Source organism: Agarivorans sp. QJM3NY_29 (assembly GCF_050870835.2).
GTDB lineage: Bacteria > Pseudomonadota > Gammaproteobacteria > Enterobacterales > Celerinatantimonadaceae > Agarivorans.
Window position 1 is genome coordinate 4,392,067 of record NZ_CP194036.2, and the last position, 114,351, is coordinate 4,506,417.

Here is a 114,351-nt window from a genome sequence, read left to right on the forward strand (position 1 = left end):
GCTCCATCAATGCCCGAGCCAACTCATGCTCGCGATGACCCGGACTACATTGCTCGGGGCTGACCACCCCAGCAATCCCTTCAATATCTGCTGAAATAAAAATTTTCATTGCTGCTCCTGATACTGCGCCGCTAGCTCATCTAAGAGCTGAGCCAGTGCGGGGCGAAAATGCCCCTCAAATCCAACGACTGAAGTGGCCTGCATGAGGGCGTCTAAAACGGCAAACTCAGTGGCATCTGCCGCAGCACACAACATTTGTTCCAGATCTTGATCGGCGATCGATTCACCAAACGAATGGGCGGTAGAAAACGCCAATGCAATATCCCCGGAACCATGCCCCCAATAACTGCCTAAACGACCTAAACCTGCTCCAGCTCGTTTTGCCACGCGCTTCAATTGACGAGCACTGAGCGGCGCATCGGTCGCCATAATAATAATGATTGAACCTGCGTCGCGTTGTGCCGCTAAATCGGGTAAATGCGGGGCAATCGCCTCCCCCATCACAACCCCATCCAGGGTCAGCGAGGATAAGCTACCAAAATTGGCCAATACCAACACCCCCAAAGTGGCCGCCAGCGATTCAAGTCGACGCGAACTGGTGCCGATCCCACCTTTCAGGCCGAAACAGCTCATGCCTCGCCCTGCACCCACACTACCTCTCGCAAATTCGGCACTGGCCTGATAAATCGCTTGCTCGGCAAATGCCTCACTCACCGCGATGTTTTGAATATCGTTTAAGAAACCATCGTTACATTCGAGCACCACTGGATTCACCGTGGCTTGCTGGCGACCTAATTGCGGATTGGCGCGTTTACAATGCGCCACCAAAGCGCTAAACATCCGCCCCACCGCCAAAGTATTCCCCAGCAAAATTGGGGTTTGTAACTGACCTAACTCTTCTATTTGGGTCAAACCTGCTGGTTTAGCAAAACCATTCAATACCGCCGCGCCACAGGGCAAAGGATGGGTAAATAGATTATCAGAACTGGGGACGATCGCCGTCACCCCGGTTTGCAGCTCTGCTTGAGCCAAAGTCTGATGCCCAACACTCACCCCCGGCACATCGCTGATGCGGTTATACTGGCCACAGGGTAAACGCGGATGACCGATGGTCCGCTCCGTTTGCCAACGCTGTAACAATAGTGCGACTCGTTGGGCTTGATATTGATCCATAATTCATTCACTCACTTATTACTTGGCCGCACTCTGCTCTGGCGACGCCACGAGTCGGCCCACTCATCACCCGACGCTCAGATTTAAAGCGATCTCTGGCTAAACCTTCAATTTGGGGTCGAGAGTATCACGCAAGGCATCCCCCAACAGGTTAAATGCTAAAACGCTGAGGAAAATAGCCAGACCAGGGAACATACTCACATGCCATACGCCAGCCATCATCATACTGCGCCCCATCGCCAGAATATTACCCCATTCAGGCACATCTGGTTCGGGCCCTAAACCAATAAAACTCAAGCTAGCTGCAGTTAAAATACTGGAGCCTATGCGCATCGTAAAAAACACAATCACGTTGGCCAGAGTACCCGGTAAGATATGACGTAGCAGGATTAGCCGATCATTGGCTCCTGCACAACGCACCGCTTCAACATAAGGGGCTTCTTTCAAGGCCAGGGTGGAAGCTCGTACAATTCGAGCGAACACTGGCACACTAAACACCGCAACTGCCACAATCACATTATTCAATCCGGGACCTAAAATAGCCACCACAGCTATCGCGAGCAACATCCCAGGAAAAGCAAATAATACATCGGCGCCCCGCATAATAAACATGTCCAGCCAGCCACCATAATACCCCGCAAACAGGCCAAGCAAAATGCCAAAAATCATCCCGAGAGTGACCGACAGCAGGCCAATATAAAGGGAGATCCGAGCCCCATAAATAATCCGGCTGAGCACATCTCTGCCAAGGTCATCGGTGCCCATCCAGTGCTGAAAATTAGGCCCCGTGGATAGAGCCGACCAGTCCGACTGCATCGGATCCCAAGGTGCTAACAGAGGGGCAAACAGAGCAATCAGCACTAAAATTGCAACAAAACCACCCGAAAACAAGGCCATCGGATTGCTAAAAAAGCGTTGCCAAAAATCTCGCCAGGGGGAGCGAATAGGTCCCTGCTGCTCTAGCTCCGTTAATACTTCCATCACTGATTCCTAACGCAAACGAATGACTGGGTTAATCACCGCATAGAGCAGATCAACCAACAAATTAATCACAATAAATTCCAATACAAACAGCATCACCAATGCTTGAATCACCGGTTGGTCTTGGGTCTGGATCGATTGAATCAATAGCCACCCTAAACCAGGCCAGCTAAAAACACTTTCCACCACTATCGAGCCGCCCAGCAAGAATCCAAACTGCAGCCCCAGCATCGTTACCACCGGGATCAAGGCATTACGCATAATATGCTTCCAGGTTACCAAGCGGGCCCGTAGCCCCTTCGATTTCGCAGTACGCACATAGTCTTCTTGGGCCACTTCTAAAAAGGCTGAACGAGTAAAACGCGCCATCACCGAGGCAACCGAGGCACCTAAGGTAAAGGCAGGCAAAATGATATCGGAGGGTTGATTAAAACCACTCACCGAAAAGATCCCAAAGGGCATCGCCACAAATTGGATCAGCAATAAACCCAGCCAAAATGGCGGCAACGAGATCCCGCCAATCGCCAGGCTCATTAAGGTCCAATCTTGCCATTTACCGCGCTTCAGCGCCGACAATACGCCAACCAGCAAGCCCAAGATCACCGACCAAACAAAGCCAGCTAAGGCCAACCATAAGGTAGGCATAAAGCTTCTGCCAATCACTTCGGTCACCGGTTGCTGAGTTCGGAAAGTCACCCCCAGTTCGCCATGGAATAAATCACCCAACCAGTTCACATATTGGGTGGCTAAGGGTTTATCTAAACCAAGATGCACCCGAGCCTCTTCAATCGCTTCGATGGGGGCGTCTATCCCGGCATAGATCCGTGCCGGGTCGCCAGGCAAGAGCTTAATAAAAGCAAACACCAGAAGGGAGACCACCAGCAGCACAGGGATCATTTCCAGAATTCGGCGGACCACATAAGCTAACATCGTGTTCTCCCTCTATCTCTTACTTATACTGCGCTTGTGCAAACAACAACGAGCCATCGGCTAACATCGACACCCCTTGTAGGTTTTTCTGTTTACCCACTAAATTATCTGGGGTGCCCAAAAAGGCAATTGGCGCATCCTGCCAAATTAGCTGCTGGGCAGACGCATAAGCCTTGGCGCGTAACTCAGGATCAGCGGTCTCTAATCCACCCATGATGGCTTTGTCCACAGCGGCATTGCTGTAGTAAGACACGTTATAGGCTGTTGGGACCCAAGATTCTGTGGCAAATAGTGGACGTAACGCCCAATCGGCATCACCCGTTGAAGGCGACCAGCCACCATAGTAGAGGTCGTACTCGGCTTTCTTCGGATCACTCACACTCCATAACTTGTCGTTACGAGTGCCTGAGTCCATCGGAACTACGGTCACTTTAATACCGACTTGGCCTAGCTGCTGTTTTAAGAACTGAGCGCTACGAACCGAGGCAGTGGCATTCGATACCCATAGTTTTAAGTTCAAACCATCCGCGTAACCCGCTTCTTTGAGTAGTTGTTTGGCAGTACTTAATTTATAGCTGTAATCCGGTGAGCTTTGCTTCGCGAAGAACTGCACATTAGGTGCAATCACCGATTGTGCCGCCACACCCATTCCAGCAAAACCAACTTTTAACCACAGTTGACGATCGATTGCATAGTTTATCGCTTGACGTACTTTTAACTTCGCCAAGGGTTTATGCTGGGTATTTAGCGCCATGTAGTACATGTAAATACTTGGGTCACGCTGTACCGCTAATTGACTATCGTCAGCAACGGTTTTTACCAAATCGGCAGGCAAAGGATAAATCGCATTGACTTGTCCCGATTTAAGCGCTGCGACCCGGGTGGCGTCTTCCGGCGCTGGATAGAAAGTCACACTGTCGACCTTTGGCCAACCCGCCTTCCAGTAATGTTGGTTTTTCACTAACAAAACTTCTTTACCCGGTTGCCAGTCTTTAAACTCAAACGGCCCAGTCCCTACAGGGTGTTTACGCAAATCGGCTTCTTTGTCATATTTAGCCAATACTGCGGGGCTCCACATCACTGCAGACGGGTGAGCCAAGGTATTGATAAAGGCACCAAAGGATTGATTGAGCACCACACTTACGGTATCTGGTGACAGTACATTCACCTGCTTGACCATTTTGAATAGGCTATTTCTTCTCAGCCCAAGCGACTGATCGGCTAAACGCTCCAAGTTAGCCTTAACCGCAGCCGCGTCAAAAACCGTCCCATCCTGAAAGGTCACCCCTTGACGCAAATGCAACACAAACTCAGTTGCATCCTCGTTACTGGTGTAACTGGTCGCCAACTGGGAGACTAACTTCATGCTAGCGTCAAATTGGAAGAGCCGTTCAAAAATACCACTTTGTACCGAGTAACTGACGTTATCAGAGGTATCATGTGGGTCGAGGCCGGTAATATCGGCGTACATTGAAATTTTTAAGTCCTCAGCATGGGCAACAGAGCCTAAACTTAGCGCTAAGCCCAAAGCCACAGCAGTATGGCGAACTAGTGGTGTCATCATATTTCTCCTGATCGTTCATTATTCAAACAAGTAGCAACCTACAATCTCAGTTTTTCCCTCACTAAGATCCTTCAGCCACCCAGTGTTGTGGCACTACCTCTCGGTAGCATAATTTGGCCACTTCCGCGCCCACCGGACGCATCGGGGAAGGGGCCAATTCGGTATCGTCCAACAGACGCAAACCTCGGCGTGCCGGGTCTGCAACTGGAACAGAAGCTAATAAACGTTGGGTATAAGGGTGTTGAGGATTGTTAAATACCGCTTGGCGACTCCCTTGCTCAACAATTTGCCCCAAATACATCACTGCAACTCGGTTGGCGATACGTTCAACCACTGCCATATCGTGAGAAATAAAAATCCACGACACGCCAGTTTGCTGTTGCAAGTCCATCATCAAATTGATCACCTGAGCTTGAATCGAGACATCTAAAGCCGATACCGCCTCGTCTGCTATAATCACCTTCGGCTTCAGCGCCATGGCTCGGGCAATCGCTATCCGTTGCCGCTGTCCACCGGAAAACTCATGTGGGTAACGACGAGCATGTTCAGCCTTAAGGCCAACACTCACCAATAGGGCTTCTACCTGAGGCGTCGCTTCGGCCAATGACTTGACCAAGCCATGAATTAACAGCGGTTCAGCAATCGTAAAACCAACCGTTAAACGAGGATTTAACGAGGCATAGGGATCTTGAAACACCATCTGCATCTCACGACGCAAGGGCTTAAAGGCGGCATCGCTTAGTAAGGAGATCTCTTTCCCCTGAAAATGAATCGTTTCACTATTACCATCCACCAGCCGCAACAAAGCCCGACCTGTGGTCGACTTCCCACAACCGCTCTCCCCCACAATAGCTAAGGTTTCCCCGGGATATATTTTGAGGTCAATTTGCTCAACAGCATGAATATGGTGAGTCACCGCAGACAACCAGCCATGACGGAGTGGGTAATAGACTTTTAGGCCTCGCACATCCAGTAAGGGTTTTTGCGAATAGTCTGCAGTACGGTGATCTTCCGGGGCTTGCTGCGCGGCATCACCAACTATCGGGAAACGAGCAGGCCAAGCGCGCTTACTCATATCCCCCAATTTGGGCACTGCGGCCAGCAAAGACTGGGTATAAGGATGCTGCGGTGCCTTAAAAATTTGTTCAACCGTACCCGTTTCAACCACTTTACCGCGTAGCATCACCACCACCCGATCAGCGATTTCTGCCACCACCCCCATATCATGGGTAATAAACATCACCGCCATATCTCGCTGCTGCTGTAACTCGCGTAATATCTGTAATATTCTCGCTTGCACCGTGACATCTAAGGCGGTGGTTGGCTCGTCGGCAATTAAGATACTGGGGTCACAAGCCAGTGCTTGCGCAATCATCACCCGTTGCCGCATGCCGCCAGAGAGCGATTGCGGATAGCTTTTCATCACCCGTTCCACATCGGCAATCCGTACTCGCTGTAATAACTCACAGGCTTTTTGATAAGCACTGCTTTGATCGCATAGCTGATGATCACGCAGCGCTTCGGTGAGCTGATCCCCCACCTTTAACACGGGATTTAAGGAGGTCATTGGCTCTTGAAAAATCATTGCCAAAGATTGACCTCGTAACTTGCGACGCGGTTCTTCACCGAGGGTCAGTAGATCGTAGCCAGGCTTATCCAGGTGTGGTTGGTAAATCACTTTACCTTGCTCTATCTCTGCGTTATCGGCCAATAAACCCATCAACGATAAGGAGGTCACCGACTTACCGGAGCCACTCTCTCCTACCACAGCCACCACTTCCCCTCGATATAACTCAAAGGAAACGCGGCTCAAAGCTTGCTGATTTCCACTGCGACTGCGAAAGCTAACGCTGAGATCTTGAATACTTAATAGTGGTGGTGTTTGCTTCGCTTGCGGCATCTTCATCACTCCTTGATTGTGTTACGGGTATATACAGCCATTTTGATAAACTAAGTGGGGCGCGCTATCGGCGGCTAACCAAAGCGGGCCATCGAGGTCGACAAATTCAGCATCGGTAGCCACTGGCAATGCAGCTTCCATGGCCAGCGATGATCCCAACATGCACCCCACCATCACCCCCATTTCTCGCCGCTGGGCAACTTTAACCATTGCCAAGGCTTCACTGAGGCCGCCACATTTATCCAGCTTGATATTAATCAGCTCATAACGACCACTAAGCCCCGCAATGTCGTGACGATCATGGCAACTTTCGTCGGCACATAGGGGGATTGGATGCTGAAACTTACTTAAGGCTTGGTCTTGCCCTGCGGGCAATGGTTGTTCAACCATTGCAATCTGATGATATTGAAGCGCCACCAGCAATGGCTCTAAATCCAGACTGCCCCAAGCTTCGTTAGCATCAATAATTAATACCGTGAGAGGAGCGACCGCTCGAATTGCCGCCACTTTTTCCAAGACCTGTTGAGCATCCAGCTTAATTTTTAGTAGTTTGGCGCCACGAGCCACGGCTTCACGAGCGGCCTCCACCATCGCCTCCAGCGAAGCGAGGCTTAAGGTCTCGGCCGCCACAATCAATCGAGGCTGAGCCCGTTGAGTCAAAGACCATAGGGAAGTGCCAGATTGAGCCGCAGTTAGCCGCCATAATGCACAATCAAGAGCATTTCTCGCCGAACCTCGGGGTAATAAATCGGCTAACTGTTGCCGAGTCGCCCCCGCTTCAATTGCGGCTTGCACTCCTTTTAACTGTGCCACCACGGTTTCTGCCGACTGCTGATAGTGGGCTGTGGGCGTACATTCCCCCAAGCCAATCAGGCCTCCTTCTTCGATGGCGACTCTCACCACCGTGACGGCATTACGAGTTCCGCGTGAAATCGCGAAGGGCTTCGCCAGCGGCAATTCCACGACCTCGATTTGTAGGCTGCGAGTCAATTTATTCATGAGCGTTGCGTAAGTAACAAGCGATATCGTCAATCCCATAACGCACCGGATCGGTCGCAGGCACACCAAAACGTTCACTCAGTTGCTGACAGAACTCTCGAGCTTCCAGGTCCGAAAACTGCGAAGTATTAATCGCAAAACCAGCGAGTTGAATCTCAGGACTGGTGACTTTGGCAACTCGTAGGTTTTCAGCAACACATTCTGCGATGTCGACCAAGGGGTGATGCGGCAGATGACGCGTGTGAGGACGCCCCATTTCATGGCACATCACCAACCACTGTGGTTGAGCGCCATGCAATAAACCGAGGCTCACGCCTGCATAAGAAGGGTGAAACAGCGAGCCCTGCCCTTCGATAATGTCCCAGTGATCCGGCTCGTTCGCGGGTGCGATTTGTTCCACCGCACCGGAAATGAAATCGGCTACCACCGCATCAATCGACAAACCTTCACCAGAAACCAATACCCCGGTTTGACCGGTCGCACGAAATTGCGCCTTCATTCCTAGTTGAAGCATGGCTTTTTCTAAAGCCAACGAGGTATACATCTTGCCAACAGCACAGTCGGTCCCCACGGTGAGTACACGATGACCAGTCCGTGGCAATCCAGTCCCCACCCGGAGCGCCTGTTCACTATGGCGCACATCAAATAACTGCACCTGATGGGTCTTGGCTAGGTCCCGTAATTCAGCAATATCGTTTAAGCGCTGATGTAAACCACTGGCCACATTCATACCGGTACAAATCGCTTGGCGAATCGTCTGTTGCCAGTGCTCAGGCAAAAATCCGCCCGCATTGGCAGTTCCCAGAACTAGGGTTTTGGCGCCTGCGCTCTTCGCTTGTTCGATGCTCACATCGGGAAGGTCTAAGGCGACGGTCGCACTTGCTAAACGCAATTGACCAATACATTGCTCGGGGCGCCAGGCAAAAATACCTCGTGCCGTTTTCGCCGCCAAAGGGTCGGTAACATCACCAATAAATAAAAGATAGGGTTGCGGTATTTGCATTCTCGTTCACTCACAATCACGCTGCTCATTGAATGAATTTGATTGTTCCATAGCCCTCAAGGCCATGACGAATGCTAATATGTGGCAAGGGTATAACCCTTAGGTTATAGCCAACCGACAGCCCCCATAATGACTAACTCCAACTGAAAACCAGAGCTCAATAAAAGAGCTACAAATTATAAAATTGGTTCAGGATCGACGCTTGTTATCGGCATACATAGGAAGATTGATGAGCTAAACCGAGCCATCCAATGAGTGGCCAGAAAACGATTAGGCGAGCATATGCAGACCATTGTTCAAGTCAGCGTGTTGCAAAAATGAGGCTTGTAAACATGTCACGATGGTGAAGAACATACCACTAGCGGTGTTTCTACGGTGGAACTTAGAAGCAAACCAATATGCAGGAACACTCGGCTTAGTGAACATTTAAGCAACAGATGTTGCTCCAGATGAGAGTTTTTTATTGTGGTAACAAATTGCGACTCAGTGAGTGAAGCAAATACAACTTAGCCTTCCACTCAAAGATGAAAGGCCCAAATGATCTGAGCCCACCTTTAAGCCGCATTTGTGGCTCATCGTTTTAACCCCCAATGGATCTCAATCGCATCGGTTCGGCCTTGCTGAATAAGCCGCAAATGACTGTCTTCAAACGGCTGAAGTATTAAACCGTAGCGAGTAACTTACGCGCGGCCTCTACTACAATACTAACCGCTTTATGTTCGGTGTTTTTCATTAAGCTTTCATCGGGAATTTCTTGTTGAGTCCGATTCACAATCACCCCAGCAACACAGCCAGCCTTAAGACCCTGCGAGGCACACATGGTAAATAAGGTCGCACTCTCCATTTCAAAGTTAAGTACCCCCATGGCTTGCCATTCTTCCATCGAACCCTGCAAGGCTTTGGTTACTCGACCAGAAAAAGTGTCGTAGCGCTCTTGGCCCGGGTAAAAGGTATCGCTGGATGCAGTAACCCCCACATGACAGTTTGCCTTGGCTTCTAAGGCTGCACTATGCAAAGCTTGCATACACGAAAAATCGGCCACGGCGGGAAACGTCATCGGCGCAAAATGTTGGCTGGCGCCATCTAAACGAACCGAAGCCGTGGTGACAATGACGTCCCCCACATTGATGTGGTTCTGGATCGCGCCAGTGGTGCCCACACGTAAAAAAGTTCGCACCCCTAATTGTGCTAACTCTTCCACAGCTATAGAGGTAGAAGGCCCACCAATCCCGGTGGAGCATACCACCACGGGGGTTCCATCCAATTCACCCAGATAAGAGGTAAATTCTCGCTGAGAGGCTAATAACTGCGGATTATCTAATAACGAAGCGATCCGCTCGACCCGCTGAGGATCACCGGGAATAATCGCCAAGCTGGCTCCTTTTAACATCTCAGGGTTTAACCCTAAATGAAATACACTTGCGGCTTGATTCATGCTGACTTCCCTAATTGAGTCGAATAATTAATGCCCTGAGCATAGGGGCTGAACTGCTGAATAAGTGTGAAACATCTCGCATTTAGCTGTAAGTGAAGCTAAAAACAGCTCATTATCACCGCTTATGTTGAAATAACTTTCACCTTTGTAACCTGATCTAAAACGCAACAATCCACCGATTTAAACCATAAACAAATGAATCATTAGCATGTCTATAAGCCGCTGTTCTACAATCAGTAGAATTATTTTAGCCAGAGAAGTAACAATGAAAAATCTGCGTATTATTTATGTAGCGATATTACTGGGTTTAAGTGGCTGTGTCAGTCATCAATCGGAAGGAAATATGAACTTGGCCAATAGCCGCTGGTATATGAGCGCCGACGACTACCAAATAGCCGATATCAAACTGCCCGCCTTTCACTTAGAAGAAACCCAACAAGGCTACAAAATTTCTGGAACCACGGGTTGCAATAACTTTTTTGCCAGCGCAAGTTGGGATGGCAAGCAACTCAGCCTCACCCAACCGATTGCGATGACACGGATGATCTGTGCTGCTCCTCTGAACAAGATTGAAATGGAATTTATGCAAGCCGTAGAGCAGCCAATCATCAGAGATGGCGAAACACTGCGCTTAACTAATGGCGCGGTATTTAAGCGCATTCCAAACAAATCCTAACCACCATCAGTAAGCGAAGCACTTCGCTTACTCGTTAAGCCCTTTTTCTAAACCAGCTTTGCCGTAAGTCTTGCCAACTCGCATAAGCCACCAGTGCCGCAATCATACTACTGCTAGCGAGTACCCAAGTGGTGGCAATGAACTGTTGTTGTTGCCAAGCCACCGGATCCACCGGCCAATGCCAATAGCCAATAGCCCAATCCAGGCTCCAACCAAAGGCCATCGCTGTCACAATCACCCCACTTAAATAGGCGACCAAGGCTCGCATGCCCATCTCCTGGCGCACTAACATCAGCGTTGCAATATTGGTCGCTGGCCCGGCTAACATAAACACCAAAGCTGCCCCCGGTGAAATGCCAGCGATAATCAAGCCCGCGGCTATCGGTGTCGAGGCCGTTGCGCAGATATACATAGGGATCCCGACTAAGACCATCACCACCATGGTGCCCCACCCCTGCCCCCACCGGGTCATAAAGCTTTCTGGCAAATAAGTTTGAATCAATGCAGCAAATGCCAAACCCACAAACAACCATAGGTAGCTATCCCGTACCATCTCAAGCAAGGCATCTGCCCAGCGCCGTAAACTGCTACGCCAGTCTGCTGTGGGAGTCTCGGCGGGCGATGATTGACTAGCGCACTGACCACCGCTGCAGCAACTCTTAACCACAGTTTTTGGCGCTTGACCAGCTTCACTATTACCAACTAAAAGGCCCGCTACGATGGCACTCACAATCGCCGCAATAGGACGAATAATTGCCATCACCGGCCCCAACAGCGCATAGGAAATGGCCACCGAATCAACTCCAGTTTCCGGTGTTGCGATTAGAAAAGAGGTGGTGGCACTATTCGAAGCCCCAGCACGGCGTAGACCCAGCGCAGCGGGGATCACCCCACAAGAGCACAATGGCAAAGGCGCGCCAATAAACGCTGCTTTTATTGTTGTACTCGGTCGGTTATTACCTAAATGCTTAGCCAACCAACGACTCGGTAAGCCCAGTTTCAAGCTGGCGGCAATCACAAAGCCTAGTAATAACCAAGGCGCAGCACTTAGAAATAATCCAATAAAATTAGTCAATAACATCTTCTAAAGCCTTTAATATTGAACACTGGGCAGCACTTTCACTGCCACCACAACAAGTCTCATGTAATTGGCGCAAAGTCGCTTCAAAAGCCTGTAGCTGAGCGAGTTGCTGCTGTACCTTGACCAACTTTTGTTCGATAAGGACGCTCACATCGTGACAACTCACCTGCTCGGCTCGCTCTCGCAGGTTCAGTAATTCAGCGATATCTTTAATTGATAAACCAGATTGCTTTGCCCGCTGCACAAAGCGCAATCGAGCTACATCTGTCTCACTATAAATACGATATTGGTTGGCCTCGCGCGCGGGCGTTTTCAGTAGCCCCTTGCGCTCATAAAAACGCAAGGCCTCGACACTTAAGCCACTTAGCTTGGCTAATTCCCCGATCCGATACATAAATACCTCCCATTCACTACAGGATAAACCCTATAGCTAGGTTTAGGGTCAACCTTTTTTTTCTGGAATGATAAAAATCTCTTGGTTCAATGCAGAGTCTAAGCCTGCTGACGGGATAATTTTATTAGAGTATATGATGCAAGTTGATGACTTTTAGTGCACCAGCTAAAGTGGCACATACAAATATCTGCCAGAGTGACCCAGAGTGACCATGCTCAAGCTTTTACTTTGCAGCCTTCTCTTAATTAAGGGCCACTGCAATTAGTATCAATGCTAAGGCAATCCAAGTATTCAGAGCCACATTTTCGTTAGCAAAGATAACACCGACCAAGACACCGAATGTGGGGCCTAGATCGTTGGTGAGTGAGGTAAATACAGGGCCTGTTTCCGATATGAGAAGCATATAAAGAAAGTAAACAACTCCGGCCCACATGGCCCCCAGATAGATAATAAAAAGAATCGTATCTAAAGTTACATGGCTTAGGAGTTGGCTATCAGAAAACAAGAATATAAGTAATATCTGTAGGCTGGCTGCACCCAATACATTCCTTGCCACAATCAGAGGGGGCTCGTCCCCACATTTGAGTGTTCTTGGAAAATCCGGCGAGCATTGCCGAGCTTATTTAAAAAACCATTGATACTAAATAAAGCAATGCCAATACCAAACTCTAGTGTTTCAACAGAGTTCATATTTACGCCACATAGGACGATAGCATTTTGTTTCAGTTAGTCTGGGATGTAGGCAATCAACCAAGAATTGCCGCCAGCTAAGCCTACATCTACGGCTAGACAAATCATCCAAATAAACCAAGTGATGAGAGTCTCCGCCCACAGCTGATAGGTTTATAAATATTGATTTCGCTCTGCGGGAATATCAGACAGATATTGTACAAATTCAAGCTCAAAACCATCGGGATCTAGGAAGTATACATTTTTACGATATTGTGTCGCCGCGCCCTGGTTGTGAATCGGAAAACCAGCTTGCAGCAAACGCTGGCTCAACGCCTCGATATTATCGGTAACAAAAGCGAAATGTGCCAAGCCCAGTTGGTTACTTGTCAAAGACCGATTTTCCCCTCGACCACTATCGTTAAAAGTTAAGTAATGCGTTTCATCACCAAAGTGAACCCAATTTCTTGGGGTTCCATGCCATAACTGATGACCTTGTCCTCTAATATACCAGTGGGGAAAAGCGGCCCCGTAAAACTTAAGCGTAGCATCAAGATCGCTCACCACTAAATTCAAATGTTCTAAATACATTGTGATTTCCTTCGTTATTGATCATTGCTGTGAACACCAGCGAATCGACGACTCGGTGATATTTGTGTTTAGCATAAAAGCTCAAGTTAACTTGAGGTAAAGGAGTTTTTTTCTTATCCTCAAACAATATTCATTTGAGGAAAAGCGATGACCAGCACTCCACCAAAAGCCCTATCGGTAGGTTTTGTCGCCAAACGCTGTGGCGTGAAAATATCGACACTGCATTTTTACGAAAGTAAAGGGCTGATCCAAAGTTGGCGTAACCAGGGCAACCAACGCCGTTATCGGGCCGATGTACTACGACGGGTCTCGGTGATCAAAGCCGCACAAAAATTGGGGATCAGTTTACAAGACATTAAGCTGGCCCTCGCCAGCCTGCCCGATCAACGCACTCCAACCAAACAAGACTGGCAGCAGCTGTCAAAGGTCTGGCGCCAACAATTAAATCAACGGATCCATCAACTAGAAAAGCTTAGGGATTCTCTCAACGGCTGTATTGGTTGTGGTTGCCTCTCCATGCAGAATTGTCCGCTCTACAATCCCGATGACATCCTAGCTGAACAAGCGCAAGGACCTGTTCTATTAGACCGAGCATAAACTTGCACCATAGCGACCAAAATCGCAGCTTGAATCAAAAGCGCCCTTTATCGATAAAAATAAGCATGCCCAAAGAACTTTTTTAATACTTGCAACGTTATTCCTTTTAACCGAGGAGTAACTATGTTTAATTTTTTAAAAGTAAATCCATTGAAACGTAAACGAAAAAAATATGATGTTTTACTGGAATCGGCAATGCTCGCGCAAAGACGAGGCGACATTATGAGCTATTCGATGCTAAGTGCCGATGCGGAGCAACTATGGAAAGAAATCAAAGAGTTAGAGTTGAAAAATCAGTTGCCCAATACACCAAGTGAAAAGTGACAAGTAAATCATTAAAGCATCAGGCTATTGACAGGAAAATTATTAAATATCAGTAATTTGAGCTAAACAGAGTCGGCGTCCATACTTAATGAACGCCGGCCAAATTAGCGACGAACATGCCAAATAAAGTCAGTCAAGTTATCAACAAGCGAACGAAGCCCAACGTGGTTAAGCTCGGCTTGGGTGCTGCCTTATTAGCCTTTTTCAGCCTCGCGATCCTCGCCATTGTATTTACTGCGCTAAACAATGTTGATCGTGAAATTAAAAACAAGGTAAAAAAATCTCTATTAACCACTCTGCATACCACCCAACAAGCTCAGCATATTTGGCTACAACACCGACTGACAGAATTAGATAACATCACCCGCTCTCAATCACTGCGCAGCATTGCGCAGACCTTCACTCGCAGTAAACCTAGTCCATCGCAGTTTGCCAAAGCAGAACAACAGCTGGCACAAAGTCTGCGTTTTATTATGGAAAGTTATCAAGATCAGAACTATTGGCTGACGCGCCGCAATGGCCAAATCCTCAGTTCGAACCTCACGCAGCAAACCACACGCCACCCTTTATTTGAATTAAGCTCACAAGCGATACAACGGGTATTAGCTGGTGAAACTCGTTTTATCACAGGCTCAGTCAAAACCGAGCGCGCCCCCCAAAGTCACATTTACTTTTGTTCACCAGTGTTCGATGAACAACGACAGGTGATTGCCGTTCTGATCATCGGTGCCGATCAACATAAACACTTTAATACGATCACCCAACTTGGCAACATCTGGGACAGCGGTGCAACTTATGCCTTTGATCAAAATGGTGTAATGCTTTCAAATTCTCGTTCCGACGAGCAACTTCATCGAGTCGGTTTGTTAGCGCCCGCACAAAGTGCCATCAACACCATTCGAATCACCGATCCCGGTAGCAATATCTTGGAGAGGCGAGACCAAAAACTATCTAAACTACCACTCACACTGATGGCACAAAGCGCCACTCGAGGGCAAACGGACTTCAATATAGAAGGTTACCGAGACTACCGAGGTATATTGGTATTAGGCGCTTGGAGTTGGCAAGCCAACTATGGCTTTGGCCTTGCCACCGAAATCGACAAATCCGAGGCATATAACGTTTATGGTAGAACCAAAAACATCGTATTAATTGGCATCATTAGTTCTTTAGTGGTGACTTTTAGCCTATTTATGTTGCTGTATATCAGCCTCCGTAACGGCAAGCGCAGCTTATATCAAGCCCAACTGGTATTAGAAGATAGGGTTAAACAACGAACCGCCAACCTAGAGGCGGCTCAGCAGCAACTGCGCGCCGCCTACCAAGAACTCGAGCAAGTATCTATCACTGATAGCCTCACCGGCATCCCCAATCGACGCTGCGCCGATACTTTTTTAAATAGTGAGTGGCGCCGCGCACAACGCGATGGATATCCGATCACTATTATGCTGATCGACATCGACCATTTTAAGCAATATAACGATCACTATGGTCATCCCGCGGGCGATATTTGCCTGGAGCTTGTCGCTAGAACCCTAATCGACAGCCAAATTTGTAAACGTCCGGGGGATCTAATTGCACGCTATGGTGGCGAAGAATTTATCGCCATATTAAGTAATAGCGATCAACAATATGCCACACTTGCCGCGAACAACTTACTTGAAGCCATCCGTAAAGCTGCCATCCCCCATAATTTCACTTTAGTTGAAGATCAAACCATGCTGACCATCAGTATTGGGGTATCCATTGCAGAAAACATCGACACCAGCCTTGAAAAAGTTGTGAGTTTAGCTGACCAAGCGCTGTACATCAGTAAACAAACTGGACGTAATCGCTATCACCTGAAACTCCCCCAATAGTGCAACTGAGCGGCTCCCCCAAGCTAAAATAAACCAATCCGTCCATTAATCACCACCTTGAACAGCAATCGAAGTTGCTGTTTTCACATAAATTTCAATAAAAAATAAGGACTAAACAATGCTACCTACGGATGATTAATCTACTAAAAATTGCACATTCTTAAGACTTTTCCTGTAAAATGCGCGCCTCAAACCTAAGTTGTTTATTTTTCGGGCAACTTGTACCGCTAGCGCACATAACTGCTAATGAGGATAAAACCCCAATGGAAAACGCTCGACCGATTCGACGTGCACTGATCAGTGTTTCAGATAAAACAGGCATCATCGAATTCTCTCGATCTTTAGCCCACCAAGGCGTAGAGATCTTATCTACTGGTGGCACCGCTAAATTACTGGCTGATAACGGCATCGCCGTGATTGAAGTCTCAAACTACACAGGCTTCCCAGAAATGATGGATGGACGGGTAAAAACACTCCATCCTAAAGTACACGGTGGCATTTTAGGTCGACGCGGCACCGATGACCAAGTCATGGCTGAACACGACATCAATGCCATTGATATGGTGGTGGTCAACCTTTACCCATTTGCAGCAACCGTGGCAAACCCAGATTGCAGCCTGGCCGATGCGGTAGAAAACATCGACATTGGCGGACCAACCATGGTGCGCAGTGCAGCGAAAAACCATAAAGACGTGACCATCGTGGTGAACGCTTCGGATTACGACCGTGTATTGGCAGAAATGGCTAATAACGATAAATCGTTAACTCAAGCCACTCGATTCGACCTCGCCATTGCCGCTTTCGAACACACCGCCGCCTACGACGGGATGATTGCAAACTACTTCGGTACCATGGTCCCAAGCTACGGCGACAACACCGAAGGTGATGAAGAAAGTAAGTTTCCACGAACATTTAATAGCCAATTCATTAAAAAGCAAGATATGCGCTATGGCGAAAACAGCCACCAAGCAGCCGCTTTTTATGTAGAAAAAAACATTGAAGAAGCCTCGGTATCGACTGCCACTCAGCTACAGGGTAAAGCCTTGTCATTCAACAACATCGCCGATACAGACGCCGCCCTTGAGTGTGTAAAAGAATTTGCTGAGCCATGTTGTGTCATCGTGAAACACGCCAATCCTTGCGGCGTTGCTTTAGGAGATGACATTCTGCAAGCTTACCAGCGCGCTTATCAAACCGATCCAACTTCAGCCTTTGGTGGCATTATCGCTTTTAACCGAGAACTCGATGCCGATACCGCCGAAGCCATTGTCTCTCGCCAATTTGTGGAAGTGATCATTGCGCCTAAAGTTTCTGAAGCAGCAGCACAAATTGTTGCCGCGAAGAAGAATGTGCGTCTGCTGCAATGTGGCGAGTGGTCAACTAAAACCACCGGTTTACAACTGAAACGGGTAAATGGTGGTTTATTGGTGCAAGACCGCGATCAAGGCATGGTCGGTCAAGAAGAGCTAAGCGTCGTCAGCAAACGTCAACCCTCAGCAGAAGAACTACGTGACGCGCTATTCTGCTGGAAAGTGGCTAAATTCGTGAAATCGAATGCCATCGTTTACGCCAAAGGGAACATGACGATTGGGGTCGGTGCTGGCCAAATGAGCCGTGTATACAGTGCTAAAATCGCTGGTATTAAAGCCGCCGATGAAAATCTGGAAGTCGCCGGAAGCGTGATGGCATCCGATGCCTTCTTCCCGTTCCGCGATGGCATCGATGCCGCTGCCGAAGCGGGCATCACCTGCGTCATTCAACCCGGTGGCTCAATGCGTGATGACGAAGTCATCGCGGCTGCGGATGAACACGGCATGGCCATGCTATTCACCGGCATGCGCCACTTCTACCACTAAACGAATAACAGCCAGCCTTACGCTGGCTGTTTTATATTGTGGCTTGGCCTGACCAAGCCGGGTTTGCTCAGTATTGGATAAACAAAAATGAACGTACTTGTGATTGGCGGCGGTGGCCGTGAACATGCGCTGGCTTGGAAGGCCGCCCAGTCTCCTTTAGTTGATAAAGTCTTTGTGGCCCCCGGCAACGCTGGTTCGGCGCTTGAGCCAAAGCTGGAAAATGTTGCAATTAATGTTGAAGATATTGCCGGCCTACTGAGCTTTGCGCAACAGAACCAAGTTGAACTGACCATTGTCGGCCCTGAAGGCCCCTTAGTGATTGGCGTGGTGGATGCTTTTCGCGCTGCGGGTCTAAAGATCTTCGGCCCCACCGAAAAAGCAGCACAGCTTGAAGGCTCTAAATCTTTTACCAAAGATTTTTTAGCCCGTCACAACATCCCAACGGGTTACTACCAAACCTTTACCGAAGTTGAACCTGCCATTGCTTATGTTAAGCAGCAGGGCGCCCCCATCGTGGTAAAAGCCGATGGCTTAGCAGCAGGTAAAGGCGTGATTGTGGCGATGACCGAAGCCGAAGCAATCGCGGCAATCGAAGATATGCTCGCCGATAACGTCTTTGGTGAAGCAGGTTCACGCGTGGTAATTGAAGAGTTCTTAGATGGCGAAGAAGCTAGCTTCATCGTGATGGTGGATGGCAGCAACGTATTAGCCATGGCCACCAGCCAAGATCATAAACGAGTTGGCGACGGTGACAGCGGCTTAAATACCGGCGGCATGGGGGCTTACTCACCCGCACCAGTAGTAACGCCTGAAATTCACCAACGCATTATGGATCAAGTGATCATGCCGACAGTAAAAGGCATGGCTACTGAAGGCAACGAATACACTGGTTTCTTATATGCTGGTTTGATGATCATGGCTGATGGCATGCCAAAAATCATCGAATATAACTGTCGCTTCGGAGATCCAGAAACCCAACCGATAATGATGCGAATGCAATCTGATATCGTTGAGCTATGTTTAGCCGCCGTTGATCGTAAACTCGATAGTAAAACTGCCGAATTTGACTCTCGTGCAGCCATGGGTGTGGTCCTCGCCGCTGCAGGCTACCCAGGTGATTACCCGAAAGGAGATGTGATTAACCTACCCAGCTTGAGCGAAGAAAGCCTAGACGCCAAAGTATTCCACGCAGGGACTAGCGAAAAAGACGGTCAGCTCCTGACTAGTGGTGGTCGAGTGCTGTGTGCTACCGCCTTAGGCAACAGCGTGACAGAGGCTCAAGCCAATGCCTACGCCTTAGTCAAAAAAGTGTCTTGGAACGGTATGTTCTATCGTCACGACATCGGCTACCGCGCTATCGCCCGAGAAAAAAGCCAAGGCTAAGCCTTAAGCTGAATGCTAATAACATATAAAACCACTAAATGATCGATATTTAGTGGTTTTTTTTGTATTTTTCACATGATGCAAAGCTTAATCTCAATATTACTCAAGCAGTGCTATTATTCACTGTCATCATTGCGAAGAGCGTAACATGGAAAAGCATAATTTATTAGAAGATGGTTTAGCCCTATTAATTGGCAGCCTGATGGTTTCCTTAGGACTATTTTTCTTTAAACAGACTCAATTACTCACTGGTGGTACCGCGGGTTTGGCTCTGTTATCCAGTCAATTTTTTAAGTTAAGCTTTGGTCAAATATTTTTACTCATTAACTTACCCTTTTTTATTTTGGGTTTTGCCAAGATGGGCAAAAGCTTCACTTTTCGCACCGTCGCTTGTGTATTGCTGGTCTCTTTGTTTACCGATTATATGCATCTGGTCCTCAGTGTTTCACATATTGAGAGAAGTTATGCATCACTCTGTGGCGGTTTCTTAATTGGCACTGGTATGTTGATCCTGATCCGCCATAAAGGCAGCTTAGGCGGGGTGAATATTCTAGCCTTATATTTACAACAACGTTTTAATATTCGTGCAGGTCAGGTGCAAATGGGGCTCGATATTATGATTGTTGCTGCCTCTTACTTCCTCGTCCCATTAAGCGTTTTACTATGGTCCATTGTTGGCGCGGTCGCGCTCAATATCGTGATATCATTGAATCACAAAAGTGGACGCTACCAAGGTCTATCTTAATTAAACCAATGACATTTACTTCTGCGTTCATCTCGGTAAAACAAACTCAGCGTTTGTTTGCTTGCTATGATCAATGGCTTACAGATTACCAAGACTATTGGCAATTCAGTCCTTTTGCCCATCACACATTCCCTTGGCCAAAGCCCTCACTCAAACACCGCTTAGAACAACTAAGCCTTGAGCAGCTGACCCAATTTGAACAACAGCCCACGCTGGCTAGAAGCTATTTTGCTGAGTATTTCCCAGAACTAACGCAAAACCAAGAATCATGGCCCTTAACGGTTCCTCAAACGCGCAGTTTAACCAGCCCATTTTGGTTGAGTAACGGTATTAAAGGCCGTAAATTGGAACAAATTGCAGCCTTTTGCCAACAATTACACGGCGAGACAAGACCAGTATTGGAGTGGTGTGCAGGCAAAGGTCACTTGGGGCGCTTCATTAGTTACCATCACCAGCTGCCCGTCACCAGCCTAGAGTGGCAGGCACCGCTCTGTGAAGAGGGGCAACAGTTGGCCCAAAAATTAAACTTAAGCCAACATTTTGAACACTGTGATGTATTAGCTGAGCCTCCCCAAGCCACGCTCAACAAGCAACAACATGTAGTGGCCTTACACGCTTGCGGTGAGTTGCACCTACAGCTACTTCGCTTAGCCAGTCAGCAGCGACCACAACGACTCAGCCTATGCCCCTGCTGCTATCACCTCATTAGCACCCCTTACTATCAGCCGCTCTCCGAGCAGGCTCAACAAAGCTCCCTTCAATTGAGTAAAGCGGACTTACGCTTGGCCGTGGCTCAGTCGGTTACCTCGGGTCAGCGGGTGCAAAACCTACGTCAAACCGAGATCCATTGGCGCTTAAGTTACCAATGTTTACGCGAGCAAGTGACTGGGCAAAGCGACTACCAAGCGTTGCCGTCGGTGGCGAAACACTGGTTTGCTCAAGGGAGTAGCTTTGCCGATTTTGCCCAATGGGCGAGTCAACAACACCAACTGGCGCTGCCAGAGTCCATCGACTGGGCAGATTATTTAAACTTAGGACGAGAGCGCCATCTTCAAGTACGTAAAAGTGAACTGATACAACAACTATTTAGACCCATCTTAGAGCGCTGGCTGATTCTGGACCGTTGCTTATTTTTACAAAAGCATGGCTATCAGCTAAAACTCGTGGAACTTTTCCCCTTTCAAACTAGTCCACGTAATGTACTCATTCAAGCCGAGTTGCCTTAGGGCGCTTCAACCGTAAGGCTCTAATCAATACCTTAAGTACTGTTTATTGGTTTTTAACCCTTACGATATAGCCTCTGCTCTAATAAGCAATAAGGCCTTTTACTGTGATAATTGTTACACTTACCAATATTGGATAGGTATCTATCCTTGACTCATTGATAACTGGAAACTTTATGTTGCTTCGTATCCCGCTATGCTTCACCTTGCTTTGCGTTAGTTCTATGCTGTTTGCCACCGAACAAGAAGAACAATATGAAGAAGCGCTCAATCCCGCACTTATTGAAAACGACACGGCATCGAGTGAACCACAACCAATCCCCGAGCCTAAACCAAACATCCTCCCAGAAACCGAGTCGAAGGGAAAGTCAGTCGAAGCAAACCCTACCGAGCTGGACCTGCAACAAAAGTCAGGCGATGACAAACAAGCTTTGCCGGCCCAACCCGAAAACATTATTCCGATAGTTGTTGGCAACGATCCGCTCTCGAGCAAAACTCAGAAAAATTTAGCCGAGCCGCCCCCAGAGCAAGCGACATGGGGACCGCTTCATTTACTCAATACCGAGCTCTCACCGAACAGCAAAGCCACCCTAGATTGGTTTTCCGGTCACCTGCCTGGTGGCTTCGAAATGGCCACCCCGGTCGTGGTATTGCATGGTAAAGAAGCAGGGCCAACCGTATGTTTAACTGCCGCGATCCATGGTGATGAGGTCAACGGGGTTGAAATTGCCCGCCGAGTCGTACAAAACCTAAAACCAGAAAATCTCAAAGGCAGCATTATCTCGGTTCCAGTGGTCAATATTGACGGACTATGGCGCAAAGATCGCTATATGTCAGACCGACGTGATCTTAACCGCGCCTTTCCTGGTAATGCTAACGGCTCAACCGCCTCTCGCGTCGCTTATAGCTTATTTACCAGCATTATCCGTCACTGTGACAGTGTCATTGATCTGCATTCTGGCTCAATGTTTCGGGAAAATGTGACTCAATTACGGGCCGATATCACTCTAACTTCGGTTGCGGAATTAACCAAACAATTTGGTGCGGTTTCGGTACTACAAAGCATTGCTCCCCCAGGCAGCTTACGTGGCGCAGCAACCGCCGCTGGGATCCCCGCGGTGGTGATGGAAGTGGGAGGTCCTTTCACCGTTGATGTAAAAATGGTTGAAACTGGCGTCAAAGCGCTACGCAGTTATTTAAGTTCCATCGGTATGTTGCCGCGCTCTTTCTTTTGGTCTTCACCACAACCGGTATTTTATGCCTCCGAGTGGCTGCGCTCTCGCCAAGGCGGGATCCTGATAAACAAAGTCAACCTAGGGCAAAAAGTAAACAAGGGGCAACTGTTAGGTGAAATTAGCAACCCGATTAATAATGAAATCGAGAATCTATACGCACCTTTCAATGCCGTCGTTCTTGGCCGTGCTCAGGACCAATTTGTCAGCGCTGGTTACGCTGTGTTTAACCTTGGTGAACGCCGAAGCATAGAAGCTCTTGAACAACAGGGTGAACAAGTGAAGAAAAAAGTTGTCGAGAATAATGCGGAACAGATGGGGCTAACACCCAGCCTAAACCAGAATGATGCCACCCCCCAAGTTACAGATGATGAGGCGACCACGCTGCCACCTAAACCCGAGAGCCCCTCGCGGCCAACACCAACGGGGCATCAAATCCCCGATATGGATGATGTTCCAGAAGATTAGCCAAGCCTTATCAAGGCGAGCAATAGCCAAGAATTCTTTTAAGGAGTAATCACGATGACCCAAGAGGCTTTAATCAAACGCTGCACATGGTGTGGTGACGCCCCAGATTATCAACATTATCACGACCATAGCTGGGGGCGGCCAGTTTATGACTCAAAAGAACTATTTGCTAAGCTCTGTTTAGATGGACAACAAGCCGGTTTGTCATGGATAACCATTCTGCGTAAACAGCAAAACTACTATCAAGCCTTTGCTCAATTCCAACCAGACAAAATCGCTCAATACCAAGACCAAGACTGCGCCCGCTTAATGGAAAACAAAGGGATCGTACGCAATAAGCTTAAGATTAATTCCATTATTAAGAATGCCAGAGCCTATTTAGCGATAGAGGCACAAGGCCAAACTTTTAGCGACTATATTTGGAGCTTTGTAAACGGCAAAACCATTGTAAATCGCTATACCCATATGCAAGACATTCCAGCTGAAAGCCCAGAATCACAAGCAATGTCGAAAGCCTTAAAAAAAGCAGGATTTAATTTTGTTGGACCCACGATTTGTTATGCCTTTATGCAAGCGGTGGGTATGGTGAACGATCACCTGGTGGATTGCCATGTCTATCGAGAGTGTGTCGAGTTAGCCAAACGTTAAGCTACTTCATACTGGCCAGAAGATGTTATAGCAATCTAATTAATTAGATGAGCAATTTATTACGCAGAATTAATTTACCGATAATCAGCCAGGAAGTGCAGTAGCTAGTGGCTCTAATGACAAGATACATCACGCAGTTAGCGGTGATCTAGGCTAGCAAAAATAAACCAGTAATGGTTAGATTAGTATTCGATGGGCTGCTCATCAGTCATCAATACGGTGAGTCGTAAGTGATTCGACCAAGGGCCTTATTCGCTCGCTGTTGAGCGCATGTGACTGGTTGCAGTCAATCTAAATATAAGGTGATTTAGGCCACCCTGAACGGGGAAGCTTTCGCCTGATCGGCGATGATCTCTGTGTGACAATTATTGAGTGTTAGTATAACTGAACGAAGTCTTACAAATTAACGAGTTAACTCCGCGAAACGTTGTTCTTCAGTCTTTTTGTTTTGTAAGTAGCTTAATGCCACCAAACCCATTAATTCCATCATAATTTTTCTCTCTTTAGTAAAAGTTTAACTCAGTTGATCAATCAGATTAACGATTCAGTTGCTTAACACTGGCGTCATCGTGTTTTTTGTAACCTAGGTAGCTAAGGGCGACCAATCCAAATAAATCGTACATAATATTTTCCTTTTGCTTGTAAATGACTAGCGATTACGTTGCGCTTGGCTTTGTTGATTATTGTTTGCTTGTGATTGTAATGCGTAAAATAAACCAAATAATTCCATAATATGTTCACCTATTGTTTTGTTTGCTTCAATCTTAAAAGTCGCTAACTATGTAAAGTGTTTTTGTTAGTAACTTTCTCTCTTGGGATTAATATTATGCGACATAGCACACAATTAACATTACGTTTTTTCATTTTAGTCTTACTAAATTTCACTTTAAGTAATTAAATTACCAAAAAATCATTTGAAAGGCTTTCCAAACCACAGCGCAGAGCGAATTTGTGAAAATTGTTAACTATTGTTTGATAAAAAAATTTCGCAAGTATTTTCTTAAACCGTTACAAATGAGAAAACTGCGGTATGCTAATCCACTAACCGTCACTGCTATATAAGGGAGAAACGATGCAGGCAATACAAGCGCAATTCCATGGCGACCAACTGAAGCTCAATCAACTGCCAGACCTCGTTGCAAATCAACAACAAGTGCTAATCTCAGTCAAGGCTGCTGGGGTCAACCCAGTAGATACTTATATCGTAGCCGGTAGTAATAACTACACCGCCAACTTCCCACACACGCCTGGAAAAGATGCCGCAGGCGTGATCATTGCCGTGGGTGCTGACGTCACAGGCCTAAGTCCCGGACAACGAGTTTATTGCGCAGGAACACTCAGCGGTGCCAGCGCTGAACAATGCTTGGCCAGCCCGCAACAGGTTTATCCTCTATCGAATCACTTAAGCTTCGAACAAGGTGCCTGTTTAGGTACACCATATGCTACAGCTTGGCGAGCTCTGTTTATTCGAGCCCATGCTCAAGCCGCAGAAACGGTGTTTATTCACGGCGCGAGCGGAGGCGTCGGACTCGCCGCAATTCAACTCGCCAAAGCTGCGGGTTGTCGGGTTTTTGCCAGCGCTGGCAGCGAAGCCGGTTTAGCACTACTCAAACAACAAGGTGCCGATGTGGTGGTAAACCACCATCAAACGCAACACTACCAACAACTGCAACAAGCCGGTGGGGTGGATGTAATATTAGAGATGCTAGCGAATCAAAACTTAGGCGATGATCTACCGCTACTCAATGCAGGAGGACGCGTGGTTGTGATCGGTAGCCGAGGCAGTGTAGAGATTAATCCTCGAGATCTCATGGCTCGAGATGCTTGTATTATGGGAATGGCCTTAGCGCACGCCGATAGCGCACAGCTAAAACAGATCCATACGGCCCTTTATGCAGGTGCCGAAGCGGGATTTGTTCGCCCTGTGATAGGACAAAGTTTTGCTTTGGCCGAAACCAGCGCCGCTCATCAAGCCGTGATGCAAGCAGGCGCTCACGGCAATATTGTGATCGACACCCAGCAGACTAAGGATACCGTTAGTCACCAGTAACTCGACAACATAAATAGTCCGTCTCTCAATGGGTCCCGCTGCGACCACTCTCGATGCGCAGCGGCTTTAGAAATAAGATAAACCTTGAGAGCTATTTTATAGACTCGAGGCGTGAGGCGAAAAAGTAAGCCTAAGAAATATTGCTTCCCCTACTCCCTCGACAACCAAAATCTGTTGATCCTTGGAATAACATGAGTGATGAAGGATCAACAGCCCAAATCAAGTTCATTCTTTCTTCGCGGCAATTTGTTTATACATCAAACCAGCACAAACCGCCCCAACGAGTGGTGCAAGCCAAAACAACCATAATTGACTTAAGGCAATCCCCCCTTCGATTAAGGCAGGCGCAGTGCTACGAGCCGGATTCACCGAGGTATTACTCACCGGAATAGATATTAAATGGATTAAAGTTAATCCCAAACCAATCGCCAAGGGTGCGCCCCCCACTGGTGCACGCTGATCAGTAGCCCCTAAAATTATGAATAAAAACATAAAGGTCATCACTATTTCACAAATAAAGGTTGCGACTAAACTATAGCCTCCTGGTGAATGCAGGCCGTAACCATTACTCGCCAAACCATGGCTAGCCAAATCATAATCAGCGCTACCACTGGCAATCAAGTACAAAATAATTGCGCCCACAAATCCGCCAAGTAACTGGGCACAAATATAAGGAAATACATCAAACTTAGAAAAACGCCCTGCCACCATTAAACCGATGGTGACCGCAGGATTAAGGTGACAACCAGAGATATGCCCAATGGCATAAGCCATGGTGAGAACGCTCAGACCAAAGGCTAGTGATACCCCAACCAAGCCAATCCCTACCTCAGGAAAAGTCGCCGCTAATACAGCACTACCACAGCCCCCTAAAACCAACCAAAAAGTACCAATCCCTTCTGCAACTAAACGATTGAATAACGGCATGTTTGCTCTCCTTTTCAAACATAGGCTTCACAGTAGCAACTTGCCACTGTCGCCTAAATATAGGCCACTCCTGCCAAGCCTACCGAGTTTTTACTCCCCTGCCCGTTCAGTTCGATACAGTTTCTCGCTTAACAGATACAAGACGAGAGAAATCGAAATAAATACAAAGAACTAAAAAAATACAACAGTAAAGACAAATATAAAAAATATAGCTACCATTGCCACACTTTAATCCGAAAAACAATTCATTAATAGGACGTTTATGTTTAGAACTTATATTTTAGCGGTTTACATCACCATACTCACTATTCCTACTGTCTATGCGAGTGAATTTAACTTTGAACTGAATGATGATGCCTTCAGAGCTGGTTTTACCAGCGCGATAGGGCCTGCAGCTGAGGTGTCGGCAAACTATATGTACTCTCGACCTGAAGGCGATTTAGCAGAGCTAGGGATCAAGGCAACCCACCAGCAGGACAATCATAAATTTGCAATTGGCACTAAGTTCAACAAATTGTGGGCAAATCATCACGCGAACGCGCATGCCGTAACCATTGGAGGAAACTACGCCATTCTCATTGCCCCAGATTTAACAATTTCAGGAAGTGCTTACTACGCACCTTCGGTGTTAGCCAGTCATGAATTAAGTCGTTACTACAACTTAGATGCAAGAGTGGCTTATTCGCTGATGCCCCATGCTAACGTGTACTTAGGTTACCGTAGCATTCAGTTTCACTATCGTTCTGCAAACGATTTAAGCTTTAATAAAGGTTTCTATATCGGCGCAGTAATTAAGTTCTAGTCCTCAGAGGCCTGTTATGTTCAGCTCTGAGATGAAAAACAGGCCAAGTGCGACGCCATTCCTGATGTTTCTTAATTCACCATCTAGTCCGTATCTATCTAGCCACAGCGCCTTCACTCGCGCCTAGCTCTTTTCAGCGTCGACAGTGAAGCAGAGCCCCCAAAACAAATGCCATAGCTTTAAAATTCAAGCAAAAGCTTCTAAAAGGGGTAATAAAATCAAAAAATCGTTATAGATTGAAATAAATAACCCTAAATTAACTTTATTAAACCATAACTCGCAAACACTCACTCAGCAGATTTCCTTATACTTTATTCATCACTCTCCACTTGAGAATTTTAAATGAAATTACCATTTGCCATATTTCGATTAATTAGCCGTCAGCGCACTCTCTAGCCTCGCGCTGGCGGTCCGTTGGGCTAAATTCATTCAATTCAACTGTAGAGATAAATCATGTCCACTTTTAATTATAAAAAATACCAAGCCTTTCAGAAGGTTCACTTACCTAATCGACAATGGCCCAATAACAGTATCAGTCAAGCACCACAGTGGTGTAGTGTGGATCTTCGCGATGGCAATCAGGCCTTGATTGAACCGATGTCGGTGGAACAGAAAAAAACCTTGTTTGCGCTTCTGGTGAAGCTCGGCTTTAAACAGATCGAGGTTGGTTTTCCTGCCGCATCAACCACCGACTACGATTTTGTGCGATGGTTAATCGAGACCAATCAGATCCCGGAAGATGTCTCCATTCAAGTATTAACTCAGGCCCGTTCGGGCTTAATCGAGCGCACATTTGAAGCACTAGCCGGAGCGAAAAACGCGATTGTGCACCTCTATAATTCAACCTCGAGAACACAGCGCGAGAAGGTATTCAAACTGGATAAAGCGGGTATCATTAACATAGCCGTCACTGGTGCAAAAGAACTACAGCGGCAGGCCGAATGTTACCCAGAGACTAATTGGCAATTTCAATATTCACCAGAAAGCTTTACTGGAACCGAACTCGATTTCTCGGTGGAAATTTGTAATGCGGTGGTTGCCCAGTGGCGTCCTTACACCAACAATAAAATAATCATTAATATTCCAGCCACAGTTGAAATGTCGATGCCTAATGTTTACGCCGATCAAATAGAATGGTTTATCCAGCACATCGACCATCGCCAAGATCTCGTGATTAGCCAGCATACCCACAATGACCGCGGCTGTGGGATCGCCGCAGCTGAATTGGGGCAACTTGCCGGAGCCGACCGAGTGGAGGGCACCTTACTCGGCAATGGCGAGCGCACCGGAAATATGGATATCGTGACGATGGCAATGAACCTATACAGTCAAGGGATAAATCCGGAGTTGGACTTGGCCAATATCGATGAAATAGTACAAGTGGTCAAACACTGTACCCAGTTGCCAGTACATCCACGTCATCCCTATGTTGGTGAATTGGTATTTACCGCTTTCTCTGGCAGCCATCAAGATGCCATTAAGAAATGTTTAGAACAGCAGCAAACTGGCGCGCCTTGGGATGTGGCCTATTTACCGATCGATCCTAGTGACTTAGGTAGAGATTATCAGGAAGTGATCCGTATCAATAGCCAATCAGGCAAAGGCGGGATCGCCTATGTCCTTGAGCGAGACTACGGCATTCAACTGCCTCGTTGGGCGCTCATTGAGTTTAGTGCAGTGGTACAACAAGACGCCGAGAAAACGGGTGAAGAAATCACCCCAGAAAAAATATGGCAGCTATTCCAGCAGACTTATTTAAAGCAAAGCCATGCCTATCAACTTGGCCACTACCAAATCAGCTACCAACAGCAAGAACATTTACAGGTTGTATTACAACGGGATGAGCAAACCTGCAGGATTGAAGCCAATGGCAATGGCGCACTGGCCGCCTTTGTCAACGGACTACAGCAGGAATTTGGCTTCACTATCGAGGTTCTCGACTACACTGAACATGCCTTAAGTAGAGGAGCTGAAGCGGAAGCGGTATGTTACATTCAAACTAAGATCGCGAATAAACGCTATCTTGGGGTCGCCATCGATAAAGACATTCTCACCGCGAGCTTAAAAGCGATGTTATGTGCCTTAAATCAAGAGCTGAGCATATCCGCTCAGCTGGAAATGGTCTAGTTAGCTGCGCCATCTGATGTACGCTCAGCCATAAGACTTAGTGGTGATGCCCACCCGCACCGTGGGCATGACCATGCGCCAATTCTTCAGCGCTTGCTGGACGAGCCTCAATTAATTTGATAGCAAAGTCGAGATGTTTACCCGCGTAGGGATGATTGGTATCAACGGTCGCCATAAACTTCCCAACCTTAACCACGGTTACCTGACGAGGGCCTTGCTCAGTTTCCAAGAGCGCAGCCATCCCAGCTTTCCAATGCTTAGCGCCTTGCAAGTGTTTTACCGACACGCGCTGCTCTGCATTTTCATCACGCACACCGTAGCCATCTTCAGGCGCCAAACTTAGCTTGATTTCTGCGCCAGCTTCTAGGCCTTCTAAGGCCTGTTCAATCGCAGGAATCATCGAATTATGGCCGTGCAGGTAAGCGACCGCATCTTGGTCGGTCGCTTCCAATAACGCGCCGTCGGTTTCATGCAGAGTATATTCAAAACGCACCACACTATCTTTTACAACTTTCATGGTCTTCTCTCAAGATGGAAATGTTGCGCTACTACAGCAGAATCGGCGGAGTTTGCCAAGTATTATAGTTATCTTAGGGAAAATGGAAGTAAACAATAGCGAAACGTATTTGTGTACAGCTCAACAAATTAATGTATAACTATTGACCAGCATTCACCGATCAGCCAGTATATTCATAGGAAGCCTATACAATGTCGTAAATCAACAAGGAGGTTACTACCGAGAGAAGTTGATTGTGAGTATAGATAGCAGCATAAACACCCCAGACGATTACAAATTTCAGTGCTCTACATCTAACGAGTTAGCTGAAGCCCTATTTTCTCTACATTCCCTCCCTAGCCAAGCGAATATCGATGAATTGGCTCAACTGAGTTTACAAGTCAAACAATTAAGCCCAGTAAAGCAGCTCAAGCGACTGCATCATGCAGCAGAGCAACAACAACTATTTAAGTGCTTCACTGCTAGTCCTTGGTTTTTTCAAGAAGGTGCCGACTATTTATATCGCCCTGAGCTATTGCTGAATGCGCCACTGACTCAAGTAATTTTGTTGCTTAAAGAAACCTTAGGTCATCGCCATTGGCACAACTTATTACAAATGGCACATCCTCATTATGTTCCGCAGTTACTGGCACGCTTACGTCAATTTGCCACGGATTGTTCTAGGGATTGACACACAAATGCAGCTAAGCCATCAAACCCTCCCAAGTGTGGTAACAAGGTGATGTTTAAGCCCGCATGACTTGCTTCAGCTTGCTGAATAATTCTTGGTAAATCATTCACCACATGAGTACCCGCAGCCAAAAAATGAGGATATAAGGTAATGTTAACAATACCGGCAGCGACACACATATTGATCTGCTGACTAATTGATGGTTCGACTAATTCTAAAAATGCCGCATGAGTTTGCTGATAGCTAGGCAGCTGCCCTGCCATTTGAGCCGCTAAGTCAATCACTTCTTGATTCGATTGCTGACGGCGGCTGCCATGAGCGACAACTAATAACGCTTTCATATACTTCCTTAATTTAGAATTCAACGATGGCAAAGATTCATCACAGCCAGAAAGAGATACCCAATAATACCAATCTGATTCACTATATGAACAACTTATTGCGTAGAATAAATCTGCCGATAACGAGGCATCGAATGCAGTAACTAGTGGCTCTAATTACAAAATACATGACGCAGTTAGCGGTGATTTAGGCCAGCAAAAATCAACAGATAATGACTTAGATTGATATAAGCCTTCACTGAAATAAACAGAAATGCCAATGCAGCTAAGACAGCTAAGACAGCTAAGACAGCTAAGACAGCTAAGACAGCATGACTATATTGGAAAAGGTCGTGGAGAGGAAAGTCTAAAGGAGAGCGGTGAGAAAAGAAACACTAGCCCTTAAAGGGCTAGAGCTAGGGGTTAAACTTTCGAGATCCATCATCAGCACTTAAAACTTTATGGAGCGCTATTGGCTTAGCGGCCTAAGCTAGATACCGCTCGTCGTGACGAAAATGTTTTTATCTCGAACAAAGATCAAGCACGAAAGCCCAACATGCCCTAGTGTCAAAGCGCTATTATTTAACAGCTTCTTTTAAAGCTTTACCAGCGACGAACGCAGGTACATTAGCAGCAGCAATTTGGATCTCAGCACCAGTCTGAGGATTACGACCAGTACGTGCTGCACGGTGGTTAACTTTGAATGTACCAAAGCCGATTAGCTGAACTTGATCGCCTTCTTTAAGTGCGTCGGTCACAGCACCTAAAGTTGATTCCAAAGCCAATTTAGCTTGAGCTTTTGATAGGTCAGCTTTTTCTGCAATCGCATCAATGAGTTCAGTTTTATTCATAATATCTAAATCCTTTACGTTCGTTTAAATAATCCAGCTTCACTTTAAGAGAAAAAAAAACCCTGCGCAAAGAATTTTTCCACTTTCACGCCTTATTTGACGGGGCTTTAACCAATTTATGCGTAAATAGTCACAAAATCATCCATAATCTTGGCGACGACACCATTTAATTGTCTTCTAAACAGATCCCCAGATTACTCACACCTTGGTTCAACGCGAAGGTTTTCAAAATTTCCACCCCCGATTTCCCTTTCTCTAAATGGTCGATCATATCCAGTAAATCAGTTTGAAATTCTAGCTCTTGTTGGACTAAGTCTTGCAGCAGCATCGCATCTTCATCGAGTTCCCCCAACTGCAATTCTAACAGGCTCAAAACACTCGCTAAGGAAGTCTGACTAGCTTGTTCTGCTTCCTGGCCTGTCGGCTCAAGTAAACAACTCAATAAGCATTCAACCACCACACAACAATCTAACGCTGGATATACTCCATACATGTCAAACAATTGAGGATCTGGGATCAGCGTTTCGAAGCGCTCTCGCTGAACCGAAAAGTTAATTTTAGTTTGCGGGTGCAAAGCACTTTCCCAAAATAACGCCAGTAAACGACGAAAATCAGCCTCATGAACTTGTTCTGTCGCCTGACAAAACAATAAATAATTAGGCGACATTCGCTGAAGTAGGGCCAAACAATATAAGGATTGCTGCTTAGTCGATAACTTCGCTAAGCGGTCGAGATCACAAGGGGTTAGCATTATTTGCTCCACACTAAGTAAAACGATTAAGGTCATCAAATGCTGATTAGCTTACCATCAACCGCTCTGGTTCACTAAATTTTGAGCCCCCGGTGAGGCTCGATAATACAGATGACAATAAGAAAATATGAGCTGAAAATCATCCGCAGAGGAATTGACCTAGCCACTTCTGAAAGCGTAATTTTTTGCGATGTGCCACTCACAAGCCTTGGGACATAAAATATGCAGCAAGCCCGCAAGCGATGAGCTCGTAACTGAACGGAATAAATGGCTAGGAGATTAACTTAACAACTCAGACCAAATATTGAGAGCGACTATTTGGTAAATTGCTAGTTTTTGCAAGAGTATAAAAAACAATGAACCGCGATAGTCACTCGCGGTTCATCTACGGTGGAATAGATTTACTCCCCTCCATCATCAAAGGCAATTTGCTTCTCTAAGTCAAAAGCCGCGAAAGCCCGGTCTCCTAAAGAGTTCAGAACCTTCACCTCACCTTCCAAAATAGCGATAATAATCTTCCCAGCTTTCTTTTCGTTAGGGATAACCACTCGACCTTTTTCACTCTGACCTAAATCAGACAAAACCTGCTGCTGTAACAACAAGGGATTATCTTCGTCGTAATACAGCATCGTTACTTTCATAGCTTATCCCTAACAATTGAGGGTTAATGAATTCAATTTGAAACCCCATATGGCAATCGCAGTATTATATAACAAATATGTAACGTCAACCAAAGTAGTCTCATTCTCTCGCCCTGCTTCACGGCACAAAGGCCCCCTTTCGAGCAAACTTAACCCACACTTGTGATTGAACTATAACTATGGTTTTGACTATAAGCTTAGCTTATAGTCAGCCAATTACTATTTTAGATTAGGAATCATCATGGCTTATCAAGAATACAAAGTTATCGCTATTACCGAAGGTGCCTTAGGGACCTTATTTCTTGGCGCTTCCGGTATGCCCTTGCAAAAAGTAGAGGCAACGCTTAACAAAGAAGCCAGCAATGGCTGGCAATTAGTATTTCAAGTAATTGAAAATAGACGATTTTGGCTATTTTGGTCTAGAGAAACAGTGATCGTCACCTTAGGTCGCTAAACGAATGACCCGACGTGATGATTTAGAAGTACAACAAGAACAACTACGCGCAGAAATACGTCAGCTGCCCGCCCCCTTACGCCAACAATTTTACCAATTGTGGGAAAAACAGGTAAAAGATCCCGACAGCTATGCTGTTCTCAACTATCTATTTATCGCGGGTTTACATCATTTCTATTTGGGTAAATGGCAACGAGGCCTAATCAATTTAACGATATCATTAATGGGACTAAGTATATTGTTTAGTCCCTACTGGATATGGGGGTGAGTCTATTGTTGCTGGTCAGTCTAATTGAACTTCCAGCATTATTTAGAGCCGAGCTGATCTTATTAGAACATAACAATAAGAGCATGCAGACTCTATTGAAACAAATCGTTAAGCGCTAATCCTTGGGGCCTTTAAACAGCCACAGTAGCAAGCCAAGTATCGGTAATAAGCAAATTAAAAATACCCACAAGTATTTGCGTCCGACTTCGGCGCCACTTTTTAATGTACGAATGATAGCGAACACGTCGCCGATTAAAATCAGCATCGCGATTAGCAATGACAATGACATTGTGATTCCTCTATTTTCAATTTGAAACGTTTATCATAATACTCGCGCTGATTGTGATTGACCCAGCACATTCTAAATCAATTTGTTGACGTCACTCTATCACGATTTGCGAACATGGGCTGGCCATCATATCTTAGGGATGCAACTGCAATTGCTAGACGAGTAATGACGGCTCACAATAAATCCAACGACAGACAAATACACCATAACGTATCTCTAAACCATTCGTGACTAGGCGGGAATAACGTCATCTGATTGCTCAGCCAAAGCTAAGTACTCAATAGTTTGATTGCCATCAGTAATAATAACACAGCAAAAGCTTGTTTTAATCGCTTCGCTGGCAATCGATACGCCAGGCGACTCCCCACTCGAGCAAACACCGAACTCGTCAATACAATGCCCAACCACGCCGGTAAATAAACATAGCCAATGCTTCCAGGCGGTAGTTCAGCCAGTCCCCAACCGTTGTAGATATAGGCTGAAGCCCCGACCAAAGCAATAGGAATACCACATATCGCAGAAATCGCTACCGCTTTTGGCGCAGCTAAGCCGTACCAGCTTAAGCAAGGAAACAAAATAGTCCCCCCGCCGATGCCAAACATCGCAGAAATGCCGCCAACAAGCGCACCCAGCACACTGGTCCCCCACTGCTGAGGAAGACTTCGTTGTGCCTTAGGTAAACGCCCAAAGCCCATATACCATGCCATGAGTAACAGAAATCCGGCAAAATAATAGCTTAAATGCCGAGCTTGAAGCTGCCCGGCAAGCCAAGCCCCCGCGCCAGCACCAAGCAGCAGCCCCAGCATTAAACGGCGAGCGATCAACCAATCAATCGAACCTCGACGATAGTGAGCATAACTAGCGCTACTCGCGGTAAACAAAATCGTCGCCAAGGAGGTGCCTATCGCTAAATGAATTGCCGATTCGCTAGCAAAGCCCATCGCAGCAAAACTACTGATAAGCACTGGCACAATCACCAAGCCACCACCGATCCCAAACAACCCCGACATCAGCCCAGCAACCGCACCAATCAATAAAAAACTAATGAACGTCACGACCTAACCAACACTCCACCTGATAATGCCGCATAGTCTGCTTGAAACAATGCAGTGGCGCAAAGTTTTCTAAAGATTTCGGAGCGAAGTGAGCGTTCGGAATGAATTTTGAGCATCGTTGCCGCGATGTACTCGCTGTTTTGCAACCTTAACCAACTTCATCTTACCCATATTCGTTTGGATAAGTCGCGCATCGCGATCTGCTTTTAATATCAAATCAACCCAGAGCCTATCTCGACAGATCGATAGGTTCCTGATCTAAATATTTTGGTAGGTAAGATAATACTTGAGGCTCACCAATGCTTTTCAGTTTTACCATGGCAATCACGAGTAACACCAGCATCAGTACGACGATTAATTGAAAGGGTGATTTCATAACAACAAATTCTCTATTACGGCCTATAAACCACTTCATCCGTAAAGAGTTCCACGACAGCGGCTACTATAGCAAAATCCGTTACTATGGCATAGCGAAACAAAATAGCAGCTGCGCGAAGCGCATCTGCTATTGGCTGATTCATTCCCGCTAATCAAACATAAACCGTTATTGGTGATAACCACGACTCAGTTCGTGTACCGCATCGATAAACGCACCCGCATGCTCGGGATCAACATCTGGGTGAATACCATGTCCCAAGTTAAATACATGCCCAGAACCTTCACCAAAACCGTCTAAAATATGCTGAACCTCTTGTCTAATACGAGAAACCGGAGCATATAACATCGATGGATCCATATTGCCTTGTAAAGCGACCTTATCTCCCACACGTCGCTTAGCATCGGCGATATTAATCGTCCAGTCTAAACCAACTGCATCACAACCAGTCGCCGCGATCTGCTCTAACCACTGCCCACCATTTTTGGTAAAGAGAGTCACAGGAACCGTCCGGCCGTCGGCTTGACGGGTCAAACCATCGACAATTTTATGCATATAACGCAATGAAAATTCATGGTAGTCGCGCTCCGATAATACGCCGCCCCAAGTATCAAAGATCATTAACGACTGAGCTCCGGCCGCCACTTGGGCATTCAAATACAAGATCACCGAATCGGCTAGTTTGTCGAGTAGCAAATGTAGCGTTTGTGGCTCACTGAAGGCCATCTTTTTAATACCACTGAAAGACTTAGTCGTACCACCTTCCACCATATAAGTGGCGAGCGTCCAAGGGCTACCAGAAAAGCCAATCAACGGCACCTCACCCTTTAGCTCACGCTTAATGGTACGAACTGCATTCATCACATAAACCAGCTCTTGCTCAGGATCGGGGATCGGTAAGGCTTGAACAGCGGCAAGGCTGGTCACTGGCCGTTCAAACTTCGGCCCCTCACCACTGGAAAAATACAAACCTAAACCCATCGCATCAGGAATGGTTAGAATATCGGAGAATAGGATCGCAGCATCCAGCGCAAAACGACGTAAAGGTTGCAACGTCACTTCACAGGCCAAATCTGCATCACGGCAAACCGTCATGAAATCACCAGCATCCGCTCGTACTGCGCGATACTCTGGCAGATAACGACCCGCTTGACGCATCATCCACACAGGGGTGGTATCGACAGGTTGCTTCAACAGAGCTCTTAAATAGCGATCGTTTTTCAATGGCGACATTGGCTTTTCTGATTCCTTATAATTTTTAGCTAGAGCATTGTAACGAGCTACTTTAACAACTCAAGACATTAGTTTAACAATTCAAACACTCCCATGAATCACATTTAAAGTGAAGTTTGGGCTAACCAATGTTCAATCATATCGCGAGCAACCGTTCCAAGAGGCGGCAAATGAGGTAAATCGTTCGCCTCAAACCACTGGGCATCAGCTAATTCTCGGCGATCAATCTTTAACTCACCATCGGCATATTCTGCAAAATAAGCCGCCATCAATGAATGAGGAAATGCCCAAGGCTGACTCTTCCAATAACGCAAATTTTTAAGTTTAAGCCCGGTTTCCTCATGAGTTTCACGATGTACAGTTTGTTCTAAGGTTTCTCCCGCTTCGACAAAACCTGCAATCGCGGTATAAATCGGTTGTGCTTGTTTTTGGTGACGACGATGATTAGCCAGTAATAACTGAGAACCATGACTAATTAATACGATAATGCAGGGCGAAACCCGCGGATAGGCGCGAAATCCACACGCCGAGCATAACATGGCTAACTCCCAATCTACTCGTGTCATCGCATGACCACAACAACCGCAAAATTGATGAGTTTTTAAAAACAAAGCAAACTGCTGCGCCTTACCGACGAGGTTAAATAGTTGCGAGTTAAGCAGCGACATGCTGCTACGCAGATCAACCCACTCGCCCATCCCGAGGTCCTGAGGATGCTCGAGTTCTAAACGCAAGCAGGGCTCACCTTTATAGCTAGCAAATTGCTCTACTCGACTAAACTCTAATGCAGGTAACGGCAAATCATCAATATCTCCATAGGGCAAGCGTTCACCCTGCGCAATCACCAAAATTTGCTCACCACAGGTGAAAAACCACCAGCCAAATTGCTTACTCACACCACGTTCCTTGCTCTTAAATTTGCTTTATTAGCAAATAATGAACAAGCTTAAACAACTTAACAAGCTTTCCCTGCAGCAAATGTTTAGCCACTCCGCAGTTAAACTAAATATCAGTTGACGAAAGCTTCGATTTTCTTTAGTTATAGAGCTAACGTTAATAGTTTCAGGAGCCATGCCAATGCTAAGAAAACTAGAACAAGCCCAAGCCAAATGGGGCGGTGCGAGTCAAGTCATTGATGCTTGGTTACTCGCCAGAAAGCAATTACTTATCACTTATTGTAATCTCGCGGGGCTACCTCCCTATGAAAGTAAGGAGCGTTCACTGCCGAGTCCCGAAACAATTAGTCATTTTTGCGAACAACTCGTTGATTATGTTTCCACGGGCCACTTCGAAGTTTATGAGCAAATTGTGAGTGGATGTGCTGGTGAAGGCGATAGCCAACCCGCTGAAAAATTACTGCCACAGATCAGCGCAACCACCGAAACCGCGCTCCGTTTTAATGATCAGTATGCCGAGGTCAATGAAGACTTAGAGTTTGCCAGCTTTGATAGAGATTTATCAGAACTTGGGCAGGAAATGGAAGAGCGTTTTGCCATTGAAGACCAGTTACTGGACCATTTATATCAGCATAGTCAGCAAAGTGCTGCGGCCAAATAATCAAGTTGCTCACGATTTAAATACGACAAGCTTTAACGCTAAAAACAAAAATGCAGTGCTAGGCACTGCATTTTTAGTATTGCTCAATGCTTAATTAAACTTAACTTGCTGGTTGCTCTTTCGCAGCAGGAGCATCAGCTTTTTCAATATCAAGCAACTCAACTTCAAATATTAAAGTAGAATTTGGCGGGATACTGCCTGCACCATTTTCACCATAACCTAAGTCGGAAGGGATAAAGAACTTGTATTTCGCACCCTTAGACATCAATTGAACACCCTCGGTCCAACCAGGAATCACTCGGTTTAATGGGAAGGTTGCTGGCTCGCCACGATCATAAGAGCTATCGAAAGTCGTGCCATCGGTTAGCGTCCCTTTGTAATGCACAGTCACCGTATCTTCTGCGCTCGGTTTATCACCTTCAGCGGCGGTCAAAACTTCATATTGCAAACCAGACTCGGTCACAGTCACGCCTTCACGCGCGGCATTGTCAGCTAAAAACTTATCACTCTCAGCTTTTGCCACAGCAGCGTCTGCTGCCGTCTTCTTCTCGACTAAACCGGCTAGTTTTTCGTCTAATTCTTTTAAAGTAGTTTGAATGTCTTCTTCAGACATCAAAACTTCACCGCCTAAACCATCTTGCATTCCTTTGAGCACTAAAGCGTTATCTAACTCAAGGCCTAGCTCTTTCTGCTGCTCTAAAGTACTCGCAATATAGCGTGATACTGATGCACCGATCGCGTAGGCTTGTCGCTGCTCGGCACTTTCAAAGGCAGCTTTAGCTACCGTGCCCGCGTCAGTTTTCTCGAGGGAAACTTGCTCTACCGCGGGCGCTTCAGCTTTTTCGTCTTGACAACCAGTAACAGCAAAAATAGAGGCGGCCAAAACCGACACGGCAAAATACTTTTTCATTCAATTTCTCCAATAGAATCGCATTAATCTGCGGCTTAGCGAACAAGATCACTATGAATTATTAAACACTTAGCCTACAAAACTCTTATACTAACCCTATTAGTCAACACAACCTAGCGACAGTTCCGTAAAAAACAAAAAATGACATTACTTAAGTGGTTTGTGATTTTCAGCTTTTCTATCCTGACAGCGGCTTGTAGCGAAGAGGCTCCGCCTTCGGCGAGTTGGCAACAAGCGCTGGATGGAGCCTATGCCGCCGATATTTCAGCGGATGGGCAACTGAGCCTAGTGTCTTCAATACACCATGGTTTGACTCTTTGGAATATTAAACAACAACGCCAATTGTTTCAGTGGAACCATCAAAACCAAGAGAATAATCAAGTATTCTTAGTCAAAATCGCCGATGGTAATCGCTATGCGATTAGTGCCAGTCGCGATGATTTTGTGATTTGGGACATCGCCACTGGCCAGGCTCAGGGCTATTGGAAGATCAGTGAATCTAGTATCAGAGATATTGCCCTATCCAGCAACGGCAAGCAGGTCCTGATCGGCCTTGGTGATGGTAAAGTGATTCACCTTGATCTAGTCACTGGCCGACGGTTAGAGTTTCTAGGGCATAGCGAAAAAATCAACTCAGTTGCCTTATCGGCTAACGGCCGCTACGCCTTGACTGGTGGTAACGATTATCAAGCCTTGTTTTGGGATACCCAAACGGCGCAGGTATTACTGCGCTTTCCTCAACAGGGGCGCGTATCGATGGTCGCTCTAGAACCCGATGGAAAATATGCCTTCACCGCAGACAATGGCAAACTTGCCCGAATATGGGCACTTCCCAGCGGTGAGCGAGTCAGTCAACTGAAACTCACCGCCCGACAAAGCCTATTTTCCTATGTTCGTTTTGCCAAACAAGGCGAATGGCTTATCACAGGTTCTGCGGCCCGAAAACTGAGCCTCTGGCATGTAGCCAGCGGCCAAGCCCTGCAGCAATGGTTGGTCACTGCGAAACAAAAAACCCGACCGAAAAGCGCTGTTGTGTATAGCGCGGCGATGCTTGATAATAGCCAGCTGGTGAGCGCAAGCTCTAGTGGTTTCGTTGAAATTTGGGATATAAAGAATTAGCACTATGGATCAGCAAGAGCTATTTAACATGATTGAGCGTCTCGAAACAAAATTGGCCTTTCAGGAAGACACCATTGAACAGCTCAATCTTGCGTTGCAAAGTCAACAGCAACAGTTGGATACCCTACAGCACCAATTTAAGCTGATCCGCGGCAAACTCTTCGAGACCGACAATGGCTCGGCGGTGGCACCGCTAGAACAAGAAACTCCGCCGCCTCATTACTAAGCCCTAGGTTTGGATTTGAGCATGTCTTTTCAATTTCGTTTAGCGCTAGAAAGTGACCTTCCCTGTATTGTTGATATCTACAATTCGATCATTGAATCGCGCCAAGTCACCGCCGATACCAAACCACAAACGGTAGCTTCGCGCTTAGACTGGTTTAAGCAACACCAAAAACCTCAACGTCCTTTGTATGTAATAGAACAGCATGGTGAAACCATTGCCTGGTTAAGTTTTAGTGATTTCTATGGCCGCCCCGCCTATCAACACAGCGCCGAAATTAGCCTTTATTTAGCCGAGCAGCATCGCGGTAAAGGCTTAGGAAAAGCCATATTACAAGCCGCCGAACCGATCGCCAAAACATTGGAGATTGAAATTTTACTGGCTTTCATTTTTAGCCATAACACACCAAGCCTGGCTTTATTCGATAAACTCGCTTACCAACTTTGGGGCCAGCTACCCAGCGTCGCGAGGATGGACCAGCAAACCTATAGCCTCACAATTTTGGGTAAACAATTATAAATCGGTTTGCCACTAGGATGCTTAGGGCTTAAACAAACCAATTAGCTCAGCATCTGTCGACTCACTCGCTTGCCCTTCTGGACGCTCGGCATGATAGCCACAACTAACACATTCCACCGACTCTAACGTGAGCCCTTGCTGCTCCACGATGATCAGTTTTAAGGAATCGAGTTCTCCGCACTCGGGACATACCGCACCCGCGATAAAACGATGTTTTGCCATAATTCACTCTACTTTGTTCTGCGCTGTCGCTATGCGCCATAAGCTGCATCAGGTATCATAGCGGCATTATTGCACATTTTTAGTAGCGCATAGCAACAACCATGATCGTAGCCAACAGTATTAGCCTTCAACGCGGTAGCAAATTTCTTTTAGAGGAAACCAATCTCACCATCCATCCCGGACAAAAAGTAGGTTTAGTCGGCCAAAATGGTTGCGGTAAATCGTCTTTATTTGCTTTGCTAAAGCAGCAACTGCATGTCGATGCTGGAGAATTGAGTGTCCCCAGCAAATGGCAAATTGCCAGCGTTGCCCAAGAAACCCCTGCGCTAAACCGCAAAGCCATCGATTACGTAATTGATGGTGATTTTGAGTTCCGCAAAGTGGAGCAACAAATTGCCGATGCCGAATCTGCCGGGAATGGTGAACTCATCGCGACCCTACACAATAAATTAGATACTATTGGTGGTTATCAAATCCGCGCCAGAGCGGCCGAATTATTGGCCGGCTTAGGATTTAGCGAAGCAGGACAACAGCAGAGTGTCAGCGATTTCTCCGGTGGATGGCGAATGCGACTCAATTTGGCTCAAGCTTTATTGGTACGCTCCGACTTATTACTACTCGATGAACCAACTAACCACCTTGATCTAGATACCGTTGTCTGGTTAGAACAGTGGTTAAAGCGCTACCCCGGCACCCTCATCTTAATCTCGCATGACCGTGACTTTCTAGACAACATCATTAACCGAATTGTGCACATTGAAAATCGCCAGCTAAATGAATATACCGGCAGTTATTCTGATTTCGAACAAATGCGAGCAACACACTTGGCTCAACAGCAGGCAATGTTTGAAAAGCAACAACGTGAGCGCGCCCACATGCAAAGTTTTGTGGACCGATTCCGTTACAAAGCCAGTAAAGCCAAACAAGCACAGAGCCGACTAAAAGCCTTAGAAAAAATGGAACTGATTAGCCAAGCGCATGTGGATTCACAGTTTAGTTTTCGCTTTAGAGAGCCCGACAGCCTACCTTTACCCTTGTTAACGATGGAAAAAGTAAGTGCCGGTTATGCCGACAAAACCATTCTTGAACAAGTCGAATTCAATTTAGTACCGGGCAGCCGGATCGGCCTACTGGGGCGCAACGGTGCTGGTAAATCCACCTTTATCAAGTTGTTATCCGGTGAGCTTAAAGCTTTAGCTGGCGATGTTGAAATTAACAAAGCAGCTAAAGTGGGTTATTTCGCCCAACACCAATTAGAAACATTGCGCCCCAACGATACTCCAATGCAGCATCTACAACGACTCGCGCCCACCACCACCGAAGCCGATCTGCGTAAATATTTAGGTAGTTTTGGGTTTCAAGGCGACCAAGCCCTAGAGCCTGTAGCTCCCTTTAGCGGCGGCGAAAAAGCCCGCTTGGTTCTCGCTTTAGTCGTATGGCAAAAGCCAAATTTGTTACTACTCGATGAGCCCACCAACCACCTCGATTTAGAGATGCGTTATGCGCTCACCCTCGCCTTACAAGAATTCAATGGGGCAATGATCATCGTCTCTCACGATCGGGCACTACTACGAGCCACAACCGATGAATTTTACTTAGTCGATAGCCAACGAGTTTCTCCTTTTGCTGGCGATTTAAACGATTATCAGCAATGGCTAAGCCAAGCCAACCGCGCAGAGAACACCAGTAGTACCGGCACCGCTGGGACGAATTCGATTGGTCAACGCAAAGAACAAAAACGTAAAGAGGCTGAGTTTCGCCAGCAAACCCGCGGTATTCGCAAACAGTTGGAAGTGCTTGAAAAGCGCAGTCATAAAGCCCAGCAAGCCCTCACTGAAATAGAGCAACGGATGGCCGATCCTGAACTGTACACCGCCGACAACAAACAACAACTGCAACAGTGCTTACAACAACAGGCAACACTAAAAATTGAATTAGAAGAAACGGAGCTGCAATGGTTTGATCTACAAGAACAGTTGGAACAGCAACAACAAGCCTTTGGGATCAGTGCCGAGGAATAACTTTACTTGACCGATTACACCACTCAGGTAAGGTTAACAACAATACTATTAATAATAAATCAAGGATGTCTATGAATGCCACGCAAGATCGCCCCAGTTTATTGATTGGTTTATTGCTGATCATTGTCGGTATTGGGGTAATTGCTTACGTACTACCGCAGGCCGTCAACCTCATCACCCTACCGCAAGATGCCCCCTTTATGCAGCATTTCTTTAGCTGGTTAATGGCCGATACAAATGCGATTAACAGTCAAGTGAGTGAAGAGTTTTTCGAAATATTTCAAACGCTTATTAAGGTGATTGTGCTCATCGTATTTTTATATGTTTGCTTAAAACTAGTCAGTATTGGCTTATTAATTATAAAAGAAGGGGTGAGCCTGATTCGATCTCAACCGCAAACCAGTAAAGATAAAAACTAAACGGCTTCTCTTTGGCAGGTCATCGTGACCCGCCAGATTTTCTTTTGCTACCAATGCAACAGAACACTGGCTAAGCTAAAGTACACTAATACCCCAGAGACATCGGCAATAGTGGCAACCAATGGCCCCGAAGCGGTGGCAGGGTCTAGCTTCATTTTGTTTAATAAAAACGGCAAACTAAGACCGACCAAAGATCCGACCAATACGATAACCACCATCGACATCGATACTATCAACGCCACCTCTGGGCCGCCACGATATATACCCACCCCATAGACAGCAATCGCCATCGTCATACCAAGCGCCAAGCCAACCAGCAATTCGCGACTAAATAACTTCGCCCAGTCACTTTTATCAACTTCACCAGTAGCTAAGGCTCGCACCATTAAGGCTGCGGCTTGAGAACCGGCGTTACCGCCGCTACCGATTAATAAAGGTAAAAAGAATACTAAGGCCACATGGCTGGCAATGATATCTTCGAAATGCGCAATTCCTGCGCCGGAAAACATCGCACCAAATACTAATAATACTAACCACAGCACTCGCTTACGGTACAGTTCCCAGATGCTCACTCGGTCGACGGTTTGATCCAGCTTCCCCACTGAAGCACTCTTTTGCGCATCCTCGGTGGCTTCTTCCACAGCCGCATCCATGGCGTCGTCATAGGTGACAATACCCACCAGTTTGTGCTGCTCATCTACCACTGGTAATGCCAGCAAATCATAATGACGGATCTGCTGACTGGCGTGCTCTTGACTATCCTCGACCGCCATTGCAACCACTTCGGTACGCATCAACTCACTGACCTGCTTATCTGGCGAGGCTAGAATCAATTCACGTAAGGAGATCGTCCCCAACAAGCGACGCTGCGCATTAATCACGTAGGTTTGATAAATCGTTTCCTTATCGGGCGCTTCTAAACGCAACTGCTTGAGCGCTCGGCTCACTAACCAATGCTCCTTCAGCGTAGCGTAATCAGAAGTCATAATCGCACCAACCGTTCCCTCCGCATAACTGGCGAGTTGACGTAGATCTTCACGTTCAGCCTGCGCTAAACCAGGAAGCACCATCGCCTGTTGTTCCTCATCTAAATCATTGTACAAATCAGCTCGTTCATCAGCATCCATTCGGGAAAACAAAGCCGCTAATTTATGTCGTTTCATCAAGCCTGCAACTTCAGCTTGCAAATAAGGAGGAAGATAGGAAAAAACTTTGGCTCGATCTGCCAAAGAGAACATCGAAATTAACGGAAGCGCTTCTTTAGGGTCGAATTCAGCGAGTGCTTTACCAATATCGGCAAGGTGGTAATCGTCTAAAGTTGCACGCAAACTTGATTTATCAAGACTAACTAAGGCAAGCTCTAATTTTTGGTGAAGATGTGCCATTAACTGCTCCAGCTATCGCATAGAGCTCGGCGAAAAATGACCGACTACGCGATGAAAAACGGTGATAGAAAATAGGAAAAAGAATTTAAATGTCGACTGTCGGGGTCAGGGGTCATAAACAAATCTCGATGACAAAATCGGCGCAAATTGTAGGAGGGTTATGCTTTTAATACAAGGAATTTATGCCGCTTATCAGGCGAAATAAGCGGCAGGAAAACAAATGACTAAACGCTAGTAACCCAAGTTAGGCGCCAGCCAACGCTCGGCTTGCTCTAAACTCATATTTTTACGTTGCGCATAATCCGCTACCTGATCGCGTTGGATCGAAGCCACTGCAAAATAGCGACTATCAGGGTGAGAGAAATACCAGCCAGACACAGCGGCTCCAGGCCACATCGCATAGCTATCCGTTAACTGCATCCCAATCCGTTGCTCAACCTCTAACAGCTCCCAAATCAAGCCTTTTTCAGTATGTTCCGGACAAGCAGGGTAGCCCGGCGCAGGGCGGATCCCTTGATAGTTTTCACGGATTAGCTCTTCATAAGCGAGCCTTTCATCGGCCGCATAGCCCCAAAACCTTTTACGTACCTGAGCATGCAAGTATTCAGCAAATCCCTCCGCTAAACGATCAGCTATCGCCTTCACCATGATCGCGTTGTAATCATCGCCTTCTGCTTTATAAGCCTCCGCCAATTCATCTTCACCAAATCCACCAGTGACCGCAAAACCACCAAAATAATCGGCTTTACCGCTAGATTTAGGTGCGATGAAATCAGCCAAACAATAGTTAGCCGCTTTCGCCTTCTCGGTTTGCTGGCGAAGTTGGCAGCTTACCCCCAATAACTCAGAGCGAGATTCATCACGGTAAATTTCTATATCATCACCCACACTATTGGCTGGGAACAAACCAAATACACCAGAAACTTTAACCTCACGTTTTTGTTTAAATCGCTCTAACATTGCTTTGGCATCGGCAAATAAGCGTTTGGCCTCTTCGCCAACTACTTTATCTTCTAGAATACGTGGATATTTTCCGGCCAAAGACCAGGTCATGAAGAATGGCGTCCAATCAATGTAAGGTTCAATCTCTGAGATAGCGACGTCTTCGAAATGCTGGATCCCCAATTGCTTCGGCACTGGCGGCGTATAATTTTCCCAATCAAGCTGCAACTTATTGGCGCGGGCGACTTCAAGGCTGACAGGTGGGGTACGCGGACGTTTGCGCGCATGTTGCTCTCGAACAATCTCATAATCTTTGGCTAACTTTTTAACAAAATCCGGCCGCTGTTCATCAGATAATAAACTTGCACATACCCCAACCGCTCGTGAGGCGTTGGAAACATAGACCACCGGATGTTGGTAGTTTTGCTCGATCTTCACCGCTGTATGCGCCTTGGAGGTTGTTGCACCACCAATCAGTAAAGGGATATCCATGCCTGTACGTTGCATTTCTTTAGCGACATGCACCATTTCATCTAGCGACGGAGTGATCAGCCCTGATAGACCGATCATATCCACATTTTCTTCTTTAGCGACTTTTAAGATCTTATCGCAAGGCACCATCACCCCGAGATCAATAACCTCAAAATTATTACACTGCAGCACTACTCCAACAATATTTTTACCAATATCATGCACATCACCTTTTACGGTGGCCATCACAATTTTACCGTTAGAGCGCTTCCCCTCACCTTTCTCCGCTTCAATAAAGGGTTGCAGATAAGCCACCGCTCGTTTCATCACTCGCGCCGATTTAACCACCTGCGGTAAAAACATTTTCCCTTCACCAAACAGATCGCCGACCACATTCATGCCATCCATCAAGGGCCCTTCAATCACATGTAAAGGGCGCTCTGCAGCTTGACGGGCTAATTCGGTATCATCTTCGATGAATTCTGTGATCCCCTTCACCAAGGCGTGCTCAAGACGTTTGTTAACCGGCCAACTCCGCCATTCTTGGTCTTGACTATTCTCTTGCTGACTCCCGTCACCACGATACTTCTCGGCAATTTCGAGTAGTTCTTCAGTCGCATTGTTATGCGTATTAAGAACAACTGCCTCGACTTTATCTTTTAGTTCCTTAGGAATGTCTTCGTAAATGGCCAGTTGACCTGCATTAACAATCCCCATGTCCATGCCATTTTTAATGGCATAATACAAAAACACCGCATGAATCGCTTCTCGAACTGGATTATTCCCGCGGAAGGAGAAACTAACGTTAGACACTCCACCTGAGATCATCGCGTGGGGTAGATTTTGTTTAATATCTTTGACCGCTTCGATAAAATCAACGGCATAGTTATTATGCTCATCAATACCGGTCGCAACCGCAAAAATATTGGGGTCAAAAATGATATCTTCCGGTGGAAAACCCACCTGATTCACCAAAATATCGTAGGACTTGCTACAGATCTCAAACTTACGCTCACGGGTATCTGCCTGGCCCTCTTCATCAAAGGCCATAACAATCACCGCAGCACCGTAGCGACGTAAAATTTTAGCCTGACGAATAAAGGGCTCCACGCCTTCTTTCATGGAAATGGAGTTCACGACGGGTTTGCCCTGGACACACTGCAGACCCGCTTCAAGAATCTCCCACTTAGACGAGTCGATCATCACCGGTACCTTAGCGATATCAGGCTCACCGGCGATCATATTCAAAAAGCGCACCATCGCAGCTTTTGAATCCAACATCCCCTCATCCATGTTGACATCAATGATTTGCGCGCCGTTTTCCACTTGGGTCAGTGCTATTTCAATCGCTTTATCGTAATTTTCCTCGACGATTAACCGTTTAAACATCGCCGAACCGGTCACGTTATTCCGTTCACCAACGTTCACAAATAGTGTTTCAGGCGTGATCGTGAGCGGTTCCAAACCAGACAAACGGCAGGCCACTTCAATTTCAGGTCGTTGACGCGGCGCAACCCCTTCAACAGCCTCAGCCATCGCCTTAATATGCTCCGGCGTGGTCCCACAACATCCACCGACAAGGTTTAGGAAACCGGCACGAGCCCATTCACCAATGTGTTCCGCCATTTCGGTCGCTTCAAGATCGTATTCACCAAAAGCATTCGGCAGGCCGGCATTCGGATGAGCCGATACATAGCTTTCACTCACCCGGCTAAGCTCTTCCACATACTGACGCAGCTCATCAGGCCCCAATGCACAGTTAAGTCCCATACTAATCGGTTCTGCGTGGCGTAAGGCATTATAAAATGCTTCTGTGGTTTGACCGCTCAAGGTTCGACCAGAGGCGTCAGTAATGGTGCCAGAGATCATAATCGGCAGTTCGATAGACAATTCATCAAAGACGGTTTTAACCGCGAATACCGCAGCTTTGGCATTTAAGGTATCAAAGATCGTCTCGATAAGAATTAGGTCACAACCCCCTTCAATTAACGCGATAGTCGATTCCTTATAGGCTTCGACTAACTCATTAAAAGTGACATTACGAAAGCCGGGATCATTCACATCAGGAGAGATAGAACAAGTACGGTTAGTTGGCCCTAATACCCCAGCTACAAAACGTGGGCGCTCAGGCTGAAGGGCCGTCACCTCATCGGCCACCTGCCTAGCTAAACGTGCGGCTTCGCGATTGATTTCAGCAGAATAATCCTGCATATCATAATCAGCCATGGCGATAGTGGTGGCATTAAAGGTATTGGTTTCGAGAATATCGGCGCCCGCTAACAAATACTCACGATGAATATCTGCAATAATCTTCGCTTGGGTCAGCACCAACATGTCGTTGTTGCCTTTTACATCGGTATGCCAATCAGCAAAACGCTCCCCACGATAGTCAGCCTCTTGCAACTTATAAGACTGGATCATGGTGCCCATACCACCATCAATAATCATGATTCGTTGCAATAATTGTTTTTCTAGTTCAAGCCTTACTGACACGGGAACATCCTATTGGTATTGCAGAGATTTAAAAAAAGGCAGTGTAGCACACTGCCTATCGGGGCTTTGCTGGCTTAAAGTTATATGAAATTATTTCAAGATATTATCGGATTTAGGCTGCAGTTCAGCCAAATTGTAAGGGGTGATTTGATAAACACAGTAATTCAACCAGTTGTTATATAAAAGATGCCCATGACTACGCCAAGTCGCACAAGGCGTGGCTTGGCAATCATCATTAGGGTAATAATTTTCTGGTAACATCGGCGCGAGCCCTTCTTGCAAATCTCTCAAATACTCATTATGTAAAGTATCTGCGGCATACTCTGGATGTCCGGTAATAAATACTTGACGAAAATCCTCACTGGCAAATAGATAACTTCCCGCCAGCTCACTATCGCCTAACACCTGCAAATCTGTATCTTCGGTGATCCTATTTGAATCAAAATGAGCAAAACGCGATAGCGGGGCGAGAAAAGCATCGTCAAAACCACGAACCAAAGGATTGTGTTTGTGCTTGGTCTGATGCCAATAAACGCCCGATAACTTGTCTTCACGAGTTTGCTTTTCCAAACCATACAAATGATATAAGGCAGCTTGTGCAGCCCAGCATAAAAACAGAGTCGAGGTAACGTGGGTGGTAGACCAATCGATAATCTCCTTGATTTGGTCCCAGTAATATACCTCCTCAAAGGGAACTTGGCCCAAAGGGGCCCCAGTAATAATCAAGCCATCGAAATTACGTTCTCTTAACTTATCAAAATCTCGATAAAACCTATCGATGTGCTCCTGCGGAGTATTCTTAGAGACGCGATGGTCAATACGCAATAACCTTACATTCACTTGCAACGGCGAGTTCGATAACAAACGTAGCAACTGATTTTCAGTCTCAATTTTCTTCGGCATCAAATTAAGTAGGAGCACCTCCAAAGGACGTATATCTTGATGCGCTGCGCGACTCTCTGGCATCACAAAAATATTTTCATTGCGCAACACCTCCGCGGCGGGCAACTGGTCCGGAATGCATATTGGCATGATTTACTCCACTTTAACTACAAGTTTGAATGTCTAGACATCTAGAGGCCTATTGTAATTGGATCTATCTATAAGTCTAGAACTTGTTAAAATCAGCTGCTTTTGTGTTGATATTTATTCATAATGCAATAAGTATTTTTTGAGTTGTAAAGGCAAATGGCCGAAATAAAACTAAGTGTAGAACGTTTACAAACAGGTGTTTTCGTTAAACTTCCCGTAAAATGGGGAGAACACCCTTTCATGTTCACTAGTTTCAAAATAAAAAGCCAAGACCAGATCGAAGTGATTCGAAATCTGGGATTAAAACATGTCATCGTAGTTCCTGAAAAAAGCGATAACGCCCCCTTACCTGTCGACCAGAGTAAAGAGCAGGGAAATAATGATAACAAGGACGCATCAAATAAAGCTCAGGAAGCACTTTGGCAGGAAAAGCGTTCTCGTATCGAGGAGCTGAAAAACTATCGTCGAAATTTAATGAAGGTGGAGAACGAGTTCGACCGTTCTATGGCTCAAGTTCGAGCGGTGATGGGAAAATTAAAAAATAGACCGCTCAATGCGGTGAACGATGCCACCGCGCTTATTGACAATCTAGCGGAAGATCTACTCTCTGGTGAGAACGTCGTCTTACATTTAATGAATGACAGCAAAGATGCTGATAGCTTCTATTATCATAGCCTCAACGTTTCCATTTTATCGATGATGCTAGCTAAAGCTGCGGGTTTTTCTGAGCGAGACATCAAAGTTCTGGGTATAGCAGGCTTATTTCATGATGTCGGGAAAATGAAGATCCCTGATAAAATTCTACGTAAACCCGGGAAACTGACCCCTCAAGAAGCAAATTTATTAAAACTGCATACCAAGTACGGTGCCGATTTTTTAAAACTATCTTCGACCCTTCCTCCGCAAGTAAAAACAATTGCCTTCCAGCATCACGAATATCTCGATGGCAGCGGTTACCCACAGAAATTAAAGGGCGATGAAATCGATCGTCTCGCCCAATTAATCGCGGTCGTCAATGATTACGACAGCCTCTGTCATCCCCGAGATCCGCGACTGTCACGTATTCCATTTACGGTTATTGCTTATATGTATAAGCAACGTAAACAACAACTTAACAACGCTGATTTAGGGGTGTTGATCCGTTTATTAGGGATCTATCCACCAGGCAGTGTTGTGCAATTAAGCTCTGGGCAGTTTGGTCTAGTCATGTCAGTCAATTCAGAACGTTTATTGTATCCAACGGTGCAAGTATATGATGCCAATATTCCTCGTACCGAAGCCCCCATTATCGACTTGGAAGCTGCGGGCCTCACCATCGAAAAAGCGGTAAAACCTAGCGCATTACCCGAAGAAATATTTGAATACTTAAATCCACGTGCTCGGATCTCCTACTTTTTTGACAACAACAAGCACCTATAGAGCAGACACCATGAGATAAGCGATGAAGACGACGCAGCAAATATACACATGGCTTTGCTAAGTCCCTTTGGAGTCTGTAACTAAGCTAACATTTGTCAGCTTACGACTAATACCAGCCCAATCCATTATCTGTTGATTGTTGCTGGCCAAAATCAGTGCGAATAAGGTTATCTATCTTGTAATTAGAGTCACGAACAACTGCACTTTATGTCTGATTATCGACAGAGCTATTCAGCGCAATAAGTTGAATATATAAGTAATCAATTAGTATGAAATAGATTTGTGATGAATGTCGGCCGTTTAAAATCAATAGCAGACAGAGGCTAAAAAACTGTCAATCGGCAGAGTGACTCGCTCGAGTGTCAGCCATATTTAAGGCAAAAAAAAGCCGGACCTAAGTCCGGCTTTTAAAGCGTTGTCCGAGTTTACTCAGCTGCTTCTTCAGCAACTTCTTCAACTTCTGGACGGTCTAGCAATTCAATGTATGCCATAGGGGCATTGTCGCCAGCACGGAAACCACATTTTAAAATGCGAGTATAACCGCCTGCACGTTCTTTGAATCGTGGACCAATTTCAGCAAATAACTTACCAACCACTTCTGCATCACGAGTACGAGCAAAAGCTAAACGACGGTTGGCAACACTGTCATTCTTAGCCAATGTAATCAATGGCTCAACAACACGACGAAGCTCTTTGGCTTTAGGCAATGTTGTCTTGATAACCTCATGGCGAACCAATGAACTGGCCATATTCCGGAACATAGCCTGACGATGGCTACTATTTCGGTTCAATTGACGACCACTCTGACGATGGCGCATGACCTTATCCTTCTATAATAAGACGTTAAAACTAGTGACTTTACTTATCAGCGATACTAGCTGGCGGCCAATTTTCTAGGCGCATACCTAGAGAAAGACCACGTGATGCTAGAACATCTTTGATTTCTGTAAGCGACTTTTTGCCTAAGTTAGGCGTTTTAAGTAGCTCAACCTCGGTACGCTGTACCAAGTCACCAATGTAATGAATCGCTTCTGCCTTCAAACAGTTAGCAGAGCGAACTGTCAACTCTAGATCATCGACAGGACGAAGCAGGATTGGATCAAACTCTGGCTTCTCTTCTTTTTCTTCTGGTTCACTTACATCACGTAAGTCAACGAAGGCATCCAACTGCTCAGCAAGAATTGTTGCGCTGCGGCGGATGGCTTCTTCTGGATCAAGAGTACCATTGGTTTCCATATCGATAACCAATTTGTCCAAATCAGTACGTTGCTCAACACGAGCAGCTTCCACAGTATAAGCAATACGCTCAACTGGGCTATAAGCCGCGTCAACAAGCAAACGACCGATAGGACGCTCTTCATCTTCAGAATGAACCCGAACTGAAGCTGGTACGTAACCGCGACCACGTTCTACCTTGATACGCATGCTGATTTCAGCGTTGCTGCTCAAGTGACAAATAACGTGCTCAGGATTAGTGATTTCGACATCAGCGTCATGCTGAATGTCGCCTGCAACCACAGGACCTGCTCCAGACTTGGTAAGACTAAGGGTAACTTCGTCTTTACCTTCTAACTTCACAGCAATACCTTTGAGGTTTAGCAAGATCTCCAAGATGTCTTCTTGAATGCCTTCCTTACTGCTGTACTCATGCAGCACGCCATCGATTTCCACTTCCGTTACCGCACAACCAGGCATAGAAGATAAAAGAATACGACGAAGAGCATTACCTAAAGTGTGGCCAAAGCCACGCTCTAATGGCTCAAGCGTAACCTTTGCACGAGTTGGGCTAACTTGTTCGATCTCAACTAGCCTTGGTTTTAGAAACTCTGTTACAGAACCCTGCATTGTGTCCTCTCTATAATTCAACTTTACTTAGAGTAAAGTTCGACGATCAGCTGTTCGTTAATTTCCGCAGACAGGTCAGCGCGCTCAGGTAAGCGTTTGAAAACACCTTCCATCTTAGTTGCGTCTACTTCTACCCACGTTGCCGCTTCACGTTGTCCGGCGATTTCTAATGAAGCAACAATACGCGCTTGCTTCTTAGATTTTTCACGAACACTAACAACGTCTTCAGCTAACACCTTGTAAGAAGGAATATTAACTACTTTACCATTAACTAGGATAGCTTTATGGCTAACTAGTTGACGAGCTTCAGCGCGAGTTGCACCAAAACCTAAACGATAAACAACGTTGTCTAAACGACTTTCCAACAATTGCAGCAAGTTCTCACCGGTGTTGCCTTTTAAGCGAGCAGCGGCTTTATAGTAATTGCGGAATTGTTTCTCAAGAATGCCGTATAAACGACGAACTTTTTGCTTCTCACGAAGCTGTAAACCGTAGTCTGAAAGACGCGCTTTACGAGCACCATGTTGTCCAGGTGCTGTATCCAGCTTACACTTTGTGTCGATCGCGCGGACACCACTTTTCAAAAAAAGATCGGTACCTTCACGACGGCTAAGTTTAAGCTTTGGACCTAAATATCTTGCCATTTTTCTTTCTCCAATCTATCCAGAAACTACACGCGGCGTTTCTTCGGTGGACGACAACCATTGTGTGGAATCGGAGTCACGTCGGTGATGTTAGTCACGCGGAAACCAGCAGCATGTAATGCGCGGATTGAAGACTCTCGACCAGGACCTGGGCCGTTTACAAACACTTCTACGTTCTTAAGGCCGTAGTCTTTAGCTGCTTCCGCAGCACGTTCAGCAGCAACCTGTGCAGCAAACGGAGTAGACTTACGAGAACCACGGAAACCTGAACCACCTGCGGTAGCCCAAGAAAGCGCGTTGCCCTGACGATCAGTGATAGTCACGATAGTATTGTTGAAAGAGGCGTGGATATGAGCCATGCCATCAGCAACTTGTTTTTTTACGCGTTTACGAGCGCGAGTCGGAGTTTTAGCCATTTTCACTCACCCCTTATTTCTTAATAGGTTTGCGAGGACCTTTACGGGTACGCGCATTAGTTTTAGTGCGCTGACCGCGAAGGGGCAAACTGCGACGATGACGGAGTCCGCGGTAACAACCGAGGTCCATCAGGCGCTTAATGTTCATGGAAACTTCACGGCGTAGATCACCTTCAACAGTGAATTTAGCCACTTCGTCACGAAGTTTGTCGATCTGTGTTTCGTCAAGTTCTCTGATCTTAACATCTTCAGCAATACCAGCTGCCGCACAAATTTTTTGTGAACGGGTTAAGCCGATGCCGAAGATTGCAGTTAAAGCGATAACTGCATGCTTCTGATCAGGAATGTTAATGCCGGCTATACGGGCCATTGGCACACTCCTATTTTTTCGTGTAAACGAAGGCCATCTGTGAAAAGCCCGTAAGGATACTCAACAGATGACCACATTGCAAATAATATTGTCTTGAAATCTACTAACTAGCCTTGGCGCTGTTTATGCTTTGGCTCACTGCAAATTACCCGCACAACACCGTTGCGCTTGATAACTTTACAGTTACGGCAGATTTTCTTAACGGATGCACGTACTTTCATTGCTATCTCCGTAAAAGTTAAAGTCCAATCCCAAGGGAGCCTAACGGCCGTAACCTTTAAGATTAGCTTTTTTCAGAACCGAACCATATTGATGAGACATCAAATGGGTCTGGACCTGAGCCATAAAGTCCATGATGACCACTACAACGATCAGTAACGAAGTACCACCGAAGTAAAACTGAACATTAAGTCCAAGCATCATAAACTCAGGAATTAAACATACAAACGTGATGTACAAAGCACCAGCTAGGGTTAAACGAGTCATCACCTTGTCTATGTATCGCGATGTTTGTTCACCAGGGCGAATACCCGGAATAAACGCGCCACTCTTCTTCAAGTTGTCTGCTGTCTCACGAGGGTTAAATACCAACGCAGTATAGAAGAAACAAAAGAAGATAATGGCTGATGCATACAAGAACACATATAACGGTTGCCCGGGTTGTAGCGTCAGTGATATCTCAGACAAAAACGACAAGCTTTCGTTTTGACCAAACCACTGAGCGATAGTTCCAGGGAACAGAATAATACTTGAAGCAAAAATTGCTGGGATAACCCCGGCCATGTTTACCTTAAGTGGTAAATGTGTACTTTGCGCAGCAAACACCTTGCGACCCTGTTGACGTTTAGCGTAGTTAACAACGATACGACGTTGTCCACGTTCGATAAACACCACCAAGAAGGTCACAGCGAACACTAGAGCAATGATTAACAAGAGTAACAATAGGTGTAACTCTCCTTGACGCGCCTGTTCAGCCGTCTTACCGATCGCTGCAGGCAACCCTGCCACAATACCAGCAAAAATCAGAATCGAAATCCCGTTGCCAATACCACGTTCGGTAATTTGCTCACCTAACCACATCAGGAACATTGTTCCTGTTACCAAACTAACCACCGCAGTGAAATAGAATGGTAGACCTGGGTGAATCACCAGACCCGCCATCATATTTGGTAAGCCTGTGGCAATACCAACAGCTTGGAAAGTTGCTAAAACCAGCGTGCTATAACGCGTGTACTGACTAATTTTACGTCGACCCGACTCGCCTTCCTTTTTAAGTTCGGCAAGCGTTGGGTGAACCACAGTCAATAACTGGATAATAATCGATGCCGAAATATATGGCATGATTCCTAACGCGAAAATAGAAGCACGTGAAAGTGCACCACCTGAAAACATGTTAAACATTTCCAGAATGGTACCCTTTTGCTGATCAAACAACGCGGCCAGTACAGCGGCATCAATCCCAGGTAGCGGCACAAAGGAGCCGGTTCGGAACACAATAATGGCCCCGAGCACGAATAGTAAACGACTCTTAAGCTCGCTTAAGCCACCTTGTGCACTTGCTGATGCTGTTCCTGGATTCTTAGCCATGTTTTGTACTTATTCCTCGATTTTACCGCCAGCAGCTTCAATTGCTGCTAGTGCGCCTTTAGTTACACGCAGGCCACGTAAGGTAACTGGTGCTTTTACTTCGCCAGATAGTACTACTTTTGCAAACTTAATGTTGCGAGTAATAAGACCAGCCGCCTTCAAAGCGTCCAAATCTACCACGTCAGCGGTAACTTTAGCTAGCTCACTAGTGCGAACTTCTGCAGTTACCATTGATTTACGTGAAGTAAAACCAAATTTAGGCAAACGTTGTTTCAATGGCATTTGACCGCCTTCGAAACCTGGACGCACACTACCGCCAGAACGAGATTTCTGACCTTTGTGACCACGACCACCGGTTTTACCTAAACCAGAACCAATACCACGTCCTACACGTTTAGCAGCTGGCTTAGAGCCTGCCGCTGGAGAAAGAGTATTCAAACGCATGATTATTCCCCCTCAACCTTAACCATGTAATAAACTTTATTAATCATACCGCGAATACAAGGAGTATCCTCAAGTTCAACAGTATGATTAATACGGCGAAGACCTAAACCAGTTAAGGTTGCGCGGTGCTTAGGCAAACGCCCAATACTGCTTTTAGTCTGTGTTACTTTAATTTTGTTCGACATGGCTTTATTACCCCAGAATTTCTTGGACGCTTAGGCCACGCTTCGCAGCAACGTCTTGTGGAGAATGCATATTCTCAAGAGCGTCGATAGTAGCGCGAACAATGTTGATTGGGTTAGTAGAACCGTATGCTTTTGACAATACGTTCTGCACACCAGCAACTTCTAGAACAGCACGCATCGCACCACCGGCAATAATACCAGTACCCTCTGATGCAGGTTGCATGTAAACACGCGACCCAGAGTGGCGACCCTTAATAGGATGCTGCAGTGTAGTGCCTCTCAGCTGTACACTAGTAAGGTTACGACGCGCTTTTTCCATTGCTTTTTGAATCGCAGCTGGAACTTCACGTGCTTTACCATAACCAAACCCTACGCGACCGTTACCATCACCCACTACGGTTAACGCAGTGAAACTGAAGATACGACCACCTTTAACTACTTTTGACACACGGTTTACGGCGATAAGCTTTTCGTTCAGATCACCACCGGCCTGTGCTTCAAATTTAGACATGACTCACTCCTTAGAACTGAAGACCAGCTTCACGTGCAGCTTCTGCAAGCGCAGCAACGCGGCCGTGATACTTAAAGCCAGAACGGTCGAAAGCTACGCTTGTAATGCCTTTCTCAACAGCACGCTCAGCAATTGCTTTGCCCACTGCTGCAGCGGCAGCTACATTACCTAAACTTTCAAGCCCTTCACGAACGGCTTTATCTACTGTAGATGCTGTGGCAAGAACCTTAGCATCAGGTGCAATCACCTGCGCGTAAATATGGCGCGGAGTACGGTGAATCACCAGGCGGGTTTTACCCAACTCTTGCATAGCTTTGCGAGTGCGTGTTGCACGACGCAGACGAGCAATTTTCTTTTCCATAGTGTTAACCTACTTCTTCTTAGCCTCTTTACGGCGGACATTTTCATCTGAGTAACGAACACCTTTGCCTTTATAAGGCTCTGGTGGACGGAACGCACGAATGTCTGCTGCGACCTGACCAACGACTTGCTTATCAGCACCTTTCAGTACGATTTCAGTCTGTGATGGACACTCTGCTGTAACACCTTCTGGTAAGGTGTAATCTACAGGATGAGAAAAACCTAAAGTTAGGTTTACAACGTTGCTTTTAACAGCAGCACGGTAACCTACACCTAATAATGTAAGTTTTTTCTCAAACCCAGTTGTAACGCCAACAACCATGTTGTTGCTTAGAGCACGAGCTGTACCAGCTTGAGCTGTTGAAGCGCCTTCAACAACTGCAAACTTAAGTTCGCTCTCTTCTTTGGTTACAACTACCGCGTCATTAAATACGCGAGTCAATGTACCTTTGCTACCTTTAACCGTTAATTCTTGGCCGTTGAGAGTTACTTCAACGCCAGCAGGAATTGCAACGGGAGCCTTGGCTACGCGAGACATATTACCTACCTCCGGTTAAGCTACGTAACAGACGATTTCACCACCCATGCCGGCTTTACGCGCCGCACGGTCAGTCATCACGCCTTTTGATGTAGAAATGATTGCAACACCAAGGCCACCCATAACTTTAGGTAGGTCTTTAGCACCTTTATAAATGCGTAGACCTGGACGGCTTACACGTTCAATCTTTTCAATAACTTTTTTACCTTCAAAATATTTGAGGGTAACTTCTAATGACTTTTTCACGTCACCAGTCACAGCGTAGCCAGTGATATAACCTTCTTCTTGTAACAAGTTAGCAATCGCCACTTTTACTTTAGATGAAGGCATAACAACAGATACTTTATTTGCCGATTGACCGTTGCGAACGCGAGTCAACATATCCGCAATAGGATCTTGCATGCTCATAATCGTTTACTCCGTAATTAAGTGGATTACCAACTGGCTTTCTTAAGACCAGGAACCTCACCGCGCATCATAGCTTCACGCAATTTAATACGGCTTAAGCCGAATTTGCGTAAGAACCCATGAGGACGACCGGTTACGTTACAGCGGTTACGCTGACGAGACCGACTTGAATCACGAGGTAACGATTGCAATTTTAGAACTGCGTCCCAACGCTCTTCATCTGAGCTGTTCACGCTGCTAATAATCGCTTTAAGCGCTGCGCGCTTTTCTGCGAAACGAGCGACAGTTTCTGTGCGCTTAGCTTCACGAGCTTTCATTGATTTTTTAGCCATAACTAACTCTACCTTACTTACGGAATGGGAAGTTAAAGGCAGCCAGCAGAGCGCGGCCTTCCTCGTTGGTTTCGGCTGTCGTAGTGATAGTAATATCCATACCACGAACCTTATCAACTTTGTCATAGTCAATTTCAGGGAAGATGATTTGCTCACGCACACCCATGCTGTAATTACCACGGCCATCGAATGACTTAGCATTCAAACCACGGAAATCTCGAACACGAGGAATTGCGATTGAAATCAAACGCTCTAAAAACTCCCACATACGCTCACCGCGTAGAGTCACTTTACAACCAATCGGGTATCCATCACGGATCTTAAAGCCTGCTACAGATTTACGAGCTTTGGTAGTAAGTGGTTTTTGACCAGAGATAGCAGCTAGATCAGCAATCGCGTGCTCTAGTACTTTCTTGTCATTCACCGCTTCACCCACACCCATGTTAAGGGTGATTTTCTCAATCCGAGGGACTTGCATGATGGATTTGTAACCGAACTCCTTTACGAGTTCAGGCGTCACACTTTCCTTATATAGGTCATGCAGTTTCGCCATCGTTAACTCCAGTTACTTTACAATTTCATTAGACGATTTGAATACACGAACTTTTTTGTCGTCTTCAAATCGAAAACCAACGCGATCACCCTTGCCTGAGGCTGGGTTAAAAATCGCTACGTTTGATGCATCAAGGGCCGCTTCTTTCTCAACAATACCGCCTGCAACACCCAATTGAGGGTTTGGCTTTTGGTGTTTCTTGATTAAGTTGACGCCTTCAACGAATAGTTTACCGGTTGGTAAAACTTTGGTTACGCTACCGCGTTTGCCTTTGTCTTTACCTGCAATAACTATTACTTCATCGCCTTTTTGGATTTTATTAGCCATTTTGGACTCCTTAAAGTACTTCTGGCGCTAGAGACACAATTTTCATGAACTGTTCGTTGCGCAGTTCACGTGTCACAGGACCAAAGATACGAGTACCAATAGGCTGATTGTTTGCATTCAGAATAACCGCAGCATTGCGGTCAAAACGAATTACAGAACCATCAGGACGACGTACGCCTTTTCTAGTACGCACTACCACTGCATTCATTACGTCACCTTTCTTAACTTTACCGCGTGGAATTGCTTCCTTTACAGTAACTTTAATGATGTCGCCAATTCGTGCATAGCGGCGGTGCGAACCACCTAGGACCTTAATACACTGTACACGGCGCGCGCCGGAATTATCCGCCACGTCCATAGTAGATTGCATTTGGATCATTTCAGTGCTCCGCTATATGTTACAACTGATCCCAACAATTAGCGCTGAGATCTCTGGCTGCCTAATTAAAGGGCGCGAAATTATAACACCCTAGATTTTGAATTGGTAGGATTGTCTAAAATTTGTTTAAAAATATAAATAAACAGATAAAAAACAATAGGTTACTAACAAAAAACCCACCTAAAAAAGGTGTTTCATGGGCGTAATTTCACTTGAATCGCTAGATATCCTGTCAAGAAACATTTATCTAACGGCTAAACTCGGTTAATAATTAAACCGATAGAAACAAAAAAGCCCAGCTTAATGCCGGGCTTTTCTGAATATGGTGCTGATAGGCAGATTCGAACTGCCGACCTCACCCTTACCAAGGGTGCGCTCTACCAACTGAGCTATATCAGCGAAATAAAAACCCAGCACATAGCTGGGTTTTTAAAATAGGCGCCTGGCAGTGACCTACTTTCACATGGGGAGACCCCACACTATCATCGGCGCAGTTGCGTTTCACTTCTGAGTTCGGCATGGGTTCAGGTGGTTCCACAACGCTATTGCCACCAGGCAAAAACTTGTTGTCTTTAACATTCGAAAAAACTGATATATCCCACGAGTATAACAAGCACTCTTGGTTCTAAAATAAAGTATCTATAAGCAACACCCTTTAGGTGTTGTATGGTTAAGCCTCACGGGTAATTAGTACAAGTTAGCTCAATGCCTCACAGCACTTACACACCTTGCCTATCAACGTTGTAGTCTCCAACGGCCCTTCAGAGGACTTTAAGTCCTAGTGAGAATTAATCTCAAGGCCTGCTTCCCGCTTAGATGCTTTCAGCGGTTATCAGTTCCGAACGTAGCTACTGGGCAATGCTATTGGCATAACAACCCAAACACCAGCGGTTCGTCCACTCCGGTCCTCTCGTACTAGGAGCAGCTCCCTTCAATTCTCAAACGCCCACGGCAGATAGGGACCGAACTGTCTCACGACGTTCTAAACCCAGCTCGCGTACCACTTTAAATGGCGAACAGCCATACCCTTGGGACCGACTTCAGCCCCAGGATGTGATGAGCCGACATCGAGGTGCCAAACACCGCCGTCGATATGAACTCTTGGGCGGTATCAGCCTGTTATCCCCGGAGTACCTTTTATCCGTTGAGCGATGGCCCTTCCATACAGAACCACCGGATCACTATGACCTACTTTCGTACCTGCTCGACGTGTCTGTCTCGCAGTTAAGCTGGCTTATGCCATTGCACTAACCGTACGATGTCCGACCGTACTTAGCCAACCTTCGTGCTCCTCCGTTACTCTTTGGGAGGAGACCGCCCCAGTCAAACTACCCACCAGACACTGTCCGCATCCCGGATAACGGGACAACGTTAGAACATCAACACTACAAGGGTGGTATTTCAAGGTCGGCTCCACATCATCTAGCGACAACGCTTCAAAGCCTCCCACCTATCCTACACATGTAGGGTCAATGTTCAGTGTCAAGCTGTAGTAAAGGTTCACGGGGTCTTTCCGTCTAGCCGCGGGTACACCGCATCTTCACGGCAATTTCAATTTCACTGAGTCTCGGGTGGAGACAGCTTGGCCATCATTACGCCATTCGTGCAGGTCGGAACTTACCCGACAAGGAATTTCGCTACCTTAGGACCGTTATAGTTACGGCCGCCGTTTACCGGGGCTTCGATCAATAGCTTCGCTTGCGCTAACCACATCAATTAACCTTCCGGCACCGGGCAGGCGTCACACCGTATACGTCATCTTTCGATTTAGCACAGTGCTGTGTTTTTAATAAACAGTTGCAGCCAACTGGTATCTGCGACTGCCGTCAGCTTAGGGAGCAAGTCCCATCACCAACAGCAGCGTACCTTCTCCCGAAGTTACGGTACCATTTTGCCTAGTTCCTTCACCCGAGTTCTCTCAAGCGCCTTGGTATTCTCTACCCAACCACCTGTGTCGGTTTGGGGTACGGTTTCGTATAATCTGAAGCTTAGAGACTTTTCCTGGAAGCAGGGCATCAACCACTTCATCACCTTAGTGACTCGTCATCAATCCTCAGCCTTAGACACCCGGATTTTCCTAAGTGTCCAGCCTACAACCTTAAACGCGGACTACCAATCGCCGCGCTGGCCTAGCCTTCTCCGTCCTCCCATCGCAATTATACGAAGTACAGGAATATTAACCTGTTTCCCATCGACTACACTTTTCAGTCTCGCCTTAGGGGCCGACTCACCCTGCTCTGATTAACATTGAACAGGAAACCTTGGTCTTTCGGCGAGGGGGCTTTTCACCCCCTTTATCGTTACTCATGTCAACATTCGCACTTCTGATACCTCCAGCAATCCTTACGAATCACCTTCAACGGCTTACAGAACGCTCCTCTACCGCACTTGCAAAGCAAGTACCCGTAGCTTCGGTGCATAGCTTAGCCCCGTTACATCTTCCGCGCAGGCCGACTCGACCAGTGAGCTATTACGCTTTCTTTAAATGATGGCTGCTTCTAAGCCAACATCCTGGCTGTCTAAGCCTTCCCACATCGTTTCCCACTTAGCTATGACTTTGGGACCTTAGCTGACGGTCTGGGTTGTTTCCCTTTTCACGACGGACGTTAGCACCCGCCGTGTGTCTCCCGGATAGTACTTAGTGGTATTCGGAGTTTGCAAAGGGTTGGTAAGTCGGGATGACCCCCTAGCCTTAACAGTGCTCTACCCCCACTAGTATTCGTCCGAGGCGCTACCTAAATAGCTTTCGAGGAGAACCAGCTATCTCCCGGTTTGATTGGCCTTTCACCCCCAGCCACAAGTCATCCGCTAATTTTTCAACATTAGTCGGTTCGGTCCTCCAATTGGTGTTACCCAATCTTCAACCTGCCCATGGCTAGATCACCGGGTTTCGGGTCTAATCCCAGCAACTATGCGCGCAGTTAACACTCGGTTTCCCTACGGCTCCGCTATTCGCTTAACCTTGCTACTGAAATTAAGTCGTTGACCCATTATACAAAAGGTACGCAGTCACCCCACAAAGAGGCTCCCACTGCTTGTACGTATACGGTTTCAGGTTCTATTTCACTCCCCTCACAGGGGTTCTTTTCGCCTTTCCCTCACGGTACTGGTTCACTATCGGTCAGTCAGGAGTATTTAGCCTTGGAGGATGGTCCCCCCATATTCAGACAACATATCACGTGTGCCGTCCTACTCGTTTTCACTTCAAATCACCTTTCGTGTACGGGGCTATCACCCGCTACGGCCAAACTTTCCAGCTTGTTCCACTAAATTATAAGAAGCTTAAGGGCTAATCCGGGTTCGCTCGCCGCTACTACCAGAATCTCGGTTGATTTCTTTTCCTCCGGGTACTTAGATGTTTCAGTTCCCCGGGTTCGCCTCGCAACGCTATGTATTCACGTTACGATACTGCATAAAATGCAGTGGGTTTCCCCATTCGGAAATCCATGTCTATTACGTCTTTTATCGACTCAACATGGCTTATCGCAGATTAACACGTCCTTCATCGCCTCTGACTGCCAAGGCATCCACCGTATACGCTTAGTCACTTAACCATACAACACCTAAATGTTGTCGCTTAAATCACTTGAATGGTCAGGCTGTATAAATCCTGCCACTCGAGTACGATCACCTTATTTTTTGAATACCAAAAACACTTGTTATTTAACTCGTATTTTTGAGATATTTTTTTATCAGCTTTTCCAAATTGTTAAAGAGCATTGGTTCATAAAAAAACCAAAGCTAAATGGCCATCTTTTGGCGACTTATCTTTGGTTTTTAGGTAAGAAGTGGTGGAGCTATGCGGGATCGAACCGCAGACCTCCTGCGTGCAAGGCAGGCGCTCTCCCAGCTGAGCTATAGCCCCATTTCTTACTAAAAGTTGCACCTTGGTAGGTCTGGGCAGACTTGAACTGCCGACCTCACCCTTATCAGGGGTGCGCTCTAACCAGCTGAGCTACAGACCTAAACAGGTGTCAACTTCTCTCTTTATCTTCTATCAAGCAATCTGTGTGAACACGTCACAAAACATAAACGTTCATAATAAGGAGGTGATCCAGCCCCAGGTTCCCCTAGGGCTACCTTGTTACGACTTCACCCCAGTCATGAACCACAAAGTGGTGAGCGTCCTCCCGAAGGTTAAACTACCCACTTCTTTTGCAGCCCACTCCCATGGTGTGACGGGCGGTGTGTACAAGGCCCGGGAACGTATTCACCGTGGCATTCTGATCCACGATTACTAGCGATTCCGACTTCACGGAGTCGAGTTGCAGACTCCGATCCGGACTACGACATGCTTTCTGGGGTCCGCTTGCTCTCGCGAGGTCGCATCCCTCTGTACATGCCATTGTAGCACGTGTGTAGCCCTGCCCGTAAGGGCCATGATGACTTGACGTCGTCCCCACCTTCCTCCGGTTTATCACCGGCAGTCTCCCTAGAGTTCCCACCATCACGTGCTGGCAAATAAGGATAAGGGTTGCGCTCGTTGCGGGACTTAACCCAACATCTCACGACACGAGCTGACGACAGCCATGCAGCACCTGTATCTAAGCTCCCGAAGGCACCAATCCATCTCTGGAAAGTTCTTAGTATGTCAAGGGCAGGTAAGGTTCTTCGCGTTGCATCGAATTAAACCACATGCTCCACCGCTTGTGCGGGCCCCCGTCAATTCATTTGAGTTTTAACCTTGCGGCCGTACTCCCCAGGCGGTCTACTTAATGCGTTAGCTGCGTTACCCACGGGTTAAACCCACAGACAACTAGTAGACATCGTTTACGGCGTGGACTACCAGGGTATCTAATCCTGTTTGCTCCCCACGCTTTCGTACATGAGCGTCAGTTTTTGTCCAGGTGGCCGCCTTCGCCACTGGTATTCCTTCAGATCTCTACGCATTTCACCGCTACACCTGAAATTCTACCACCCTCTACAAAACTCTAGCTTCCCAGTTCCAAATGCCATTCCCAGGTTGAGCCCGGGGATTTCACATCTGGCTTAAAAAGCCGCCTGCGTACGCTTTACGCCCAGTAATTCCGATTAACGCTCGGACCCTCCGTATTACCGCGGCTGCTGGCACGGAGTTAGCCGGTCCTTCTTCTGTCGCTAACGTCAAACAATATACGTATTAAGCATATTGCCTTCCTCACAACTGAAAGTGCTTTACAACCCGAAGGCCTTCTTCACACACGCGGCATGGCTGCATCAGGCTTTCGCCCATTGTGCAATATTCCCCACTGCTGCCTCCCGTAGGAGTCTGGGCCGTGTCTCAGTCCCAGTGTGGCTGATCATCCTCTCAAACCAGCTAGGGATCGTCGCCTTGGTGAGCCATTACCCCACCAACTAGCTAATCCCACTTGGGCTAATCTCTACGCGAAAGGCTCCGAAGAGTCCCCTCCTTTGGTCCGAAGACATTATGCGGTATTAGCAGTCGTTTCCAACTGTTGTCCCCCACGTAAAGGCATATTCCCAAGCATTACTCACCCGTCCGCCGCTCGTCATCTTCTAGCAAGCTAGAAATGTTACCGCTCGACTTGCATGTGTTAAGCCTGCCGCCAGCGTTCAATCTGAGCCATGATCAAACTCTTCAATCAAAGTTTTTTCGCTCAAAGTAAATACTGAAATTATTACTGTTAAAACAGTGTGTCACTCCAGTCCACTTAAGCTAATTTTTTTCGCTTAGTGCTCTGTGAGTGCTCACACAGATTGCTTGATAAATTGTTAAAGAGCGTTGCTTCTTGCGAAGCGAGGTGCGCATTCTACGCCATCCTCGGTGACTGTCAACCGCTTTTTTCAATCTTTTCCGAAGAACTTTTCTAAGGAAAGTTTGAAGCGTTTAACCGTCGCTAATAAAGCCTCAGGCCTTACCAACCCTGACTGCTTGCTGCTGCGCTATTGCGTGCTGCCCGCCGTGTCAGTGGAGTCGCATTATAGGGATCCGCGCTTACGGTGCAAGCCTTTTTTGAAGAAAATTGCAGTTATTTTGAGATATTTTGATTGCCCCCAACAAAGCCACAGAATATCCACAAACTTATCCACAAAACTGCACCTTTTGGGTAAAACAAGGCTATGAATTAAAAGTAATTGTGTCATTTAGCATGTTTCTGCTAGAGAAATTGTACATTTTCTAGCTTATCCGATAAAAGCTGGCTAACATGATGTCGCAATTTTGTTAAATTAAGTTGCTTTCCATTATTTCGAATACATTGAGCATTGAATTTATTATGAAAAATCCTAGTCTATCCATCGTGTTTCTAATTGCAGTCGCAATTGCAGCCTATTTCGTCGCTGGCGCGGTAGCACCTCTCCAACCTTTATATTTGTCAGTCGCAGTGATTGTTGGAGGAGCCATTGTATTATTAAGCTCCGCTGGCCCATCAAACAGTGAACCACAAACTGATTCAACTGAAGACAACTTAGGCGAAGCCATTGATACCCAAACGCTATACGTCGGCAATCTGCCTTATCGTGCTAACGAATCAGCTATCCGCAAGTTATTTTCCGAGTATGGTCAAGTAGTCTCAGTTCGATTATTGAAAGATAAACAAACTGGCAAACGTCGTGGCTTTGGTTTTGTGGAAATGGCTAGCGAAGATGCAGGCAAAGCGGTTGCAGCCTTAAACGAATACGAGTTTCAACAACGTACCTTAAAAGTTCGCGAAGCCAACGAACGTAAAGAAGCTTAGTCTATTAACTGTAAAGAATTGATCCCATAAGCAGTTAATTGGTCAACTAGGCCTGTATTAGCGGAAGTTAAAGTGCAGTAAGCACTAACTTCCGCTTTTTTATGGTCGAATACAATGCGATTGCAATCACCAGCTAAGTGTTGCACTCGTTTGGCGATGGCTGGACCAGAATCAATTAATTGAACCTTTTCACCTAATACTTGGCTTAGCTCGTCTCTTAGTAGAGGGAAGTGAGTGCAACCGAGTACCACTGTATCTAAATCTTCCATGGCTAACCATGAAGCAACAATGTCATGCACTGCTCTGCTGTCGATGAACTCTCCCGCTAACTTACGCTCTGCCAATACCACCATTTCAGTACTGCCTATCAGTTCAACTATACAATTCGCTGCAAAGTCCTGAATTAGCTGTGCCGTATATTGACGCTCTACCGTTCCCGGCGTTGCCAATATGCCAAAGTGTCCCGTTTGACTCATACTTGCCGCTAATTTTATCGCTGGCACCACCCCAACGATTGGAATGGCATGCTGCGAACGCAATTTGGGTAGCGCTAAGGTACTGGCCGAATTACAGGCGATCACCACCATATCTATCTGTAGTTTCGCCACTGCGACCGCAACTAGCTCACAAACCCGTTCAATTAACTCCGGCTCGCTCAGTTCACCGTAAGGAAAATAACGGTTATCAAACAAATAACTATATTGCAGATGTGGATTAAGTAATTGAACAGACTCAAGGACCGAGAGACCGCCGACTCCGGAATCGAAAACAAGCACATGCATCGCGTAAATAAACCCAATTCGTAAATCACCAGCGCTAGTGTAATCACGCTAACGCTGGCTGGCAATGCGAAGTGTTTAGCAAAGCACTAGTCGTTTACTTTAGAACTGATAGCTTGCTGCTAACTCAAAGCTGCGACCTTGGGCTTGATAATTGCGCACTGTGGCATATTGCTTATTAAATACGTTGGCTAACTTGGCATCGAGCTTAAAGCCATTCGCAAAGCGATAATTCGCACCAATATCCCAAGTACTATAACTATCCAACACAACCGTATTTGCGTCGTCATTATAAGACTCGCCTCGCCATAGATAATCCACCACCACTTGCAAAGCATGCCACTGCGCATCTAGCTTGTACTTGACTTGCTCCTGTGGACGACGCACCAAGTATTTATCGCTTTGACGATCTTTCGCGTCAAGATGCTCGAGAATAACCCGATGATTCAGCCAGGCGGTCGAAAAATCGCCCTGTACTTCAATGCCTTGGATCCGAGCATCAGAGACATTTCCTGGTTTCCATAAACCACCTTCCCCCGGCGCCCAAGCAATCAAATCGTCAACATCATTACGGAAGATATTAAACTGCCACTGACTTTGAATTAAATCTAAAGCAAAACCAAATTCCGAATTACTGGAAGTTTCGGCTTTAAGATTGGGGGTTTCACTGCCCGGGTAGTATAGATCGTTAAAGGTTGGCGCTCTAAAGGCAGTGCCATGCAAGGCATTAAAACGTAGATTGTCCTGTAACTGCCAAGCCCAAGCCAGGTTATAGGTGGTGTGTTCACCATAGTGCTGATTGTTATCCTGGCGTAAACTGGCTTCCAGTAAATGGCGGATGTAATCGGCACGAACCCCGAGGTAGGCGGCTTTATTATTACGAGTACTTTTTAAATATGTAGTTTTGGAACCTGAGATATCATCTTTTTGATAATCTAAACCACCTTGTAACAACCAGTTGTTGTTCAATTGACGCGCTAACAACCAATTCGCACTATGCCGCTCCGTCACATAACGATAAACCACCGCATATTGATCGGCGGGGCCGTCATTGGAACGGTTTTCGGTATAATTCAGTGCTAGATGGCTAAACCAAGCGTCATCACTGTAATCAAGATTCACAGCATATACTTTCTGCCTTTGTTTGGTTTGCCATTTTTCATCGTAGGGATTATAAGATGAATCGTACTGCGTGGAGATATACTCATTTTCGCCATCATTCATCAATATCATGGCCCCGCCCGACCAAGCTTCACTGAACTGATGCTCGATGCTCAGTAAGCCACCGAAGGATTCATATCCATAAACCTCGTCCAGTTCGCTGCTTGGTCTAAAATTATAACCTTCACTACGCTCACCATTGAGGATCGCATTCAACTGAGTCGACTCACCAATCGGGGTATTAACTCGCCCAGCTAAACGTCGACTCTCATGATTGCCAAGCGCAGCTTTTATCCCAAAATACTGACTACCAAACTCCGGCCGCGTGATAATGTTGATGACCCCACCCACAGCATCTGCGCCATATACTGACGCACGAGCCCCTCGTATAATCTCAATGCGCTCAACGAATTCTAATGGCAGTAATGACATTTGAGCGCCACCACTAGTGGCAGTATTAATACGTACGCCATCGATGAGGTACAAAGATTGTGCAGAGCTTGAGCCGCGAATAAACACACTCTCGTTTTGTCCTTTACCGCCATTACGGTTGACACTAATACCAACCTGTTGGTTGAGAATACCAACAATATCTTGCGCACCACTACTTTCTATTTCACCGCGACTGATCACCGTGAGTGGCGCGATTACGCTAGTAGCACTTTGCTGTATACGGTTGGCGGTCACCACCATGGTCGTTTGTTCTGGAGGGGTTTCTTGGGCATAGCCGAAAGCTGGCGCTACTGCGGCCAGTAATATGAACTTCTTCATCGATATAATCCTAATTCTCGCGTCGTAGTTTGCTGCTAAATAGCATGTGCGATGTGGCAGGTATTCGGACTTAGAGGCGGGGGGACTTTATTTACTACGGCTACGACTTCCCGTTTGCGGGGCAAACAGTGTCTGGAGATCCTTGGAAAAGGCCAATCCTTGAGCTTTCGTTCCTCTTTACCGCTGCGCGTCAGTTCTGGACTTTAACCAGATTCCCTATTAAGCCTGAACTTCGCTAGCTCAGGCACCACAGCGGGCGAGAGTATAAGCCAGCACTTGGCGAATGAACAGCCTATTTCATTTACTTTATGCAAACATGAAATTAACTAATAGTGCCGGATGTCGCTTCATCCGCCGCGCGTTTTTGATTATATTCAGCAAGCACATCGGCCATACGCTCAGCGAAACCTTTAAACCGTTCAACATCGGCTTGTTTCGCTTCTCCTTCCGAAGGGCTAGAAACAGGTAAAACCCCATTAAGTAGGGTTTCGGTCGCGGATTCTGGTTGAGTAAACAAAGCGCTCATTTTGGCTTGAATGTCCTGCCAAGCACCTAAAAACTCACTTAAGTCGGGGACTAGCTCTGAACCAGCAGTGCTATTCTCGGCGCTTTTCTCCGCTGTTTGTTGGTAGGCCTGAGTCACCGCCACCGTTTGTTGTTGCTGGTAGTTCACCGCAAAACCAACTAACTGTTGCTCATCAAACCCAATGTTTAAGGCCTGATCAAACGCCTGATCCAGATTCCCCGAGAAAAACTGCTGCCCCACTTTATCCACTTGTTTCACTAAATCGGCGATTGCAGCCAACTCATCATCATTCAGGTCGCCTTCAACGGAAAAACTAAACTGCTGCTGTGAAGAAAACGATGCCTGAAAAGATGACTGTTCTTCTCGGTAACTGGCTGCCAACTGACTCCCATAACTAATGGTAACTTTGTCACCCTCTGCCGTTTCCAACTCCATGCTTGCCGATTGACGATTTCCCATGGCGAGTTGACTAAATATTGGAGAATTTTGTATCTCGTAGTCACCCGCTTCGATTTTTTCTAAACCGTCTTGGATCAAGTCATAACTCTTATCAATGCCTTTTTCTAACTCTTCATTAAGGATCCCTGAGTCACTAAGGTCTTCACGGGCTCCGGCAAACCCCATATCCACACCCTTACGCGCTTGAGCCATCATTTCTTGTAACTGGTCTTCTGGCATCCCAGCCTGCTTGGCACCATATAAGGTCGTTGCAACAAAATTAAGCACATTCTTCGCCACTTCTTCGGCATCAAATATACTGGGTTGTTGTGGTTTGGCTAAACTAACCCCACCACCAGCAATCGATAAGGTATGCTTTTCAATCGAACTCAACAATACATGGCTGGCCACCAGGTCCTGCTGATTAAAACTAGCCTTATCATTAGCTAATTGATTGCCCTTTGCGATAGTCGGCGTGGACTGCTGCAATAAGCGCTCAGCATATTGCTGGATTGGCGAATTGCCTATGCCTTTAAGTTCGTTCATAACGCCCCCTGGATTTACCCTAGTCACAACTTATCGGCGACTGTATTTAAAACTTTAGAAATAATCTCACTATTATTGTAGATAAACTGGACAAGCAAGCAATGCGCCTTTAAATTGCGCTCCTTGCTAAATTTGAGGAGCGGTCATGAGCGCAATTGCATACTATCCAGAAAAATACCAACAACTGTTGGCCGAAAAGGTCGCTAAACGCCGCGAACAATTTGCTGAATTTAATCCTCCTGAACCTAGCATTTTCAGCTCAGCCAGCAAACATTATCGGATGCGTGCCGAATTTAGAATGTGGCACGAAGGTGATGACCTCTACTACATCATGTTTGATCCAGCAACCAAGCAAAAATTCAGAGTCGACAGCTTTCCGCCAGCAAGCGCGTTAATTAACCGCCTAATGCCGCTATTAATCGAACAGCTCAAATCTGAGCAAGTTTTGCGTCATAAACTATTCCAAGTCGACTTTCTTTCCACCCTTAGTGGCGAGATAATCGTGAGCTTGCTTTACCATAAACCGATTGATGAAGCATGGCGGACCGCCGCCGAGCAGCTAAAAGCAGAACTATCGAAGCTATTTTCACTACAACTGATCGGTCGCTCACGTAAGCAAAAAATATGTTTGGAACAAGATAGGGTTAACGAAGTACTTGAAGTTGCCGGTGAGCAGCTCATTTACCAGCAAATTGAAAATAGCTTTACCCAGCCAAATGCCGTCGTCAACCAACATATGTTGGAATGGGCGCAACAGGCAACTGCCAACAGCCAGGGCGATCTGCTCGAACTCTACTGTGGTAACGGCAATTTTTCACTGGCACTTGCGAAAAACTTCCAACGCGTTTTAGCCACCGAGATAGCCAAGCCCTCAGTTGAAGCCGCACAATACAATATCAAAGCCAATCACATTAATAATGTGAAAATTCTTCGTCTATCCGCCGAAGAATTCACTCAGGCCATGTTAGGTGAACGTGAGTTTCGCCGCCTAAAAGAAGCCCAAGTAGACTTAAGTGATTATCAGTGCGACACCATATTAGTTGATCCACCTCGTGCCGGTTTAGATGACGCCACCTTAAGGATGGTGCAGGACTACGACAACATCGTCTACGTATCTTGTAATCCCAATACTCTATATAACAACCTGCAAGTCTTAAGTCGTACCCATCAGATTAGCCATTGGGCTCTATTTGACCAATTTCCTTACACCGATCATATAGAGGTGGGGCTCTATCTGCAGCGTCGTTAGGCATATTAATGAAAGCGCTTCTTAAGCAGCCCGGTCTATCAGATATAGAGCTGATAGGGGGGCTTATGTTTCATTCAATTATTACTGGAATTATTTTTGTAATTAGCTTGAATTGCTATGCTGGCGAGCCAGTAAGTAAAAGTTTTTGGAGTGATAAGGCTATCGGTGGTGTCGATGTGCTGAGCCAACACCGCGCCCACCAGCTTGGCGCGCGCCGTATTTTACAGGGTAAACAAGATTATTTAGTCCGTTGGAATAATGCCGATTGGTATTTTGCAAGTCAGCAAAGTGCCAATAAATTTGCCGAAGATCCAGAACGATATCGTCCTCGCTACAATGGCTTTTGCGCTAACGCCCTATCAACGGGCGAAGGTTTAGTCGCCACTAATGGGCAAGTCTGGGAATTTTTTGACGACGAACTGCACTTATTTTATGCAGAGAAAGGCCGCCAACGTTGGCTAAAGGGACACTGGCAGACCTATCAAGCCACCGCAGACAAAGCTTGGCAGCAACAATTGAACCATTAGTTGGTGTAGATTAGCGCTTAAAACCGCCCAATCTAAACATCAACCAAAGACCGATCGCAAGACATAAAATCAATACTAACAAGTTACTCCCGATTTCCGGGAATTGAGTTCGTAACATTGCAGAGTAAGCCAACGCCCCCAATAAAAATGCAGCCACACTCGTTAGAGGAGAGTCTTCACTCAGATCTTGATGTAGATAAATCTGGTACAGTTGCGTCACCGCCAATATAAACGCAATAATAGGAAATATCGAAAATGCTTGCTCGGCAACAGTAAACAGAGCAAGACTAGCATTACCACTCACACCAGCAATAAACGACAACAATAATAAAGTTTTACTGACTTGCATATGCACCTCTTAACTCAGTGTTTGAGAACGATTATACAAAGCGGCACCTTTTGCCACAATCCGAAGTTGTTTGATGGTTTTCTCGGCCAATTGTTGGCGATCAAACTCAGCTAAATCTAAAGCTGAAGCCCCAGCATTAAACACAATAATCACCATCGCTTCGGCTTGCATCTGCGCGTCTTCTCTTGGACAGCGATATTGATGTTCTAAATAGTCAGTCAGCTCTGCAATAAAATGCGCTATTTCTCGCGCTACGGCAGCCCGAAATGCTGGCGACGTTCCCGAACGCTCACGTAACAACAAGCGGAATACATTGGGGTTATTGTAGACAAATTCCATGAAAGTCGCGACCGAGGTTCCAATAACACTACCTCCGGTGGCAATAATGCGTTGCCGGGCTTGGCGCATTAACTGGCGTAAGGTTAAGCCCCCCTCATCAACCAGGGTTAAACCCAACTCTTCCATATCAGAGAAATGACGATAGAAAGAAGTCGGTGCAATCCCCGCTTCTCGAGCGACTTCGCGCAGACTTAAACTGGAAAAACTGCGCTGCGCACTTAATTGGCTAAACGCGGCTTCGATAATCGCTCTGCGTGTTTTTTCTTTTTGCTGTGCCCTAACGCCACTCATAGCTTCCCCTCTACTTATATGCTGCATCATACCTAGCACTGAAAAAAACCCAAGTTGAAACTGATTAAAAACATCACATTTCGTCTCCACAGACAAGCGTAACTTGTTTACCTGACATGAAAACCCTTTCAAAAAATTCTTTATTTATCAATAACAAAAAAGATGCGAGCCAGCTCAATTTTCTATTATCTTGAAAACGTTACCGAGTATCTAGTCATGCAAAGCTGTGATTAACTTGCCCTATCCCCTTATGGTATTTATCAAGGAAGTAAAATGAGTTGGTTAAAAAGCATTTTATCGATCTCTATCATCGTCGGCTTAAGTGCTTGTGGTGGTGGCAGTGATGCTGGAAATGGAAATAGCACCACACCAACCAATGACGCCATCAACATCACCAGCTCGGCCGAGAGTGCTCAACAACGCCTGCCCTGTGAAAACGCCACTGGTGAATTTTGTGATTTGCGCATTTATCAAGTCATGACCGAATCCTTTGTTGATGGAGATAGCTCGTTTGATTATGGTGCTGGTTATGGCACCAGCCATCACAACGGCGACTTGCAGGGAATTATTGATTCTCTTGACTACATTAAAGCCTTAGGCATGAATGCCATCTGGCTCACCCCGATCTTTGAGTCTATTGCGACCAACGGCCAAGATGAATGGACAGACAAACTAGATGCTACAGGTTACTTTGCCAGTAACTACTTTAAGATTGATCCTAATTTCGGGACCAAAGCGCTGGCTGAAGAGTTAGTCACGAAAGCTCATGAAAAAGGCTTATACGTATTCTTTGATGGGGTTTTTGGCCACCATAAAGGCAACCTTGTCACTTCTCCAAAAGGGCTCAGCCCTGCTGGTGGCTCAAACCCTGTGGATTATACCAACAGCGATACCCTCGCTTTTTACCAGGAAGTGGCGGAGTACTGGACCAGCGAATTATGTTTAGACGGATGGCGTTTAGACCAAGCCTATCAAGTCCCGCTCAGTGCCTGGCAACAAATTCATCAAACCGTCAAAGATGCCAGTGCCAACAATGCCAAGGCCAGCAAGTGCCAGATCAACGGAAATCAATGGGGCACCCTAGGCTATATGGTTGCCGAGGTATGGAATGGGAATAGTGAAATCGTAGCTAGCGCTTATGGCAGTAATTCGTCTCCAGCCCTGCCCTCGGCCTTCGATTTTAACCGTCGTTATGCGCTCGTACAGACCTTAGCGGTAGAAGAAAGTGGCTCAGGGGATCACGATGCCAGCACCTTAACCGCCAGCTGGAACGATCATCATTCTTATCCTGATCACGCCCAAGCTAATTTAATGCTCGGCAACCATGATTTAGTTCGCTTCGGCGATCTGATTCAGCGTGGTGGCTTAAGCCATTATTGGGAGAGACATAAAGCGGCTTTCTCTTATATGGCCGCCTATAGCGGACCGATTACCTTGTACTACGGTGATGAGATTGGTGATGAAGTTGCCAACTTTGCCGCGAAAGTAGACAACAGCGTATGCGCAGCACAAGGTTTATGTGACGACCATGTTGCTCGCTCCAGCGCTCATATAAAAGGGGTCACCGATGGTTTCACCCCAAGTCGTGAACAGCAAGCGCTGATGGACTATGTTAGTCAATTGATGGAAGTTCGGCAAAATAATCCAGCACTATATCAAGGTAGCGTACAGAACCTCTACGCCGACAAAGATCTATTAGCCGTATTAAAAACGACTAAAGAACAGCAAATTGTGTATTTATTAAACGTTTCATCAGATAAAAAAAAGGTCCGTCTGGCCGCTGATTTACTGGATGATACCCGTACCCTTATCGACTTAATCACAGGCGCAGAGATCGTCATTGATATAGACCATTTCGAAATAGCAGTAAGTGGATTGAGTGGGCGCTTGCTGCTAGTTAAATAGCACTTTACCTTCTCACGTTTGTACACCCTTATATACCCTGTTTGGCCTCCTGTTTAGGAGGCCTTTTTTATGTGAGATTTCAATTCTCAAATCTAAGCGAAACAGCTCGAGCAAAGCCACAACGCTAAATTCACTTAAGCCAAATACTGACAAAGACTCACTAAATCGGCTTGCAGCGCTCCTGCGGTCACGGCTCTGCCTGCTCCGGGACCTTGAATGACGAGAGGATTTTGCTGGTACCACTGACTTTCAACCGCAAAAACATTGTCACAGGGTTTGAGATTGGCAAATGGATGCCGTGCATCTATCGCCTGTAAACCGACCTCAGCCTTGCCCTGATGGTCGACTCTGGCGAGATAGCGGATCACCTTGCCTTGACGCTGGGCATCCTGCACCGCCTGCAACATCGGCTCATCTAAATCACTCAGCTGTTCAATAAACTGCTCAAGTTCTAATTCTGCTAAGGCTTCTGGCACCAGAGAAGCTAATTGAATATCCGCTAACTCAAGCTTGAGACCAGCCTCTCGGGCTAAGATCAGTAATTTTCGCTGCACATCCTTACCCGAAAGATCATCTCGAGGATCGGGCTCGGTCAACCCTTGATTGAGCGCATCCACCAGCAACTCAGAAAATGGACTAGAACCATCATATTGTTGAAATAACCAACTTAAAGTACCGGAAAATATTCCAGAAATAGCAAGGATCTGATCCCCCGCTTGCCGCAACTGCTGAATACTCGACTGAATTGGCAGTCCCGCACCAACCGTGGCATTGGCTAACCATTTGCAGCCATGGTCACGAAAACTCTGACTGAGCTGCTCAAAATTCGCTGAAGCACTGGCTCCGGCAAGTTTATTGGCGGTAATCAAATGCAGACCAAGCTTGGCAAACTCATGATAATACGCGCTTAAGGATTCACTGGCGGTAATATCCAACACCACTAGTTCATTAAAAGGATGCCGCTTCAGTTGCGCCAATACTTCCGGCCATAACAAGGGCTTAGCTAAACTATCATCGAAGGCTTGCGCAAGGCTCAAGCCAGCAAAATCGAGTAGTCCTGATTGGCTAGTAAACACTCCAGCGAGACAAAGCTCGAGTTTATATTGTTGCTCCAACAAACTTTGTTGCTCGTTAAACAAGCTCAGCCACTGAGCCCCAATGTTGCCTTTGCCAAACACCACCACACCAACCTTACGGCGCTGTTTAAATAAGTTACTATGAAGCTCGATTAATACCGGTTCCAAGGTAATTTTACGTACTACCGCACACAGGCTCATTTTATCGGAGCTGGAATGAATAAACTCTAAAGGTTGCTCGGCTAGTTGCTGAAAGAACAAGTAACATTGTTGAGGATTATCACAAACCCCAGCGCCGACTAAGGCCACTAAACAATAACCTTCGGTACGTTCGACTTGTTGCACCTGATACTGCACCGCCAACTGGTCAATCTTGGTCAATGCCTCCGCAACGAGCTCGCGCGTGTAGGCCATCCGTAGCGAGCCAGTTTCAGTATGTTTATGACGCGTGGTCGGGGCCAGCTGCACACTTGCCAACGCACTTAACAGCGCGCTGGCATTTTGCTGGAAATGTTCAGTAAATGTCAGCTCTAACAACACCACGTCATCCACCGAGGTGACTATTTTTGCGGCGGTTTTTTTGGCTTCTTTCCGATGGATTTGAGTTTGTCCATCATTGGGAGCATAACTACAACGTAAGCTTAAGCGTTGCCGAGAGCGAGCCAGCGGCTCTAGCGTTCGAGCATGAAGTACCGAGGTACCAATCCTTGATAATTCAGCTGCTTCATTTAAAGCTAAATGATCTAACAAATGAGCATCTTTCACTAAGCGCGGATCGGCACTGTAAATTCCCGCAACATCACTCCAAATCGTGGTCGAGACAGCATCGGCTAAAGCCGCCAATTCGGTTGCAGAGTAATCACTGCCATTACGCCCAAGCGTCACCGTGCGTTGTTCGCTATCACTGCAAATAAAACCTGTCACCACAATTCGGCAAGCGGGTTTATCCGCTAAACACGCCGCCAACAAAGGGGTGCTGCGCGCAACATCTACCTGCGGTTGGGCCGCTAATTCGGCTTTGAAAAACTGTCGTGAATCCATCCACTCCGCAGCACAGTCTTGTTCGCTTAAAAGGGCGGCCAATAATCTTGCTGACCAACGCTCACCATAAGAGAGCAGTTCGTTAATGATAAAGGCATTAATATCCGCCTCTAGCAAATGAGCAATTCGTCGATGCTCTGCGACAAGCTCTCGCTCGATCACTTGCGCCCTCGATTCACTCAATAAATCCTTAACTAGCTGCGCCTGAAACTGAATCAAAGCGGCTAAAGCTTCCGCAGCGGCATTATCGGCTTGTTTCGCCAAATCAATGATATTCAACAAACGATTGGTGGTTTTACCCGCAGCCGATACCACAATGAGATCTTGCGCTTGCGAATGCTGCGCAACAATACCCGCCACTCGTTTGAAACAGCTAGCGTCAGCGAGGCTACTGCCACCAAATTTATGGACATGTCTATTAACTACCGACATGAAGTTCTCCTGTACAACTTTTAGCCAAACGAAAGATTGGCAAATGCCTGCTGTAAATCATTCACTAAATCTTCCGCTTCTTCTAAACCAACCGATACCCGTAACAATTGCGCCGATATTCCCGCTTCGGCCAATGCCTCTGGCGACATTGCCGCGTGGGTCATAGTTGCTGGATGAGCGATTAAACTCTCTACCCCGCCCAAAGACTCAGCCAAAGAAAACAACTGTAAGCCTTTCAGAAATTTCACCATTTGAGTTTCATCTAGCGCAACTTCAAAGCTTAACATAGCTCCAAAGCCAGATTGTTGTTGTTGGGCTAACGCATGACCGGGGTGCTCTGCTAAGCCGGGATAATAAATCGCAGACACCAAAGGCTGCTGCTGCAGGCATTGAACAATAGTTTGAGCATTGTGTTGGTGAACATTCATCCGAGCTTTCAGAGTTCTTAAGCCCCGCAGAGTTAAATAGGAATCAAAGGCTGAGCCTGTTAAACCTAGACAATTCGCCCACCAGCTCAAGCTTTCTGCCAATAACTCAGTTTTTGCCACAACCATACCCGCCACCACATCAGAGTGACCATTAATATACTTAGTCGCCGAATGCACCACAATATCGGCCCCCAGTAAAATTGGATTCTGTAATACAGGCGACAAAAACGTATTATCCACAACTACCAAAGCCCCCACAGCATGCGCTTGTTGAGCTATTTTTTGAATATCCACAATCCGCAATAACGGGTTGCTGGGAGTTTCTAACCAAATTAACTTTGGTTGCTTGGCGAGGGCGGTTTGCAAGCTCTCGCTATCATTTTGATCGATAAACTCGACTTCAAAGGCCTGCTTCTTCGCCAAACTGTCAAACAGGCGATAACTTCCGCCATAACAATCGTGCGGTGCGATCAGCAAATCGCCAGGCGCTAACAAAGCGGTCACTAAATGAACGGCCGACATGCCGGTATTGGTGATCACCGCCCCTGCACCATGCTCTAGGTTGGCAATCGCATCGGCTAATATTTGACGGGTTGGATTACCAGAGCGACTGTAGTCAAACTGCCGCTTTTGCTTAAAATCGGCGAAACTATAATTACTCGACAAATAAATTGGCGGAACCACCGCTCCGTGTTGGCTATCACTCTCAATACCACTGCGAACCGCAATGGTGGCGGCGTGAAGATCTTTTAATGACATGTGTTCACTGACTCCCTCTAATTATGCTGCCACTTTACCACTCCCCGTAAAGACGTCAACACTTCTAGACGTCTAAATGTCTTTGCTCTTGGATTGCTAAGTGGCTTTTCCCCCGTTACAATAGGGTTTCTTTGGTTTGGTGTGTATTCAAGTATGTCGACAGATTGGAATGGTGAGTGGATCAGCCCTTATGCTGAACACGGAAAAAAAAGCGAACAAGTAAAAAAAATAACGGTATCAATACCTTTAAAAGTATTGAAAATACTGACCGATGAGCGTACTCGTAGACAAATTAACAATCTACGACACGCCACCAACAGCGAGTTGCTCTGCGAAGCATTTTTACACGCTTACACTGGGCAACCCCTGCCCGATGATGCCGATCTACAAAAAGATAGACCCGACCCGGCCTTAGAAAAAGCCACCGAAGCTGAATTGGATAAAGAAGATTAAGATTTTGCAAAGCCGCTCATTGAGCGGCTTTTTTGTTAAATACTAGACAAACACTTTTGAATAAGCTCACTTATCTTGCAGGAACAACCGCCCACGGCAGAGAGTTAAGCACTTGCTTGTACTTTATATGACTTTTTATTTCGTCTAAACATACATAAGCCAGCAATACCAAATGCCGCAAGAAATATCGTGGATGGCTCGGGAACAGATGAAACACTAATGTTATCGAAACTTTGACCGAGTCTGTTATTAAACAAGCCAACTTGTCCTTGGCTGTACAAACTGCTGGTTAAGGTAGTGACCAAAGTACCATTCACAAATGCTGAGTAGGTATCTCCGAACACATCGATTTTTAAATGAATATCACTTTTAGATGGGAATAATGCACCAGAATGCTTTAAAGCTGGTGAATTGCCACCATTTACGAATTCGTGCCAGTAAACCCCGGTACCTCCACCACCAAGACCTCCTGTGATTAAGGCTATTCCGTTAAAAAGCCCCCCATTGTATGAACTACGAAGAACTACACCGCCATCCCATACATCATTAATATCCAATTCAACAGAAAAATCCCTTAAATCTGTCGGTAACAAGCTAAATGCTTGATTCCCTGATGTAGACTGGTATGCACCACCTTTATCATTCCAGCTACCCTGTTCATTTCCCCATAAAGGAGATGCGGCAGAATCAAAATCATCTGTAAATATGACTGCCGCAATGCTTGACCCAGCAATCGACCAGATTAAAATAACCTTAACTACAAATTGAAAATATATTTTCATTGCAAAAATTCCTTTTAATTGTTTAATTCTAAATTACGACTGTTGACACTGCTATATAACGTCCCAACACAATCCTTCAAAAATTCAATATGGTTTTCTCCCTCTAAATAAAGAAACTATATCTACAGATTCATTCCGCTTAAACATTCTCAAAAAAAACATAACCTATTGAATTTAAAGTGCATGTCAATAAAAACATTATAATAAGAAAGGTTATGTGAATTTAAAAACATAGAGGCGACTACTTTTACTCAATCACCTTAGATAGAAAGGGCGTTGTTGCAGGGCAAACAGCTTCGCAATAACCCCTGAGCTACAAGGTCGTCTAGACAATGCAATTCAGTAATCCATTCGACATAACTACCAAGTTGCTTATTATTCACTTGCAACTACGGTTCTTAGCGAAAATGGAATTATGTTTTAATAATAAGAATGATACTACTCTACACTGCCCCTGATTTTTCTCTCAGGATGCACGAGCACAGAAACAAGCTCTGAAATCTCTTCAACTATTCTCGATTACGGAATATATGGACAGTCAAGAATTACAAAGGAACGCCCTGAAAAAATATTCCAAATAACGCAGTGCTGTCAGGGAAGAGAGGTAAAGTGACCCTACAAGCAACTGATATTCCCGCACAGATCGGTACAACTTTTTACTACTGTTTCGAAATAAAAGTCTAAGAAAGAGAAATTGAACTGACAAAACTATACCTGCCCAAAAATGGTGGATGGCAACGACAAGCATTATAGATCTAGCTATATGGCAAAACCCTAAAACTCAAAAAAGGTAAAGCGACTTTCTGAAAAACGATTTGAGCGAAAATAAATACAAATCTGCTATGAGCAAAATTGCTTTATATCTCATTCGCATCATGACCAGACACAAAAAAAGCGCCTTTCGGCGCTTTTTCTTTACTGTAAAGCTTAAATAAGGCTGGCTTATTTTTTGCCCAATACAGCGAATTTTTTGTTGAAACGATCAACACGACCACCAGTATCAACGTTACGTTGCTTACCAGTGTAGAATGGGTGACATTTGTCACATACGTCTAGGAACATAGTACCAGTACGAGTCGATTTAGTTTCGATTACGTTACCGCAAGAACAAGTCGCAGTAAGTAGTTCGTAAGTTGGATGGATATCAGTTTTCATGGATTACCTCAATACTTGGGCCGCGTCGCCATTTGATCACCACTATTGGCACCAAACACCACACGAAAGCAACTCTATCAGAGCCTATAAATTTTAGGTGGCGGATCATATAGGATGGCTCCGCGCTTAGCAAGTATTCAAGGTCTATTCGCGGATAAAAAACACCAGCGACTTCATTTGCCCCATGCATAGTCAAGCTTTAGAATGAGGCAGGGTTTTTCATGGGTTCATAAATTTGTGTTAATTGTTCGTGTTGCTTTAGCAATTCCATTGCGTCGACTATTTGATTATCGAGTATCCGATGACTCGGCAATACCAGTGATCGGTGCCCGGGTCAAAGTCCCCTTTGGTAAAGGTGAAAAAGTTGGCTTGGTGGTGGAGCATCCCGATGATAGTGACATCGATAGCGACAAATTAAAAACCATTAGCCAAATTGTCGATCAACAGGCCTTACTTCCCGCGAGTCTATTTAAACTATTAAATTGGGCCAGCAGCTACTATCACCATAGTTTGGGTGACGTACTGAGCCAGGCCTTGCCCAGCCTGTTACGTAAAGGCGAACCCGCACAGGCCAAAGCGATTGTCGCCTGGCGCCTTAGTGAACAAGGCAAGCAAGCTAAGCTCGCAGAATTTAAGCGTGCTCCCAAGCAAGGTGTAGTCATTGGCGCGCTGCAACAACAAGCCGATTTTCAATTAAACGATGAACAAGCCAAACAACGAGACTTCTCGCGTTCTGCGCTCACCGCCTTACAGCAAAAAGGCTTGCTAGAAAAAGTCACAGCACGCGCAACCGTGCCAGATTGGACTCAACAACAGACCAACAAAAGCCAAGCCTTGCAGCTCAATCCTGAGCAAGCAATTGCGGTAGCGGCCATCAACCAAAGCCTATCGAGCTTTCAGGCCTTTCTCATTGAAGGTATTACCGGATCCGGTAAAACCGAAATCTATCTCAATGTAATTGCCGAAGTTCTGGCGAAGGGCCAGCAGGCTTTAGTTCTGGTTCCCGAAATTGGCCTCACGCCACAAACCTTGGCTCGTTTTGCCGAACGCTTCGAAGTTCCAGTTTATGCGATCCACTCGGGCCTGAATGATAGTGAAAGGCTTAGTGCTTGGCTCAAGGCGAAGCAAGGCGAAGCTGGCATCATCATTGGCACCCGATCGGCGGTGTTCACTCCGATGGCCAAGCCTGGCGTAATCATCATCGATGAAGAGCACGATAGCTCCTTTAAGCAACAAGACAGCTTTCGTTACCACGCCCGCGATTTAGCCATTGTACGCGCTCGATTAGAACAAATTCCTATCATCTTAGGCTCGGCCACACCTTCGTTAGAGAGCCTGCACAATGCCCTGAGCGGCCGTTATGTTCATCTACAACTCAAACAACGAGCAGGTAATGCAGTATTAGCCAAGCAACAATTGCTGGATATTCGCCATCAACCGCTCAACTCGGGGCTTTCTCCCGCCTTAGTGAAAGCAATGCGCATGGAGCTAAAGGCTGGTCGTCAGGTGATGCTGTTTTTAAATCGCCGAGGTTACGCGCCAGCCCTGCTCTGTCATGAGTGCGGGCACGTCTGTGAGTGTGAACGCTGCGAGTCATATTTTACCTACCATCAGCAGCCCCGTCACTTGGCCTGTCATCACTGTGGCAGCCAACAACCGGTGCCACATCAATGCCAACAGTGTGGTTCCACCAATCTGGTCACCACTGGCCTTGGTACCGAACAACTGCAAGAGGCCTTACTGGAGATCTTCCCAGAATATAAAGTGGCACGGATCGACCGAGACAGTACACGACGCAAAGGCAGCTTGGAGCAATTGTTGGAACAGATCCATAACAATCACTATCAAATTTTGCTGGGAACCCAAATGCTGGCCAAGGGACATCACTTCCCTAATGTAACCTTAGTTGCCCTACTCGATATCGACCATGCCTTGTTCTGTTCCGACTTTCGGGCCCCAGAACGCCTGGCCCAACTATATGTGCAGGTAGCTGGCCGAGCAGGGCGCGCCAACTTAGAAGGGAAAGTGATGTTGCAATCTCATCACCCTGAGCATGAACTGCTGCAAGACTTGATTAATAATGGTTACCAACACTTTGCGCGCTTTGCCCTTAATGAACGCAAAGACACCGAACTTCCCCCTTTTAGCTTTCAAGCGCTATTTCGCTTAGAAGCAGTGGATGGTCAGGCGGTGCATGACTTAAGCCAGCAGCTCTATCAACTAGCCCAGCCACTACAGCAGGCGAATAGCTGGGTTTTTCCTCCCTGCCCAGCGCCACAAGCACGTCGCGCAGGAAAATTTCGGATGCAACTATTAATTCAAGCGGAACAGCGCACCAGCCTACATCAGCTTATCCATCGGCTGTTACCACAATTGGAGAACTTAAAACTCAGCCGTAAAGTTCGTTGGTCCTTAGATATAGACCCTTATGATATGCAGTAATCACACGCCTCTTTACGCAAAGCAGCAACATCAACAACCAAGCGCGTAGCGATTTGCTCCAATCAAATCAAATCACACCGAATTAGCCTAGATAAGAGATAGTTTTCAGCGGCAATTGTCGGTAAAATGCCCGCCTTGTACATTTTATTTACGCGAGATTGGTGTCAACCTACATGAAAGAGCTTATTCAACAACTTCTGGAACAAACGGTCATTGCCCTGAAACAACAACAGGTGCTCCCTGAAGGATTCGAACCTCGGATCCAAGTTGACCGAACCAAGGATAAAGCTCACGGCAACTTAGCGACCAACCTTGCCTTAATGGCCGCCAAACCCGCTGGGAAAAATCCTCGTGAACTAGCTCAGTTGATTGTCGATAATTTACCAAGTTCGACACTCATCGATAAAACCAGCATTGCCGGCCCAGGTTTCATTAATTTCTATCTTAATAATGATTGGCTGGTCTCTCAAATTGAAGCCATGTCGAGCTCTCCTTCGGCGAATGTAAAATTGGCAGAACAAGCACAAACCGTTGTGGTTGACTACTCTGCGCCAAACGTTGCGAAAGAAATGCACGTGGGCCACCTGCGTTCTACCATCATTGGTGATGCGGTGGTTCGCACCCTAGAGTTTTTAGGCCACAAGGTGGTTAGAGCCAATCACATCGGCGACTGGGGAACTCAATTTGGCATGTTAATCGCCAACTTGGAAGAAGTTGAAAAACGCGGTACTGACGCAGGCGATATTGAATTAGCCGATTTAGAAGTGTTCTATCGTGAATCTAAAGCGCGTTACGACAGCGATGAAGCTTTTGCCAAGCGCGCGCGCAACTACGTGGTGAAACTGCAAAGTGGCGATGAATACTGTAATACCATGTGGCGCAAACTGGTCGACATCACTTTGAATCATAACCAATCTGTTTACGACCGTTTAAATGTATCGCTAACTAAAAACGACGTGATGGGCGAAAGCATGTATAACCCCATGCTGCATGATGTGGTTCGCGACTTAAAGCAACAAGGTTTAGCAGTTGAAGACAACGGGGCAACCGTGGTTTACCTCAACGAATACAAAAATAAAGATGGCGACCCAATGGGCGTGATCATTCAGAAAAAAGATGGTGGTTTTTTGTACACCACCACCGATATAGCCTGTGCTAAATACCGTTACCAAGACTTAAATGCCGACCGAGTTTTATATTTTATCGACTCCCGTCAGCATCAACATCTAATGCAAGCCTGGAACATTGTGCGCAAAGCTGGTTATGTGCCAGAGTCGGTGCCACTAGAACATCACGCCTTTGGCATGATGCTAGGCAAAGATGGCCGCCCCTTCAAAACCCGCAGTGGCGGTACCGTGAAGCTGGTCGATTTACTAGAAGAAGCGGAACAGCGAGCACAAGTTATTGTGGCTGAAAAGTCTCGAGATCTGGATGCGGAGCAACAACTAGAGGCCGCCAAAGCAATCGCGATGGGCGCGGTGAAATACGCCGATTTATCGAAGAACCGTACCACCGACTACATCTTCGATTGGGAAAACATGTTGGCCTTCAACGGCAATACCGCACCGTACTTGCAATATGCTTATACTCGGATCCAATCTATTCTTCGTCGCTCAGCAATCGACCTCGACAGCCTTGAGCAAAACATTATATTGGCTGAAGAAGCCGAAATCGCTCTCGCACAAAAATTAATTCAGTTTAGCGATGCGGTCAACAATGTAGCCGATAAAGGTATGCCACACATGATGTGTAATTACCTCTACGAGCTCGCGGGTGCATTTATGACTTTCTATGAAGCTTGCCCAATCCTTAAGGACGATGTTGAGAGCGAGGTGAAACATAGTCGTCTGCGCTTAGCAGCTTTAACAGCGAAAGTGTTAGATCAAGGTCTTTCATTATTAGGGATCGAGACTTTGGATCGGATGTAAACATGGCAAAGGACTATGTAGGGCGCAGCAAGCCTAAGAAAAAACCCGCGGCTAGATCTAGCCGCGCGGTCAGTCATCAAAAACGCTTCCCCTTCGCCTTAGCTCTCGCGGTGATCGCAGCGATCGTGGGTTTCTCGGTATTGCTATTTAATATTAAAGGTAGCGCGCCCACGCCAGCTCCCGAGCTCAGCGAGTTGGTAAACCCACAACCCATCGCAAAGCCAAAGGCCAAAGCAAGTCTGCCAGAGCCACCAAAAGAGCGGAGCTATGTTAAAGAGCTAGAACACAAGCAAGTAGAAGTTGAGCCGGCCGCCAAACCAAGCCAGCCGGCCATCCCTTACCAAATGCAGTGTGCTTCTTTCCGTAGCCGAGACCGCGCCGAAGAGAGTAAAGCCTTAATTGCCTTTGCAGGCCTGGAAAGTCAAATTAAGCGCACCGAAGGGGAAAATGGCGCCTGGTATCGCGTGGTGTTGGGCCCCTATCCCACCAAGCGAGATGCTGAACGAGATCGGCATATATTACAACGCGCCAAAATCAATGGTTGCCAAATTTGGCATTGGAGCTTTTAAGTAGGGAGCTTTTAAGTAGGGAGCTTTTAAGACATCCAAACTATATACAAGCCAACAGAGATGTTGGCTTTGATTGATACTAAAGCATATATGAATAAAGACGCCCTTATCCACCAACAGCCATAACCTTTAACCATAACGTAAAATCTTGTATAAAGGCCTTAAAGTAGCTAATTATTCAATTACTGCCTGTGCTAAGCGCTTAAAAATATTACTTATTTGACTTATATCCCAACTATGTTATAAAAATGTAGCTATTCTAATAAATCAGTTTTGACTAAAAACGGCAAAATAAGACCAAGACCGTGACTCAAATAGGAACGCGATACTATGAACAACACGGAACTACAGCAACTTGAGCGACGAGGCTCAATGCGACTCGATTTGGAAAACGAACCGGTGCAGCTCATTTTGACCAATAACGAAGACGATGAAGCAGTGATTGAAGCCACTTGTATCGACATCTCTCGCCGTGGCATGTTGATTGTTCATGATAAAGATTTAGCGATTGGCACCAAACTTAAAGTTAAATTTACTGCGAAACATTCCGCTGAAGCGGAAATGAAAGTAAAAGTAGCGCGTTGTCATCGTAAGAACTTCTCTAGCTATAATATGTTTTTGTTAATACTGTAAAATTCTCGTCCAGATAAGCAAACATGTCAGTTTGTCTTATACTTAATAAACTTGTACCACAAAGCCAGTAATTATAATTGGTCGCAAGTTGCAGAAGAGGGATGAACCATGTTGATACTTGTTGGTGGGGAAAAGGGTGGTAGTGGTAAAAGTTGCTTAGCACAAAATATTGCCGTTCACCTGAAAACCGAATTTGACGCAAATATCTTAATGGTTGATTGCGACCCGCAGCGCACTACCTCCGATTGGATCCAAGCCCGCAACGAAGATGAATCCCTACCAGGGATTAACTGTATTCAACTCTACGGAAAAATCCGCAAGGACTTACTCAGCCTAGAAAATGGCTACGATTTTGTGATTGTGGACTGTGGTGGTCAAGACAACTTAGCCATGCGTGCAGCAATGTCAGTCGCAAAATATGTATTAATTCCACTACGACCCAAACGCCGTGACCTTAAAACTCTTCCGCATATGGAAGACATGCTCAGTACCTGTAAAATGGTTAACCCTAAAATGGTCGCTAGTTTTGTAATCACCCAATGCCCATCTCTGCCCAACCAAGCAAATCGGATCCTCGACGCCAAAGAAGTTTGTCGCTCCTTCGGCTTACACGTGCTCGACTCCGTGACCTTCGCTCGCAATCTCTACGATGATAGTGAAGAAAGTGGCCGTTCGGTGTTAGAGATAGAGCCCGAAGGTAAAGCTGCCAATGAGATCAAAGCGATAGTGACTGAATTACTCGCCATCCAGCAAGAAGACTCCCATGAGTTTAACTGATTTAAAAAAGCAACCGCATCGCCGCCGCCAAGCCAAAAAGATAAGCGTCGAACAATTCATCGATGATGCCGAAAACTATGCACTAGGAAAACCGAGCCTCAATCCAAAAAAGGCTCCCGCCGACAAGCCTAGCAGCACCTTTCGGCACTGTACTTTCACCTTTGATGCCTCCGCAATAAACCAGTTACAATACGCTTCTCAGCAGCATCAACTGGCAAAATCCAAATTATTACGGGTACTATTGAGTCACTTCGCATCACTCAACGATGAACAACAGCAACAGTTGTTGAAATTATTTAATCACAACTAAAGCACCACAGTTTTTGGCTTATACCTTGAAAAATTATCGACGCCCCCCCACTTCATTGAGATAGCCAAGTTAACTCTTATGGTTAGCTGTATAAACTGAGGAAATATCGTGACTACTATCGTCTCCGTACGCCGCAACGGCAAAGTGATCATTGCTGGCGATGGCCAAGTTTCCCTTGGCAATACCGTGATGAAAGGCAACGCAAAGAAGGTTCGCCGCCTTTATCACGGTCAAGTGTTGGCCGGATTTGCTGGCGGCACTGCCGATGCATTTACCCTATTTGAACGTTTCGAAGCAAAACTAGAAATGCATCAAGGTCACCTTACCAAGGCAGCTGTAGAGCTGGCCAAAGATTGGCGAACCGATCGCATGCTACGTAAACTAGAAGCCCTACTGGCAGTCGCAGACAGCGAAGCATCATTAATCATTACTGGTAACGGTGACGTGGTTCAACCTGAGCACGACTTAATCGCCATCGGTTCTGGAGGGCCTTTTGCTCAGTCTGCGGCTCTCGCCCTATTACAAAACACCGATTTAGGCGCACGTGAAATTGCTGAAAAAAGCCTGAGCATTGCCGGTGACATTTGTGTGTTTACCAACCAGTACCATACTATTGAAGAATTAGACGCGAAAGCTTAAAGCTTTGCAGGAAAAAATTATGTCTGAAATGACCCCCAGAGAAATTGTCTCCGAATTAGATAACCACATCATCGGCCAATCTGAAGCCAAACGCGCAGTGGCGATTGCCTTACGCAACCGCTGGCGCAGAATGCAACTCAATGATGAATTGCGCCATGAAGTTACGCCTAAAAATATCTTAATGATAGGCCCAACAGGCGTCGGTAAAACCGAAATTGCACGGCGCTTGGCGAAACTAGCGCACGCCCCATTCATTAAAGTAGAAGCTACAAAATTCACCGAGGTCGGTTATGTTGGAAAAGAAGTTGAGACGATTATTCGCGATCTCGCCGATGTTGCCTTCAAAATGACCCGCGAGCAAGAAACCGAAAAATTTCGTTTTCGAGCCGAAGACCAAGCAGAAGATCGGATCCTCGATGCTCTACTGCCCCCAGCAAAAGACAGCTTTGGTCATGATGAGAAGAAAGAAGACAACTCGACTCGCCAGGCTTTTCGTAAAAAACTGCGTGAAGGCCAACTTGACGACAAAGAAATTGAAATTGATGTGGCTCAGCCACAGATAGGTGTCGAAATCATGGCCCCTCCGGGCATGGAAGAGATGACCAATCAATTACAAGGTATGTTTCAAAACCTATCTGGCAGCAAAGATAGCAAGAAACGTAAACTCAAAATTAAAGAAGCTTTCAAATTATTGGTGGAAGAAGAAGCCGCTAAAATGGTCAACCCAGAAGAGCTCAAAGAAAAAGCCCTGTACGCGGTTGAAAACCAAGGCATCGTATTCTTAGATGAAATCGATAAAATTTGTAAACGCGGCGATGTTTCAGGCCCAGATGTAAGCCGAGAAGGTGTGCAACGCGACTTACTACCACTGGTTGAAGGCTCAACTGTAAGCACCAAACATGGCATGGTAAAAACCGACCACATCCTGTTTATTGCATCGGGCGCTTTTCAGGTCGCGAAACCTTCCGATCTGATCCCTGAATTACAAGGGCGTTTGCCGATCCGTGTTAGTCTGAATGCACTCAGTGCAGATGATTTTGAGCGGATCCTTACCGAACCTAATGCTTCATTAACCGAACAATACAAGGCGCTAATGGCCACCGAAGGCCTAGACGTTGAGTTCACCAAAGAAGGGATTCGTCGGATTGCCGATGCGGCATGGCAAGTGAATGAACGCACCGAGAATATTGGCGCTCGTCGGCTACACACGGTGATGGAAAAATTAATGGAAGAATTAAGCTTTGTGGCCTCTGATAATTCAGGTCAGAAAGAGATCATCGACGCCGATTACGTCAATAAATCTTTAGACGAATTAGTCGCCGACGAAGATTTAAGTCGTTTCATTTTATAAATACCTCGCAGAGTTATCAATTTGATGACTCTGCTAATCCCCTTTAAGCCCCGTAATCCGGTCTGCAGCCGGGTTATTTTGCTTTTCTAGCTTAGTTATTATTTCTTAATTGAAAACCGCGACTTAGTGTTTATACTGGTAGCGATAACTCGGGCCAATTTAGGATCCAGACCATGGAATATAACACCTCTGAACTTTGTGACCTATACGCAGATACGGTTGATGTCGTCGAACCCATGTTTGCCAGTTATGGTGGCAGAAACTCTTTTGGGGGAGAAATTACCACCATCAAATGTTTTGAAAATTCAGGCTTAATTGCTCAGGTCGTTCAGGAGCCTGGCACCGGTAGGGTATTGTTGATAGACGGCGGCGGCTCATTGCGACGCGCCTTGCTCGATGTAACCATCGCCGAAGCTGCAGCCGAAAATGAATGGGATGGCATTATTGTTTACGGTTGTGTTCGAGATGTGGACGCGCTTGAAGATTTAGATATAGGGATCCAAGCACTGGCTTCCATTCCTGTTGGTGCTGACGCCGAAGACGAAACTGGTGATGTGAATATTCCGGTCAATTTTGGTGGCGTCACTTTTTTACCGGAAGATCATATTTATGCCGACACCACTGGCGTGATTTTATCGCCTGAACCACTCGATATCGAATAAGGTCCAAGCGAATTTAAGCTTACTCGGCTTGAACGTCTTCGATACGCCCTAACAAGGCAGTAAGGCGTTCTTGCCAAGCTTGTTGTTCTTGTAACAGATGACTATTCTCATCACTCAGCTTACTATTTTGTTCTTTGAGTTCTTCAATTTCCATACGTAGTAATTCAATACTATCGACTGCAATTTGAACCTTTGCTTCTAATTTTTCCAATACGTCAAAAGACATCAACCTACTCCCGTTAATCTGTTGTTAACCTCACTCTAGATATTCTATCTACAGTCAGTCCTCATGGATAAATGAACCCTAATCGTGTTCACATATTGATAAAGACTTACTTTAAAGCAGCATACTCTTGTCATCTATGCCCAACAAGGGTAGAACTCTATTTACCTAACTAGTTGTCGAATTTATAAACATGAAATTAAAGAAAGGTCGATACCGACATTACAAAGGTCCGGAATACCAAGTGATCGATACCGTGACCCATTCTGAAACCGAAGAACAGTTGGTACTTTACCGACCTTTATACGGAGAAGGTAAACTGTGGGTTCGGCCCTATCATATGTTTGTTGAAGAGGTCGTTGTGGACGGCCAAACAATGCCGCGCTTCGCCTATATCGCCGCCACCGACTAAATTAGATATTTTGCCCCATATCAATGGCTGGCATCTCACAACTGGGTCTGCCCACCACCTTTGCTGGTACGCCAGCAACCGTGGTATGCGCTGGCACATCCTCGAGAACTACACTACCCGCCCCTACTTTTGCGCCGCGTCCCACTTCAATATTGCCAAGGATCTTTGCACCCGCACCAATCAACACTCCTTGACGAACTTTTGGATGTCGATCGCCTCGGTCTTTCCCGGTTCCCCCTAAAGTCACCGATTGTAAGATTGATACATCATCTTCAATCACCGCGGTTTCACCCACCACGATGCCAGTGGCATGGTCGAACATGATCCCTTTACCGATGGTGGCCGCCGGATGAACATCTACAGCAAACACCGCCGAGATTTGGTTTTGCATATAACGCGCTAATGCCAAGCGCCCACGATGCCACAACCAATTTGCCACACGGTAGCCCTGTAAAGCATGAAAACCTTTCAGATATAACAAGGGGATCGCGTAGTATTTTACTGCCGGGTCACGATCTTTCACTGCCACAATGTCAGCCGCCACTGCTTCCAAAATATTCGGATCAGCCAATAAAGCTTCTTCAATAAATTCACGCAACAAGATCGCCTGTACCGTTGAGCTATCCAACTTACTTGCTAATTGGAAGCTCAAGGCCGAGGCCAGCGTATGGTGGTTCAAAATCGTCGAATAGAAGAAGCTGGATAACATCGGCTCATCTTCAGCCATTCGGTGCGCTTCATCACGAATTTGCAACCAAACGGTTTCGGCTAACGTTTGTTTAATTTGATAGTCCCTTAGCTTTGCCACTTACTTCACCTTACAAAAACTGTTGTTTCTTTTCTTCTGGCACCACCGACTGGGGATCCTGATGGATCAAGATATCGGCTTCTGGCCACTGCGCTAACAATGCCGCCTCTACCTTATCGGCAATATCATGAGCTTGGTAAAGGGTGAGTTTATCATCTAGTTCCAGATGGAGTTGAATAAATTTAGTCTGACCCGACTGGCGAGTTCTAACATCATGTACTCCCAACACGCCAGCAAGCTTCAAAGCAATTTGATAAACCTGAACTTGGAAAGCCCGAGGAAGCTCTCTATCCAATAAATTTTGCACTGCATCTTTACCAATTCCAAAAGCACCATAGCAAATATATAGGGCGATCAACACTGCAAACAATCCATCGGCCCAATACCATCCATATTGACTAAGAAATAAGGCTACAAGCACTGCCACATTCATAAAAACATCCATCGCGTAATGCATCGAATCAGCTTTAATTAAACTGTTATTAGTTTTCTTAACGACATATTTTTGGAAAAGTACTAAGGCAATTGTAATCAAAGTAGAAACGATCATGACCCAAATACCTAACTGACTGTGTTGTAAAGCTTGCGGGCGCATTAACTCGGTCGTACCGCTATATAGCAACATGAAAGCCGAACCCACAATGAAGGCAGCTTGCACGATACTCGCGAGATGTTCAGCCTTTCCATGACCAAAACGGTGCTCTTTATCGGGGGGTTGTAGTGCGTAACGCACCGCCAATAAATTAACCAAGGACATGCCAATGTCCATGAGTGAATCAATCAACGACGCCAAAATACTAATTGCGCCAGTATATAAATAGGCACCACTTTTTATCAGTAATAAAAACAACGCTACACAGCTTGCAAGCTGTGTAGCGCGGGTCACTAAACGCTGGTAATTTTGTTTTTCCACTTTACAAATTCACGGGAAAGTTTTGTAAAGTATAGAAGCTGCTCCCTTAAGTGCTAGCTTTAGCGTTTTTGTGTTGCTTTTCACCTTGTTGGTAATTTTGGTGTTTACCATCTTTTTTCATTTGCCCGCGTTTTTCCATACGCTGTTCTGTTAACTGCTGGAACTTCTGTTGTTGTTCCGGAGTCAGTATTTGGTATATCGCATTCTGCGAACGCATCATATGTAAAGCGCGTTGTTGATGCTTCTCTTGCTCTTTTTTAAGTAAGTTTTTGGCTGCGTTTTCATCAAAAGTAGCCGAAGTCACAATCGCCATATGTTGCTGATGCATCATGTTACGCTGAGCTCGCTCACCATCTCGCTGCTTTGTCTCACCGCTTGGCTTATTGGCCTGCATAATTTCTTTAACTTGTGCTTTCTGCGCAGCAGTTAAATCAAGTTCGCGCATTAAATGCATTCGCGGATGGCCATCTCTATCACGCATACCTTCACCATCGTGTCGATTGCCATTGGCAGCAAAAGCAGCAGGGGCAAGAATCAGGGTTCCAAGTAAGGTAGTCACAAGTAGCTTTTTCATTTTTAAATCCTCGTATGTTTCAGACATTTTCAGTATATAGCGGCCAATGCAAACTAATGGCAAGGAAGTGTAAAGCTATGTAAATGAGCCTATGATAGATCCGCAAAGCCAAGGAATTTTTGTACACTTTAGCTATCAATGATCACCTAGGAATCAACTGTGAAGCTGCTTTTAATTGATGACGACAAAGAACTCACCGAATTACTCGGCGAATTATTGACCTTAGAAGGATTTGACTGTGAAGTATGCAACGATGGTCTGAGCGGCTTAAAGCAACTGCAACAAACAAGTTATGATTTAGTACTACTAGATGTGATGATGCCTGGGAAAAATGGCTTCGAAGTCTTAAAAGAGCTTCGCAAAGACAGCCAACAGCCGGTATTAATGCTCACCGCTAAAGGCGATGAAATTGACCGAGTCCTTGGCTTAGAGCTTGGCGCCGACGACTACCTAGCCAAGCCATTTAGTGAACGGGAATTATTGGCAAGGATCCGAGCCATCTTGCGCCGCACCCAAAACGCGCCCAGCTCTGAAGCACATGGCGATTTAATTTGCCATCAAGACTTAACACTGTCGGTTGCCAAACAACAGGCGCATTGTGAAGATGTTGAACTAGACCTCACCAGCACTGAATTACTGTTGTTGCAGCAACTGCTGGAGCATCCAGGCCAACTATTAGATAAGAATAAGCTGAATCAAACCGTATTAGGTAAACGGCTGCAGGCCTTCGACCGCAGCTTAGATATGCACATCAGCAATCTAAGAAAAAAAATCCCACCAAGAAAAGACCAACTCCCAAGAATAAAAACCGTGCGTGGTAAAGGTTACATGTGGTTGGAGTGGTAAACATGAAACGACTACTCAATAATCTATTTGTCAAAATATTCGTGTCCTTCTGGTTAATTTTGCTGATAACCGCCTTTGTGGCATTTAACATGTCACGACTGGTAAGCACCGATAACTTTGCGGCGCCGGAATGGGCACTGAAAAACTTACAAGACTTCGAACAGCGGATCCAAAACAACCCGAACAAAGCCTTCAATCAACGCCCCGCCCCGCATAGTGGCGGACGTTTTACCATGCCTTTTCTGGTCGATGAACAAGGCCTGGTGGTAAATCATCCGCAAGTAGACCGCGCCATACGCCGCTTTATTGCCAATCACGACCAGGTCAACAATCCACGGATTATGCTCGACCGTGATCGGGTGTTTATCGGACCAAGGGCAATCACCTTGGATGACAAAACCTACTTGCTTTACCTCGAGCGCCGCCGAAGCCCAGAGCTCATGAACAACCTGCTCCCGTTACACGGCTCTTCCCCCTGGGTTCTCGCAGGGGTAGCCATCCTGCTAAGTCTGGCACTGTGTTTCTTGCTGACCCGACATATTGTGAGTCCCCTCAAACGGCTACAGAGCGCTGCCAACAAGCTGTCACGGGGGCAATTAGACACCCAGCTGCCAGAAATTAATCGCGGTGACGAAATTGGTCAGCTCTCAGAAAGTTTACAACGCATGGTCGACACGCTGAATCAGGCGATTAGCAACCAACAACGTTTATTAAGTGATATATCTCACGAGCTGCGTTCACCACTCACCCGTCTCAATATGGCGCTGGCTTTACACAAAAAACGCCAAAGCAGTAGTGCCGAAGTCGAACGCATCGAACGTGAATCACAGCGTTTGGCCGAGATGATTAACGCCTTATTATCCCTATCAAGAATGCAAGTAAACGCGCAACGACAGCAAGCTCAGCTCGATGAACTCATGATTGATTTAGTCGATGATTGCAACTTCGAAGCGGAACAACTGAGTAAGAAATTTAAGGCCACATATCCTGAGCATTTAAGCTTGCTTTGTTACCCGCAATTACTCAGCTCCGCCTTAGAAAACATCTGCCGCAATGCGTTAAAGTACGCCGAACAGCAAGTTACGCTTGAGGCCAGCATCGAACAACAGTACTTAGTCATTGTCATCCGGGATGATGGTCCGGGGATTGACGAGAGTGAGTTAGACAATATTTTCCGCCCCTTCTATCGCTGTGGCGAAGCACGCGATCGAGATAGTGGTGGTGTTGGCCTCGGCTTAGCGATTGCCGAATCGGCGATTCGCCAGCATGGTGGCAGTATTAGTGCGCATAATCATTCCGGTAAAGGGCTGGAAGTTAGCCTACGCTTGCCACTACAATAGCGCTTTTGCAACGACTGGGACCGACCATGATTAATATTGTGCTATTTGAACCCGAAATTCCGCAAAACACTGGCGCAATTATCCGTTTAGCGGCCAATAGTGGCTGCAGTTTGCATCTAATCGAGCCCTTGGGTTTCGCCTGGGACGACAAAAAAGTAAAACGCGCAGGGTTGGATTATCACGAATTTGCCGAAGTGAAACGCCATGCCAACTATCAGGCTTTTCTAGAGAGCGAACAACCAGCACGCTTGTTGGCTTGCACCACCAAAGGCAGCGGGTTTCATAGCGACTTTCAATTTGCCGAGAATGACTATCTGATGTTTGGCCCAGAAACGCGGGGCTTGCCCGATGCGATTTTAAGCCAAATTGACAGCACTTATCGATTACGGATCCCGATGTTAGCCAATAGCCGTAGTATGAATTTATCGAATGCGGTTTCGGTATTTGCCTACGAGGCTTGGCGTCAGTTGGGATATCACAACGCGGTTTAGCAAACCACCCCTGCGAAATGAAAATGAATCAACAACAGCAATCAACCAGAGAGTGGTTTATTGCTGTTGTATTCCCCTCAGTAACAGTGCTGCAAAATCCTCGTCTTGCTCACTCATCAATTGATGGCTGGATTAACATTGACCGGTCAAATCCCGTTGTCGCTAGGCCCCGAAGATTCATCCCACTGGCGTGGCTTTAAACCACCAATGTCGATTTAAGGCCAGTCGATAAGTGTAGGCTAAACTTAAGCCCCGGGCAGCCATAAAGCTGCACATGGCGAGCCACAAAGCATGGTTCCCCCAATCTTGGCTCAACCACCATACTGGGAAAAATACCCCAACACTGGCCAACAACATAGAATTACGCATCATTTTGCCTTCCGCTGTCGCAATAAAGATGCCATCAAAAATAAAGCACCATACCGCGGCCACAGGCAGCACGAACATCCAAGCCAAGTATTGATTAGCGGTCGCTCTAATCTCGCTAATATCGGTGAGAAGATTGATTAAGCTGGGACCAAATAAATAGAAACTAAGACTAAACAACAAGGCGAATATTGCGGCTAACAGTAAACAATCGTTTATCACCCCAACAAACTGGGCTCTATCTTGAGCTCCCTTGGCTTTCCCCGCTAAGGCTTCCACCGCATAGGCGACCCCATCGAGAGCAAAAGAGACAAACATCAGAAAATTGAGCAGTACCGCGTTGGCCGCCACAATATTTTCACCCAGCCGGCTGCCTTGAAACGTCATAAAAGCAAAACAGAGCTGCAAACTTAAAGAGCGAAAGAAAATATCCAGATTAAGACGCAGTAAACGGCTAAATTGATCGAAGGCTAAGCCCCTGAGTGCCGTAGCAATGTCGGTCATACTCAGCCCCAAGCGGGTTAAGGATTGACGGCACAAATATAAGCCCAGAGCAAGACTAAGGTAGTCGGCGATGACAGTGGCTAAGGCGGCGCCCTGCACCTTCATATCCAAGCCCAAGACCAGCCAAAGATCTAAGCCAATGTTCAATGAATTCCCGATGATGAGTAATACCATTGGAGCACGGGCATTTTGTAAGCCCAGTAAACAACCTAACAATACCAAATTTAGCAGTGCCGCTGGGGCGCCCCAGATCCGTGTTGAAAAATACTCGGCGGCGTAGTGCAAACTAAGTTCCCCACCACCAGCCAAACTCAAGCCTAGAGACAAAATTGGCTGCTGAAACAACACTAATAAACAACCGAGTAACACAGCCAGTAAGACCGAACTCAACGCGACCTTCAGCAACGCGGTCATATCAACCAAACCCACTGCCTGAGCAACCAGCCCGGTGGTCGACATTCGCAAAAAGCCACATAGCCAATATACCAGGCTGATCATCATTGAACCCAGCGCAACCCCAGCCAGATAATGCGCTTGGTCTAAATGACCAATTACAGCGGTATCCACCAAGCCTAACAAAGGAATAGTAATGTTCGATAAAATCATTGGTAAAGCGATGGCGGCGATCGCCTTAAGTCGGACAGATCTCATGACTACTTAGCGTTAATAAACCAAAATTCAGTGTAAAAGTTACCCCGCAGTGGAGCAACTTTTAAAGCCGAATCAAGACAAATAAGCAATCACTCACCCAATCGTCCTAACACTTAACCAAGATAAATCAAGGCTGGCAGCCTTTGACTTTAGCCCAGACTATAACAAGGAAAATAGCCAATGATCCGCGAGCAGGGCCAAAAACAACAACATCAGATACACGATGGAAAAACCGAATAGGCGCATCGCGTCGGTGTGGTTATCGCCGCCATATAAACGCCAAGCGAGTTGAATAAAGCGCAGGTTCAACAGACAACTGAAGGCCAAATACAGGCTGCCGCTCATGCCGACCAAAAATGGTAACCAAGCCACTGCAAACAGCAATACGCTGTACATCAAGATCAACAATTTGGTAAAAGCCACCCCATGGGTCACCGGCAACATCGGAATATTCACCTTGGCATATTCTTTACGCCGGGCGATGGCAAGGGCCCAGAAATGTGGCGGTGTCCAAGTAAAGATCAACATCACCAACAATAAAGGCTCAGCCGAAATACTATTATTAACCGCCGTCCAGCCGAGTAAAGGTGGCATCGCTCCTGCTAAGCCACCAATCACGATATTTTGGGGAGTGGCACGCTTTAACCACAAGGTATAAACCACTGCATAACCCACCAAACTGGCGGCCGTTAACCAAGCGGTCAAGGGATTAACCCCAAAGTACAACAGCACAAAACCCAATACCGACAGAGCCGAAGCCCATAGTAGCGCCAAATAATTGGATACTGCGCCAGTGGGCAGCGGACGTCCCTGAGTTCGCCCCATTTTGGCGTCGGCTTCACTATCGATGTAGTGATTAAAAGCCGCCGCGCCTGCCGCCATTAAACCGATCCCAAGATTCCCCAGCAATAAGGCCTGCCAAGGCGGTAAACCAGAAGTCGCTAAACAGGCTCCGACCACAGCCGTTAATACAATCAGCGCCACCACCTTGGGTTTGGTCAGCTTATACAGCGCTCGCCAATTAATATTGATTAAGGGTTTAGACCAGCTTAGGGTATTCAACTTCGCCATAAAGCCTCTCCTTCTCGCGCGGCGCAGTCGCGCCGCCCTTTTGATAACACGCCAATAGCAGACTCAGCGCACTCAATAACAACAACGCGGCCACTAAGTTGTGTGCCACCGCCACCAACAAGGGTAGCTGCCACCAAACATTGGCCAGCCCCAACCCCAACTGAGTGAATAATACCAACAGTAAACGCGAGGCGCGGCGACGCTCTAGCGCGCTGCTCGGGCGTAGCAAATAACTCATGGCAAGCAGTAACCAATATAAGGCGGTAACGCCAGCCCATATTCGGTGACTTACATGCACTGTGACCCGCTCGGGATGACTCAATACACCAAATTCATAATTGCCGGTAGGGGAATGAGGCAGGGGATCGAAGGCCTTTAACTGATAAAGCTGCTGCCAGTCTTCATGACACAGCGGAAAGCCCTGACAAGAAATAGCGGCATAATTGGCCGAAGTCCAGCCACCAAGGGCCAGTTGCAGCACCAATATTGCCAAGCCCAAAACCAGCGGCCAGATCCGCGAGCGCGGTTTAGCAGGCGGATATTTAACCCGGTGATACCAGCAAAACAATAGTGCTAACACCGAGAAGCCCCCCAGCAAATGACCCATTACGATTAAGGGCATTAAGCCCTTGGTAACGGTGAGCATCCCCAAAATAGCTTGAAAACCAATCAACAAGCAAACCAACAAAGCGATGCCCCGCTGTTGTTTGCGCCAGCAAGCGCAGCCCGCTAAAGCCAACACTAATAAACCCAGCGCACCGGCAAAATAACGATGGATCATTTCATGCCAAGCTTTCTGTCTTTCTAAGGGACGCTCGGGGAAATGGACCGCTGCATGCTGTAATTGTGCTTCAGTTTGCGGCACCGCAAAATGCCCGTAGCAACCAGGCCAATCCGGGCAACCCAAACCCGCATCGGTGAGACGGGTAAAAGCGCCAAGGCCAATCACCACTAGGGCCAATAACATTGCAGCCATTAATCCTTTTTGCATTGTCATCCTCCTCTGCTCAGCCCCTCTCTTTTATTGGTAACGGGAGTTTTTAATCAAACGCTGCAGGTCGGAAATAAGCCCCTTTACCTGCGTATAACCTTGCTGCGGCTGATAGCTCATAATGACCCAGCCTGTGGGATCGACCACCAACCAGCGTTGATCGTATTGTGCCCAAGCTTGCTGCTGGTTATTGGCCAAGCTCAATGCAGCAATCTGGGTCCCCTCAACCAAGCTCGAAGCTTCATCTAAAGCGGCGGCCTTGGTCAGCAAAGCCAAGCGCTGGGTCTTTTGCTTGGCTATCCCTAAAGCCATCCAAGCCTTGGAGAGCAGCTGAAATTGCTGCAGACAATCCTGCTCACAGGGTTTGGCCACCACCTGCGCAATCGACCACTTCCCCTGCGGATAATCACTCAGTTGCACTGGCGGCTCTAGCCATTCGCCATGGCTTAAGGTGCCCCGCTCAAACCACCCCATTTTTAGCACTAACCAAGCCAACAGTATCGGCACTAAAAACACCGCCACTAACTTGAGCATAGTTTTCTGTTGGCTGATCATCGCAACTCCTTCACATAACTGCGTTTGATGAAATCAATATTGAACAAGCTGTCAGCCCTGCCATTTACAGGCAGCGGCAACAAGAATACTGCCGCTAACTTGAGCATGGTTTGCGATTGGCTGCTCATCGCGACTCCTTTCCGTAGCTACGTTTAAGGAAGTAAATACTAAAGCCGCACGCCACTACCGCCATCAATAGCCATTGCAAGGCATAGGCCTGATGCTTTTGCACGGGCATTGCAATTAACTGTTGCGGCGAAGTGTCAATTTGGCGATCCAAGATAAACGGCAGTAAGTGAATTCCCCATTGCTGGGCAAGACCCGCGAGGTTGAGCTGCTGAGCGCGTAAACCTTGTGGTAATACCTCTAACCACTGCTGTGAATTGGCCAATATTGGTAAGCTAATATATCGAAGTCGATAAACTTCGGCCTGCTGATCTCCCTCGACTGGCCACAGCAGTTGCTGGCGATCATAACTGGCTGGTTGCCAGCCTTGGCGGATCAAAACCTTACCTTGTGCAGTTTGCGCCAATGAATATAAATCGTAACCCACTCGGCCCTGCTGAATTTGATTGTCTAACCATAGGCGCGGACCAAGCACTTTAAGCTCGCCCGGGGTCACTAATTGAAAAGCCTTGCCGCCCTGCGCCACCGCCTCAGCTAAACTAATAATTTGCTGTGATTGCTGCTGATACTGATCTAACAAAACTTGCTTTTGCTCCGCCCGTTGCCATTGCCATAAGCTAAGCTTGAGCATAAGTGCGATGAGCGCCACCATCAGCACAACAAACGACAGTAGCCGATAAGACACTGGTTTTTTATTCATCGATGAAGAGAGCTTAGTGATGTTCATAAAAATAGTGATTACCGTATTTATCCTAATTGTGATGCTTAATATGCTGATGGCGCTGCGGGTAATGCTTAAAGGCGGTGATAAACCAATGAGTCATTACCTTGGGCGACGTTTGCTATTCAGCGTGCTAATTATCGCCCTGATCTTACTTGCCCTCGCCACTGGCCTTATTCAACCTCATCCTCGCCCCTACTAAACGGACACTTACAACACGTAAACAAATAGAAATAGGCACAACCACACCACATCAACAAAGTGCCAATACCAACTGGCCGCCATAAACGCAAAATGTTTATCGCCACTAAAATGCCCCTTTAAAACCCGCAGCAGCATCACCGTTAACATCAAGGCACCAAGGGTGACGTGTAAACCGTGAAAACCAGTGAGCAAGAAGAAAGTATTACCGTAAATACCGGAGTCTAAACGCAAGTCCAATTCCTGATAGGCATGTAGGTATTCTTCAACTTGAAAAAACAAAAAGGAAAAGCCCAATACCAAGGTGAGGGCTAACCACAACTTCAAGGGCGTGCGTTTATCTTTTTCTAAACTGACATGAGCGAAATGCAAGGTAACTGAAGATGTCACCAAAATAAGTGTGTTCAACAATGGTAAGCCGTACCAACCCATGGCCTCAGTTTGGATCCCCCCAGGGGTATCGAGTAATGGCCAAATAGCTTCAAACTCAGGCCACAATACCGCTGCGGTCATGGCATTATTGCCGGCACCGCCAAGCCACGGCACCGCAATCATTCGGGCATAAAACAAAGCGCCAAAGAAGGCACCAAAAAACATCACCTCAGAGAAAATAAACCAGCTCATGCCTTGGCGAAACGAGCGATCCATTTGCGCGCTATAGTGGCCTTGCATGCTTTCGCTAATCACATTGCCAAACCAGCCAAACAGCATGCTAATCAGCACCACAAAACCACAGCCCAAGATCCACAAACCATAGTTAAGTTCTGAGCCCATTTGTTGTACTGTAAAGCCCGCACCCATCGCAGTTAAAAATAAGCCCACAGCCCCCATGATTGGCCACACGCTCTGGGCGGGAACATAATATTTTTCATAAGGCTGCGTCATTGCTCTGCTCTCCATCGGCACGCTGTTGCGCCGTATTGCTCAGCTCCGGCTCATTCGCGCTAAGCGCAAATAGGGTGTAAGCCAAAGTGATGGTGGTAATGTCTCTGGGTAACTCTGGATCGATATAAAAATTCAGCGGCATCGTTTGCCGCTGTCCCGGGGCAAGCGTTTGCTGTTGAAAACAAAAACAGCTGATCTTTTTAAAATGATTGGCCGCCAAACCGGGGCTGACCGAAGGCACCGCTTGCACCGTGGTAGTCTGAGCACTCTGATTGGTCGCACTAAAGTCAACCAATAGGCTTTCCCCTGGGTGAACCTTAATTCGATTTACCGTCGGGCCAAATTGCCAATTTAAGGCGCGTGGTACATAGGTGATAAACTCCACCGTGACACTGCGTTTCTGAGGCGCAATAGTACTTAACTCACTGGCCTGATTGGCGGTTTTACCATTAATCCCTGTCACCTTACAAAACACATCGTAAAGCGGAACCAAAGCAAAACCAAAGCCGAACATCGCCACCACCACCAATAGCAGCCGAAGCACTAAACGGCGGTGGGCAGCCATGTTATTTAATCTCCGGCGGCGTAGTAAAACTATGGTAGGGCGCAGGTGATGGCAAATTATCCCACTCTAAACCTTCCGCGCCTTCCCAAGGCTTCGCTGGCGCAGGCTCACCGCTGCGAATACACTTGATCACCAGATACAGGAAGATAAATTGTGACAAACCAAAGGCGAAACCACCAATACTGACGATGGCATTCACATCGGCAAATTGCAGCGCATAGTCGGGAATACGCCGCGGCATACCACTTAAACCAAGAAAGTGCATCGGGAAAAACAATACATTCACCGATATCAGCGAGCACCAAAAATGCAAGCGCCCCAGCCCCTCGTCATACATCTTGCCACTCCATTTCGGCAGCCAATAATAGGTGGCCGCCATAATCGAGAAGATAGCCCCCGTCACCAACACATAGTGAAAATGCGCCACCACAAAATAAGTATCATGGTATTGAAAATCCACTGGCGTAATCGCCAGCATCAAACCAGAGAAACCGCCAATGGTAAAAAGTACGATAAAGGCCACGGCAAATAGCATCGGGGTCTCAAAAGTGAGACTGCCGCGCCACATGGTGGCAACCCAGTTGAAGACCTTAACCCCGGTTGGCACCGAGATCAGCATGGTACAAAACATAAAGAATAACTCGGCTTCCACCGGCATCCCCGTGGTAAACATATGGTGGGCCCAAACCACAAAACTTAAACCGGCAATCGAGGCAGTGGCATACACCATCGATGCATAACCAAAGAGTTTCTTCCGAGAAAAAGCGGGAATAATCGCCGAAATAATGCCAAATGAAGGCAAAATCATGATGTAGACTTCGGGGTGGCCGAAGAACCAGAAAATATGCTGAAACAATACTGGATCGCCCCCGCCTGCGGCATCGAAGAACGAAGTGCCGAAGTATTTATCGGTAAGCACCATGGTCACAGCTCCCGCCAACACCGGCATCACCGCAATCAACAAGAAGGCGGTGATCAGCCAAGTCCAAACGAACAAGGGTAATTTCATATAAGTCATACCGGGGGCACGCAAATTCATGATGGTCACAATCACATTAATCGCGCCCATAATGGAGCTGATCCCCATGATATGTACTGAAAACACAAATAAGGCGGTGCTATCGGGACTATATTTGGTGGAAAGTGGCGCGTAAAACGTCCAACCAAAGTTGGGCCCGCCCCCTTCCATAAATAACGAGGCTAATAACATGGTAAAAGCGAAGGGTAAGATCCAAAAGCTCCAGTTATTCATACGAGGCAAGGCCATATCGGGAGCGCCAATCATCATCGGTACCAACCAATTAGCTAAGCCAGTAAAGGCGGGCATCACCGCGCCAAACACCATGATTAAGCCGTGCATGGTGGTCATTTGATTAAAAAAGTTTGGCTCCACCAATTGCAGGCCCGGCTGGAATAGCTCTGCACGGATCACCATCGCCATCGCGCCGCCGGTAATAAACATGGCAAAGCTAAACCACAAATACATTGAGCCAATGTCTTTGTGGTTGGTGGTTAATACCCAGCGCAATAGGCCACGCGGTGCGTGGTGATGTTCTACCTGTTGCGGGTTAAGCTCCGTGGTCGCGCTCATCTAACTCTCCCTTCTATTGCCTATTGCGCCGCGTCGTGTCGTACTTGAACATGGCAACGTCCTTAGTCGTTCCGCTATCACCAATCGATTTATCCAACCATGGCTACTTGGCCGCGTCTTGTACTGCCGCGACATCCTTAGCCTGCACCATATCGCCCGTATCATTCCCCCAAGCATTCCGCTCGTAGCTAATAACTGCCGCTAATTCTTTCAGACCGAGTTGCTTACCAAAGGCCTGCATCGCGGTTCCTGCCACCCCATGCACCACCATGTCGATATGTTGGTTCACATCACCGGTCGCAACTGGGCTGCCTTTTAAGGCTGGGAATACCCCTGGCAGGCCTTCTCCATTGGCTTGGTGGCAGGCGGCGCAAGTCTTCTCATAAACGCTTTTGCCTAAGGACATCAGCTCCTCGTTATCCATGGTCAACGCCACCATGGCCAACTCTTGTTGCTGCTTCTCTACATAAGCGGCTTCGGCCTGAGCCAACCAAGCAAGGTACTCCTCCTGAGGTTTGGCAATCACCACAATCGGCATAAAGCCGTGGTCTTTACCGCAAAGTTCGGCACATTGGCCGCGGTAAATCCCCGGCTGGTCAATTTTGGTCCAGGCCTCGTTAATAAAACCCGGATTAGCATCTTTTTTGACCGCAAAGTCGGGTACCCACCAGGAGTGGATCACATCCTCCGAAGTCATTAAAAAACGAACCTTCTTGCCGACTGGCAGCACCAGTGGATGATCTACTTCCAATAAGTAGTTATCGCGCTTAGCAAGCTTGCCCTGTACTTGCTTCATATCCGAGGCCAACACGCTGTAGTATTCCAGCTCATGATCAAAATAGCGGTAGTGCCACTTCCACTGCGAACCAGTGACTTGAATAGTGAGATCGGCATCGGAAGGATCTTCCATCGCTAATAAGGTTTTTGTGGCAGGAATCGCCATGCCGATTAAAATGATGAAGGGAATTATCGTCCAGACAATTTCAACTTTGGTGCTCTCATGAAATTGTGCGGCAACGGCTCCCTTGGACTTTCGATGATGAAAAATCGCCCAGAACATCACCCCAAACACCACCAGCCCAATGACACAACATATATAAAAAATAGTCATGTGCAAGCCGTAAACCTGCTCACTAATGGCGGTGACACCAGGGCGTAAATTGAACGACATCGTTTGTTGCGCCCATGCTTGATTCACCCAACATGCCAGCAATACTAGCGGTATCCATCGGCCCACAGCGCTCTCCTTTGCTCGTAGCCAAGGCCGGTCACTTCACTGCAAACATCGCTGCTTACAATAATAAAGTGGCCGCAAAATAAGGGAAAACTCCCTTCCCAAAGCAGCAAGGCTTCGCAATTAAAATACCTTACTGCTTATAAAATAGACGCTTAGTTAAATAATTGTAAAGATAATGTTATAAATATAGACATTTAAAATAAAAGCTGTGAAGTAAACGACAAAAGCCCAAATTGCTATAATTTGGGCTTTAAAAAGAAGGGAACTTAGTTTTAGGGAGTAACTACATCCAGTCTGCGGTACGGATGATCCCCACCGCTAAACCTTCAATATCAACACTTTGATACTCTAAATCAACTTCGATAGTTGAAAGTGCTTCGTTCTCGGGATGAAGGTAGACCATTTTCCCGTCACGTTGAAAGCGCTTCACAGTGACTTCATCGTCTAAGCGCGCCACCACCACCTGACCATTATGCACATCGTTGGTTTTATGCACCGCTAATAAATCGCCATCCATAATTCCGATGTCTTTCATGCTCATGCCCTGCACCCGCAATAAATAATCGGCATGCGGATGAAACAAATTAGCATCGACCGCATAGTGCGACTCAACATGTTGTTGTGCCAAAATAGGGGCACCTGCGGCCACTTGTCCAATCAGCGGCAAGCCGATTTCTTCTGGCTCGTCATTCGCGGCATTAGCAGGTAAATGGTCTTCGCTAATACGGATCCCGCGCGAAGCGCCGGGGATCATCTCAATCACCCCTTTTTTAGCTAAGGCGCGTAAATGTTCTTCGGCAGCATTGGCCGAGCGAAAGCCCAGCTCTTTGGCGATTTCAGCGCGAGTTGGCGGCATGCCTGTGTCTTGAATGTTACGACGGATCAATTCAAACACTTCGGTTTGACGGGGCGTTAAGGGTTTCATAATCTACCTGTAAGTTTATACAGCACACTGTTAGTATATACAGCATGATTAATGAAGCAAGGTTTTATCTCGAATCAACAGCTTAAGTGTAGGTTTCAGTTTCATTGGAACTCTTACCGCTACTTTGAAACTACACCCGATATTTTGTGACGCCATCACAAATAAGCAGAGGTTGGGATAAAGAAGGATACGAAAAGTCTAGCCAACTCATTTTTGGACATAAGTTTGTCAGTTACATTACTAAATTAGGATATAACGGATTAGTTAAAGTATGGGAAGGTAACGCCAAGCTCACCTGCAGTTTTTGCGGAGAGCAATTTTGCAAAATGGAGCTACACGACATACACAATTGAGCGTAGCAAAAGATGTCAGGTGCAGCTTTTTGTGTACGCCCAGCATGGGCATGAACTAATGAGGTGAAAGTCCTCTGTAGGAAGGTCACCGTTTAATAATATTTTGATTATTAAACGCTAACTACTAGCGAATGGCAAGGGCATTGCCGCGAGGGAATGTCTGAAGGAAGCCGGACGCAAATCTGCGAGCTGATGAACAAGAACATCATATGAGGCGTAGGCTGGAGGCGAGTTGGCACAAGACAACGAAGCCATGTGATCTAACGGCCACCGTAAATGATGCAGCAGTGCAGAGACAGTACATGTTCTTATCTGGGGAGATCTGCTTAACAGGCGATCGTTAAACTCACTAGCTTGGCCGCTAGCTCAAACAGGCCTGGCACTTAAGTCTCATCAACTTAAGTGAGCAAATACGATGAACAACGATAGCGCTATTTGGGGTAACTCAAACGGTGATTAAGCAGAAGTCAGCAGACGGCATAGTAGCCCAACGCCCATCGTAATGGTTGGGACATGGTGAAGGCCTGAACCTGAAAATCAATGAGGAGCCTGTGCAGCTCATTGTCTCCGTATCCGACCGGACTGAGGAGTCATGGCGCAAAAAACAGAAGCCATCATTGGAATGCAAAGGAGCTAATCGGCCGTTGTATTTTAACCGTTTTCAGGAAACGCCCTGTGCGGAGCCGCATGCAGGGTGTTGTGGGGGCTGGAGGTTAGACACCTCCGGCTACCCGATTATATGCGTTGTTTAAATTAAAGTACGTTTAATACCACAGGACGGTTACTTTTCTTTATAGCCTTCATTATATTGGACTTGTTAACATGGTGTATTTGATGAAATTGTTGATTAAATTTCATTGAAATAATAAAAATATAAGATTGTGTCAGCGATACAAATATGTCCGAAATTTCCCTCGCGTTTTCAACATCTTGGGCAGGAAAATAATTTAGAGCGGATATGTGTTGCATGTTTGATTTTCGGGCAGTATGAGTATCCTCACATAAATCAGAATACTGTTTTTTTATGTCATTAAAGCATGATTTAAGAGGTTCATCTGAAAACAAACTAATTTTAGAAGCCTCTTCAAATATTTTGTACACACGCTTTTCAGAAGTTATGTCTGGCAGTTCTTCCACTGAAATTCCTTTTGCAAAAGTCTCAATTGAACTCCGCAACATTAGCCTAGAAGCCTTATACCCACCATTAAAGGTAAGAAAAAAGCTGTTCCCTAAATCAGACAAAGACTCAAAGAGATAGTTTTTACAATCATCATTATTGTTAAAGCCGTTATTGTCGAGATCTTGGCTATTAAGCTCAACTAACAAAGCTAATAGGGAAAAATATTTTTTATGTATTTTGGAAATAATAGGCAACATAGCTGTGTTTTCAGCAAGGCCTTGAAGGTTATAGTTTTTTATAAATCTGACTAACTGTTCTAAGTCAGCTGATAACTCTCTAGACATTCAATTACCTATCAAGATTCATTTAATTTTGAAATCGCTTCATTCCAAGAGAAATCTATATCATTACGAGATTTTTTGAATTGAATTAACTTGTCGTCACTTTCCGTCAACACGGATAATGCATCCATCACAGTTAATAGTTTATCTTTGTCTACTTTTGTAATCTCTGTAACAATAAAGCCAATTAACTCGTATCGAGAACGTCGATCATTTCTAGACATTTTGATACTAAATAGGTTTTCTGCAAACTCTACAATATCCATGTTTGTCCTAAACAACTCTTTGTCCTGCAGGAGAAATGGCAAAACACCTATATAATGTTTCATTTTATTGACCTGTTGAACCTCAGGAATTACTGACTTAGCAGGTTCAATTTGACTACGGAGCAGCTCTGAAATACTTTCGAGATCTACTTTTTTCTTAGAATTCAACAGCCAAGCTAGCTCTTCAATAAAGTTAGCGGCTTGTAAGACTTTGTTTTTATCTCTAACTTTCATCGTCTATCCTTGTAAGCATTTCATCTACAATGCCCGACAGAGCGGTTTTAATTGCTGTGTCACTCAAATCTAAAATAAAGTTGTTTAATTGTTTACCTGCTACTTCCGTACGCTTAGGTAATTCTCTATTGTAAATTAAACTACCCCACCTTGAGTTCGAAGCGATAGTGCTTTTAGCAGAATTATATACTCTTGTACCTTTCTCTGTAATAGTTAAAACTAAGCCAATACACTTGATAGAGAGATCAAGGTCGTCTTTCTTTTCTCTTACAATATTATTCAGCAAATCTATCCCTGTTAAGGAAATGGGATCTGCCTTAACAGGTATTAAGTAATAATCTGATGCTATTAATGCGCTTGTCATCCATAAAGATGGCGTTGGTGGTGTATCTATTATTACATAATCAAATTGTTCCTGATTGCTTTGAAGGTACTTTTTAAGTCTATTTTCACGTCCTTCACCGGGTGCAATCTCTAACCTGTACAGCTCTAAATTTCCGGGCAAACACCATAGATTATTTTTTACTTTTACTGGCTCTATATCTGCGAGTATTTTCGCAGTGTTTTTAGATGCGCCATTGACCACACTAACACTGATTTTAGTTTCCTTATCAAAGAGATCAGTGATAGTTTCTTTTTTTTCTTTTAGGTGGTTCATGTATTGTTCAGGAGTGAAAAGACATTGAGTAGCGTTAAACTGAGGATCAATATCTACGATCAATACTTTTTTGTTGTATCTACGCGATAAGCTATCTGCAATATTTACTGATAATGTTGTTTTACCAACACCACCTTTCATGTTTATTAAACTAATAACCTTCAAAATAACTTCCTTTATTTACATTGATTTTCACTTCACACTTCCATACACAGGTACTTCACAAACATACAATTGAATCGCCACCTAATCCATAGACACTTTGTTACATAAGAAAAAGTAGGTCAAATAATCTCGTATGGAAATGAGATACAGAACCGTTCTAGCTTAGAATGGGGCATAAATGAGTTAGAGCTCACAACTTTTTGCTGTAGCGATAAAACTAGCTGCATTTGGTTTAAAGCTAGGCGAGCACAAAACGGGATACCGCCTAGTCTTGAGGTCCCCTGTCCGCACTTTTCAAAGAGCGACTTGATGTGACTGCTATGCACCACTTACACCGGAAATAGGCGCTCAAACTCTACAAAAGCTGTTTCTTGGAAGAATCTCTTTAGCTCAAAATACTGACAGGCTAAGGCATCATGAATATTTGGATCAACCCCCATAGCTTCTAGGGCTCTTGCTGTTTCCTCTGAAACCTCTTCCAGGCAAGCAGCATACCGAACCGGCATGTTATGCATATTGGTTAGAACTGTATTTATAAAGTTTGAAGCCTCTTCTGAGTATGCAGATTTTGAAAGGGCCTTAAGTTTAAGCAAACGACTAAAATACTCCTCGGAAGAATCATCGCAAGAGCCATTGTAATGCTTAAGATAATGCAAAATATCCAATAGCTCTATATGAATCTTTAGACGCTCAACCCTTTGACTGATATCTCTTTGATTCTTTGTGAAGCACAAAGCAACCACGGAAATAACTAAGGAAATCAAAGCAACTCCCAGTGTTACAAAATCTGTTAGTTTTGGATTCCCAAGGTTGTTAACCGCTTCAACCAATAACTCCATATCAGACACAAAACTCTCCTTGTGATGTATAGCATTTGTATATTGCGATCTTACAAGATTTGCCACTTCATAAAGTAGGAGGTATCAACAAACTTATCAAAAAATACAAAGACTTGGCTACTCATCTTTGCGTGGTTTATGAAGCTGGCCCTTGTGAATTTTGGTTACACCGTCATTTAGTTAAGAACGGTATTGAGTGCTGGGTAGTGGCTCCCGCCCTTATCCCTAAAGCACCAAGCTATAAAGTAAAAACAGATAGGCGTGACACCTAGATAATTTGATTAATTACATTCGGGATAGGCAATCGTCATAGCTTCTTCGAAACCTTCTTTGCGAAATTCAATTTCTTTATTTAGATCTGGAAGTACGACTGTTACATAATCTTTGTTTCTACCGTTACCAGAAGCTAACACTTCAATGATTTCGCTAGTAGCTACAAACACTAGACTGTGATCAGTCGCTGAAGCTTGTACCTTAATTTTACTGTGCTCATATCCGTCATAGATGTACACGTCATAAAGCGAACCTACATCTAGGCTCTCTTTTCTAAAGATAATAGAAAGTATTGGGGACTTACTCGGACATCCAAACGTTAACGTTACTACCCCCCCTTTACCCTCGTTTACGAATGATTCAGTAGAGATAGCAAGCAAATCGTCCTTCTCACCTTTATACACAATCCGTTTACCGCCGTCGTAAATTGTCTGCCACGGTTTGTAGAAGTATTCGTTATAGCCGAGAGCTTGGTTACGTTTATTCCAATCTACTTCCATTGTGTACAAAAATGGTTTGTTGGCTTGTTCTTCATTAATTGAGTTGGTATCAGCTAAGTAAGGTAGTGTAATAACCTTGTTCGGGTGGCCGTGGAAGTCACCCGAATTTTCTTTATTATTGAACTGTGTCAACACTGATTGAATCAAATCTTTATTGTTAGCAACACGCTTATCTTTTTGGCTGCTAAAGCTTTGACTGATTGCTGAACCTGCCCAAAGTAGTTCACGATCACGATAGCTGAATGCATCATGATTTTTATAAATCGCGATACCAGCAGTCGAGATAATATGACTCGATGAAGCATTTTTAATGTCGAATGAGGTTATTTTTGTGTCAATAGAGTTCGAGTGAACATTTAGAGAACCTGCTCCAGTCGTGGAAATGATACGTGAATTGCTAGTTTTAAAGTCATCACCATAGTTAGCTTCTGCTGTATAACCTTCATCGTGAATGAACACTTTAAAGTTGCAGTTGAAACCTATGATGTAATCAGCATTCTGCTGGTTGTAAACGCGCTTGAAACCGTATTTGGTCAAGTCGTTGATGATGTATTTCGCACACTCAATTGATGGACCATATGTCTGGTTCTGAATATCTTGTTCATCATTGTAGCTGTTGATTGCCAAAACGTAAGTACCAACAGGGATATTAGTCTCTTTGAAGTTGGAACTCACATCAATATCAGATGTAAGCTGGTTAGGCGTGACTTGACAGCCAGCTAATAATGCGATGAATGACGGTACAATTAGTTTCTTCATATAGAGCCTAAACTGCCTGATGTTCAAAAAATTCATTGATTTTGTAACATATCAACTACGCTCAGATGCAGCGGCATTAGTTAATTAGTGTCACTACTTCGTTTATACACAACCTAGGCATTTTCAATTTATGTATGTTAAAAGACTGCATTCTGTAGTCGATACTATGTATCCAAGTGTTTAAATCCACTTACACAAAGTTAGTTATGAGCCTGCACAATATCTTTAGCTAACTGCAAAGCAAGCTCTTGGCTAAGTTTAGTTGTAGTCACTCGTAATCCAAGCGCTTTCCCATCAATGTCAAACTGACTACCAGGTCTCACCAACCAACCATGCTTAGATAGCTCGTATGCGCTGGCTTGAGGGTCACCATTGACCGGAACCCACAAATTTACACCTTCAACAGGACCTTGAATAGATAATCCATTCGCTGCAAGTGCTTCAATCAACCATTGGTTCCTTTGTCTACAGTGTTGGCTCATCACTTGAAGCTGCTGGTCGATACTGTCAGATTTCAGTGCGGTGATAACTAAAGATTGCAGGATACGACTCACCCAGTTCATACCAATAGTCAGTCGGCTTTGAAGGCGTTCAGTTGTAACTGGATCAGCCGCTACGAAAGCAAGCCTGAGATCCGGTCCCAGCCCTTTTGAGACTGAGCGAAAAACACCCCAATACAATGAGTTTTCGGGAATTAAATTGTAGTAAGGTTGCTCAGCAAGTAATGCGAAGTGATCATCGATTAACACCAGTACATTTGGATAGCGACTGAGAACTTCTCGAATCGCTTCTGCTCGTTGTTTGCTATAACAGCATCCCGTCGGGTTGTGCGCTCTTGGGGTAATCAGTACCGCACGAGCACCTTTGCTGAGTTTGGATTCAAGTTCATCGGCGACCATCCCATCTGAGTCAATGCTAACCCCGACTGGATGCATACCTGCCAACTTGATTGCCGTCGATGACCCCAGATAACAAGGGTCTTCGACTATAACTTGATCACCAGGTAATAGATGGGCCGACATCAGGCGTTCCAATGAATCAACCGCACCACTTGTTATCGAAAGGCCCATATTGGCCGGACATACGTCCTTGAACCATTCACGACCAAACTGATCAATTTCAGGCAAAATGGGCGCTTCACCATACACAAATTGTCTTA

At 46.1% G+C, this 114,351-nt stretch carries 118 protein-coding genes, 3 tRNA genes, 3 rRNA genes and 1 riboswitch (2 of these 125 cut by a window edge); of the genes, 42 read left to right on the forward strand and 82 right to left on the reverse strand.

What is annotated here, in order from left to right; genetic code table 11:
• From ACRRS0_RS19890 to udp, 9 genes are all read right to left on the reverse strand, one after another.
• Positions 1-109, reverse strand: partial view of a M55 family metallopeptidase gene (locus tag ACRRS0_RS19890; RefSeq protein WP_432455856.1) — the start only. 713 nt of this gene lie to the left of the window's left edge; 109 of the gene's 822 nt are visible here — the first part of the coding sequence; it begins with the start codon at positions 107-109; the stop codon falls past the left edge of the window.
• Entirely contained in the window at positions 106-1,173 is a 1,068-nt protein-coding gene (locus ACRRS0_RS19895; RefSeq protein ID WP_432455855.1) for a P1 family peptidase, read from the reverse strand. The genes ACRRS0_RS19890 and ACRRS0_RS19895 overlap by 4 nt, the downstream gene beginning before the upstream one ends.
• Positions 1,174-1,272: 99 nt before the next feature.
• Positions 1,273-2,154: an ABC transporter permease subunit gene (locus ACRRS0_RS19900; RefSeq protein ID WP_432455854.1), complete on the reverse strand. Its 882-nt coding sequence runs from the start codon at positions 2,152-2,154 to the stop codon at positions 1,273-1,275.
• Positions 2,155-2,163: 9 nt separating this feature from the next.
• Complete coding sequence (locus ACRRS0_RS19905) at positions 2,164-3,084, reverse strand: ABC transporter permease (RefSeq protein WP_432455853.1); 921 nt, start codon at positions 3,082-3,084, stop codon at positions 2,164-2,166.
• A 19-nt stretch (positions 3,085-3,103) separates the two neighbouring features.
• Positions 3,104-4,648, reverse strand: coding sequence for a glutathione ABC transporter substrate-binding protein (locus ACRRS0_RS19910; protein ID WP_432455852.1), 1,545 nt, complete (start codon positions 4,646-4,648; stop codon positions 3,104-3,106).
• Positions 4,649-4,709: 61 nt separating this feature from the next.
• Positions 4,710-6,548: an ABC transporter ATP-binding protein gene (locus ACRRS0_RS19915; RefSeq protein WP_432455851.1), complete on the reverse strand. Its 1,839-nt coding sequence runs from the start codon at positions 6,546-6,548 to the stop codon at positions 4,710-4,712.
• Between the two features lie 21 nt (positions 6,549-6,569).
• A complete protein-coding gene (dgcA, locus tag ACRRS0_RS19920) occupies positions 6,570-7,547 on the reverse strand; it encodes an N-acetyl-D-Glu racemase DgcA (RefSeq protein ID WP_432455850.1) in 978 nt (325 codons plus the stop codon).
• Positions 7,540-8,550 carry an N-acetyltransferase DgcN gene (gene dgcN, locus ACRRS0_RS19925; RefSeq protein ID WP_432455849.1) on the reverse strand — a complete coding sequence of 337 codons (1,011 nt, stop codon included), beginning with the start codon at positions 8,548-8,550 and terminating at the stop codon, positions 7,540-7,542. The genes dgcA and dgcN overlap by 8 nt, the downstream gene beginning before the upstream one ends.
• A 661-nt stretch (positions 8,551-9,211) precedes the next feature.
• On the reverse strand, positions 9,212-9,985 hold the full coding sequence (gene udp / locus ACRRS0_RS19930; protein ID WP_432455848.1) for a uridine phosphorylase: 774 nt from the start codon (positions 9,983-9,985) through the stop codon (positions 9,212-9,214).
• Positions 9,986-10,250: 265 nt separating this feature from the next.
• Between udp and ACRRS0_RS19935 the strand changes: the two genes are divergently transcribed.
• Positions 10,251-10,661 carry an META domain-containing protein gene (locus tag ACRRS0_RS19935; protein ID WP_432455847.1) on the forward strand — a complete coding sequence of 137 codons (411 nt, stop codon included), beginning with the start codon at positions 10,251-10,253 and terminating at the stop codon, positions 10,659-10,661.
• A gap of 34 nt (positions 10,662-10,695) precedes the next feature.
• On the opposite strand, the gene ACRRS0_RS19940 is transcribed toward ACRRS0_RS19935, so the two are convergent.
• The 4 genes from ACRRS0_RS19940 to ACRRS0_RS19955 all read right to left on the reverse strand — a co-directional run bounded on the left by ACRRS0_RS19940 (position 10,696) and on the right by ACRRS0_RS19955 (position 13,396).
• Positions 10,696-11,742 carry an SO_0444 family Cu/Zn efflux transporter gene (locus ACRRS0_RS19940; protein ID WP_432455846.1) on the reverse strand — a complete coding sequence of 349 codons (1,047 nt, stop codon included), beginning with the start codon at positions 11,740-11,742 and terminating at the stop codon, positions 10,696-10,698.
• A complete protein-coding gene (gene zntR, locus ACRRS0_RS19945) occupies positions 11,729-12,136 on the reverse strand; it encodes a Zn(2+)-responsive transcriptional regulator (protein ID WP_432455845.1) in 408 nt (135 codons plus the stop codon). Before zntR ends, ACRRS0_RS19940 begins: the two co-directional genes overlap by 14 nt.
• A gap of 241 nt (positions 12,137-12,377) precedes the next feature.
• Entirely contained in the window at positions 12,378-12,677 is a 300-nt protein-coding gene (locus tag ACRRS0_RS19950; RefSeq protein ID WP_432455844.1) for an EamA family transporter, read from the reverse strand.
• Positions 12,678-12,979: 302 nt separating this feature from the next.
• A complete protein-coding gene (locus ACRRS0_RS19955; RefSeq protein WP_432455843.1) occupies positions 12,980-13,396 on the reverse strand; it encodes a VOC family protein in 417 nt (138 codons plus the stop codon).
• 147 nt (positions 13,397-13,543) lie between these two features.
• Between ACRRS0_RS19955 and soxR the strand changes: the two genes are divergently transcribed.
• From soxR to ACRRS0_RS20005, 10 genes are all read left to right on the forward strand, one after another.
• Entirely contained in the window at positions 13,544-13,993 is a 450-nt protein-coding gene (gene soxR, locus ACRRS0_RS19960; protein ID WP_432455842.1) for a redox-sensitive transcriptional activator SoxR, read from the forward strand.
• A 123-nt stretch (positions 13,994-14,116) separates the two neighbouring features.
• On the forward strand, positions 14,117-14,317 hold the full coding sequence (locus tag ACRRS0_RS19965) for a DUF6435 family protein (RefSeq protein ID WP_432455841.1): 201 nt from the start codon (positions 14,117-14,119) through the stop codon (positions 14,315-14,317).
• 116 nt (positions 14,318-14,433) lie between these two features.
• Entirely contained in the window at positions 14,434-16,176 is a 1,743-nt protein-coding gene (locus tag ACRRS0_RS19970; protein ID WP_432455839.1) for a diguanylate cyclase, read from the forward strand.
• Positions 16,177-16,439: 263 nt separating this feature from the next.
• Positions 16,440-18,032, forward strand: a complete 1,593-nt coding sequence (gene purH, locus ACRRS0_RS19975; protein WP_432455838.1) for a bifunctional phosphoribosylaminoimidazolecarboxamide formyltransferase/IMP cyclohydrolase — start codon at positions 16,440-16,442, stop codon at positions 18,030-18,032.
• Positions 18,033-18,119: 87 nt separating this feature from the next.
• Positions 18,120-19,415, forward strand: a complete 1,296-nt coding sequence (gene purD / locus ACRRS0_RS19980; RefSeq protein WP_432455837.1) for a phosphoribosylamine--glycine ligase — start codon at positions 18,120-18,122, stop codon at positions 19,413-19,415.
• A gap of 148 nt (positions 19,416-19,563) precedes the next feature.
• Entirely contained in the window at positions 19,564-20,160 is a 597-nt protein-coding gene (locus ACRRS0_RS19985) for a YitT family protein (RefSeq protein WP_432455836.1), read from the forward strand.
• 8 nt (positions 20,161-20,168) lie between these two features.
• On the forward strand, positions 20,169-21,386 hold the full coding sequence (locus ACRRS0_RS19990; protein WP_432455835.1) for a class I SAM-dependent methyltransferase: 1,218 nt from the start codon (positions 20,169-20,171) through the stop codon (positions 21,384-21,386).
• Between the two features lie 173 nt (positions 21,387-21,559).
• On the forward strand, positions 21,560-23,083 hold the full coding sequence (locus ACRRS0_RS19995) for a succinylglutamate desuccinylase/aspartoacylase family protein (RefSeq protein WP_432455834.1): 1,524 nt from the start codon (positions 21,560-21,562) through the stop codon (positions 23,081-23,083).
• Between the two features lie 54 nt (positions 23,084-23,137).
• Complete coding sequence (locus ACRRS0_RS20000) at positions 23,138-23,731, forward strand: DNA-3-methyladenine glycosylase I (RefSeq protein ID WP_432455833.1); 594 nt, start codon at positions 23,138-23,140, stop codon at positions 23,729-23,731.
• 1,072 nt (positions 23,732-24,803) lie between these two features.
• Entirely contained in the window at positions 24,804-25,781 is a 978-nt protein-coding gene (locus ACRRS0_RS20005; protein ID WP_432455832.1) for an NADPH:quinone reductase, read from the forward strand.
• Positions 25,782-26,006: 225 nt separating this feature from the next.
• On the opposite strand, the gene aqpZ is transcribed toward ACRRS0_RS20005, so the two are convergent.
• Positions 26,007-26,708, reverse strand: coding sequence for an aquaporin Z (gene aqpZ, locus ACRRS0_RS20010; RefSeq protein ID WP_432455831.1), 702 nt, complete (start codon positions 26,706-26,708; stop codon positions 26,007-26,009).
• A gap of 262 nt (positions 26,709-26,970) precedes the next feature.
• On the opposite strand from aqpZ, the gene ACRRS0_RS20015 reads away from it, so the two are divergent.
• Both ACRRS0_RS20015 and leuA read left to right on the forward strand, forming a co-directional pair.
• A complete protein-coding gene (locus ACRRS0_RS20015) occupies positions 26,971-27,510 on the forward strand; it encodes a YfaZ family outer membrane protein (RefSeq protein WP_432455830.1) in 540 nt (179 codons plus the stop codon).
• 453 nt (positions 27,511-27,963) lie between these two features.
• Positions 27,964-29,637, forward strand: a complete 1,674-nt coding sequence (gene leuA, locus ACRRS0_RS20020) for a 2-isopropylmalate synthase (protein ID WP_432455829.1) — start codon at positions 27,964-27,966, stop codon at positions 29,635-29,637.
• Between the two features lie 37 nt (positions 29,638-29,674).
• Here leuA and ACRRS0_RS20025 read toward each other — a convergent pair whose 3' ends face one another.
• Entirely contained in the window at positions 29,675-30,154 is a 480-nt protein-coding gene (locus tag ACRRS0_RS20025) for an FKBP-type peptidyl-prolyl cis-trans isomerase (protein WP_432455828.1), read from the reverse strand.
• 235 nt (positions 30,155-30,389) lie between these two features.
• Here ACRRS0_RS20025 and ACRRS0_RS20030 point away from each other — a divergent pair, with 235 nt between their 5' ends.
• Entirely contained in the window at positions 30,390-30,824 is a 435-nt protein-coding gene (locus tag ACRRS0_RS20030; protein ID WP_432455827.1) for a hypothetical protein, read from the forward strand.
• Here the strand turns inward: ACRRS0_RS20030 and ACRRS0_RS20035 are convergent.
• The 4 genes from ACRRS0_RS20035 to ACRRS0_RS20050 form a co-directional block, all read right to left on the reverse strand.
• Positions 30,794-31,165, reverse strand: coding sequence for a sirohydrochlorin chelatase (locus tag ACRRS0_RS20035; RefSeq protein ID WP_432455826.1), 372 nt, complete (start codon positions 31,163-31,165; stop codon positions 30,794-30,796). The two genes, ACRRS0_RS20030 and ACRRS0_RS20035, sit on opposite strands and share 31 nt — an antisense overlap.
• Before the next feature lie 557 nt (positions 31,166-31,722).
• On the reverse strand, positions 31,723-31,995 hold the full coding sequence (gene hupA / locus ACRRS0_RS20040; RefSeq protein WP_432455825.1) for a nucleoid-associated protein HU-alpha: 273 nt from the start codon (positions 31,993-31,995) through the stop codon (positions 31,723-31,725).
• Between the two features lie 166 nt (positions 31,996-32,161).
• Entirely contained in the window at positions 32,162-32,746 is a 585-nt protein-coding gene (locus ACRRS0_RS20045; RefSeq protein ID WP_432455823.1) for a YjaG family protein, read from the reverse strand.
• Between the two features lie 401 nt (positions 32,747-33,147).
• Positions 33,148-33,387, reverse strand: coding sequence for a TIGR02922 family protein (locus ACRRS0_RS20050; protein WP_432455822.1), 240 nt, complete (start codon positions 33,385-33,387; stop codon positions 33,148-33,150).
• Positions 33,388-33,628: 241 nt separating this feature from the next.
• Here ACRRS0_RS20050 and ACRRS0_RS20055 point away from each other — a divergent pair, with 241 nt between their 5' ends.
• Together ACRRS0_RS20055 and ACRRS0_RS20060 are read left to right on the forward strand one after the other, a co-directional pair.
• Positions 33,629-33,841, forward strand: a complete 213-nt coding sequence (locus tag ACRRS0_RS20055; protein ID WP_432455821.1) for a DUF4177 domain-containing protein — start codon at positions 33,629-33,631, stop codon at positions 33,839-33,841.
• A 4-nt stretch (positions 33,842-33,845) separates the two neighbouring features.
• Positions 33,846-34,109: a hypothetical protein gene (locus ACRRS0_RS20060; protein WP_432455820.1), complete on the forward strand. Its 264-nt coding sequence runs from the start codon at positions 33,846-33,848 to the stop codon at positions 34,107-34,109.
• A 115-nt stretch (positions 34,110-34,224) separates the two neighbouring features.
• Here ACRRS0_RS20060 and ACRRS0_RS20065 read toward each other — a convergent pair whose 3' ends face one another.
• The 5 genes from ACRRS0_RS20065 to nudC form a co-directional block, all read right to left on the reverse strand.
• The gene (locus ACRRS0_RS20065) at positions 34,225-34,398 is read right to left on the reverse strand and encodes a PLDc N-terminal domain-containing protein (RefSeq protein WP_432455819.1); all 174 of its coding nucleotides are present in this window, start codon (positions 34,396-34,398) and stop codon (positions 34,225-34,227) included.
• Positions 34,399-34,667: 269 nt separating this feature from the next.
• The gene (locus tag ACRRS0_RS20070) at positions 34,668-35,453 is read right to left on the reverse strand and encodes a sulfite exporter TauE/SafE family protein (RefSeq protein ID WP_432455818.1); all 786 of its coding nucleotides are present in this window, start codon (positions 35,451-35,453) and stop codon (positions 34,668-34,670) included.
• A 229-nt stretch (positions 35,454-35,682) separates the two neighbouring features.
• Positions 35,683-35,829 carry a hypothetical protein gene (locus ACRRS0_RS20075; RefSeq protein WP_432455817.1) on the reverse strand — a complete coding sequence of 49 codons (147 nt, stop codon included), beginning with the start codon at positions 35,827-35,829 and terminating at the stop codon, positions 35,683-35,685.
• A 168-nt stretch (positions 35,830-35,997) separates the two neighbouring features.
• Complete coding sequence (gene hemE, locus ACRRS0_RS20080; protein ID WP_432455816.1) at positions 35,998-37,062, reverse strand: uroporphyrinogen decarboxylase; 1,065 nt, start codon at positions 37,060-37,062, stop codon at positions 35,998-36,000.
• 104 nt (positions 37,063-37,166) lie between these two features.
• Positions 37,167-37,958 (reverse strand): NAD(+) diphosphatase, encoded by a 792-nt coding sequence (gene nudC / locus ACRRS0_RS20085; protein WP_432455815.1) that lies wholly within the window; start codon positions 37,956-37,958, stop codon positions 37,167-37,169.
• A 181-nt stretch (positions 37,959-38,139) separates the two neighbouring features.
• Between nudC and rsd the strand changes: the two genes are divergently transcribed.
• Positions 38,140-38,619: a sigma D regulator gene (gene rsd, locus ACRRS0_RS20090; RefSeq protein ID WP_432455814.1), complete on the forward strand. Its 480-nt coding sequence runs from the start codon at positions 38,140-38,142 to the stop codon at positions 38,617-38,619.
• Positions 38,620-38,719: 100 nt separating this feature from the next.
• On the opposite strand, the gene fkpA is transcribed toward rsd, so the two are convergent.
• Positions 38,720-39,529, reverse strand: coding sequence for an FKBP-type peptidyl-prolyl cis-trans isomerase (fkpA, locus tag ACRRS0_RS20095; RefSeq protein ID WP_432455813.1), 810 nt, complete (start codon positions 39,527-39,529; stop codon positions 38,720-38,722).
• Between the two features lie 141 nt (positions 39,530-39,670).
• Between fkpA and ACRRS0_RS20100 the strand changes: the two genes are divergently transcribed.
• Genes ACRRS0_RS20100 through ACRRS0_RS20110 form a run of 3 tightly spaced genes read left to right on the forward strand, consistent with a single transcriptional unit; the run spans position 39,671 to position 41,390 of the window.
• A complete protein-coding gene (locus ACRRS0_RS20100; protein ID WP_432455812.1) occupies positions 39,671-40,648 on the forward strand; it encodes a WD40 repeat domain-containing protein in 978 nt (325 codons plus the stop codon).
• Positions 40,649-40,652: 4 nt separating this feature from the next.
• Positions 40,653-40,874, forward strand: coding sequence for a SlyX family protein (locus tag ACRRS0_RS20105; RefSeq protein WP_432455811.1), 222 nt, complete (start codon positions 40,653-40,655; stop codon positions 40,872-40,874).
• A gap of 21 nt (positions 40,875-40,895) precedes the next feature.
• Entirely contained in the window at positions 40,896-41,390 is a 495-nt protein-coding gene (locus ACRRS0_RS20110; RefSeq protein WP_432455810.1) for a GNAT family N-acetyltransferase, read from the forward strand.
• 21 nt (positions 41,391-41,411) lie between these two features.
• Here ACRRS0_RS20110 and ACRRS0_RS20115 read toward each other — a convergent pair whose 3' ends face one another.
• Positions 41,412-41,612, reverse strand: a complete 201-nt coding sequence (locus tag ACRRS0_RS20115; RefSeq protein ID WP_432455809.1) for a YheV family putative zinc ribbon protein — start codon at positions 41,610-41,612, stop codon at positions 41,412-41,414.
• A 101-nt stretch (positions 41,613-41,713) separates the two neighbouring features.
• Here ACRRS0_RS20115 and ACRRS0_RS20120 point away from each other — a divergent pair, with 101 nt between their 5' ends.
• Both ACRRS0_RS20120 and ACRRS0_RS20125 read left to right on the forward strand, forming a co-directional pair.
• Positions 41,714-43,633: an ABC transporter ATP-binding protein gene (locus ACRRS0_RS20120; RefSeq protein WP_432455808.1), complete on the forward strand. Its 1,920-nt coding sequence runs from the start codon at positions 41,714-41,716 to the stop codon at positions 43,631-43,633.
• Between the two features lie 71 nt (positions 43,634-43,704).
• On the forward strand, positions 43,705-44,052 hold the full coding sequence (locus ACRRS0_RS20125) for a hypothetical protein (protein WP_432455807.1): 348 nt from the start codon (positions 43,705-43,707) through the stop codon (positions 44,050-44,052).
• A gap of 47 nt (positions 44,053-44,099) precedes the next feature.
• Here ACRRS0_RS20125 and mgtE read toward each other — a convergent pair whose 3' ends face one another.
• The 3 genes from mgtE to metA all read right to left on the reverse strand — a co-directional run bounded on the left by mgtE (position 44,100) and on the right by metA (position 50,375).
• Positions 44,100-45,437, reverse strand: a complete 1,338-nt coding sequence (mgtE, locus tag ACRRS0_RS20130) for a magnesium transporter (RefSeq protein WP_432455806.1) — start codon at positions 45,435-45,437, stop codon at positions 44,100-44,102.
• Between the two features lie 231 nt (positions 45,438-45,668).
• On the reverse strand, positions 45,669-49,298 hold the full coding sequence (gene metH, locus ACRRS0_RS20135; protein ID WP_432456134.1) for a methionine synthase: 3,630 nt from the start codon (positions 49,296-49,298) through the stop codon (positions 45,669-45,671).
• Between the two features lie 135 nt (positions 49,299-49,433).
• Positions 49,434-50,375 carry a homoserine O-succinyltransferase MetA gene (metA, locus tag ACRRS0_RS20140; RefSeq protein WP_432455805.1) on the reverse strand — a complete coding sequence of 314 codons (942 nt, stop codon included), beginning with the start codon at positions 50,373-50,375 and terminating at the stop codon, positions 49,434-49,436.
• A 156-nt stretch (positions 50,376-50,531) separates the two neighbouring features.
• On the opposite strand from metA, the gene ACRRS0_RS20145 reads away from it, so the two are divergent.
• On the forward strand, positions 50,532-51,794 hold the full coding sequence (locus ACRRS0_RS20145; protein WP_432455804.1) for an HD-GYP domain-containing protein: 1,263 nt from the start codon (positions 50,532-50,534) through the stop codon (positions 51,792-51,794).
• A gap of 425 nt (positions 51,795-52,219) precedes the next feature.
• Here the strand turns inward: ACRRS0_RS20145 and rplQ are convergent, their stop codons facing one another.
• The 23 genes from rplQ to ACRRS0_RS20260 all read right to left on the reverse strand — a co-directional run bounded on the left by rplQ (position 52,220) and on the right by ACRRS0_RS20260 (position 66,278).
• Positions 52,220-52,612 (reverse strand): 50S ribosomal protein L17, encoded by a 393-nt coding sequence (gene rplQ, locus ACRRS0_RS20150; RefSeq protein WP_221075767.1) that lies wholly within the window; start codon positions 52,610-52,612, stop codon positions 52,220-52,222.
• Between the two features lie 40 nt (positions 52,613-52,652).
• The gene (locus ACRRS0_RS20155) at positions 52,653-53,639 is read right to left on the reverse strand and encodes a DNA-directed RNA polymerase subunit alpha (RefSeq protein ID WP_432455803.1); all 987 of its coding nucleotides are present in this window, start codon (positions 53,637-53,639) and stop codon (positions 52,653-52,655) included.
• Between the two features lie 23 nt (positions 53,640-53,662).
• Positions 53,663-54,283, reverse strand: coding sequence for a 30S ribosomal protein S4 (gene rpsD / locus ACRRS0_RS20160; protein WP_432455802.1), 621 nt, complete (start codon positions 54,281-54,283; stop codon positions 53,663-53,665).
• A 26-nt stretch (positions 54,284-54,309) separates the two neighbouring features.
• Positions 54,310-54,699 (reverse strand): 30S ribosomal protein S11, encoded by a 390-nt coding sequence (gene rpsK / locus ACRRS0_RS20165; protein WP_016402131.1) that lies wholly within the window; start codon positions 54,697-54,699, stop codon positions 54,310-54,312.
• A gap of 13 nt (positions 54,700-54,712) precedes the next feature.
• Positions 54,713-55,069 (reverse strand): 30S ribosomal protein S13, encoded by a 357-nt coding sequence (gene rpsM / locus ACRRS0_RS20170; protein ID WP_016402132.1) that lies wholly within the window; start codon positions 55,067-55,069, stop codon positions 54,713-54,715.
• 107 nt (positions 55,070-55,176) lie between these two features.
• The gene (gene rpmJ, locus ACRRS0_RS20175; protein ID WP_000868186.1) at positions 55,177-55,290 is read right to left on the reverse strand and encodes a 50S ribosomal protein L36; all 114 of its coding nucleotides are present in this window, start codon (positions 55,288-55,290) and stop codon (positions 55,177-55,179) included.
• Positions 55,291-55,330: 40 nt separating this feature from the next.
• Entirely contained in the window at positions 55,331-56,656 is a 1,326-nt protein-coding gene (gene secY / locus ACRRS0_RS20180; protein ID WP_432455801.1) for a preprotein translocase subunit SecY, read from the reverse strand.
• A 9-nt stretch (positions 56,657-56,665) separates the two neighbouring features.
• A complete protein-coding gene (rplO, locus tag ACRRS0_RS20185; RefSeq protein WP_248713124.1) occupies positions 56,666-57,100 on the reverse strand; it encodes a 50S ribosomal protein L15 in 435 nt (144 codons plus the stop codon).
• 2 nt (positions 57,101-57,102) lie between these two features.
• Positions 57,103-57,285, reverse strand: a complete 183-nt coding sequence (rpmD, locus tag ACRRS0_RS20190; RefSeq protein ID WP_248713125.1) for a 50S ribosomal protein L30 — start codon at positions 57,283-57,285, stop codon at positions 57,103-57,105.
• A 7-nt stretch (positions 57,286-57,292) separates the two neighbouring features.
• Positions 57,293-57,796, reverse strand: coding sequence for a 30S ribosomal protein S5 (rpsE, locus tag ACRRS0_RS20195; protein WP_432455800.1), 504 nt, complete (start codon positions 57,794-57,796; stop codon positions 57,293-57,295).
• Between the two features lie 10 nt (positions 57,797-57,806).
• Positions 57,807-58,157 carry a 50S ribosomal protein L18 gene (gene rplR / locus ACRRS0_RS20200; protein ID WP_432455799.1) on the reverse strand — a complete coding sequence of 117 codons (351 nt, stop codon included), beginning with the start codon at positions 58,155-58,157 and terminating at the stop codon, positions 57,807-57,809.
• A 9-nt stretch (positions 58,158-58,166) separates the two neighbouring features.
• Positions 58,167-58,694: a 50S ribosomal protein L6 gene (gene rplF, locus ACRRS0_RS20205; RefSeq protein ID WP_432455798.1), complete on the reverse strand. Its 528-nt coding sequence runs from the start codon at positions 58,692-58,694 to the stop codon at positions 58,167-58,169.
• A gap of 15 nt (positions 58,695-58,709) precedes the next feature.
• Complete coding sequence (gene rpsH / locus ACRRS0_RS20210) at positions 58,710-59,102, reverse strand: 30S ribosomal protein S8 (RefSeq protein WP_137673761.1); 393 nt, start codon at positions 59,100-59,102, stop codon at positions 58,710-58,712.
• Between the two features lie 26 nt (positions 59,103-59,128).
• Positions 59,129-59,434: a 30S ribosomal protein S14 gene (gene rpsN, locus ACRRS0_RS20215; RefSeq protein WP_432455797.1), complete on the reverse strand. Its 306-nt coding sequence runs from the start codon at positions 59,432-59,434 to the stop codon at positions 59,129-59,131.
• Between the two features lie 13 nt (positions 59,435-59,447).
• Positions 59,448-59,987: a 50S ribosomal protein L5 gene (gene rplE, locus ACRRS0_RS20220; RefSeq protein WP_432455796.1), complete on the reverse strand. Its 540-nt coding sequence runs from the start codon at positions 59,985-59,987 to the stop codon at positions 59,448-59,450.
• A 12-nt stretch (positions 59,988-59,999) separates the two neighbouring features.
• A complete protein-coding gene (gene rplX, locus ACRRS0_RS20225; RefSeq protein WP_432455795.1) occupies positions 60,000-60,314 on the reverse strand; it encodes a 50S ribosomal protein L24 in 315 nt (104 codons plus the stop codon).
• 10 nt (positions 60,315-60,324) lie between these two features.
• On the reverse strand, positions 60,325-60,693 hold the full coding sequence (rplN, locus tag ACRRS0_RS20230; protein ID WP_137673757.1) for a 50S ribosomal protein L14: 369 nt from the start codon (positions 60,691-60,693) through the stop codon (positions 60,325-60,327).
• Between the two features lie 323 nt (positions 60,694-61,016).
• A tRNA-Thr gene (locus tag ACRRS0_RS20235) sits at positions 61,017-61,092 on the reverse strand.
• Between the two features lie 41 nt (positions 61,093-61,133).
• A 5S ribosomal RNA gene (gene rrf / locus ACRRS0_RS20240) occupies positions 61,134-61,249 on the reverse strand.
• A gap of 110 nt (positions 61,250-61,359) precedes the next feature.
• A 23S ribosomal RNA gene (locus tag ACRRS0_RS20245) occupies positions 61,360-64,247 on the reverse strand.
• A 235-nt stretch (positions 64,248-64,482) separates the two neighbouring features.
• Positions 64,483-64,558: transfer RNA gene (locus ACRRS0_RS20250), tRNA-Ala, on the reverse strand.
• Positions 64,559-64,581: 23 nt separating this feature from the next.
• A tRNA-Ile gene (locus ACRRS0_RS20255) sits at positions 64,582-64,658 on the reverse strand.
• A gap of 77 nt (positions 64,659-64,735) precedes the next feature.
• A 16S ribosomal RNA gene (locus ACRRS0_RS20260) occupies positions 64,736-66,278 on the reverse strand.
• The 16S, 23S and 5S rRNA genes sit together here with 3 tRNA genes alongside, the layout of an rRNA operon.
• Positions 66,279-66,908: 630 nt before the next feature.
• Between ACRRS0_RS20260 and ACRRS0_RS20265 the strand changes: the two genes are divergently transcribed.
• A complete protein-coding gene (locus ACRRS0_RS20265) occupies positions 66,909-67,370 on the forward strand; it encodes an RNA recognition motif domain-containing protein (protein WP_432455794.1) in 462 nt (153 codons plus the stop codon).
• On the opposite strand, the gene murI is transcribed toward ACRRS0_RS20265, so the two are convergent.
• From murI to ACRRS0_RS20280, 3 genes are all read right to left on the reverse strand, one after another.
• On the reverse strand, positions 67,367-68,152 hold the full coding sequence (gene murI, locus ACRRS0_RS20270; RefSeq protein ID WP_432455793.1) for a glutamate racemase: 786 nt from the start codon (positions 68,150-68,152) through the stop codon (positions 67,367-67,369). The genes ACRRS0_RS20265 and murI overlap by 4 nt on opposite strands.
• 99 nt (positions 68,153-68,251) lie before the next feature.
• Positions 68,252-70,081, reverse strand: coding sequence for a TonB-dependent receptor domain-containing protein (locus ACRRS0_RS20275; protein ID WP_432455792.1), 1,830 nt, complete (start codon positions 70,079-70,081; stop codon positions 68,252-68,254).
• A 38-nt stretch (positions 70,082-70,119) separates the two neighbouring features.
• Positions 70,120-70,348: riboswitch (cobalamin riboswitch) on the reverse strand.
• Positions 70,349-70,403: 55 nt separating this feature from the next.
• Positions 70,404-71,591, reverse strand: a complete 1,188-nt coding sequence (locus tag ACRRS0_RS20280; protein WP_432455791.1) for a DUF5610 domain-containing protein — start codon at positions 71,589-71,591, stop codon at positions 70,404-70,406.
• 145 nt (positions 71,592-71,736) lie between these two features.
• Here ACRRS0_RS20280 and trmA point away from each other — a divergent pair, with 145 nt between their 5' ends.
• Positions 71,737-72,840 carry a tRNA (uridine(54)-C5)-methyltransferase TrmA gene (gene trmA / locus ACRRS0_RS20285; protein ID WP_432455790.1) on the forward strand — a complete coding sequence of 368 codons (1,104 nt, stop codon included), beginning with the start codon at positions 71,737-71,739 and terminating at the stop codon, positions 72,838-72,840.
• A 65-nt stretch (positions 72,841-72,905) separates the two neighbouring features.
• Positions 72,906-73,367, forward strand: coding sequence for a YHS domain-containing (seleno)protein (locus ACRRS0_RS20290; protein WP_432455789.1), 462 nt, complete (start codon positions 72,906-72,908; stop codon positions 73,365-73,367).
• Between the two features lie 10 nt (positions 73,368-73,377).
• Here the strand turns inward: ACRRS0_RS20290 and ACRRS0_RS20295 are convergent, their stop codons facing one another.
• Positions 73,378-73,716 (reverse strand): DUF1422 family protein, encoded by a 339-nt coding sequence (locus tag ACRRS0_RS20295; protein ID WP_432455788.1) that lies wholly within the window; start codon positions 73,714-73,716, stop codon positions 73,378-73,380.
• 9 nt (positions 73,717-73,725) lie between these two features.
• Positions 73,726-74,346, reverse strand: coding sequence for an HTH-type transcriptional repressor FabR (gene fabR / locus ACRRS0_RS20300; protein ID WP_432455787.1), 621 nt, complete (start codon positions 74,344-74,346; stop codon positions 73,726-73,728).
• Positions 74,347-74,619: 273 nt separating this feature from the next.
• Here fabR and ACRRS0_RS20305 point away from each other — a divergent pair, with 273 nt between their 5' ends.
• Positions 74,620-76,251: an alpha-amylase family glycosyl hydrolase gene (locus ACRRS0_RS20305; protein WP_432455786.1), complete on the forward strand. Its 1,632-nt coding sequence runs from the start codon at positions 74,620-74,622 to the stop codon at positions 76,249-76,251.
• A 134-nt stretch (positions 76,252-76,385) separates the two neighbouring features.
• Here ACRRS0_RS20305 and metL read toward each other — a convergent pair whose 3' ends face one another.
• A complete protein-coding gene (gene metL, locus ACRRS0_RS20310) occupies positions 76,386-78,800 on the reverse strand; it encodes a bifunctional aspartate kinase/homoserine dehydrogenase II (protein ID WP_432455785.1) in 2,415 nt (804 codons plus the stop codon).
• A gap of 20 nt (positions 78,801-78,820) precedes the next feature.
• Entirely contained in the window at positions 78,821-79,987 is a 1,167-nt protein-coding gene (gene metB, locus ACRRS0_RS20315) for a cystathionine gamma-synthase (RefSeq protein WP_432455784.1), read from the reverse strand.
• A 153-nt stretch (positions 79,988-80,140) separates the two neighbouring features.
• On the opposite strand from metB, the gene metJ reads away from it, so the two are divergent.
• Positions 80,141-80,440, forward strand: coding sequence for a met regulon transcriptional regulator MetJ (gene metJ, locus ACRRS0_RS20320; protein ID WP_432455783.1), 300 nt, complete (start codon positions 80,141-80,143; stop codon positions 80,438-80,440).
• A 104-nt stretch (positions 80,441-80,544) separates the two neighbouring features.
• Here metJ and ACRRS0_RS20325 read toward each other — a convergent pair whose 3' ends face one another.
• Both ACRRS0_RS20325 and rpmE read right to left on the reverse strand, forming a co-directional pair.
• Positions 80,545-81,222 (reverse strand): PEP-CTERM sorting domain-containing protein, encoded by a 678-nt coding sequence (locus ACRRS0_RS20325; protein WP_432455782.1) that lies wholly within the window; start codon positions 81,220-81,222, stop codon positions 80,545-80,547.
• A gap of 942 nt (positions 81,223-82,164) precedes the next feature.
• Positions 82,165-82,377 (reverse strand): 50S ribosomal protein L31, encoded by a 213-nt coding sequence (rpmE, locus tag ACRRS0_RS20330; RefSeq protein WP_432455781.1) that lies wholly within the window; start codon positions 82,375-82,377, stop codon positions 82,165-82,167.
• Between the two features lie 204 nt (positions 82,378-82,581).
• Here rpmE and priA point away from each other — a divergent pair, with 204 nt between their 5' ends.
• The 9 genes from priA to rraA all read left to right on the forward strand — a co-directional run bounded on the left by priA (position 82,582) and on the right by rraA (position 91,688).
• Positions 82,582-84,819, forward strand: a complete 2,238-nt coding sequence (gene priA / locus ACRRS0_RS20335; protein WP_432455780.1) for a primosomal protein N' — start codon at positions 82,582-82,584, stop codon at positions 84,817-84,819.
• A gap of 173 nt (positions 84,820-84,992) precedes the next feature.
• Positions 84,993-86,747: an arginine--tRNA ligase gene (gene argS, locus ACRRS0_RS20340; protein ID WP_432455779.1), complete on the forward strand. Its 1,755-nt coding sequence runs from the start codon at positions 84,993-84,995 to the stop codon at positions 86,745-86,747.
• A 2-nt stretch (positions 86,748-86,749) separates the two neighbouring features.
• On the forward strand, positions 86,750-87,316 hold the full coding sequence (locus ACRRS0_RS20345; protein ID WP_432455778.1) for an SPOR domain-containing protein: 567 nt from the start codon (positions 86,750-86,752) through the stop codon (positions 87,314-87,316).
• A 330-nt stretch (positions 87,317-87,646) separates the two neighbouring features.
• The gene (locus ACRRS0_RS20350; RefSeq protein WP_432455777.1) at positions 87,647-87,949 is read left to right on the forward strand and encodes a PilZ domain-containing protein; all 303 of its coding nucleotides are present in this window, start codon (positions 87,647-87,649) and stop codon (positions 87,947-87,949) included.
• Positions 87,950-88,057: 108 nt separating this feature from the next.
• On the forward strand, positions 88,058-88,726 hold the full coding sequence (locus tag ACRRS0_RS20355; RefSeq protein ID WP_432455776.1) for an AAA family ATPase: 669 nt from the start codon (positions 88,058-88,060) through the stop codon (positions 88,724-88,726).
• Complete coding sequence (locus ACRRS0_RS20360; protein WP_432455775.1) at positions 88,713-89,036, forward strand: replication protein RepA; 324 nt, start codon at positions 88,713-88,715, stop codon at positions 89,034-89,036. Before ACRRS0_RS20355 ends, ACRRS0_RS20360 begins: the two co-directional genes overlap by 14 nt.
• A 108-nt stretch (positions 89,037-89,144) precedes the next feature.
• Positions 89,145-89,675: an ATP-dependent protease subunit HslV gene (hslV, locus tag ACRRS0_RS20365; RefSeq protein ID WP_432455774.1), complete on the forward strand. Its 531-nt coding sequence runs from the start codon at positions 89,145-89,147 to the stop codon at positions 89,673-89,675.
• Positions 89,676-89,694: 19 nt separating this feature from the next.
• A complete protein-coding gene (hslU, locus tag ACRRS0_RS20370) occupies positions 89,695-91,026 on the forward strand; it encodes an HslU--HslV peptidase ATPase subunit (RefSeq protein WP_432455773.1) in 1,332 nt (443 codons plus the stop codon).
• Positions 91,027-91,199: 173 nt separating this feature from the next.
• The gene (gene rraA, locus ACRRS0_RS20375; RefSeq protein WP_432455772.1) at positions 91,200-91,688 is read left to right on the forward strand and encodes a ribonuclease E activity regulator RraA; all 489 of its coding nucleotides are present in this window, start codon (positions 91,200-91,202) and stop codon (positions 91,686-91,688) included.
• A 19-nt stretch (positions 91,689-91,707) separates the two neighbouring features.
• On the opposite strand, the gene zapB is transcribed toward rraA, so the two are convergent.
• A complete protein-coding gene (zapB, locus tag ACRRS0_RS20380; RefSeq protein ID WP_432455771.1) occupies positions 91,708-91,914 on the reverse strand; it encodes a cell division protein ZapB in 207 nt (68 codons plus the stop codon).
• Positions 91,915-92,104: 190 nt separating this feature from the next.
• On the opposite strand from zapB, the gene ACRRS0_RS20385 reads away from it, so the two are divergent.
• Positions 92,105-92,323, forward strand: a complete 219-nt coding sequence (locus ACRRS0_RS20385) for a DUF1653 domain-containing protein (RefSeq protein WP_432455770.1) — start codon at positions 92,105-92,107, stop codon at positions 92,321-92,323.
• Position 92,324: 1 nt separating this feature from the next.
• Here the strand turns inward: ACRRS0_RS20385 and cysE are convergent, their stop codons facing one another.
• The 3 genes from cysE to ACRRS0_RS20400 form a co-directional block, all read right to left on the reverse strand.
• The gene (cysE, locus tag ACRRS0_RS20390; protein ID WP_432456133.1) at positions 92,325-93,050 is read right to left on the reverse strand and encodes a serine O-acetyltransferase; all 726 of its coding nucleotides are present in this window, start codon (positions 93,048-93,050) and stop codon (positions 92,325-92,327) included.
• A 91-nt stretch (positions 93,051-93,141) separates the two neighbouring features.
• On the reverse strand, positions 93,142-94,044 hold the full coding sequence (locus ACRRS0_RS20395; protein WP_432455769.1) for a cation diffusion facilitator family transporter: 903 nt from the start codon (positions 94,042-94,044) through the stop codon (positions 93,142-93,144).
• Between the two features lie 46 nt (positions 94,045-94,090).
• A complete protein-coding gene (locus tag ACRRS0_RS20400; RefSeq protein ID WP_432455768.1) occupies positions 94,091-94,618 on the reverse strand; it encodes a Spy/CpxP family protein refolding chaperone in 528 nt (175 codons plus the stop codon).
• A gap of 159 nt (positions 94,619-94,777) precedes the next feature.
• Between ACRRS0_RS20400 and ACRRS0_RS20405 the strand changes: the two genes are divergently transcribed.
• From ACRRS0_RS20405 to trmL, 3 genes are read left to right on the forward strand one after another with little or no spacing between them, the layout of a single operon-like run.
• Positions 94,778-95,464 (forward strand): response regulator, encoded by a 687-nt coding sequence (locus tag ACRRS0_RS20405; RefSeq protein ID WP_432455767.1) that lies wholly within the window; start codon positions 94,778-94,780, stop codon positions 95,462-95,464.
• Between the two features lie 2 nt (positions 95,465-95,466).
• Positions 95,467-96,804, forward strand: a complete 1,338-nt coding sequence (locus tag ACRRS0_RS20410) for an ATP-binding protein (protein WP_432455766.1) — start codon at positions 95,467-95,469, stop codon at positions 96,802-96,804.
• A gap of 26 nt (positions 96,805-96,830) precedes the next feature.
• Positions 96,831-97,295 (forward strand): tRNA (uridine(34)/cytosine(34)/5-carboxymethylaminomethyluridine(34)-2'-O)-methyltransferase TrmL, encoded by a 465-nt coding sequence (trmL, locus tag ACRRS0_RS20415; protein WP_432455765.1) that lies wholly within the window; start codon positions 96,831-96,833, stop codon positions 97,293-97,295.
• Between the two features lie 177 nt (positions 97,296-97,472).
• On the opposite strand, the gene dinF is transcribed toward trmL, so the two are convergent.
• From dinF to ACRRS0_RS20445, 6 genes are all read right to left on the reverse strand, one after another.
• Entirely contained in the window at positions 97,473-98,816 is a 1,344-nt protein-coding gene (gene dinF / locus ACRRS0_RS20420) for an MATE family efflux transporter DinF (protein ID WP_432455764.1), read from the reverse strand.
• A 159-nt stretch (positions 98,817-98,975) separates the two neighbouring features.
• Positions 98,976-99,887: a heme o synthase gene (gene cyoE / locus ACRRS0_RS20425; protein ID WP_432455763.1), complete on the reverse strand. Its 912-nt coding sequence runs from the start codon at positions 99,885-99,887 to the stop codon at positions 98,976-98,978.
• Entirely contained in the window at positions 99,856-100,878 is a 1,023-nt protein-coding gene (locus tag ACRRS0_RS20430) for a COX15/CtaA family protein (RefSeq protein ID WP_432455762.1), read from the reverse strand. Before ACRRS0_RS20430 ends, cyoE begins: the two co-directional genes overlap by 32 nt.
• A 30-nt stretch (positions 100,879-100,908) precedes the next feature.
• Entirely contained in the window at positions 100,909-101,433 is a 525-nt protein-coding gene (locus ACRRS0_RS20435) for a hypothetical protein (RefSeq protein ID WP_432455761.1), read from the reverse strand.
• Complete coding sequence (locus ACRRS0_RS20440; protein ID WP_432455760.1) at positions 101,430-101,561, reverse strand: hypothetical protein; 132 nt, start codon at positions 101,559-101,561, stop codon at positions 101,430-101,432. Before ACRRS0_RS20440 ends, ACRRS0_RS20435 begins: the two co-directional genes overlap by 4 nt.
• Positions 101,558-102,286: an SURF1 family protein gene (locus ACRRS0_RS20445; RefSeq protein ID WP_432455759.1), complete on the reverse strand. Its 729-nt coding sequence runs from the start codon at positions 102,284-102,286 to the stop codon at positions 101,558-101,560. The genes ACRRS0_RS20440 and ACRRS0_RS20445 overlap by 4 nt, the downstream gene beginning before the upstream one ends.
• Here ACRRS0_RS20445 and ACRRS0_RS20450 point away from each other — a divergent pair.
• Complete coding sequence (locus tag ACRRS0_RS20450) at positions 102,279-102,482, forward strand: DUF2909 family protein (protein WP_432455758.1); 204 nt, start codon at positions 102,279-102,281, stop codon at positions 102,480-102,482. The genes ACRRS0_RS20445 and ACRRS0_RS20450 overlap by 8 nt on opposite strands.
• An 8-nt stretch (positions 102,483-102,490) precedes the next feature.
• Here ACRRS0_RS20450 and ACRRS0_RS20455 read toward each other — a convergent pair whose 3' ends face one another.
• From ACRRS0_RS20455 to ACRRS0_RS20505, 11 genes are all read right to left on the reverse strand, one after another.
• Positions 102,491-103,366 carry a cytochrome c oxidase subunit 3 gene (locus tag ACRRS0_RS20455; RefSeq protein WP_432455757.1) on the reverse strand — a complete coding sequence of 292 codons (876 nt, stop codon included), beginning with the start codon at positions 103,364-103,366 and terminating at the stop codon, positions 102,491-102,493.
• Positions 103,350-103,931, reverse strand: coding sequence for a cytochrome c oxidase assembly protein (locus ACRRS0_RS20460; RefSeq protein ID WP_432455756.1), 582 nt, complete (start codon positions 103,929-103,931; stop codon positions 103,350-103,352). Before ACRRS0_RS20460 ends, ACRRS0_RS20455 begins: the two co-directional genes overlap by 17 nt.
• Before the next feature lies 1 nt (position 103,932).
• On the reverse strand, positions 103,933-105,522 hold the full coding sequence (gene ctaD / locus ACRRS0_RS20465) for a cytochrome c oxidase subunit I (RefSeq protein ID WP_432455755.1): 1,590 nt from the start codon (positions 105,520-105,522) through the stop codon (positions 103,933-103,935).
• A gap of 103 nt (positions 105,523-105,625) precedes the next feature.
• The gene (gene coxB / locus ACRRS0_RS20470) at positions 105,626-106,693 is read right to left on the reverse strand and encodes a cytochrome c oxidase subunit II (RefSeq protein WP_432456132.1); all 1,068 of its coding nucleotides are present in this window, start codon (positions 106,691-106,693) and stop codon (positions 105,626-105,628) included.
• A gap of 349 nt (positions 106,694-107,042) precedes the next feature.
• Positions 107,043-107,684 (reverse strand): transcriptional repressor LexA, encoded by a 642-nt coding sequence (lexA, locus tag ACRRS0_RS20475; RefSeq protein WP_432455754.1) that lies wholly within the window; start codon positions 107,682-107,684, stop codon positions 107,043-107,045.
• Between the two features lie 1,106 nt (positions 107,685-108,790).
• On the reverse strand, positions 108,791-109,501 hold the full coding sequence (locus tag ACRRS0_RS20480) for a hypothetical protein (RefSeq protein WP_432455753.1): 711 nt from the start codon (positions 109,499-109,501) through the stop codon (positions 108,791-108,793).
• 11 nt (positions 109,502-109,512) lie between these two features.
• The gene (locus tag ACRRS0_RS20485) at positions 109,513-109,998 is read right to left on the reverse strand and encodes a hypothetical protein (protein ID WP_432455752.1); all 486 of its coding nucleotides are present in this window, start codon (positions 109,996-109,998) and stop codon (positions 109,513-109,515) included.
• Positions 109,988-110,821 (reverse strand): ParA family protein, encoded by an 834-nt coding sequence (locus tag ACRRS0_RS20490; RefSeq protein ID WP_432455751.1) that lies wholly within the window; start codon positions 110,819-110,821, stop codon positions 109,988-109,990. The genes ACRRS0_RS20485 and ACRRS0_RS20490 overlap by 11 nt, the downstream gene beginning before the upstream one ends.
• Positions 110,822-111,150: 329 nt before the next feature.
• A complete protein-coding gene (locus ACRRS0_RS20495) occupies positions 111,151-111,669 on the reverse strand; it encodes a hypothetical protein (protein WP_432455750.1) in 519 nt (172 codons plus the stop codon).
• Positions 111,670-111,941: 272 nt separating this feature from the next.
• Positions 111,942-113,192 carry a hypothetical protein gene (locus ACRRS0_RS20500; protein WP_432455749.1) on the reverse strand — a complete coding sequence of 417 codons (1,251 nt, stop codon included), beginning with the start codon at positions 113,190-113,192 and terminating at the stop codon, positions 111,942-111,944.
• 200 nt (positions 113,193-113,392) lie between these two features.
• Positions 113,393-114,351: the 3' portion of an aminotransferase class I/II-fold pyridoxal phosphate-dependent enzyme gene (locus tag ACRRS0_RS20505; RefSeq protein ID WP_432455748.1), read on the reverse strand. It continues 340 nt past the right edge of the window; only the last 959 of its 1,299 coding nucleotides appear in the window; its start codon lies off the right edge, out of view; its stop codon occupies positions 113,393-113,395.

Excerpts from the sequence above, each read along its gene's own strand:
- ACRRS0_RS19895 (WP_432455855.1), bottom strand. The coding sequence starts at position 1,173 with ATGGATCAATATCAAGCCCAACGAGTCGCACTATTGTTACAGCGTTGG.
- ACRRS0_RS19900 (WP_432455854.1), bottom strand. The coding sequence starts at position 2,154 with ATGGAAGTATTAACGGAGCTAGAGCAGCAGGGACCTATTCGCTCCCCC.
- ACRRS0_RS19905 (WP_432455853.1), bottom strand. The coding sequence starts at position 3,084 with ATGTTAGCTTATGTGGTCCGCCGAATTCTGGAAATGATCCCTGTGCTG.
- ACRRS0_RS19910 (WP_432455852.1), bottom strand. The coding sequence starts at position 4,648 with ATGATGACACCACTAGTTCGCCATACTGCTGTGGCTTTGGGCTTAGCG.
- ACRRS0_RS19915 (WP_432455851.1), bottom strand. The coding sequence starts at position 6,548 with ATGCCGCAAGCGAAGCAAACACCACCACTATTAAGTATTCAAGATCTC.
- dgcA (WP_432455850.1), bottom strand. The coding sequence starts at position 7,547 with ATGAATAAATTGACTCGCAGCCTACAAATCGAGGTCGTGGAATTGCCG.
- dgcN (WP_432455849.1), bottom strand. The coding sequence starts at position 8,550 with ATGCAAATACCGCAACCCTATCTTTTATTTATTGGTGATGTTACCGAC.
- udp (WP_432455848.1), bottom strand. The coding sequence starts at position 9,985 with ATGAATCAAGCCGCAAGTGTATTTCATTTAGGGTTAAACCCTGAGATG.
- ACRRS0_RS19935 (WP_432455847.1), top strand. The coding sequence starts at position 10,251 with ATGAAAAATCTGCGTATTATTTATGTAGCGATATTACTGGGTTTAAGT.
- ACRRS0_RS19940 (WP_432455846.1), bottom strand. The coding sequence starts at position 11,742 with ATGTTATTGACTAATTTTATTGGATTATTTCTAAGTGCTGCGCCTTGG.
- zntR (WP_432455845.1), bottom strand. The coding sequence starts at position 12,136 with ATGTATCGGATCGGGGAATTAGCCAAGCTAAGTGGCTTAAGTGTCGAG.
- ACRRS0_RS19955 (WP_432455843.1), bottom strand. The coding sequence starts at position 13,396 with ATGTATTTAGAACATTTGAATTTAGTGGTGAGCGATCTTGATGCTACG.
- soxR (WP_432455842.1), top strand. The coding sequence starts at position 13,544 with ATGACCAGCACTCCACCAAAAGCCCTATCGGTAGGTTTTGTCGCCAAA.
- ACRRS0_RS19965 (WP_432455841.1), top strand. The coding sequence starts at position 14,117 with ATGTTTAATTTTTTAAAAGTAAATCCATTGAAACGTAAACGAAAAAAA.
- ACRRS0_RS19970 (WP_432455839.1), top strand. The coding sequence starts at position 14,434 with ATGCCAAATAAAGTCAGTCAAGTTATCAACAAGCGAACGAAGCCCAAC.
- purH (WP_432455838.1), top strand. The coding sequence starts at position 16,440 with ATGGAAAACGCTCGACCGATTCGACGTGCACTGATCAGTGTTTCAGAT.
- purD (WP_432455837.1), top strand. The coding sequence starts at position 18,120 with ATGAACGTACTTGTGATTGGCGGCGGTGGCCGTGAACATGCGCTGGCT.
- ACRRS0_RS19985 (WP_432455836.1), top strand. The coding sequence starts at position 19,564 with ATGGAAAAGCATAATTTATTAGAAGATGGTTTAGCCCTATTAATTGGC.
- ACRRS0_RS19990 (WP_432455835.1), top strand. The coding sequence starts at position 20,169 with ATGACATTTACTTCTGCGTTCATCTCGGTAAAACAAACTCAGCGTTTG.
- ACRRS0_RS19995 (WP_432455834.1), top strand. The coding sequence starts at position 21,560 with ATGTTGCTTCGTATCCCGCTATGCTTCACCTTGCTTTGCGTTAGTTCT.
- ACRRS0_RS20000 (WP_432455833.1), top strand. The coding sequence starts at position 23,138 with ATGACCCAAGAGGCTTTAATCAAACGCTGCACATGGTGTGGTGACGCC.
- ACRRS0_RS20005 (WP_432455832.1), top strand. The coding sequence starts at position 24,804 with ATGCAGGCAATACAAGCGCAATTCCATGGCGACCAACTGAAGCTCAAT.
- aqpZ (WP_432455831.1), bottom strand. The coding sequence starts at position 26,708 with ATGCCGTTATTCAATCGTTTAGTTGCAGAAGGGATTGGTACTTTTTGG.
- ACRRS0_RS20015 (WP_432455830.1), top strand. The coding sequence starts at position 26,971 with ATGTTTAGAACTTATATTTTAGCGGTTTACATCACCATACTCACTATT.
- leuA (WP_432455829.1), top strand. The coding sequence starts at position 27,964 with ATGTCCACTTTTAATTATAAAAAATACCAAGCCTTTCAGAAGGTTCAC.
- ACRRS0_RS20025 (WP_432455828.1), bottom strand. The coding sequence starts at position 30,154 with ATGAAAGTTGTAAAAGATAGTGTGGTGCGTTTTGAATATACTCTGCAT.
- ACRRS0_RS20035 (WP_432455826.1), bottom strand. The coding sequence starts at position 31,165 with ATGAAAGCGTTATTAGTTGTCGCTCATGGCAGCCGCCGTCAGCAATCG.
- hupA (WP_432455825.1), bottom strand. The coding sequence starts at position 31,995 with ATGAATAAAACTGAACTCATTGATGCGATTGCAGAAAAAGCTGACCTA.
- ACRRS0_RS20045 (WP_432455823.1), bottom strand. The coding sequence starts at position 32,746 with ATGCTAACCCCTTGTGATCTCGACCGCTTAGCGAAGTTATCGACTAAG.
- ACRRS0_RS20050 (WP_432455822.1), bottom strand. The coding sequence starts at position 33,387 with ATGAAAGTAACGATGCTGTATTACGACGAAGATAATCCCTTGTTGTTA.
- ACRRS0_RS20055 (WP_432455821.1), top strand. The coding sequence starts at position 33,629 with ATGGCTTATCAAGAATACAAAGTTATCGCTATTACCGAAGGTGCCTTA.
- ACRRS0_RS20060 (WP_432455820.1), top strand. The coding sequence starts at position 33,846 with ATGACCCGACGTGATGATTTAGAAGTACAACAAGAACAACTACGCGCA.
- ACRRS0_RS20065 (WP_432455819.1), bottom strand. The coding sequence starts at position 34,398 with ATGTCATTGTCATTGCTAATCGCGATGCTGATTTTAATCGGCGACGTG.
- ACRRS0_RS20075 (WP_432455817.1), bottom strand. The coding sequence starts at position 35,829 with ATGAAATCACCCTTTCAATTAATCGTCGTACTGATGCTGGTGTTACTC.
- hemE (WP_432455816.1), bottom strand. The coding sequence starts at position 37,062 with ATGTCGCCATTGAAAAACGATCGCTATTTAAGAGCTCTGTTGAAGCAA.
- rsd (WP_432455814.1), top strand. The coding sequence starts at position 38,140 with ATGCTAAGAAAACTAGAACAAGCCCAAGCCAAATGGGGCGGTGCGAGT.
- fkpA (WP_432455813.1), bottom strand. The coding sequence starts at position 39,529 with ATGAAAAAGTATTTTGCCGTGTCGGTTTTGGCCGCCTCTATTTTTGCT.
- ACRRS0_RS20100 (WP_432455812.1), top strand. The coding sequence starts at position 39,671 with ATGACATTACTTAAGTGGTTTGTGATTTTCAGCTTTTCTATCCTGACA.
- ACRRS0_RS20105 (WP_432455811.1), top strand. The coding sequence starts at position 40,653 with ATGGATCAGCAAGAGCTATTTAACATGATTGAGCGTCTCGAAACAAAA.
- ACRRS0_RS20110 (WP_432455810.1), top strand. The coding sequence starts at position 40,896 with ATGTCTTTTCAATTTCGTTTAGCGCTAGAAAGTGACCTTCCCTGTATT.
- ACRRS0_RS20115 (WP_432455809.1), bottom strand. The coding sequence starts at position 41,612 with ATGGCAAAACATCGTTTTATCGCGGGTGCGGTATGTCCCGAGTGCGGA.
- ACRRS0_RS20120 (WP_432455808.1), top strand. The coding sequence starts at position 41,714 with ATGATCGTAGCCAACAGTATTAGCCTTCAACGCGGTAGCAAATTTCTT.
- ACRRS0_RS20125 (WP_432455807.1), top strand. The coding sequence starts at position 43,705 with ATGAATGCCACGCAAGATCGCCCCAGTTTATTGATTGGTTTATTGCTG.
- mgtE (WP_432455806.1), bottom strand. The coding sequence starts at position 45,437 with ATGGCACATCTTCACCAAAAATTAGAGCTTGCCTTAGTTAGTCTTGAT.
- metH (WP_432456134.1), bottom strand. The coding sequence starts at position 49,298 with ATGATTATTGATGGTGGTATGGGCACCATGATCCAGTCTTATAAGTTG.
- metA (WP_432455805.1), bottom strand. The coding sequence starts at position 50,375 with ATGCCAATATGCATTCCGGACCAGTTGCCCGCCGCGGAGGTGTTGCGC.
- ACRRS0_RS20145 (WP_432455804.1), top strand. The coding sequence starts at position 50,532 with ATGGCCGAAATAAAACTAAGTGTAGAACGTTTACAAACAGGTGTTTTC.
- rplQ (WP_221075767.1), bottom strand. The coding sequence starts at position 52,612 with ATGCGCCATCGTCAGAGTGGTCGTCAATTGAACCGAAATAGTAGCCAT.
- ACRRS0_RS20155 (WP_432455803.1), bottom strand. The coding sequence starts at position 53,639 with ATGCAGGGTTCTGTAACAGAGTTTCTAAAACCAAGGCTAGTTGAGATC.
- rpsD (WP_432455802.1), bottom strand. The coding sequence starts at position 54,283 with ATGGCAAGATATTTAGGTCCAAAGCTTAAACTTAGCCGTCGTGAAGGT.
- rpsK (WP_016402131.1), bottom strand. The coding sequence starts at position 54,699 with ATGGCTAAAACTCCGACTCGCGCTCGTAAACGCGTAAAAAAACAAGTT.
- rpsM (WP_016402132.1), bottom strand. The coding sequence starts at position 55,069 with ATGGCCCGTATAGCCGGCATTAACATTCCTGATCAGAAGCATGCAGTT.
- rpmJ (WP_000868186.1), bottom strand. The coding sequence starts at position 55,290 with ATGAAAGTACGTGCATCCGTTAAGAAAATCTGCCGTAACTGTAAAGTT.
- secY (WP_432455801.1), bottom strand. The coding sequence starts at position 56,656 with ATGGCTAAGAATCCAGGAACAGCATCAGCAAGTGCACAAGGTGGCTTA.
- rplO (WP_248713124.1), bottom strand. The coding sequence starts at position 57,100 with ATGCGTTTGAATACTCTTTCTCCAGCGGCAGGCTCTAAGCCAGCTGCT.
- rpmD (WP_248713125.1), bottom strand. The coding sequence starts at position 57,285 with ATGTCGAACAAAATTAAAGTAACACAGACTAAAAGCAGTATTGGGCGT.
- rpsE (WP_432455800.1), bottom strand. The coding sequence starts at position 57,796 with ATGTCTAAATTTGAAGCACAGGCCGGTGGTGATCTGAACGAAAAGCTT.
- rplR (WP_432455799.1), bottom strand. The coding sequence starts at position 58,157 with ATGGAAAAGAAAATTGCTCGTCTGCGTCGTGCAACACGCACTCGCAAA.
- rplF (WP_432455798.1), bottom strand. The coding sequence starts at position 58,694 with ATGTCTCGCGTAGCCAAGGCTCCCGTTGCAATTCCTGCTGGCGTTGAA.
- rpsH (WP_137673761.1), bottom strand. The coding sequence starts at position 59,102 with ATGAGCATGCAAGATCCTATTGCGGATATGTTGACTCGCGTTCGCAAC.
- rpsN (WP_432455797.1), bottom strand. The coding sequence starts at position 59,434 with ATGGCTAAAAAATCAATGAAAGCTCGTGAAGCTAAGCGCACAGAAACT.
- rplE (WP_432455796.1), bottom strand. The coding sequence starts at position 59,987 with ATGGCGAAACTGCATGACCTATATAAGGAAAGTGTGACGCCTGAACTC.
- rplX (WP_432455795.1), bottom strand. The coding sequence starts at position 60,314 with ATGGCTAATAAAATCCAAAAAGGCGATGAAGTAATAGTTATTGCAGGT.
- rplN (WP_137673757.1), bottom strand. The coding sequence starts at position 60,693 with ATGATCCAAATGCAATCTACTATGGACGTGGCGGATAATTCCGGCGCG.
- ACRRS0_RS20265 (WP_432455794.1), top strand. The coding sequence starts at position 66,909 with ATGAAAAATCCTAGTCTATCCATCGTGTTTCTAATTGCAGTCGCAATT.
- murI (WP_432455793.1), bottom strand. The coding sequence starts at position 68,152 with ATGCATGTGCTTGTTTTCGATTCCGGAGTCGGCGGTCTCTCGGTCCTT.
- ACRRS0_RS20275 (WP_432455792.1), bottom strand. The coding sequence starts at position 70,081 with ATGAAGAAGTTCATATTACTGGCCGCAGTAGCGCCAGCTTTCGGCTAT.
- ACRRS0_RS20280 (WP_432455791.1), bottom strand. The coding sequence starts at position 71,591 with ATGAACGAACTTAAAGGCATAGGCAATTCGCCAATCCAGCAATATGCT.
- trmA (WP_432455790.1), top strand. The coding sequence starts at position 71,737 with ATGAGCGCAATTGCATACTATCCAGAAAAATACCAACAACTGTTGGCC.
- ACRRS0_RS20290 (WP_432455789.1), top strand. The coding sequence starts at position 72,906 with ATGTTTCATTCAATTATTACTGGAATTATTTTTGTAATTAGCTTGAAT.
- ACRRS0_RS20295 (WP_432455788.1), bottom strand. The coding sequence starts at position 73,716 with ATGCAAGTCAGTAAAACTTTATTATTGTTGTCGTTTATTGCTGGTGTG.
- fabR (WP_432455787.1), bottom strand. The coding sequence starts at position 74,346 with ATGAGTGGCGTTAGGGCACAGCAAAAAGAAAAAACACGCAGAGCGATT.
- ACRRS0_RS20305 (WP_432455786.1), top strand. The coding sequence starts at position 74,620 with ATGAGTTGGTTAAAAAGCATTTTATCGATCTCTATCATCGTCGGCTTA.
- metL (WP_432455785.1), bottom strand. The coding sequence starts at position 78,800 with ATGTCGGTAGTTAATAGACATGTCCATAAATTTGGTGGCAGTAGCCTC.
- metB (WP_432455784.1), bottom strand. The coding sequence starts at position 79,987 with ATGTCATTAAAAGATCTTCACGCCGCCACCATTGCGGTTCGCAGTGGT.
- metJ (WP_432455783.1), top strand. The coding sequence starts at position 80,141 with ATGTCGACAGATTGGAATGGTGAGTGGATCAGCCCTTATGCTGAACAC.
- ACRRS0_RS20325 (WP_432455782.1), bottom strand. The coding sequence starts at position 81,222 with ATGAAAATATATTTTCAATTTGTAGTTAAGGTTATTTTAATCTGGTCG.
- rpmE (WP_432455781.1), bottom strand. The coding sequence starts at position 82,377 with ATGAAAACTGATATCCATCCAACTTACGAACTACTTACTGCGACTTGT.
- priA (WP_432455780.1), top strand. The coding sequence starts at position 82,582 with ATGAGGCAGGGTTTTTCATGGGTTCATAAATTTGTGTTAATTGTTCGT.
- argS (WP_432455779.1), top strand. The coding sequence starts at position 84,993 with ATGAAAGAGCTTATTCAACAACTTCTGGAACAAACGGTCATTGCCCTG.
- ACRRS0_RS20345 (WP_432455778.1), top strand. The coding sequence starts at position 86,750 with ATGGCAAAGGACTATGTAGGGCGCAGCAAGCCTAAGAAAAAACCCGCG.
- ACRRS0_RS20350 (WP_432455777.1), top strand. The coding sequence starts at position 87,647 with ATGAACAACACGGAACTACAGCAACTTGAGCGACGAGGCTCAATGCGA.
- ACRRS0_RS20355 (WP_432455776.1), top strand. The coding sequence starts at position 88,058 with ATGTTGATACTTGTTGGTGGGGAAAAGGGTGGTAGTGGTAAAAGTTGC.
- ACRRS0_RS20360 (WP_432455775.1), top strand. The coding sequence starts at position 88,713 with ATGAGTTTAACTGATTTAAAAAAGCAACCGCATCGCCGCCGCCAAGCC.
- hslU (WP_432455773.1), top strand. The coding sequence starts at position 89,695 with ATGTCTGAAATGACCCCCAGAGAAATTGTCTCCGAATTAGATAACCAC.
- rraA (WP_432455772.1), top strand. The coding sequence starts at position 91,200 with ATGGAATATAACACCTCTGAACTTTGTGACCTATACGCAGATACGGTT.
- zapB (WP_432455771.1), bottom strand. The coding sequence starts at position 91,914 with ATGTCTTTTGACGTATTGGAAAAATTAGAAGCAAAGGTTCAAATTGCA.
- ACRRS0_RS20385 (WP_432455770.1), top strand. The coding sequence starts at position 92,105 with ATGAAATTAAAGAAAGGTCGATACCGACATTACAAAGGTCCGGAATAC.
- cysE (WP_432456133.1), bottom strand. The coding sequence starts at position 93,050 with ATGGCTGAAGATGAGCCGATGTTATCCAGCTTCTTCTATTCGACGATT.
- ACRRS0_RS20400 (WP_432455768.1), bottom strand. The coding sequence starts at position 94,618 with ATGAAAAAGCTACTTGTGACTACCTTACTTGGAACCCTGATTCTTGCC.
- ACRRS0_RS20410 (WP_432455766.1), top strand. The coding sequence starts at position 95,467 with ATGAAACGACTACTCAATAATCTATTTGTCAAAATATTCGTGTCCTTC.
- trmL (WP_432455765.1), top strand. The coding sequence starts at position 96,831 with ATGATTAATATTGTGCTATTTGAACCCGAAATTCCGCAAAACACTGGC.
- dinF (WP_432455764.1), bottom strand. The coding sequence starts at position 98,816 with ATGAGATCTGTCCGACTTAAGGCGATCGCCGCCATCGCTTTACCAATG.
- cyoE (WP_432455763.1), bottom strand. The coding sequence starts at position 99,887 with ATGGCGAAGTTGAATACCCTAAGCTGGTCTAAACCCTTAATCAATATT.
- ACRRS0_RS20430 (WP_432455762.1), bottom strand. The coding sequence starts at position 100,878 with ATGCAAAAAGGATTAATGGCTGCAATGTTATTGGCCCTAGTGGTGATT.
- ACRRS0_RS20435 (WP_432455761.1), bottom strand. The coding sequence starts at position 101,433 with ATGATCAGCCAACAGAAAACTATGCTCAAGTTAGTGGCGGTGTTTTTA.
- ACRRS0_RS20440 (WP_432455760.1), bottom strand. The coding sequence starts at position 101,561 with ATGAGCAGCCAATCGCAAACCATGCTCAAGTTAGCGGCAGTATTCTTG.
- ACRRS0_RS20450 (WP_432455758.1), top strand. The coding sequence starts at position 102,279 with ATGTTCATAAAAATAGTGATTACCGTATTTATCCTAATTGTGATGCTT.
- ACRRS0_RS20445 (WP_432455759.1), bottom strand. The coding sequence starts at position 102,286 with ATGAACATCACTAAGCTCTCTTCATCGATGAATAAAAAACCAGTGTCT.
- ACRRS0_RS20455 (WP_432455757.1), bottom strand. The coding sequence starts at position 103,366 with ATGACGCAGCCTTATGAAAAATATTATGTTCCCGCCCAGAGCGTGTGG.
- ACRRS0_RS20460 (WP_432455756.1), bottom strand. The coding sequence starts at position 103,931 with ATGGCTGCCCACCGCCGTTTAGTGCTTCGGCTGCTATTGGTGGTGGTG.
- ctaD (WP_432455755.1), bottom strand. The coding sequence starts at position 105,522 with ATGAGCGCGACCACGGAGCTTAACCCGCAACAGGTAGAACATCACCAC.
- coxB (WP_432456132.1), bottom strand. The coding sequence starts at position 106,693 with ATGTCGTTCAATTTACGCCCTGGTGTCACCGCCATTAGTGAGCAGGTT.
- lexA (WP_432455754.1), bottom strand. The coding sequence starts at position 107,684 with ATGAAACCCTTAACGCCCCGTCAAACCGAAGTGTTTGAATTGATCCGT.
- ACRRS0_RS20480 (WP_432455753.1), bottom strand. The coding sequence starts at position 109,501 with ATGTCTAGAGAGTTATCAGCTGACTTAGAACAGTTAGTCAGATTTATA.
- ACRRS0_RS20485 (WP_432455752.1), bottom strand. The coding sequence starts at position 109,998 with ATGAAAGTTAGAGATAAAAACAAAGTCTTACAAGCCGCTAACTTTATT.
- ACRRS0_RS20500 (WP_432455749.1), bottom strand. The coding sequence starts at position 113,192 with ATGAAGAAACTAATTGTACCGTCATTCATCGCATTATTAGCTGGCTGT.